General features: G+C 56.0%; 67 protein-coding genes and 2 pseudogenes (1 of these 69 running past the window's edge). 29 read left to right on the plus strand and 40 right to left on the minus strand.

Annotated elements, in window-relative coordinates:
• Positions 1–398, plus strand: partial view of a leucine-rich repeat protein gene (locus BMW31_RS05615; RefSeq protein ID WP_177166277.1) — the 3' portion only. Its footprint begins 7 nt before the window's first position; the window shows 398 of its 405 coding nt (coding positions 8–405); its start codon lies off the left edge, out of view; it ends in the stop codon at positions 396–398.
• A 587-nt stretch (positions 399–985) separates the two neighbouring features.
• On the opposite strand, the gene BMW31_RS05620 is transcribed toward BMW31_RS05615, so the two are convergent.
• Positions 986–1,987: a tyrosine-type recombinase/integrase gene (locus tag BMW31_RS05620; protein WP_091822505.1), complete on the minus strand. Its 1,002-nt coding sequence runs from the start codon at positions 1,985–1,987 to the stop codon at positions 986–988.
• Between the two features lie 248 nt (positions 1,988–2,235).
• Between BMW31_RS05620 and BMW31_RS05625 the strand changes: the two genes are divergently transcribed.
• From BMW31_RS05625 to BMW31_RS05635, 3 genes are all read left to right on the plus strand, one after another.
• On the plus strand, positions 2,236–2,478 hold the full coding sequence (locus BMW31_RS05625; protein WP_028897523.1) for a hypothetical protein: 243 nt from the start codon (positions 2,236–2,238) through the stop codon (positions 2,476–2,478).
• Positions 2,479–2,544: 66 nt separating this feature from the next.
• A complete protein-coding gene (locus BMW31_RS05630) occupies positions 2,545–3,375 on the plus strand; it encodes a DNA adenine methylase (protein WP_091822282.1) in 831 nt (276 codons plus the stop codon).
• A gap of 18 nt (positions 3,376–3,393) precedes the next feature.
• The gene (locus BMW31_RS05635; protein ID WP_091822286.1) at positions 3,394–4,035 is read left to right on the plus strand and encodes a thymidylate synthase; all 642 of its coding nucleotides are present in this window, start codon (positions 3,394–3,396) and stop codon (positions 4,033–4,035) included.
• A 146-nt stretch (positions 4,036–4,181) separates the two neighbouring features.
• Here BMW31_RS05635 and BMW31_RS05640 read toward each other — a convergent pair.
• The 9 genes and pseudogenes from BMW31_RS05640 to BMW31_RS05680 form a co-directional block, all read right to left on the minus strand.
• A pseudogene (locus BMW31_RS05640) lies at positions 4,182–4,979 on the minus strand (efflux RND transporter periplasmic adaptor subunit); the annotation flags it as partial.
• A 179-nt stretch (positions 4,980–5,158) separates the two neighbouring features.
• The gene (locus BMW31_RS05645; RefSeq protein ID WP_255404844.1) at positions 5,159–6,463 is read right to left on the minus strand and encodes a TolC family protein; all 1,305 of its coding nucleotides are present in this window, start codon (positions 6,461–6,463) and stop codon (positions 5,159–5,161) included.
• 249 nt (positions 6,464–6,712) lie between these two features.
• Complete coding sequence (eno, locus tag BMW31_RS05650) at positions 6,713–8,020, minus strand: phosphopyruvate hydratase (RefSeq protein WP_091822292.1); 1,308 nt, start codon at positions 8,018–8,020, stop codon at positions 6,713–6,715.
• Positions 8,021–8,181: 161 nt separating this feature from the next.
• Positions 8,182–9,192 (minus strand): family 43 glycosylhydrolase, encoded by a 1,011-nt coding sequence (locus BMW31_RS05655; protein ID WP_091822295.1) that lies wholly within the window; start codon positions 9,190–9,192, stop codon positions 8,182–8,184.
• Positions 9,193–9,600: 408 nt separating this feature from the next.
• Positions 9,601–11,406 (minus strand): BACON domain-containing protein, encoded by a 1,806-nt coding sequence (locus BMW31_RS05660; protein ID WP_091822298.1) that lies wholly within the window; start codon positions 11,404–11,406, stop codon positions 9,601–9,603.
• A 29-nt stretch (positions 11,407–11,435) separates the two neighbouring features.
• Positions 11,436–12,488, minus strand: coding sequence for a BT_3044 domain-containing protein (locus tag BMW31_RS05665; RefSeq protein ID WP_091822303.1), 1,053 nt, complete (start codon positions 12,486–12,488; stop codon positions 11,436–11,438).
• 23 nt (positions 12,489–12,511) lie between these two features.
• A complete protein-coding gene (locus BMW31_RS05670; RefSeq protein WP_091822306.1) occupies positions 12,512–14,545 on the minus strand; it encodes a RagB/SusD family nutrient uptake outer membrane protein in 2,034 nt (677 codons plus the stop codon).
• A 16-nt stretch (positions 14,546–14,561) separates the two neighbouring features.
• Positions 14,562–17,660 (minus strand): SusC/RagA family TonB-linked outer membrane protein, encoded by a 3,099-nt coding sequence (locus BMW31_RS05675; protein ID WP_091822309.1) that lies wholly within the window; start codon positions 17,658–17,660, stop codon positions 14,562–14,564.
• A 19-nt stretch (positions 17,661–17,679) separates the two neighbouring features.
• Positions 17,680–19,155 carry an IPT/TIG domain-containing protein gene (locus BMW31_RS05680; RefSeq protein WP_091822313.1) on the minus strand — a complete coding sequence of 492 codons (1,476 nt, stop codon included), beginning with the start codon at positions 19,153–19,155 and terminating at the stop codon, positions 17,680–17,682.
• Between the two features lie 434 nt (positions 19,156–19,589).
• Between BMW31_RS05680 and BMW31_RS05685 the strand changes: the two genes are divergently transcribed.
• The gene (locus BMW31_RS05685; protein ID WP_091822316.1) at positions 19,590–20,687 is read left to right on the plus strand and encodes a Gfo/Idh/MocA family protein; all 1,098 of its coding nucleotides are present in this window, start codon (positions 19,590–19,592) and stop codon (positions 20,685–20,687) included.
• Between the two features lie 379 nt (positions 20,688–21,066).
• Here the strand turns inward: BMW31_RS05685 and BMW31_RS05690 are convergent, their stop codons facing one another.
• Genes BMW31_RS05690 through BMW31_RS05705 form a run of 4 tightly spaced genes read right to left on the minus strand, consistent with a single transcriptional unit; the run spans position 21,067 to position 24,519 of the window.
• Positions 21,067–21,807 carry a toxin-antitoxin system YwqK family antitoxin gene (locus BMW31_RS05690; protein WP_091822319.1) on the minus strand — a complete coding sequence of 247 codons (741 nt, stop codon included), beginning with the start codon at positions 21,805–21,807 and terminating at the stop codon, positions 21,067–21,069.
• A complete protein-coding gene (locus BMW31_RS05695) occupies positions 21,804–23,144 on the minus strand; it encodes a hypothetical protein (protein ID WP_091822322.1) in 1,341 nt (446 codons plus the stop codon). Before BMW31_RS05695 ends, BMW31_RS05690 begins: the two co-directional genes overlap by 4 nt.
• Before the next feature lie 14 nt (positions 23,145–23,158).
• On the minus strand, positions 23,159–23,497 hold the full coding sequence (locus tag BMW31_RS05700; protein WP_091822325.1) for a transporter: 339 nt from the start codon (positions 23,495–23,497) through the stop codon (positions 23,159–23,161).
• Complete coding sequence (locus BMW31_RS05705; RefSeq protein WP_091822329.1) at positions 23,494–24,519, minus strand: SPFH domain-containing protein; 1,026 nt, start codon at positions 24,517–24,519, stop codon at positions 23,494–23,496. Before BMW31_RS05705 ends, BMW31_RS05700 begins: the two co-directional genes overlap by 4 nt.
• 251 nt (positions 24,520–24,770) lie before the next feature.
• Between BMW31_RS05705 and BMW31_RS05710 the strand changes: the two genes are divergently transcribed.
• From BMW31_RS05710 to BMW31_RS05735, 5 genes are all read left to right on the plus strand, one after another.
• On the plus strand, positions 24,771–26,069 hold the full coding sequence (locus BMW31_RS05710; RefSeq protein ID WP_091822333.1) for a hypothetical protein: 1,299 nt from the start codon (positions 24,771–24,773) through the stop codon (positions 26,067–26,069).
• Positions 26,070–26,155: 86 nt separating this feature from the next.
• Positions 26,156–26,896, plus strand: coding sequence for a DUF6630 family protein (locus BMW31_RS05715; protein ID WP_091822336.1), 741 nt, complete (start codon positions 26,156–26,158; stop codon positions 26,894–26,896).
• Between the two features lie 1,360 nt (positions 26,897–28,256).
• Complete coding sequence (locus BMW31_RS05725; RefSeq protein ID WP_091822344.1) at positions 28,257–28,643, plus strand: hypothetical protein; 387 nt, start codon at positions 28,257–28,259, stop codon at positions 28,641–28,643.
• A 16-nt stretch (positions 28,644–28,659) separates the two neighbouring features.
• Positions 28,660–29,094 (plus strand): helix-turn-helix transcriptional regulator, encoded by a 435-nt coding sequence (locus BMW31_RS05730; RefSeq protein ID WP_091822348.1) that lies wholly within the window; start codon positions 28,660–28,662, stop codon positions 29,092–29,094.
• 13 nt (positions 29,095–29,107) lie between these two features.
• A complete protein-coding gene (locus BMW31_RS05735) occupies positions 29,108–29,557 on the plus strand; it encodes a hypothetical protein (protein ID WP_091822352.1) in 450 nt (149 codons plus the stop codon).
• 58 nt (positions 29,558–29,615) lie between these two features.
• Here the strand turns inward: BMW31_RS05735 and BMW31_RS13585 are convergent, their stop codons facing one another.
• The 19 genes from BMW31_RS13585 to BMW31_RS05820 all read right to left on the minus strand — a co-directional run bounded on the left by BMW31_RS13585 (position 29,616) and on the right by BMW31_RS05820 (position 61,725).
• Positions 29,616–29,744, minus strand: coding sequence for a hypothetical protein (locus BMW31_RS13585; protein ID WP_255404840.1), 129 nt, complete (start codon positions 29,742–29,744; stop codon positions 29,616–29,618).
• 122 nt (positions 29,745–29,866) lie between these two features.
• The gene (locus tag BMW31_RS05740) at positions 29,867–32,080 is read right to left on the minus strand and encodes a TIM-barrel domain-containing protein (protein ID WP_091822356.1); all 2,214 of its coding nucleotides are present in this window, start codon (positions 32,078–32,080) and stop codon (positions 29,867–29,869) included.
• Between the two features lie 223 nt (positions 32,081–32,303).
• Entirely contained in the window at positions 32,304–32,750 is a 447-nt protein-coding gene (locus tag BMW31_RS05745) for a hypothetical protein (protein ID WP_143049157.1), read from the minus strand.
• Positions 32,751–32,827: 77 nt separating this feature from the next.
• Positions 32,828–34,234, minus strand: a complete 1,407-nt coding sequence (locus tag BMW31_RS05750) for a SusE domain-containing protein (RefSeq protein ID WP_091822363.1) — start codon at positions 34,232–34,234, stop codon at positions 32,828–32,830.
• 20 nt (positions 34,235–34,254) lie between these two features.
• Positions 34,255–36,165, minus strand: coding sequence for a RagB/SusD family nutrient uptake outer membrane protein (locus tag BMW31_RS05755; protein WP_091822366.1), 1,911 nt, complete (start codon positions 36,163–36,165; stop codon positions 34,255–34,257).
• 13 nt (positions 36,166–36,178) lie between these two features.
• Positions 36,179–39,226, minus strand: coding sequence for a SusC/RagA family TonB-linked outer membrane protein (locus BMW31_RS05760; protein WP_091822369.1), 3,048 nt, complete (start codon positions 39,224–39,226; stop codon positions 36,179–36,181).
• A gap of 42 nt (positions 39,227–39,268) precedes the next feature.
• Entirely contained in the window at positions 39,269–41,287 is a 2,019-nt protein-coding gene (locus BMW31_RS05765) for a hypothetical protein (RefSeq protein ID WP_091822372.1), read from the minus strand.
• Positions 41,288–41,765: 478 nt separating this feature from the next.
• Positions 41,766–45,827 carry a hybrid sensor histidine kinase/response regulator transcription factor gene (locus BMW31_RS05770; RefSeq protein ID WP_255404841.1) on the minus strand — a complete coding sequence of 1,354 codons (4,062 nt, stop codon included), beginning with the start codon at positions 45,825–45,827 and terminating at the stop codon, positions 41,766–41,768.
• 846 nt (positions 45,828–46,673) lie between these two features.
• A complete protein-coding gene (locus BMW31_RS05775; protein ID WP_091822511.1) occupies positions 46,674–48,830 on the minus strand; it encodes a GH92 family glycosyl hydrolase in 2,157 nt (718 codons plus the stop codon).
• Between the two features lie 110 nt (positions 48,831–48,940).
• Positions 48,941–50,104 carry a glycoside hydrolase family 76 protein gene (locus tag BMW31_RS05780; RefSeq protein WP_091822376.1) on the minus strand — a complete coding sequence of 388 codons (1,164 nt, stop codon included), beginning with the start codon at positions 50,102–50,104 and terminating at the stop codon, positions 48,941–48,943.
• A 78-nt stretch (positions 50,105–50,182) separates the two neighbouring features.
• Positions 50,183–51,346 carry a SusE domain-containing protein gene (locus BMW31_RS05785; protein WP_091822380.1) on the minus strand — a complete coding sequence of 388 codons (1,164 nt, stop codon included), beginning with the start codon at positions 51,344–51,346 and terminating at the stop codon, positions 50,183–50,185.
• Positions 51,347–51,371: 25 nt separating this feature from the next.
• Positions 51,372–52,985, minus strand: a complete 1,614-nt coding sequence (locus BMW31_RS05790) for a RagB/SusD family nutrient uptake outer membrane protein (protein WP_091822384.1) — start codon at positions 52,983–52,985, stop codon at positions 51,372–51,374.
• An 18-nt stretch (positions 52,986–53,003) separates the two neighbouring features.
• Positions 53,004–56,378 carry a TonB-dependent receptor gene (locus tag BMW31_RS05795; RefSeq protein WP_255404842.1) on the minus strand — a complete coding sequence of 1,125 codons (3,375 nt, stop codon included), beginning with the start codon at positions 56,376–56,378 and terminating at the stop codon, positions 53,004–53,006.
• Between the two features lie 98 nt (positions 56,379–56,476).
• On the minus strand, positions 56,477–57,487 hold the full coding sequence (locus tag BMW31_RS05800) for a FecR family protein (protein WP_091822388.1): 1,011 nt from the start codon (positions 57,485–57,487) through the stop codon (positions 56,477–56,479).
• 48 nt (positions 57,488–57,535) lie between these two features.
• Complete coding sequence (locus BMW31_RS05805) at positions 57,536–58,087, minus strand: RNA polymerase sigma-70 factor (RefSeq protein WP_143049158.1); 552 nt, start codon at positions 58,085–58,087, stop codon at positions 57,536–57,538.
• A 187-nt stretch (positions 58,088–58,274) separates the two neighbouring features.
• Positions 58,275–59,480, minus strand: a complete 1,206-nt coding sequence (gene pncB / locus BMW31_RS05810) for a nicotinate phosphoribosyltransferase (RefSeq protein WP_091822393.1) — start codon at positions 59,478–59,480, stop codon at positions 58,275–58,277.
• Between the two features lie 58 nt (positions 59,481–59,538).
• Complete coding sequence (locus BMW31_RS13415; RefSeq protein WP_177166278.1) at positions 59,539–59,688, minus strand: hypothetical protein; 150 nt, start codon at positions 59,686–59,688, stop codon at positions 59,539–59,541.
• 125 nt (positions 59,689–59,813) lie between these two features.
• Complete coding sequence (locus BMW31_RS05815) at positions 59,814–60,563, minus strand: porin family protein (protein WP_091822397.1); 750 nt, start codon at positions 60,561–60,563, stop codon at positions 59,814–59,816.
• A gap of 1 nt (position 60,564) precedes the next feature.
• The gene (locus BMW31_RS05820; protein ID WP_091822400.1) at positions 60,565–61,725 is read right to left on the minus strand and encodes a PCMD domain-containing protein; all 1,161 of its coding nucleotides are present in this window, start codon (positions 61,723–61,725) and stop codon (positions 60,565–60,567) included.
• Between the two features lie 171 nt (positions 61,726–61,896).
• Between BMW31_RS05820 and BMW31_RS05825 the strand changes: the two genes are divergently transcribed.
• Entirely contained in the window at positions 61,897–63,012 is a 1,116-nt protein-coding gene (locus BMW31_RS05825; protein ID WP_255404843.1) for a carboxymuconolactone decarboxylase family protein, read from the plus strand.
• 14 nt (positions 63,013–63,026) lie between these two features.
• The gene (locus tag BMW31_RS05830; RefSeq protein WP_091822407.1) at positions 63,027–64,763 is read left to right on the plus strand and encodes an RluA family pseudouridine synthase; all 1,737 of its coding nucleotides are present in this window, start codon (positions 63,027–63,029) and stop codon (positions 64,761–64,763) included.
• 643 nt (positions 64,764–65,406) lie between these two features.
• Here the strand turns inward: BMW31_RS05830 and BMW31_RS05835 are convergent.
• Positions 65,407–67,068, minus strand: a complete 1,662-nt coding sequence (locus BMW31_RS05835; protein ID WP_091822410.1) for a putative transporter — start codon at positions 67,066–67,068, stop codon at positions 65,407–65,409.
• Positions 67,069–67,081: 13 nt separating this feature from the next.
• Positions 67,082–67,912 carry a pyridoxamine kinase gene (locus tag BMW31_RS05840; RefSeq protein ID WP_091822414.1) on the minus strand — a complete coding sequence of 277 codons (831 nt, stop codon included), beginning with the start codon at positions 67,910–67,912 and terminating at the stop codon, positions 67,082–67,084.
• Between the two features lie 46 nt (positions 67,913–67,958).
• On the opposite strand from BMW31_RS05840, the gene BMW31_RS13420 reads away from it, so the two are divergent.
• The 4 genes from BMW31_RS13420 (at position 67,959) to BMW31_RS05855 (ending at position 71,751) form a co-directional block, all read left to right on the plus strand.
• On the plus strand, positions 67,959–68,111 hold the full coding sequence (locus BMW31_RS13420) for a hypothetical protein (protein ID WP_177166279.1): 153 nt from the start codon (positions 67,959–67,961) through the stop codon (positions 68,109–68,111).
• Positions 68,112–68,376: 265 nt separating this feature from the next.
• Complete coding sequence (locus tag BMW31_RS05845) at positions 68,377–69,663, plus strand: TonB-dependent receptor (protein WP_091822417.1); 1,287 nt, start codon at positions 68,377–68,379, stop codon at positions 69,661–69,663.
• Positions 69,664–69,690: 27 nt separating this feature from the next.
• Positions 69,691–70,530, plus strand: a complete 840-nt coding sequence (locus BMW31_RS05850) for an outer membrane beta-barrel protein (protein ID WP_091822421.1) — start codon at positions 69,691–69,693, stop codon at positions 70,528–70,530.
• 342 nt (positions 70,531–70,872) lie between these two features.
• On the plus strand, positions 70,873–71,751 hold the full coding sequence (locus BMW31_RS05855) for a PfkB family carbohydrate kinase (RefSeq protein ID WP_091822425.1): 879 nt from the start codon (positions 70,873–70,875) through the stop codon (positions 71,749–71,751).
• Positions 71,752–71,811: 60 nt separating this feature from the next.
• Here BMW31_RS05855 and BMW31_RS05860 read toward each other — a convergent pair.
• Positions 71,812–72,582: pseudogene (locus BMW31_RS05860) on the minus strand (ABC transporter ATP-binding protein); the annotation flags it as partial.
• Positions 72,583–72,648: 66 nt separating this feature from the next.
• On the opposite strand from BMW31_RS05860, the gene BMW31_RS05865 reads away from it, so the two are divergent.
• The 3 genes from BMW31_RS05865 to BMW31_RS05875 are packed head-to-tail and all read left to right on the plus strand — an operon-like array spanning position 72,649 to position 75,975.
• Entirely contained in the window at positions 72,649–74,619 is a 1,971-nt protein-coding gene (locus BMW31_RS05865; RefSeq protein WP_091822431.1) for an AAA domain-containing protein, read from the plus strand.
• Entirely contained in the window at positions 74,612–75,004 is a 393-nt protein-coding gene (locus BMW31_RS05870; RefSeq protein ID WP_091822435.1) for a hypothetical protein, read from the plus strand. The genes BMW31_RS05865 and BMW31_RS05870 overlap by 8 nt, the downstream gene beginning before the upstream one ends.
• A complete protein-coding gene (locus BMW31_RS05875; protein WP_091822438.1) occupies positions 75,001–75,975 on the plus strand; it encodes a glycoside hydrolase family 43 protein in 975 nt (324 codons plus the stop codon). The genes BMW31_RS05870 and BMW31_RS05875 overlap by 4 nt, the downstream gene beginning before the upstream one ends.
• A 414-nt stretch (positions 75,976–76,389) precedes the next feature.
• Here the strand turns inward: BMW31_RS05875 and BMW31_RS05880 are convergent, their stop codons facing one another.
• Complete coding sequence (locus tag BMW31_RS05880) at positions 76,390–77,349, minus strand: alpha/beta hydrolase (protein WP_091822443.1); 960 nt, start codon at positions 77,347–77,349, stop codon at positions 76,390–76,392.
• Positions 77,346–78,299 carry a YitT family protein gene (locus BMW31_RS05885; protein ID WP_091822447.1) on the minus strand — a complete coding sequence of 318 codons (954 nt, stop codon included), beginning with the start codon at positions 78,297–78,299 and terminating at the stop codon, positions 77,346–77,348. Before BMW31_RS05885 ends, BMW31_RS05880 begins: the two co-directional genes overlap by 4 nt.
• Positions 78,300–78,414: 115 nt before the next feature.
• Here BMW31_RS05885 and argS point away from each other — a divergent pair, with 115 nt between their 5' ends.
• Together argS and BMW31_RS05895 are read left to right on the plus strand one after the other, a co-directional pair.
• Positions 78,415–80,232, plus strand: a complete 1,818-nt coding sequence (argS, locus tag BMW31_RS05890; protein WP_091822450.1) for an arginine--tRNA ligase — start codon at positions 78,415–78,417, stop codon at positions 80,230–80,232.
• 71 nt (positions 80,233–80,303) lie between these two features.
• Positions 80,304–81,149, plus strand: a complete 846-nt coding sequence (locus tag BMW31_RS05895; RefSeq protein WP_091822453.1) for a DUF559 domain-containing protein — start codon at positions 80,304–80,306, stop codon at positions 81,147–81,149.
• A 16-nt stretch (positions 81,150–81,165) separates the two neighbouring features.
• Here the strand turns inward: BMW31_RS05895 and BMW31_RS05900 are convergent, their stop codons facing one another.
• Together BMW31_RS05900 and ribD are read right to left on the minus strand one after the other, a co-directional pair.
• Entirely contained in the window at positions 81,166–81,591 is a 426-nt protein-coding gene (locus BMW31_RS05900; RefSeq protein ID WP_091822457.1) for a DoxX family protein, read from the minus strand.
• A 760-nt stretch (positions 81,592–82,351) separates the two neighbouring features.
• Positions 82,352–83,308 (minus strand): bifunctional diaminohydroxyphosphoribosylaminopyrimidine deaminase/5-amino-6-(5-phosphoribosylamino)uracil reductase RibD, encoded by a 957-nt coding sequence (ribD, locus tag BMW31_RS05905; protein WP_091822519.1) that lies wholly within the window; start codon positions 83,306–83,308, stop codon positions 82,352–82,354.
• A 29-nt stretch (positions 83,309–83,337) separates the two neighbouring features.
• On the opposite strand from ribD, the gene prmC reads away from it, so the two are divergent.
• The 8 genes from prmC to BMW31_RS05945 all read left to right on the plus strand — a co-directional run bounded on the left by prmC (position 83,338) and on the right by BMW31_RS05945 (position 91,587).
• A complete protein-coding gene (gene prmC / locus BMW31_RS05910; protein ID WP_091822461.1) occupies positions 83,338–84,192 on the plus strand; it encodes a peptide chain release factor N(5)-glutamine methyltransferase in 855 nt (284 codons plus the stop codon).
• Positions 84,189–84,650 (plus strand): regulatory protein RecX, encoded by a 462-nt coding sequence (locus tag BMW31_RS05915; RefSeq protein ID WP_091822465.1) that lies wholly within the window; start codon positions 84,189–84,191, stop codon positions 84,648–84,650. Before prmC ends, BMW31_RS05915 begins: the two co-directional genes overlap by 4 nt.
• A gap of 50 nt (positions 84,651–84,700) precedes the next feature.
• On the plus strand, positions 84,701–85,402 hold the full coding sequence (locus BMW31_RS05920; RefSeq protein WP_091822468.1) for a ComF family protein: 702 nt from the start codon (positions 84,701–84,703) through the stop codon (positions 85,400–85,402).
• Positions 85,403–86,478: 1,076 nt separating this feature from the next.
• On the plus strand, positions 86,479–87,111 hold the full coding sequence (gene pyrE / locus BMW31_RS05925) for an orotate phosphoribosyltransferase (RefSeq protein ID WP_091822471.1): 633 nt from the start codon (positions 86,479–86,481) through the stop codon (positions 87,109–87,111).
• Between the two features lie 27 nt (positions 87,112–87,138).
• A complete protein-coding gene (locus BMW31_RS05930) occupies positions 87,139–87,555 on the plus strand; it encodes a polyketide cyclase (RefSeq protein WP_091822474.1) in 417 nt (138 codons plus the stop codon).
• A gap of 4 nt (positions 87,556–87,559) precedes the next feature.
• A complete protein-coding gene (gene argH / locus BMW31_RS05935; RefSeq protein ID WP_091822478.1) occupies positions 87,560–88,897 on the plus strand; it encodes an argininosuccinate lyase in 1,338 nt (445 codons plus the stop codon).
• Entirely contained in the window at positions 88,894–89,469 is a 576-nt protein-coding gene (locus BMW31_RS05940; protein WP_177166280.1) for a hypothetical protein, read from the plus strand. Before argH ends, BMW31_RS05940 begins: the two co-directional genes overlap by 4 nt.
• Before the next feature lie 105 nt (positions 89,470–89,574).
• The gene (locus BMW31_RS05945) at positions 89,575–91,587 is read left to right on the plus strand and encodes a family 20 glycosylhydrolase (RefSeq protein WP_091822525.1); all 2,013 of its coding nucleotides are present in this window, start codon (positions 89,575–89,577) and stop codon (positions 91,585–91,587) included.
• Positions 91,588–92,056 lie beyond the last annotated feature (469 nt).

Raw genomic sequence — 92,056 nt, forward strand, 5'->3', positions numbered from 1 at the left:
TTTCCTCCTTTTCCGAGCTGGCATATTTCAAGGGACTGACCAGGATAGACAACGACTGTTTTATGAGTGTCACAATAAATGGAAAAGTGATAGTCCCGGAAGGCGTAAAAACTTTGGGAAGGGCTGTTTTCATGTACGCACATGTCAATGTCATAGACCTTCCGTCAACATTAATGTACATCGAGGAACGGTGCTTCCAGGAGATTAGTTGTGCCAGCTTGGTCGTCAGAGCATCCAACCCTCCCGTACTGTACGGCTACCGCGAGTTTATGTTCGCATCCATAAAGGATGTTTACGTGCCGGACACCAGCATCGGATTGTACAAAAATGCACAGGATGCCGGTGGATACTGGAAGAACATGAACTACAAACCTCTTAGTGAATATACGCTTAAATGATGTGATAGTATTGCAGGTCTTTTGCTGTCTCATGAGGGTACATGGTCTGAAACTCACTGATTGAATAGATGTTCCAGCCTTCCCTGTTCCATACATTAGCACTCTATGTTCCTGACGAATCTATAGATCTGTATAAGAATGATACATACATGAATAAATTCATTTCAAAAAACATCCTTCCCATAAGTGAGTATCAAGGTTGATACTCACTCATCGGATGAATGATAGAACCTGATGTCAAAGCGTATCTCCCAGACGTAAATGCAGCTATGTACTCATCGACGCTTTCGTCTGGGACGTAGAACTTACATCCCGTAGGCGTACATCTGTCGTAATGGTATGTTGAAGAAGAAAAGCTCCAATTATATGAGGGTGGGGTGACAGAATGAAAGATGACGATTACACTGTGCTCAAAACCTAACGAGAACCGTGGCAAATATGTCACACTTTCCGGCACGTCTACAATCGCAAGGTTCTTTCCGCCGATTACGCTTCCGGCTGCCCCCAACGTGATTATATGATTGAAAAATCGCAAGTCGCGTAGCGATACGATGTTGTCATTATGTAACTTAGTCCCGATGGAACCCTTATCTGAAAGCCCTCCTTATCTCCTTGTTGATAGTTGTGTCCTTCACGGCGGAATATACCTGTGTGGTCTTGATGCTTTGGTGTCCAAGTATATGCTGGATAACAGAAAGGCTTACACCCTTGCTGAGCAGAATAGTAGCACACGTATGTCGGGCACAGTGAAATGTGATGTGCCGGTGTATGCCAAAGCGCTTGAGTACACGATGCAATATCAGGTTACAGCGTGCATTGCAAGGCAAATGAAACAACTTACCGGTTGTCGTCTTGCTTTCCTGAATAACTGACACTGCTTTCCCATTGAACATTTTGGAGATTGGAATCCTTACCTCGTGGTCAGTTTTCTGCATACGCATGACTACCCATTTGTTCCTGTATATGGTCTTAATGTGCTGCTTGGTGATTTGGAGGACATCAGAGAAGCGAAGCCCAGAATAAGCACTGAAAAGAAAGCCCTTGATAACCTTACTCTCCTCCTCGGTCATTTCTTTGTCAACGACCTTGTTCTCAATCCTATGCAGCTCACGCTCTGTCAGAGATTGCTTCTGTACGTTTTCCGTCTTGATATGATATTTCCGGAATGGGTACGAGGTCATCATTTCCTCATCAATGGCCAAATTGACAAATCGCCGAAATATCTTCATGAATTTGGCGATGGTGTTGATGGCATAGCCCTCACCTTTGAGGAAATTGTCGAAATCACATATATACTTGTAATCGATGTCAACAAAGGTCATGTCTGATTTGAATTTTCTCAAAACTGCTAATGTAGCCTTGTGATTGGCTATCGTTCCTGAAGTAAACGTTTCCTTGCCTATTTCACTATCCATCCAGTCCAGAAAAGAACTGCTGCCAGCACAAGATACCATAGTAGGGTTATCCACAAGCTGGTTTATATCACCTATTCTCTTGACTATGTATTGTCCGTCTATCTGTATCTGAATTAACGCATTGTGACCACGTAGCTGTATTGTAAGGTCTTGTAGAAGCTCTCTGATATTCATTTCGCGAATTTTGGAATGCAACCTGCCCAAAATTTCGTATCTTTGCATCTGTTAGCAGGCTGCAGGATAGAAAATATAAAAAGCCCCCGGCCTGTTAAAATAGTCGTCTCACTTACTATATAACACAAAACGCCACATGAGCGCAGCCGGGGGCAATATACCCTTCGACCGCTCATGTGGTCTTTTTTAGTGTGCGCATGATGCGCTATAATAAGTGAGACAATGCAAAGATACAAAATTTTGTGATAATGAAGATAATAGAGGTCTTGAAATTTAACAGGGAGCTGATAAAAAGGCTCAAAACAGCGGGAATTCGTCTGGAAGACGAGGAGTTTGTGGACTTATATACAGATTATACCACGCTGCTGGAACACGGTGAGAAAGTGTCGTATATCGTGGCCCGGCTGTCGGATAAGTATGCGGTGAGCGAGCGCAAGGTGTATATGCTTATCAAACGGTTTCAAAGCGACTGCAAGCCGCTTGCAGTGTGATTCGGTGTAAATGTTCTTCTGCCTCATCGAATATGGCGACCTTTGCCGTACCAAATAAGTGCGACAATGAGAAAACAATACCTTTCGGCACCGCTTCCATTCCAGGGACAGAAGCGGATGTTTGCCAAGGAGTACATCAAGGTGCTCCGGCAGTTCCCTGACGGTACGACTTTCGTGGACTTGTTCGGCGGCAGCGGGCTGCTGTCCCATATCGCCAAGTGCCAGAAGCCGAACTCCACCGTTGTATATAATGATTTTGACGGCTATCGTAAACGGCTGGAAGCCTTACCCCAGACGAATGCCCTGCTTGCTGAACTGCGTGCAATAGTGGACGTTCCGCGACACAAGGCCATCATGGGAGAGCAGCGTAAGCAGGTGCTGTCGTGTATCCGCAGGCATGAGCGGGAGCGCGGATATGTTGACTACATCACGCTGTCCTCATCCATTCTGTTTTCGATGAAGTATGCCACCGAGTATACAGACTTGGAGAAGGAGACCTTATATAACAACATCAAGGGAGTGGATTATCCACCTTGCGACGACTATCTTGATGGACTGACCATTACCTCCTGTGATTACAAGGAGGTGTTTGAGCGTTACAAGGACGTGCCGGGCGTGGTGTTCCTCGTCGATCCACCCTATCTGAGTACGGGCAGCAAGACCTACAGAATGTACTGGAAACTGTCCGATTACCTCGATGTGCTGACAGTCCTCTCCGGCCACCGCTTCATCTACTTCACCTCGAACAAGTCCTCTATCATAGAGTTGTGTGATTGGATGGGCAGACACCCAAACCTCGGCGACCCGTTCAGGAACTGCCACCGCAGGGAGTTCAACGCCCACATGAATTACAGTTCGTCCTATACGGACATCATGCTTTATACGGATGCCGCTTGAATAACATTCTAATACCGTTTGAACGATAAATACTATCAGATACTGGACAAAATTCTGGAACAAGGAAAGACCCAGACCAACAAGAAAGGCAACATCCGCTACTTGCTTAACGAGCAACTTTCATTGTCGCCGGCCGACCTGCTCGACATTTTCGAGAGCCACGGCATAGCCAGGAAGAAGTTGAGGAATGAACTACAACTCTTCATGAAGGGTGAGCGGCAGGTGGAGAGATACCGCGAGGCAGGTATCAACTGGTGGGACTATTGCGGTTCCGTGCTCGTCAATAGTTATCCGACTTACTTTGAGAAACTGCCGCCTTTGTTAGCGAGGATAAACCGCGAGAAGCGCAACTCGAAGAATTATGTGCTGTTCCTCGGTGAAACAGGAGCGGAAAGCAATCAGGCTCCGTGCCTCAGCCTGGTACAATTCCAAATTGATGACGGAGAACTTGTTCTGTCGGCCTACCAGCGCAGCAGTGATGCAAACCTTGGACTACCGGCCGATATATACCACCTTTATCTTATGGCGCGGCAGATAGACCTGCCACTGAAAAACATAACTCTGAATCTCGGAAACGTACACATATACGAGAATAATTTGGAGAGAACAAGGCTGCTGCTTGAAGGTGATGAGAGTGTGAAGTTTGACTTGAATGTCTGAAATAGAATGATAAGAAATAAGAAACGCCTCAGGAAAATCTGAGGCGTTTTTTTATTGGGAGGGGGGAACCTAAAAAAGAACATTTCGTTTTACGAGGCAGAACGCTTCGTTTTATTTTTTCGGAACGCTTCGTTTTGCGGATTATAGTTGATAACCACTTCGTACGTCACCACATTGTTCGTAGTGGTAGCTTCCTGGCGCACCTGGGTTACCGTTCCGGAGAATACATCGTCGGGATAAGCGTCTACGGTGAAGCTCACGCGCTCGCCCTTGGCCACGTTGCCGATGTCAGCCTCATCCACATCGGCCACTACCTGCATGTTGGTAAGGTCGCGGGCAATGGTGAACAGTTCCGGTGTACTGAAGCTGGCAGCCACCGTCTGGCCCTCTTCTACGCTCTTGGAGAGCACCACGCCGTCTATGGGCGAGGTGATGGTGGCATATCCAAGGTTAGTTTGAGCCCGCTGAACGCTCTCCTTTGCCGACGCTACTTGCTGCCGCGCCTGCTGGTAGGAGAGGCGAGCCTGCTCGTAGTCGTTGCCACTCACGAGCCCTTTTTTATACAATGTGGCGTAACGGTTGTAGTTGGCCTGCTGGTAGTTGAGGGCACTCTGCACGCTGGCCAGCTGTGCCTTGGCGGCATTGAGCTCGCTGGTGAGGTTGGTTTTGTCAAGCTCCGCTATCACCTGTCCTTTCCTTACCACGCTGTTATAGTCAACATACAGCTTGCTGACGATACCCGACACCTGCGTACCTACCGTGACCGAAGTTACCGGCTCGATGGTTCCCGTGGCGGTGATGCTGTTCTGTATGTCGGCCAGTGCCACTTTCTCGGTGACAAAGTTCACTTCCTCTTCCTTCTTGTTGCCGGAGAGAAGCCAGGCCACAGCGGCCACTATGGCCACCAGCCCTACTGTTATCCAAATCTTACTTACCTTTTTCATATTCGTCATTCAGTGCGTCACGCACCATTTTTTGTTAACTTACTGGGGCGCCGGAGCCACTCTCCATCACCCATCACCTTGATTGTTTGTAATTGAGAATGGATAATTGAGAATTGATAATTGTGATTAGCATGCTTCTAACACCCATCACCTAACACCCATCACCTAACACCCGAAAATCACCTGACCGTTCCGCTTTGATAGAACTTGAGCATGTCGATGTTGAGAATGGTCAGATACTTTGCTTGTAGCTCGGCCTGCTGTGCCTTGAGCAGAGCATCCTTGCCGTTCATCAGCTCGATGATGTTCTTCAGGTTCTGGCGGAACTGCTCGCTCAGCAGTTCATAGCTGGTCTCGGCACTCTGCGTGCTCACGCGGGCACTCTTGAACTGCGCCTGGTTGTTAACAGCTTGCAGCCAATAGTTCTCGATGGTGGAATAGAGAGCTGTCTGCTTGTCCTGCAAATCGAGCTGATAGCTCTGCTTCTGGAGCATAGCCTTGTTTACGGCCGTGCGCGTCTTGCGCTGGTCCAAGAGCGGTATGCTCACCGTGAAGCCTGCTCCCAAGGAGAAGTTATTCTTGAGTTGGGTGCCCCAGGCGTTGTCACTCATGGAGGTGGTGTTGGTGCTCACGCCTGCATTGAGTCCCACTGTAGGCTGCCATCCGGCCTTAGCCATCTTGATTTGCAGGTCACTGGTCTGCACGCCGAGCTGTGCATTGCGTATCTCGGGCCTGATGGCGAGAGCCGACTCGTACACTGCGCCAACGCCGGGAACGGCCTGCAGCGCCATTTCATCGGTCGTTGCAGGCACCACGACATCAAACTCCTCCTCGTCCGTAATCTGCAGCAGCTGCTTCAGTTGGCGCTTGTACTCCCGCAGATTGCTCTCTGCCTGCACCACGGCGTATTCGTCCTGAGCGCGCTGAGCCGTGAGTTGGGCCACGTCGGCCTTGCTCATGCTGCCCACCTTGAGGAACTCCTGGCCGCGTTCCTCGTTCTTCTTCGAGGTCTCCAGTGTCTGCCGGTTCACCTCCACTGCCTCCTTGGAGTAGAGTATCTGCACGAACAGCTGCGCTATCTGCTCCTGAATGGTGTTGGCAGTGGTAGCACTGTCGAGCGCGGCCTGCTGCTCTGCCAGCTTGTTCAGCTTCACCTGGTTGTGGTTCTGGTTACCGTCCCACACCGTCCAGTTGGCACTCACGCCGTAGGAACCGTTGTAGTACACCTTGTCTACCGTTGTTTGCACCTTGCTGCCGGCCACCATGTAGCTGCCCGTCTCGGGCCAAGGACTGTACGACACGTTGTGCGACGTCGATGCCGAGAGCGACGGCAGCAGCGCTGCCTGGCTCTGCTTCACGTCTTCTACGGCACTGAGCCGCTGCAATTGGGTTTTACGTAAGGTGATGTTGTTCCGAAGTGCGTAGTCGATACAATCCCTGAGCGACCACTGCTTGGCTTCCGCCGTTACCGGAGCCGCTGCCATGAGCAGGGCGAAAGCCGAAATAAAAATAGCTTTATTCATATAAGGAGTTATTATTTTTGCTACTTGCAGGTTTGACTGAATGAGCCAGCAAAAAGTTTATTCCAGCCACAGATTATTAACAAAAGTTTGCGCAAAGGCCGCGTCTGCATGCCACCACGGTGGCAGCACCATGCCATCGGCAGACCAACAAAAAACGGGGAACAGGCCTGAAGCCGTTCCCCGTACGTTCTGTATGTGGTTGCCGCGTGCTTACTTGAGCTTGTTGTAGCCGTAGCTGGCAGCGGTGCCGAGTTCTTCCTCGATGCGGATGAGCTGGTTGTACTTGGCCATACGGTCGGTACGGCTCATGGAACCGGTCTTAATCTGGCCCGAGTTGGTAGCCACGGCGATGTCGGCAATCGTGGTGTCCTCGGTCTCGCCGGAGCGGTGAGAGGTCACTGTGGTGTAGCCATGACGGTGAGCCATCTCGATGGCTTCCAGTGTCTCGGTGAGTGAACCAATCTGATTAACCTTGATGAGGATGGAGTTGGCGGCACCCATCTTGATACCTTTCTCCAGGAACTTTACGTTGGTAACGAACAGGTCGTCGCCTACGAGCTGGCAGCGGTCGCCGATGGTCTTGGTCAGTTCTACCCAGTTCTCCCAGTCGTTCTCGTCGAGACCGTCCTCGATAGAGTCGATAGGATACTTTGTAATGAGCTCCTCCAGATACTTAATCTGCTCGGCAGCGGTCAGCTTCTTGCCGTTGGGGTCCTTCGGCATGCCGTTCTTGAGCTGGCGGTAGTCGTAGAACCACTGTCCGTTCTCCTGCACAGCGAACTCTGAAGCTGCGCAGTCCATGGCAATCTTCACGTCCTTGCCCGGCTCGTAACCGGCATCCTTGATGGCCTGGATAATGCTGTCCAACGCATCCTCGATACCGTCGAACTTGGGAGCGAAGCCACCCTCATCGCCTACAGCCGTAGAGAGGCCGCGCTTCTTGAGGTTCTTGGCCAGGGCGTGGAACACCTCGGCGCCCATGCGCACTGCCTCTTTCTCGCAGCAAGCACCAACAGGACGAATCATGAACTCCTGGAACGCGATGGGCGCATCGCTGTGGGCACCGCCGTTGATGATGTTCATCATCGGCACGGGCAGCACGTACGTGTTGGCGCCGCCGATGTAGCGGTACAGCGGGATGTTGAGAGCCTGGGCAGCGGTGTGGGCAACGGCGAGGCTTACACCCAAGATGGCGTTGGCGCCCAGCTTGCTCTTGGTGGGCGTGCCGTCGAGTTCCAGCATCTTGTAGTCAATCTTGCGCTGCTCCAGTACGTTGCATCCCTTGAGTGCGGGAGCAATGACGTCGTTCACGTTGGCCACGGCCTTCTGCACGCCTTTGCCGCCGAAACGGTTCTTGTCGCCGTCACGCAGCTCCAGAGCCTCATTCTCTCCGGTCGATGCACCAGACGGTACGCTGGCGCGACCCATGACGCCGTTCTCCAGGGTTACTTCTACTTCCACTGTGGGATTGCCGCGAGAGTCGAGTATCTCGCGTGCATGAATCTTCTCAATCTTCATTTTGCATTTATTTATATGATACTACTAAATCTACTGCAAATTTACGCAAACTATGCCGAAAACTCATAGGGTGGGCACCACTATTTATAGGTATTTAACCTTAGAGCGTGTTTCCGGCCGCAGGAAGCATGGCAGCAAACAGCGTGCCAACTGCGCGGGAGCTACTTGAACACCGGCTTTGCCGACTGCCCCGAGGGCGAGCTGCCGGCCATGACGGGCCACCCGTCCTGCCAGTCTACGCGGTCCATCCACACCAGGCGCCCCATGTCGGGGTCGTCGCGGCGGTATCCGTGGTAGATAATCCAGTCCTGTCCGGCGTCGTCGGTCACGAATTCAGCATTGTGACCGGGGCCTGCCACCCTGTCGTTACCTTGCAGCAACAGGTCGCTCTCGCCGTCGAGCATGCGCTTGCCCGAGCGCGTCAGGTAAGGACCGAACAGGTTGGAGGAGCGCCCGCAGATGATGCGATAGTCGCTGTTGGCACCGTTGCAGCAGGCGCCAGCAGAGCCGAAGAGGTAGTAATACCCGTCCCGTTTGTGTATGTAGGTGGCTTCCATCTGGTTGCCCGCTATCTGCACGGGCTTGGCGCCGGGGTAGAGGGCGAGGCCGGAGGGCGTGAGTTCGACCCCATAGATGCCGTGGAAGCTGCCCCAGAAGAGGTACTTGTGGCCGCCGTCTTCGATGTAGAAGGGGTCTATACAGTTCTGGATGCCAATCTCCTTGCTGATGAAGAGCTTGCCCCTGTCCGTGAACGGGCCCGTTGGAGCTGCCGCCGTGGCCACTCCTATGCCGCAATCCCACTCTCCGCCCCACTCCGATTTGGAGTAGTAGAGCAGGTACTGGCCGTCGGCTCGATTGATGTCGGGTGCCCAGATGCCGCCACCGGGAACCATCTTGGGGCGCGTCTCGTCGGTAAAGGCGGTGCCCTGATAGGTCCAGTTCACCAGGTCATCCGAGCGATAGATGGGCACATTGTGCACATCCTCGGTGGCATAGAGGTAGAAGTGGCCGTCGGGAGCGCGCACGACGGTGGGGTCCGGCAGGCTGGTTTTGATAATGGGGTTGTTGAAGGTGAGCACGGCGGGAGGCTCGGGGCTCTCCGTCTGGGAGCCCGTAGCACAGGCCGAGAGCATCAGCACCGATGCAAGTGAGGTGAGAATGGTTTGTTTCATCTTTGTTCGTTTTTATGTTTCAAGGGCAAATATACAAAAAAACAGCCACATACTACCATCAAATGCCAAAAAGTTGGCAGCCCTCTCGCCAAAGCCCTGCTGCAGGGCGCCGGCGCTGCATGTGCCGTTCAAGCCTCCCAAAGCATACCTTCAAGGGCCTTGAAGGGCACCATCAAGAGGCTTGAAGCATAGTTCCGCGGAAAGGCCACGGGTGCAGCGCCCTTGCGCAACGGATGCCGGAGCCGCTCCGCACCGGTACGGCAGGCGCTCGGACGAGGGCAAAGAAAATCCCCTGCATCGGCTGTTTCATTCAGCCAATACAGGGGATTCTTCTGTCAGAAGCCTGCCGACGGTTCCCGCATCGGGCCCATCAAGGGCCCACCCGGATGCTGCCGGCAGGCAGCGGGGCTACATGTGAGCCTGCTTCCAGGCCTCGTCGTGTACCTCGTAGAGATGGAGCTCGCCCATGTTCCACCAGTTGCTGGAGCTTCCGTCGTTGGAGAACACGCGGTCGCGGCGCGATGCCGGAACGAAGCGCAGGAACTCGTAGTCCTTCGAAGCCGTTATGTACGACTTGGCGGTGGCACGCTGTCCGCGGCCGGCCGGCAGGTCGTAGTCTATTGTTCCAAGCAACTCCCATGCTGCATCGTTAGGAACACCCGACTGGCTGCCATATATCTTGACCGACTTAATGTCGCCATTGCCATTGCCGCCGTTACGTCCGTCGTAGTCGAAGTAGAAGGTGCGGGCAATTGTCCTGCCGAGGTTGAACTGCAGACGGTGAGGTTTGTTGTCGTCGCTGTTGGAACCCCACAAGCTGTGGAAGTAGGTGTTCACATTCTTGTCGACCAGAGCGGGTATGCCGCCACCATCATCCGTCTGGACCGCATTTGACGTTATCATGCCTGCCGTGAGGTTAAACTCAACCTTCTCCGACCAAGGCAGCGATACGCCTGTAATGGTCTTGGGCTCGTTGGTCTCAAGTCCGGTAAGGCCGTAGGTCTTAACAGTGAACTCGTAGTTGCCTGCGAACTGGTAGGTATTGTTGAAGACAACGGACAGCTGGTCCTTATTGGTAATGGTCTTGGTCTCGGTCGTGTTGAGCATGGCATTGTGGCAGGTTACCACAACCTTTGCGTAGTTTACCTTCTCGGGCTTCTGCCAGCTTACGGTAATGTTTCCGTTGCCGGCCGTTGTCTTGAGGTCTACCACGTTGAAAGGCGGAACGGGCACGAACTGCTTTTGCTTAACAGTGAGCACAAGCTGCTTTGAGGGGTCGTTCCTGCTGGTGAGCGTAATGGTACCGGTACGCGGGGTTTGAACCTCGTTGGGTGCCACTACGGCCGCAACTTCGCCGCCATATACGGTTGTGCCGGATGTTTCGAGCGTAAGCCAGGCCTGTGCATCGGCCGATACCTCGGCCGTGTAGCCGTTGCTCGGTATCTCCTCGGTAAAGTGAACAAGCAGCTTATCGCCGCCATCTTCTACCGTGTACTCGTCCTTGCCGTACAGAGGAACGACGGTGTAGCCTATCTTCTCCTGCACGATAACGAACTGGCAAGGCAGGTCGTAGTTAGAAGACGACTGCAGGATGACGGTGCAATAGCGCCTCTGGTTGGTTGTATTCTTGTCTACATCCAGCTTCAGGTTCGTGCGGTTGTTCTCGTCGGCCGTCAGTGTCTGCGGCGTGTAGTGTACCCAGTTACAGGTATCGGGTATCTGTACGTGGTCTACGTTCAGGTTTGTCAGCATGGGGACAATGCACTCGGTGGCACCACCGGAGATGTAGCCGAACATGCCCGTTTTTCTCTTGAAGAAGCCGCCCTCCTCCAGAATGTCGAGGTTGGCTTCCTTGCCCATCTGTATCACAAGGATGTCATACGCCTGATGGCCATAGGCAACGGTTACCACAGCCTGGCGTTTGGTATAGCCGTCGTAGGCTCCGGCAGTCACATTAACCTTGCCGTCGGTCTTGGAAACCTCGCACCAGTCGGCATTCGCCGTTGCCGTCCAATCGCTCACAGGCAGATTAGACTCTACCTCAATCTCGTGCTGGCCGCCCGCCAAGGGGAAAACTATCGTGGCCTGGCTGCTGTGCGGAACCTCAAGAACAGAGCGGGTAAAGTCGGTCTCGTAGTCGGGAGAGCAGGCCGTGAAGCCGGCCAAGGCTCCCACGCCCAGCACGATTGCCATGAATGATAATTTCATTTTCATACTTTCTTTGGTTTAAAGGAATGATAATATTAAAGCTGGTCGGCTCTCGGATTGTACTGATAGCGCAGTTTGGCCTGCACCTCCTTAAAGGGACCGGGGGCAAAGCTGCCGTCGCTCTGCTTCTCCTTGAGCAGGCGGTACTTGTAGCGCACCCTGAATTCCTTGTAATAGGTGGCGCTGCCGCCGCCCACTCCAACGATTTCGTTGAGCAAGAAGGTGTTGTCGTACTCGCCCAGCGGCGTCTGCATGACTACTTCCATTTCGTCTGCACGGTACGGACGGATAACGATGTCGCGGGCATTGGGGTTCTGCGGCTTCTTTTCTCCTACCTCGATGACGATGCTGCGCTGGTTGATGATGTCGAGAGCCTTGCTGTAATCATCGTACGTCTCATCGCCCGCCATGAAGCGAACGGCATTCTTGCCTATGGGGAAAGCCCGCAGCGTATGGGTAGGACGGCGTACCATGGCCGTTCCGCCGGGCGTTGTGGCAGGCGTAACCACCTGTGCGCTGTTGTACGAATAGTCCATAGGGTTAGCAGTGGAGCCGAACTCGTTTTGCCAGTGGATGCGCAACAGCACGTGGCACTTGTTGGGATTGCAGGCTGCACTGTGGGCACGGTCAATCTCATAGTCGAGCATGTAGGTGCTGTCGGGCGAGAGGCGGCTTAGGTTCTTCAGCTTAAAGGGGAACTTGACCTGCGACTCGCCGGCCTTTATACTCATGGTCAGGCTGGGCTCCTCGTAGCATTCCCGGGGCAGCAACCTGGCATAACGCGACTGCTCTATATCGAAGTTGGACTTGTTATAGGCATTGAAAAGCGAATCGGAACTGAGCAGAGCCACGGGATAATCCTGCGTAGAGGGCTGCGAACCGCTGAGTCCGGCCACCAGATAGATGATGGCACCATCCTCGCTGTCCTCGGCCAGCATGTCTACTACCTGCCTGTCGTACACGCCCTCGCTGTTTTGCAGGAGGTTGATTTCCTTGCGGTACTGCTCCTGTTCGAAGTCATAACTGTCGCACGCAGCCAAAACGGAGCAGGCGGCAATCAAATATAATGGCAATTTATAAATCTTCATAATCTGTTGTTCTATTGAGTGGTTTAGCGGTCCCAGCCCTTGTTTTGATCCATGTTGGGAACTTTCAGTAATTCACTGTGGCTCAGCGGGAGGAATACCATTTGCGGTTTGGCCACACGGTCGCGAATGTTCTGCTCGTTGATTTGCACCAAATTCCAGAATCCTCCGTTGCCGTTGGTGTTGTCGCGGTCGCGGTTAACGTCCAGACCACGCCAGTTGCTTGATCTTGCATCTTCTTCAAGGAAGGTTCCCCAGCGGCGGGTGTCGAAGTAGCGGTAGCCTTCGTTGAACAATTCTACTTGCCTTTCGTTCTTGATAACCTTGTCGAAGGCATCTCTATCGGCCAGCACGGCATCCTCTACTCCGGGCAATCCTACGCGGTACCTTATCTGGTTGAAGTAGCTGCGCATCAAATCCTCGTCGCGCCGGATGCTGACATCGACCAGATTTCCGGTAATGTCATAAGTCTGCACGGTAGTTGCAGCTGTAACATTGTTCATTGCCTCCACGAACTCCAGCAGCACCTCGGCGTAGCGGATGATGGCAAAGGGCTTGGCGATGACGGCCGAACCGTTGGCCTTGGAGTAGGAATCGTCGGGATGGATGTACTTAACAGGCACGTAACCCGTGATACAATAGTCGTTGGGGTTGTTGCCCGCACCGGCCTTACCGGCTTCGGCATCGTCGTTGGAATACCAGAACTGCTTGTTCACGTACTGCTTGTCGGCGCTGGCTGTGTTCATCTGCCAGTAACGACCGGGGAAGCCGATAGAGGCATAGAACCGTGCCGACCGATTGGCATACATTCTGGGCACGCCCTGCATGAGCACGTAATCGCCGAGATTCTCCGTGCGCGCAGTTGTATTCTCAAGGTTTCCGTCGTACAGCGGAGACTCTTGTACCGTCTTGCCGTCCTTCATCAGGAAGCAGTCTACAACGCGCTGCGGAACCGACATGCCGCCCCAGCCCTGATACTTCACGGGGAAGGAGTGCCTGGTATATCCTGTCACGCCGTTGGAACGCTCCACTCCCCAGATGATTTCCTTGTTTACCTTGGGGATGCCTTCGCCATTGAACATGTCGGCAAACGAGTGGAAGGGGTCTATGTTGCCTGCTCCGTTGGGGAAGTCGACCGTAGGCACGCTCTCATCCAGTGGATAGGGAGCCTCCTTAGACTTCGCTACGGTGTAGAGTGAATAGTAGTCCATGTCGATAACCTGCTTCACGGCAGCGGCTGCTACAGCCCAACGTGCCGGGTCGGGGGTCTGGTTTACATAGTCTTTTCCGTCGCTCTTGCGTTTCCAGTCGCCGAAACATCTGCGGGCGGCCGTTCCTCCATTGAAGAGCGGAGAGGCCTGGAAGAGGCGCAGGCGGGCTATCAGAGCCAGCGCAGCACCCTTGGTAGGACGCTCAAAGTAATTCATCGACTGCTGCTGCGGCATGGGGAGACCTTTCAGAGCTTCGGCAAATTCCTGGCAGATGTAATCAACGGACTCGTCGTAGGTGCGGCGTTCCAGGTTATAAAAATCCGCCGGCTTGTCCGTAGGCATCACTTCGTCGCCCACGTTGATGATAGGACCCCAGTTCATCAGCAGGTGGTAATAGGCATAACCACGCATGAAATGAACGTAGGACTTGTACAACCGGCGGTCGGAATCGGTCATGTCGCCCACGTTGTCCACATTGAGCAGCATCCTGTTGCACCGGTTGATAATCTTATACATGTCGTACCACAAGTACCAGTTGGGCACATTGTTCTCGTTGATACCTCCAACGGTGAGCCTTGCTCCCCAGAACTCGGCAGTTTGCCATTTAACGGTAATTTCGTCCGAAGCCGTTTCTCCTGGGTTCCAGGAGTTGCCCCAGATGTTTCCGGGGTCGGGGAATCCTTGCGGCGTGTTCCACAAGTAGCCCTCTGCATTTACCTGACTGTGGAAGATGGAGTCTTCCTTGAAGGTGGCTTCGAAGTAGTGATCCACATCCAGATAGTTGCATGAGGTAAGCATCGAGCTTGCTATCAAGCCGGTGCCAGCTATTAACATCAATATCTTTTTCATATAATATACAAGAATGTTAGAACTTGAAATAAAGTTGCAACGTATAAGTTGTCGGGATAGGATAAGCCGATCCGTTGTAAGAAGCCTGCTCAGGGTCGAAGTACTTCACCTTGTCTATGGTGAAGAGATTGTTGACCACGAACTCCACGTCAACCGAGGTGAGCCCTACGGTCGACAGCCAAGGCTTGTTGTGCAGCTTGTAACGGAAGCTGAGCTCCTGGAACCTGAGGAACGAGCCGTTGCGCTTCCAGAAGGTTGACAACTGTGCATTGTTGCTGTTGCTGCCATAAGAAAGGCGCGGGAACTCGGCATCCGGGTTCTCCGTTGCCGTGGTTCCGGAGTACCATGCGGGCGTCCAGCGGTTCTTCGGGTTGTTGGCCAGCTTGATGACATTGCCAAGCTCGCCATTGTAGAATGGTATCCAGCCGGCATCGTTGCCATTCAAGCCCGAGCGATAATAGTCTACACCGGCGGAGCCTTTGAACAGCAAAGCCACCGTGAGGTCCTTCCAGCTGAAGTCGGCACCGAAACCGTACATCACGCGCGGCAGCTGATTGCCGTACGACAGGGGCACTCGGTCGTCGCTGTTGATGACACCGTCGCCGTTGACGTCGCGGTACTTGATGTCGCCCGGACGCACCCGGCCAAAGCTCTGCGACTGGTCAGGGCTGGTGAGGATTTCATCCTTGCTCTTGAAAAGCCCTTCGGCAATGTAGCCACGGATGAGTCCCCACGGCCGGTTGGTAATACTCTGGTAGTCGTAAGGCAGCTTGTTCTCCTCAAAATAATCGACTATGTTCTGCGAGAAAGTATAGTTGGCACGCAAGGTAAAGCTGGCTTGCTTGTTCAGTTGCTGGAAGTAAGAGATGTTACCGTCCGAACCGTAGCTGTGCATGCGGCCTACATTCGATTTAGGATAAGTAACCATACCCACAAACTCGGGCAGCGTAACGCGGTCCTGGAAGATGTGGTCACGCTCGTCCCTGAAGAAATCGACCGTTAATGACAGCTTGTCATGGAAGAACTTGGCATCAATACCCAGGTTGGCCTTCTTGGCCACCTCCCATTTCAGGTTGTCGGCACCGGTCTGGGTCTCACGGATACCCTGCCCGGAATAGCCCCAGTACGTGGGTGCATGGTGGTTGATGATGGTAAGATACGGGAACCGGCCGCCGCCAATCTGGTCGTTACCGGCCAGTCCGTACGAGGCTCTGAACTTCAGGAAGCTAAGCCAAGGCAGATTCTTCTGCACCCATTTGTAAGCTGTTGGCACCCAGCCAACGGCGATTGAGGGGAAGAAGCCGAAGCGGTCGCCTTTCTTGAACTGCGCCGAGCCGGTGTAACCGAAGTTTGCATCTATAAAATAGGTATCGTTGAAACCATAAGACAGGCGGCCGGAGAGGTTCTGCCGGCGTGCGGGAATGGCGTTGATGCCCAGCGCATCGGTGCCCCAGTCGGAGCCCTTCTCGTCTTCCATGTAGTAGAACAGCAAGGCTCCCACGTTGTGCAGCCCGAAGGTGCGGTTGTAGTCGGCCTTGGCTTCCATATAGTATTTGCGCCACGAGGTGTTGCCAGATGAGTAGGTCATGTCTATCTGCCGCTGTCTGAGCGTCTTGATGAGCAAACCTTCCGACGTGCGACCCGATGCCCGGTACAAGTCCGGACTGACATAGCGCCGCTCGTTGAAGTCCGATCTGTGGTCAATCATTACTTGTGCCGACATGGTGAGGCCCTTCAGTACGCCTGCGAAGTCTTGTGTAACCTTCAAAGTCATCATGTTGCGGTTGATGTCTTCCGACCGGTAGCCCATGTAGTTGAGTGCAGCATAAGGCGAAACCAGGTCACTCTGTCCGTAGGTAGGCAGCGTGCCGTCGGCATACTCGATAGGGAACATGAGCGGGTTCAGCAGTCTCACGCTGTTCCACACCTGCTGCGTGGTCAGTCCACCGGGCGTTGTGTAGTTTGAAACGTAGCCGTCTACGCCGAAGTAGAGCCTGGTGCTCTTCGTGAGGTTCATGTCTATGTTGGCACGATAGGTGAGCCGGCGGTATGACAGCGGCTCATGAAAGATGTTCTGCTTCTGGTTGTAGGCTGCTCCTTCGTCCTGGTAGCCCAGCGAGAGGAAGTAGCGGGCCAAGTCGCCGCCACCTCGTGCACTCACATAATAGTTCTGCTGGAACGAGACTTTCTTCATTATCTCATGCGTCCAGTCCACATCAGGATAGAGTTCGGGGTCAAGGCGGTTCTTAATCAGGTCGAGCTGCAAGGGCGTATAAAGGTCATTTTCGCCCGAAACGGCACGGGCCTCGTTGGCCAGCAGTGCATAGTCGTAGGCACCCAGATACTCGGGCATACGCCTGATTTGCGAAACCTTCAAACTTGCTCGTCCCGTAATGTCAAGGCGCCCTTTGCTTCCGCGCTTTGTGGTAACGATAACCACACCGTTGGCACCACGCACTCCGTACACGGCTGTTGCCGAGGCATCTTTCAGAATGGAGAACGACTCCACGTCGTCCGGGTCTATGTCGTTGAGGTTTCCTTCCAAACCGTCAATCAGCACGAGTGCGTTGCCGCCGGCACCGAAGGTACTGATGCCGCGTATCCAGAAGTTCGAGAGGTTCTTTCCAGGCTCTCCTGACGAGAGCATGGTGATTACACCGGCCATTCGGCCGCCTATCATGTTGGTAAGCGAGGTGCCTGGCGTCTTGAGCTCCGATACGTCAATGGTGGAGATTGCACCTACCACCGACACTTTTTTCTGCGAGCTAAGACCCGTAATCACAACTTCGTCGACCGAAGAGACATCCTCCTTGAGCACGAACTTCGCGTCCTTGATGTTCTTGGTCACAAGTTGTTCGATGCTCTTCATACCCACGGCCTGGATTACTAATACCGAGTTTATGTCTACCTTGATGCTGAACTTGCCGTCAAGGTCTGAAACCACTCCCCTTCCGGGAATGTTTTTCACGTAGACTGTAGCGCCGGGATAGCCTTCGCCGCTCTCATCTACCACAACGCCCGATACCGTTACCTGCGTAGGAGTGTTGTCCTGACCGTAGACCATGCCCTGGCACAGCACCATCAGGAACATAAAAATGCTGAAAAATTGTTTCATGTGTATATTCTTCTCAAGGTTATTCAATGGACAGTTTGCGGATAACGCGGTTGCCGGTGTCGGCTACGTACACAATTGAGCCGTCCGCACTTACAGCCACACCGTAAGGATAACGGAACTTGGCAATGTCGGGGCCGCCGTCCTGATGTCCGTGTGAGCCGGGAATACCTACAACTGTTGTAACGGTGGCCTTGTCGGGAGGCAAGGTTGTGTCAATGGAGCGGATGCAGGAATTACCCGAGTCGGCTATGTAGAGCTTGCCGTCTTTGGTGAAACATATCTGGCGGGGATAGTAGAACTTGGCGTTCTTCAGCAGTCCGTCTTCCCATCCGCGGCCGGCACTAAGTCCTTCGTAGCATCCACGACCGGCATACGACTCGCCGTGGTAGTTGTCAATGTCCTTGCCTTCCAGCTGGTCGATGTCGACCGTCCAAATCTCGTTGTTATCCGACTGGCACACAAAGAGCTTGTTGGGTTCTATGGGGCTGAAGGCAAAGTAAGAGTCCGTTCCGCCATCCTGATACCCGTGAATGCCCACCTTCTTCAGCAGCACCTCGGTGCGGCGTGTGCGGGGGTCAATGCGCACCAGCTGTCCACCGTGCATCACGGTGTAAATCTGCTTGTCTACCTTGTTCACCACGAAGCTGAACTTCCAGTTATTCTTGTCTATTTCCGGGAACTTGTCGTTCTTCAAAGCCAGCAATGCGCGGGGCTGATAGTCTGTAGATTTGGAAAGCTGCATAAAGCCCATGCCCTCATCACTTGGCACATACACTGCCTCCATGCCCGGTTCGTCGGAGAAGGCAGGGGCGTTTGGCAGGTTAAACTGGTCTTCCGACAGCATCACAACCTCATCTTTTGTCAACGAAGCCCGCAGCACGTTCCCCTTTGAGTTTGAACCGTCAGATTTCTTACAGGTAATTGCCTGCGGACGCGCAGCTCCCAATCTTCTCTCTACTATAAAGATATTGTCCTCGTCGTCAAGGCAGATATAAAGAGGAGCCGACAGCGTTGTCGTACTAAGCGTGGCGGCCTTGGTAGGTTGCTCGGTGGTAGACACCTGCCCCACCACGGTTGTAACGGCCGTCTGGGTTTTGTAATAGAACGGCCTGTCGCACGTTCCAACTACGGGTTCGGTTTTCCCTTGCACCGTGCGTTCTACCTGCAGGCCTATCTTACGCATGTAAGTAAGCCCCGAGGGCACGTAGCAGTAAATCTTTTCTCCGTTGGTTGAAACCAGTCCGCCACGGTGGCGAACGTTGTTCTCGTCGATGAAGAACACTTTCAACCCCGTGGTATCGGTACCGAAGTTGGTTCCTGAAATAATCATGGGAGTGGCGATACCGCCCGAATCCGGATAGAAATCCGTAATCGAGATGGGGGCATTCGCGTTGAACGGAGCCCCGGCCGAGCCGGCAGTTTCCTTGTCCGAGCATGCCGTAAGGCCACAACCTAACAGTAGGGTTAGGTATAGCCACAGTTCACTTCTTCTCATTGGTTTCAGCTAAAATAGGTTAATAAAATTGTTCTTCCTTGGCTTTTCCGATTCTCTTTTCGCACGCTGAGGGTGCACCTGGCAAGGAGTATTGGCCTCTCCATGCCCATCATGTACGTTCATGGTTCTGTAGTCTCGGTACTAACTGAATGGGGAAAAATTAGTATTTATTTTCGATTTTTACTAAATACAGGCCTTTTATTTTTGTAATTTTTATATTTTTAACTGTTTTACAATTGCCGTCAACGCCCTTGCGGAGCTGCAGGAGCTGCCCGATACGGCTCCACCGGATCCGCACTCAGCCTGTAGGTACAAGATTTACAGCTCCCTGCAGACCTGCTGAAAACCTGAAAACGGAGCAACACACATTTTGTTTGCCGTTTCTGGACGTATCTCCCCATTTTTACGTATATTTGCAGAAAACTAAACCGACAATGCAAATGAAAAGACTACTCACCCTCATCGTGCTGGCACTGGCGGCCCTTCCGGCCCTCTGCCAGAACAACAAGCCGCTGCGCCTGGCCGTGGCGGGAGTTACGCACGACCATCTCTGGAACGTTGCCAACGCCATTGGCCGCGGCGACTTCGATGTAGTGGGCGTATGGGAGCCCAACGACGGCTACCGCCAGCAGAACATCCTGACGGGCAAGGTAAGCGAGAAGCTCTTCTACAAGGATCTGGACCGCATGCTCGACCGCACCCGTCCGGAGGCCGTGGTGGCCTATGGGCCCATAGCAGAGCACCTCCGCGTGGTTGAAGCCTGCGCCCCGCGCCACATCCACGTGATGGTGGAGAAGCCGCTGGCCACCACCTACGCCGACGCGCAGCGAATACAGCAGCTGGCCCGCCGCTACGGCATCATGGTGCTGACCAACTACGAAACGTCATGGTACGCCACCAACCACGAGGCCAAGAGCATGGTAGAGGCGGGCAAGATAGGCCGCGTTTTCCGCATCAACATGTACGACGGCCACGAAGGCCCCATAGAGATTAACTGCAGCAAGCGCTTCACCAACTGGCTCACCGACCCCGTGCAGAACGGCGGCGGGGCCGTTACCGACTTCGGATGCTACGGCATCAACCTGGCCACATGGCTCCTGGGAAACCAAAAACCCGTAAGTGTTACGGCCGTGCTGCGGCAGAACAAGCCCGACGTTTACCCCCGTGTAGACGACGATGCCACCATCCTGCTCAACTACCCACAGGCCACGGTCAGCGTGATGGGCTCCTGGTGCTGGCCCGCCGGCCGCAAGGACATGTACATCTACGGCCTCGAGGGCACCATCTACCAGCGCAACGGCACCGACATGGAGCTCTCCCTGCGCGGCCGGAAGCCTCAGGCACTGCAGGCGCCCGCCCTGCAACAGCCCCTCGACGACTCCTTCCGCTACCTGCGGGCAGCCGTGCGAGGCGAGATAAAGGTGCTGCCCACCGACCTTGCCTCTATCGAGAACAACCTCATCGTGGTGCAGATACTGGAGGCCGCCATCCGCAGCAGCCGCACCGGACAAACGGTTACGCTGGCTGATTAGTCTCCAGCCGCAGCGAAAAAAATACGCTGTTACGCTGTCTTTTATAATCAGCAACCACCTGGCAGGGAACATTCAGCTGCGGTTCCTCCCCTTAGAAAGGGGAGGTTAGGAGGGGATGATAACAGCAGGAAACGTTATTTTACGACCGCGCCCGCAAACTATTAGAAATCAACCCATTACAAGCGAGGAGATAAAAGGTGTCTTTCAAGCCTCTTGAAGATGCCTTTCAAGGGGCTTGAAGCTATCGTTCAAGGGGCTTGAGTCACAGCTCTTGCCTTACTGTTTGCAACCATCCGGCTTACAGATGCTTTCAGGCAAGCAAACAGAAACTTGTTTCAGCTTAGCCCGCAGGTAAGCCGCAGGCCCGCCGGCGCTGCGCTTACTTGTACTCTATTACGCCATCCTTGCCCACGGTTAGCTTGCGCTTGGGCGCAACGGGCTTGGGTGTGGCCGCCTTGCGGGGCTTGGCGACCTTTGTTTTCCTTACAGGACGCCTGGGCTGAACCTTGCGAACGGCATGGCTTGGAGCCGGCGCAGCGGATGCCACTTGTAACTGCTGATGATAGGGAACGAACTTTACATCCCAGTCATCGTAGCTGCCCCAGTTGGTTCGATGCTTCTCTTCAGGGTGCCGGTAGGCCATGTACTTGATGCCGTCATGCTGATAGAGGGTGTCTGTTATGGGGAATCCCTGCCTCATCATGCTCTTGCGGGTGAGCTTTCCGTGCTCATCGTACTCGTAGAGCATCCCGTCTTCGAGGCCGTTGTGGTAATGGCAGCGGAGCTTTACGACACGCTTTGTGGAATCGTTGATGAAAAAATGATGCTCCACATGCAACCCTTCGCGCTTGCCATGACAATACTCGGTGGTGGCGGTTAGCTGCCCGTAGATGTTGTACTCATAGAGTGTGCCCTCTTCGAGGCCGTGCTTGAAGTCGCATTCCTTTATTTTCTTGCCGTCCTGACCGTAAACAATCCAGTGCCCCTCGTACTCGCCGGTGTCCCGGTTCTTGAAGCCCGTCACGGCCAGTTGTCCGTTTTCGTATCGCTCCTCGTATTTCTTTTGGGCGCTGACGATGGCGGGCAGCAGGAGCAGGAGGATGATGAGGCGTCTCTTCATTTTGCTTTTATTTTGTATTCCGACACAAAGAGGTAGTGTTCCTGATAGGTACCGTTGCCCAGAGAGAGGCTGCTGGCGGCCGCCTCGTTGTCTTTCCGGCGGTAAGAAGTTTCCGTCTTGAGCCAAAAACGGTTGTCCGCACGGACCGCAAAGTCTGTTTCAACCTCTTTGTCGAGGGCCTTTGTCCAGAGAAGACGGCCGTCGGTGCTGCGCAGCTGGAACACGGTAGGGGCACCGGTGGCTATGGTGGCGTTGTAGGAAAGCAGCAGGTAGCGGCTGTCCTGGTACACAATCTTGGCGTTGAAGCCCGAGAACCAGTCGGTAATCGGTTTGGCGCTGGACAGCCTCTTGTCGCCATCCCACTGGTAGGCCATGTCATCAGAGAAGTATTGGGCATCCTGCGGGTCGCCGAGATGGAACTTGAAGCTAAGCTGAAAGATACGAATGCGGTTGTTCTTGCTTTGCAGTTTATAGTACGTACTGTCCCTTAGCTCGCCCTGCAGCTCGCCCGGCGGCAGCCGTTTGGCATAGTCAAAGGCCTCGGTGGTGTAGAGCCGGCCGGTTGCAGGAAAGTAGTTGTACTTCTCGGCCAAGTTATTAATAACCTCAAAGCCCTCTCCATAGTCTTCATCCAGGAACTCTGCCGACGAGAGTCCTGTGCTCATGGCCGGTTTCTTGGCAAACATCGTCTTGGAAACGTCCCTGACAGTCAACCCGTCAGGGTCTACCGCATAGATAAAACGCTTGGGAATGAGCATGAACCAGCTGCGTGCTTGATGGAAATAGCGCATCTTACTCTGAAAGAGAGAGAAGTCCGAAAGTTCTTCTATCTGGCTTTCAGAGAAGAGCAAGTGCTCTGCCAGCACCTCTCCTGTCTGCGCATCGCGGAACCCGTAGTAATGTCCGTCGGTGTATTTCGAGGCGTCGTCGCGGTAGTCGGGATGGTAGTTGCGCTCCACGAGGTAAAAGAAGCAGGCCTTGCCGGCATGTTTCATGGGCACAATGTATTCGTAGTGGTCGTACACCCCCACCGAGTCGGGCCCCGAGAAGGTGCTCTTGGGCGACGTCGAAAACAGCGACGCGCCTATGATAAAGACAAAAAGCACCAGCGGAAAGACGAACGCCGCCACGCCTACCTTAATCATATTACCCGGCTGCTGCCACCAAGGCTGCTGCTTGCCGAAGTCGAAACGGTGGTTTACATTGATGTTGATGTCATCGTCGTCGATATAGAATTCGGTGCCGCAACTGTCACATCTGAAGCGCTTCTCGTCGAGTTGGGTGTGTTTCTCGCTGCCACACTGCGGACATTTCACTGCTTTTATCTTTGTCGCCATGTGCTGTCTGCGGGTTAGGATTGCCTGGAATAGTGGATGGCCAGATAGGTAACGATGGCCTGTAAGGCCGTAAGCGCGACGACGGCAATGACCCACCAGTTGTCTGTCCACCTCTGGGGAGCGAAGAAGGCGCTGACAAATTCAAGCACGCCGAGCCCCAGGAAGCACATGCCGAGGCTGAGCCGGTGGGTGCTCTCGGCACCAAAGGCAAAGAGTGCGCACACCAGCAGGCAGTTAATGACAATGGCCAGGCTCGTAAAAAGCAGCGTTGTAAGCGCGTAAGCAGAGAGCAGCAGACCTGCAAGCAGATTGACAACGAACGCTGCCGAGGCAATGATGATTACTCTTTTCATAGTCTTGCGAGTATTTCTTCTTTCTTTTTATCGTATTCGTCTTGCGTGATGAGCTGCTCGTCGAGCATCGTCTTGAGCTGGCGCAGGCGCTGGGTGGCATCGGCAGAAGGTTCGGCCGGCGCATCTGCAGCTGCCTGCCCTCCGTTTGCCTCGGGCTGTTTGAAAATGTCCTTGGCCAGTTGCACGCCCGCTCCTAACTGCAGTCCGGCGCCTGCAAGGCCTCCTTCGTTGCGTGCGGCATCACGTAGGGCGCCCAGTTTCTGCACGTCCGTGTAGTCAAGTCCTACCTCGGCAGCGGCTTGCTGCTCAGCAGTCATGTCCGCAATCTTGCCAATCCGCTCCATGGTATCATCGTCGAAGGTCACTGAATCTACCCTGAAATCGGTCAGCTCCAGTCCAAGACGCGCCAACTCTTCTGCTGTACGGGTCTTCAAGTCGGTCGACAGCTCGAGCAAGTGGCTGTCCACCTCCTGATAAGGATAAGCCTTCTCGGCCAAGAAGGAGGTGAGCGGAGCCACGATACGCGACGAGACGAGCTCGCGGACGTCGCTGTCGCGGTAGTTGCTCACGGTGCCCAGCAGCGTGGTAAACATCTTGTCGGGTTCCGCTATCCTAACGGAAAAGTTGCCGCAGGCACCCAGTGCCACCGGCAGATGATAGACGGGTTCCATGTACTTAACAGGAGAAGCCGTGCCCCAGAGCACGTTCACCATCTCTGCAGTGCGGAAGAAGTAGAAGCGCATCTTGTGTTCACTCTCCAACTGCTGTGCAAGATTGAGCAGCGTTGTGATGAACGGATGGTTTGCTGTCTCCATCTCATAGGTTCCGGGCTCTGTAAGAGTGGCCCTCACACGGCCGTCGTAGACCACCAGACAGCCCTGTCCGGGAGCTACGATGAGTTTGCTGGCGTTCTTGATTTCGTCGGTCGAGGTCTCCATCAGGTGGAAGAGGACGCCCGGGTCCTGCTCTTTACACTCTACGACGGTACGTAACTGTCGCTTGAAAAAATTCTTCAAATCCATTGCCTTTTCTTTGAAAGTTCATGGAAGCATAGCTCCCTTTTTGCCAATCTATAGCCTTGCAAAGATAAGAAATAATATTGAAAAGGGCAGATAAAATTGTTAAATCAGCATGATTTAGGAATAAAACAAGTAAATTTGCAGCATCCGGCGGGTTGCGGACGGGCAGCCACCGGGCGCCGGGCAACCGACTGTAACCGGTGGTAAGGTGCACTTGCAGCCCAAGAGCCCATCACCTATATATAAATAAGGTAATGAAAAGAAAACAGCTCATCCTCCTCTCAGTCCTCGGTCTTGCCGCCGTAGGGCTCGTGTTCTATCTTCTCGTGGGCCGGAAAGCCAACAGCAGGCAGCCTGCAGCAGGCATGGCAGACTCCGCCAAGGTGGCAACACCCCGTGCGCATATTGACACGGCGGCCGATATACGCATCATCCGCGAGTATTACACGAAGGCTTACGGCAGCCCGACAAACAGTGTCGAGGAGCGCGATAAACTCGACGAAAGCCATCTCACGCCATTGATGGCAGAACGAAGCTTTGCCGACGAGAACGACGTTTACCCTTTCGTACGCTGCGAGGTGGTGCCGCTTGATTTCCTGAAGACCCTGCGCGTAGGGCATCTTCACGACAACTGGTACATGGTTTCATGGAAGAATGAGTCCGAACCGGGGCTGGAGAAGATACCGGTACGCATGGTGACCGACCGCAACGGCCACCGCAAGATAGGCTATGTAACGCCTGCAGGACTGGGAACGGCAGCCTCCGACACCATCTTTCATGCCAAGGTGGTGCCCATGCAGGCCCATCCAAAGAGCGCGCACGAGTTTGTCGAGGCCTTCTACCGGTCGTATTTCTCTACTTTTGTAACCATAGATGACCATGCACACGATGCCCGGCTGGAACTGATGCGCCACTGCGTGGAGCGGAAAGGTCTGGAGCATGCAAGCCGCGACTTGTCTTTGGGCACGATGCTGGTGAACAACATGCTGCAGAACCTTGACATTACTGCCTCCGGCAAGCCTCGTTACGCCGTGTACAGCATGCCGCAGGAGGGCTGGTTCTGTGTCCGCGGCACTTATCCCCACTTAGAAGTAGCCCACTATGTAAAGGTTGAGAAGCACGGCAGCCGTTACGTCATTGTGCGCTGCCAGAGCTATCCGCCGGCCGTGGTAACCGACAAAGACTTTTACATATACTTCTGGCCGGACAAGCAACCATCCTTTGGAGCCGGACAGAATGACATGGAGGCATTTCTCAACAAGTATTTGCAGTACCCCGAGCAGGCCCTGCAAGCGGGCAAGGGAGCCTCGGTCAACGTGGTCATGCTGACAGATAAAGACGGTTCGCTGCTTAGTACGGAGGCCGAGGGCGACCTCTCCGACCCGTTCGTTGCAGAGGCCCTGCAACTGCTGGACGTAATGCCTAAATGGCTGCCGGCCAGCAACGACATCGGCGAGTGCGTGCAGTCCTACGTCTATGGCACGCTGGTGTTCAGCGCAAAAGGCGGCAACGCGGCCGTTAAATTTATCCGCGAATATCCCAAACAACGATAACGACAACTCTTGCAAACACGCTTTCGACATGGCCGTGAGAGGCGAAATCGGTGTCGGTCGATAGCAAATAAATCAACAGATAAGGTATGAAAGACAAACTGACCAATGGATGTGTAACGCTGGCTTTGCTCGCTTTAGCTGCAGGTGCCGGTTGGCTGGCCGTCAGCATGTTCCGGCAGGGCGCATGGATAAAGGGCCTTTTACTGGCTATGGGCGCCCTGCTGTTCGCTGCCCCGCTGCTGGCGATGCTCTTCTCTAAGCCTGTTAAGACTGAGCCGGAGCAGCAGCCGCAAGTGCGCTGCATGCCTTTGCCCACCGACCCTGTGGCACTGACGGCGCTGGCCCGGCAGGTGGCGGGCGAAGACGAGGCCCTGATGCAAGCCGTGAAGGAGAGCCTTGTCGACCCCGACGGGTTTTACAAGGCACGCTCGGAGACCGATGCAGGGCGCGACGACGATTACTACGACCTGTGGGAAACGTACCGCGACGAGCCCGAAACACTGCGTAGCGTGGGTCTGCTCTACATGCTCGACGAGCTGAAAGCCATCGCCGGATTTGACTATAAGACCGATTGGGACAACTTTGCCGGCCGGCTGAAGGACCTGCAACGGGTGCAGCGCCACCACCTGCCCGTAGAGGTGGCGCAACAGGATGGCATGTCCAACGTGACGCTTTGGTGCCACCGGCTCAACGAGAAGTGGCGCCCGTTGGGCTACGAGCCCATGCTCATCGACGCCGACAGCGATGAATACTGGGTGGCAGTGGTGCCGGCAGCCGGCCCCGAAGCGGCCAGGGAGCCCGCGCCAGGTGCCGGTAAAAGAGGCTGACCCGCCGCGCCGGTGGTGCCTGCTGCATCATGTCGCCATCCCGGAACTATGCTTCAAGCCCCTTGAAAAGTATCTCCATGCCATTATCCAATATCGCATAGCGCTGTGCCAACATAAACAAGCAGAGTGATAAATGAGAAAACACAATCTTATATCCAATGAACAAACCTGTATTTTCCCCTTGGAAAGGGGAAGTTACGAGGGGATGACGCACCCCAAGGATTGCCAACAGCCTGCCACTACATCATCCCCTCCTCCGCCTCCCCTTTCCAAGGGGAGGATACCAATTTGTCTTTCTCCTATTATTATATATGTAGCTGCTTGTTGTAAACATACAGGCGCCAGCGTATCCTCCCCTTAGAAAGGGGAGGTTAGGAGGGGATGATTACACCGAAAGATTGCCAACAGCCTGCCATTATATCATCCCCTCCTCCGCCTCCCCTTTCCAAGGGGAGGTTACCAGTTAGCTTTTTGGCAAGGCTTAGCTTATTTATAGCTACTAACAGACAAGCCTGTAACAACAGAAAAAATACTCTGTTACTCTGTCTTTTATAATCAGCAACCACCTGGCAGGGAACATACAGCAGCGTTTCCTCCCCTTAGAAAGGGGAGGTTAGGAGGGGATGATAACACCTGAAGATTGCCAACAGCCTGCTCACACATCATCCCCTCCTCCGCCTCCCCTTTCCAAGGGGAGGATACCAGTTAGCCTTTATGCAAACTGTTACTCGCCCATTTCCGCAATCAAGCAAACCTGCAGCAGAAGAAAAAATACTCTGTTACTCTGTCTTTTATAATCAGCAACCACCTGGCAGGGAACATACAGCAGCGTTTCCTCCCCTTGGAAAGGGGAGGTTAGGAGGGGATGATAACAGCAGGAAACGTTATTTTAAGACCGCGCCCGCAAAGCATTAGAAATCAACCCATTACAAGCGAGGAGATAAAAGGTATCTTTCAAGCCTCTTGAAGATGCCTTTCAAGGGGCTTGAAGCTATCGTTCAAGGCCCTTGAAAGATAGCTCCTGTTCCCGCATCTGCAACTCTCCGCCTTGCAAGCAGTTGTAACCACGCAAAAAAAAGCCCCCTTGGTTGGGGGCTTTTGCTTAGTTTCCGGTTACCTGCAAGGTAGTAGGCTGCTTGGTGAGGTCGAGGTTCGACCACTTCGGAAGCCGCAACCTGCTGCTTGACTGCATAAGTCTCCTTCGCCTGCATTCCTCATATAAACTATCAAACGGAATTAACCTGTAGGTTTATTAACAATACTTAATTATTTGGAAGTTCAGAAATAAAGGGCTATATTTGCAGCAAATTCGGACAGATAACAAACCTACAAGTTTATTGATAGTTTCTGGGGAAGGGTGTTGGAACCTGAAGAAGTGGCCCGACAGATACTGGATGAGGCCGAAGGACTGGAAGAAATATTCGAAGAACTGAACGCAAACTCAATGGCAGGTGAGACTCCTGATTTCGATGATCACTTCAAATATCTGGAAGGGAAATACAAATACGAACTCCAATATCAACCCATGAAGTCGTATGGACCTGGGCGCCCGCCGCTGCTTAGGATGTATGCCATCAAGCTACAGCCCAACACGTATCTGATAACAGGCGGCGGCATCAAGCTCGCAGACACCATTCAGCACTCGCCCGGACTAAAAGACCACGTCCTGCAAAACATTGACAGGGTTCGCTCTTACCTCAAGGAGAACGGAATTATAGACAGTGAAGATTTAAAAGAAGACATCTAACCAAAACCAGACCATTATGGAAACAGACATGAACAAACTGGCTCAAATAGCCAAGCCCAGCAGTACCGCAGCAAAAGAAAGGGCACGCTGGAGACGAGAAAACAGAGAGTGGTTGCGGTTGTCACAAGACATTGCACTTTATATACACTATTATCTGCATACATCGGGCCTCACTCAGAAAGAGCTGGCAGACCGGTTGGGAGTTTCGCCCGTTTATGTCGGCAAGCTCCTCAAGGGCGGAGAGAACCTTACGCTGGAAACTATCTGCAAGTTACAGCGCGTCATGGGCGAAGTGATAGTCTCGGTTGCACACCCCTACACCACCAGTATGTTGGTGCAATTGTCCGCACCTGCCCCCTTCTCATCAAATGCAGAGCAGAGCGACACCTATTCAAGTAACGGGCAATTTACAAACGAAGGCTTCGTTCCTGCCATTTGTGAAGTTGCATAAAACGCACAGAACGATGGACCAACAAATATATTACAAATATTCAAAAATAGAACTCGAGCAGTTTGCTACATTCGAAGCTAACTTTGACCCGAATGAAGATGAAGTTCGGTATGACACCGAAGTGCAGTTCTCCTATGACAAGGAGCGTGAAGTTCTTTGCTGCAAGGTAAGCGAAACCTTATCACAAAGCAGCAAACTTCTGGCTAAAGCAGTTATGAACAGCTACTTCGAAATCAAGCACGAGTCAATAGAGAGCCTCCGCCAGGAGAATAAAATCACCTTTGCACCACAGCTGCTCGTCCAGTTCGCGTCTCTTTGCTATGGCTCACTTAGAGGGGCTATCTATGTAAAGACAATGGATGGGCCACTTCAATCATGTGTGCTTCCACCTGTATATTTTGGCAACATTGTCAACAAACCTTTTATTGCAGTAGACAAAGATGCCGTTCCAAAAGAAGAATAATTCTTTTTCCGATGGGATACCAAAGATATAATCTTAATATCTTTGACACTTTCGGCATTTAAACAATTACCTCTTCCATACATTCGCAGAAGCCATTTCTTTGCTTTGTCATGAGCATGGAAATGGCTTCTGCGTATTGTAGCGCCGCGAACAGCAAGGTGTTCAGGCTGCCTATTTTATTTGTCATTCTGCCTACCGATGTTGCTATTATATAATATAAGGTATAACGAGAGATGGCAGAGGGGAAAGATAAAGAGGCTACCAGCAAGCTGACAAAAAGCAAAAGCCCCCTTGGTTGGGGGCTTTTGCTTAGTTTCCGGTTACCTGCAAGGTAGTAGGCTGCTTGGTGAGGTCGAGGTTCGACCACTTGAGTTGCCTGCGGTCAATGGACGGGTGCTTGTCCTTAACGGCCCTCATGGTTACGGTGCCGGCCTTGGTCCAGGGCGAGTAAGTAACCTTGCCGTCGGCAACAAGGCCCACGCGCAGCGTCTTGGGCGCGGCTGCTCGCTTGCCTGCGGCCTTCTCCATGCTCAGCATGAGGCGGCCATCGGCCACCGATGCCTTAAGCCGATACTGCGCATAGTCGCCCTGACGGTAGCCATATCCGTTGCCGGCGTCCTCGTACAGGCAGCCTTCTGCCATGCCCCGGGCGTCGGGGTTCACCATGAGCGTAAGCGAATCGGTACGGTATTCGACCGTGTTCTGGTACAAGTTGGCCATGGGCACCACAGCTCCGGGCCGCAAGGCCACGTAAGCCTGGTAGCCGTCGTCGGCCTTTTCGAGCTGCATGACGTCCCAGTCGCCCTTCGGTAAGGCGGCAGTCTTGGCCCAACGGGGTATGATGAGCAGGTCATTACCTAACATGAACACCTGCTGCTCGGCACGCAGGGCGGCGTCACGGTCGTCGGCCATGAAGGCCGGCCGCATGACGGGCATGCCCGTCTCGGCAGCTTCGCGGAAGAGGGTGTAGATGTACGGCAGCAGCCGATAGCGCCGGTTGATGGCCGTGCGGCACACGTTTTCGACTTGGGAGCCGAACGCCCAGGGTTCCTGGTCAACGGTTCCGCTGCACGAATGGTTGCGAACGAAGGGGAAGTAGACGCCTATCGACATCCAGTGAGCCATGAGCTCGGACGTGCAGTTGCCCAAGAAGCCGCCTATGTCGGGGCCGTTCATGACCTGTCCGGTAAGCCCCATGTTGAGCGTCATGGGTATGCTGTGCACCATGTGGTCAAAGGAAGAGGCGTTGTCGCCCGTCCACGTGGCCGCGTAACGCTGCCCGCCGAGGAAGTTGGAGCGTGAGAGGAGGAACGGACGTTTATCAGGATTGGCCCTCAGGATGCCCTCGCGCGAGGCTTTTACCATGTTGAAGCCGTACTGGTTGTGGTAACGCAGGTGCGTGCCGGGGGCCAGTCCCTCGCCTCCTCCGTGCATGTTGTCTTCCGGCATGGAGAGGTCGGGGCCGCCGAACACGGCCGGCTCGTTCATGTCATTCCACACTCCATCTACTCCCTGGGCCATGAAGTCCTTGTAAAGGCCGGCCCACCAGGAGCGCACCTCGGGCCGGGTGAAGTCGGGGAAGTGGCTCTTGCCCGGCCACACGTTGCCCTCGAAGGTCTTGCCGTCGGCCGTCTTTACCCAGTAATCGCCGGCAGTACCCTGCCGGTCTACGAAGTAGGAGCTGTCTGCCTTGGCCCCCGGGTCAATCATGTACACGGACTTGAAGTTCTTGGCGTGCAGGTAGTCGTTGAGTGCCTTTGGCTTTGGGAACTCGTCGGGGCGGAAGGTGAAGATGCGGAAGCCGTCCATGTAGTCGATGTCCATCCATATTACGTCGCACGGAATGCGCTCGGCACGCATGCGGTCGGCTATCTCGCGCACCTTTGAGTCGGGGTGGTAGCTGAAGCGGCACTGCTGGTAGCCAAGCGCCCAGAGCGGCGGCAGGTCGTATGTTCCGGAGAGGCGGGCCAGCTCCTGCAGCACCTCGGCTGCCGAGTTGCGCTCAATGACGACGGTGCGGAAGGCCGGTCCCTCGCTGTCGAACTTGATTTCAGCCCCCGTCTGGAGGGTAGATTTCCAGGTGTTGTCGGCTATGATGCCGAATGCAGAGCCGTTCTTGCGCACTCCGAGCACCCAGGGATGGGTCTGGTAGAGCTGTTTTCCGTTATTATGATAGTAGGCCCCGTTGTCGCGGTTCCAGTAAATGTTGTGGTCGCCGTTGCGTCTCAGGTCGCCCAGAACTTCGCCCGTGCCGTACAGGTCTACGTCGTCGCCCACGTTGAAAGTCACGATGCTGTGGCCTCCTTCCTGGCTGTAGGCAGGCTGCAGGCGCCAGCCGGCCTTGAGGTTGCCCTGTGGCACGAGCTCTCGCACGAAGATGGGCGAAGGCAGATGCTGGCCGGCATCGAAGTTTTTGGGATAGAACACAGCCACGTTGTCGGCTATCATGTACGACTGCTGGGCCCCTACCGGCATGGAACATGCCAGTAGCAGGATGCTGATTGCTGATTTAAGTTTTCTCATCTTAGGTATAAACGTGTTGGTAATTGTCTGTTCGGATGGTTTCCACCTGCGAAGATAACGAAAAAAGAGGAATGTACAAAACCAGCAACTCTAAAAGTGCTGAAATCTCGTACATTCCCCATTGGTTTTCATGGACAGATGTTCAGGCTAATCATTCAATATAACCTAACATTCACTTTTTAATTCTTGATGTTTTATTTTTGTGTTGATTGAGGGTTATGTGCTATTGGTCGAGGAAGGCCACATTGATGTGGGCGGTTACAGAGTCGGCCACGCCGTTGCTCTTGTTGCCGAAGATGGTGAGCTGGAGCGGCTGAGAGCCCTCGGCCGGAACCTGCATCTGCTCCATGTAACCTACCAGTTGCGTGTCGGTAATGGGCAGCGTCTTGACGTTGAAGTTGCCCGTCTGGCTGTTGTCGGCTATGTCCACGGTGTTTGCGTTGAGGGCGTTGGCCAGCGTGAGGCGGTAGGTCTGCGGTGGTGCAGCGTCTATCCAGCGCAGGTTCAGCACCGTAGTGTCGGCCGGAACCTGACCTATCACGACTTCGAAGGAGGTGTTCTCCAGAACAATCCGTTGTGGCTGCGGCTTTCCTACCCCGTCGTCGGTGTCGCAGGCAACGAAGGTGAAGATGCCGGCAAGCAGTATCAAAGCATATAGAATTTTTCTCATTGTCGTAAGTTGTTAGTCGTTTAACATGATGGCAGGACTGCAGAGGCACCCGCAGGTGCCCCCGCACTCCGTGCCGTTTATTGTACCATGATGAGCCGCATGTTGTGAAGGTCGGCCTTGATGGTCCAACGGCCGCCCTTGGAGGGAGTGTACTTGTTGTCGCCACTCACGCCCGCACTGCGTATGCCGCTGCTGAGCCACGTGTTTACAGGGTCCTGGCGGGTCTCGCTGTCGGCGCGCAGGAACTCGTAGTTCCACTCTCCCGGCCGGGTAATGAGCTTGAACTCGTTGCCGGCAGTGATGTCGGTAGTGAGCGTCCATATCTCCGGATGATGCTTCAGGTCGCTCTGCACGAACGGACAGGTCTGGTTTCCGGCATCCCAGCCCGACGGAACGGCGTTGCCCACAGCCCACATGCCGCCGAACGGCAGGTCGTAGACATCGAGGCAGATGAGCTTGTTGTTCTTCAAACAGAGCGTGATTTCGTACCTGCCGGTGGTGGAGATGGTGAGCATCGGGGCACCTTCGTCGGCCAGTTTAACCTCATCGCTGCCGGCTGCCGTTGGAACATAGGCCGGCCAGGTGTTGGCATCGCTGGTGGCAAAGCGCAGCCGGGTGCCTGCCTGCAGGCGTCCGCTCCAGTGGTAGTAGAGCGAGTCGGTATCAATGTTGGTGATGCGCGTGGTGCCTGTGCTGCCGTCCTGTTCCTGTACGAGGTAGAGGTACGGTATCTTGTTTACGGTCAGCGTGCCGGTATTCAGGTCGAGCGTAATGTCGTAGTCGGCCGGTTCGGTAATCGCGAAGTGGCTGCCCGTGCCGTCGGCAGAGTAAACGGCCTGCGTATCAGAGGCTCCTCTGACGTAAGCGGGAGCACCGGTGGTGCTGGTAGAGAACCAGAACTCGCAAGGCTCCAGGCCGCCGTGCCAGTGGTAGATGCCCGACTCGGGGATGTTGTCCATCTGGATGGAGCGGTCGCCCTCGGACGAGGGGATGAGCATGTACATCAGGTCGCGCGGGTCGTAACCCGTCACTACGATGGTGGTTTCAGATATTTCGGGCTTGAAGAACTTGGTATCAGCGTTCACCTGTGCTATCACCTCGGCCGTTACCCGTGCGGCTTCGCCAACGGCAACGCCCCAGTTGGAGAGGTAGTTGTTAAGCTCCTGCGTGCTCAGGGCATACGAGTTGCCTGACGGAACGGGCAGCAGATCGCTGATTTTGTCCTTGCTGTCGGCCAGGTAAAAGCGTATGTAATAGGTCAGTGAGGTGCCTGCGCCGCGGTCGTGGGCATCGTTCCAGGTAAAGATTGCTGCCGTTTCGGCCTTCTTGGTGCGCTCAAGCAGGAGCGTATCGGCCGACGACTGCACCTGCATCTGGTCTTCCGGCGCTTCGAGCGTGTAGTACTCCGGGTCGGAATTGCAGCTGCCCAGCAGCCCGACTGCCGCAAGGAGCAGTCCGAGCTTTATGATTATGTTTGATTTCATGTCTTCTTTTATTTTAGGTTTTAATTCCAGAACGGAGACTGAACGAGGTTGGGGTTCTTCTCCATCTCGTCTACGTAAATCGGGAACCAGTACATGGAACGCTTCCAGACGCGTGTCTGGTAAACGGTGCGCTTATAGAAGTCGCCGGCATTTTCGCCTGCATAGTTCATTCCATAGTCGTCGCCGGTCATTTCAGGCAGGTCTTCGGCAATCTTCCAACGACGTATGTCATCCCATCGCAAGCCCTCGCAGCACAGCTCCACACGGCGTTCCATGCGCACGATGTTGCGGATGGAGCTCTGTGAACTTTCCACATGAATGTAGCTGGGGTCGTTGGCAGGCACCTGCTTGGTAGTGTACTGGCGCACACCGGCACGTACTCTAACGCGGTTCACGTACTCAATGGCCGTTTCGCGGGCATCGGGCGTATCGTAAGCCTCGTTCATGGCTTCGGCATAAGCCAGGTAAGCACCGCCCAGACGGTAGAGCCACAACGGGCGGTTAGTGTACCAGTTGCCCGTGCGGGGGTTATCGTAAGGATACACTTTCTTGCGAACCAAGTAGCCGTTCTGCGGCGCATCGTGGGTATAGTCGTTCTCCTTGCCGCCGCGGAAGAACTCGAACGGGCGTTTCTCCAGTTCGTACCAGGAGCCGTTATAGGAAACTGTGGTGTAGAAACGGGGCTCTCTGTTGCAGTACATGTTATAGGTTCCCTTGGCTGTAATCTCGCCCGGAGTGCCCGTACCCTGATCCCACTGGGTGTTGCGGGTCTCTACCGAGTTGGAGAAACCTGTCTCCTGATAGTAGCTGTTGGGGTCGGTAATGGGCAGACCGTTCTTGGTAAAGAAGGCATCTACCAGTCCCTGATAAACACCCAGGCCGCCACCGCCGCCGTTGTTCTTCGGTACAATCTTCGATGTATAGAACTTGAAGTTGTCGTCCTCGCTGCTGTGACGGGTGAAAGGGAAGAGGATTTCCTTGTTTCCTGCAGTCCACTTGGTGAAGAACATGTCCGTAAGAGACTTGAAGGGGTCCACTGTTCCGTCATCATTATATTCCACAAAGAGCTTGCATCCGGCACCTTCGGCTTCGTCGATGAGCAGCTTCAGCGCCTCTACTGCACGCACCCATTTCTTTGCATCGTAGGCAGTTGGGAAGAGATGTTGGCCGTCCTTGTTGGTATAATTCATGTACCAGCTGTTGCCGTTCACCAGCGGACTGGCATTGAAAAGCAGCATGCGGGCGCGCTCGGCCAGGCACATAATCTTGTTGATGCGGCCATATTTCTCGGGCTTACTGTACATGGCAGGCAGCTCGTTGGCTGCAGCAAGCATCTCCTTATCGCAATAATTCACGATAGAATCCCACGGGGCGCGGGCTACCATCAGGTCAGAGAGATTGAAATCCGACGGCGTAATGTAGTCTGGTTTAAAGGGAATAGGGCCGTAGACCTTAGCCAGGTTCCACCAGTAGTAGGCTGCCAGGAAGCGGCACTCGGTCTTCATGAGGTCTACCTCGCTCTGGGGAAGGTCTTCGGAAGGCAGCGCCTTCACGTTCTGACGGAAGAGGTAGCTCTCGCGGATGTAGCGGGGATACATGTGCCAGAAGCCACCTTCCCATGATGAGTTTTGTGTCCACTGGCCGAAAATCTTCGGAATAATCTGGCTCCAGTCCCACTGTTGCCAGCGTTTGGAGGGCGTCATGTCGTCGCCCAGCACCTCCCAGCCCAAGCCGAGCAGGAAACCTCGCGACGGGTTTGGCAGTCCGGAATAGACATAGGCCAGTGCATCTTCCACGTAGGTCTTATTCTCGTAGACCATGTCCATGGTGAGTTCCGTGTCCGGCTCTTTGTCCAGAAAGTCGCAGGCGGAGAATGACAGTGCCGTTGCTACGGCGCATCCGCCTAATATGAATTGATGAAATAGTTTCATGTTGATGTGCTAATTAAAAGTTTACGTCGATACCGAACATTACAGACTTCATCTGCGGGTACTTCAGACCGTCGCCTGAATCGAGCTCGGGATCCCACAGCTTGAACTTGGAAAGAACGAAGAGGTTGTTTCCGCTCACGTAGAGACGGATGCGTTTGGCCTTCACCACGTCCGTTACAGACTTGGGCAGGCTGTATCCGAGCTCCAGAATCTTGCAACGCAAGAAGCTCATGTTCTTCTTCCACCATGTGGAGGAACGGTAGTTGTTCTGGTTAGGAGACTCCGAAAGGCGTGGCCAGAACACGTTCTGACTTGGGTTATCAACCGTCCAGCGGTCGTTGTAGTTGTCGTAAACGTTACCTTCCAAGCCCTGTCCGCTTCCCGGAATGAAGTACGACGAGCCGCCGATTACGCGGTAGGTGTCGCCTACGCCCTGGAAGAAAGCATTGATGTCGAAGTGCTTGTAATTAACGCTCATGCCGAAACCGTACACAATCCGCGGGTCTACAGTGCCTCCGATGTAGCCTTCATCGGCATCGGTGATGACGCCGTCGCCGTCCATATCCTTGTATTTAATGTCGCCCGGGCGAACCTTTGCGCCCACTTCCTGGCGCGGGATGCCGAACTTCACTTCGCCGTTGGCATCAAAGTCGTCGTCGGTAAACAGCCGTTCGGCCTGCAAACCCCACAGAGTGCCCAGCGAGTGGCCCGTGATGGAGCGGTACGTTCCCTTGCGGGCCTCGCTCTCGTCGCGCTCGTCCACACGGTTCTTGGCATAGGAGAACGTGGAGCGGAAGCCGATGGAGAGGTCGTGGTTGAACTGCTTGTTATAGTTGAGCGAGGCATCGAAGCCGCGGTTGGTTACCTGTCCGTAGTTTGCCCACGGCGTAGCAGTGAAACCGGTCTGCGTGGGGATGGTGGAGCGTTGCATGAAGATGTTGGTGCGCTTCTCGTGGAAGAAGTCGAGCTGGAACTCCAGCGCGTTCCACATACCTATCTCTATACCTACGTTACCCTTCAGAGCAGTCTCCCAGGTAAGGTTTGTTACGCCCGGGTCTCCTTCGGTTATGCCCGCGCGGCCTATCTGGTAGTTGTCGCCCCAGTCATATCCGCCCTGGTTGGTGTACACGGTCGTGATGTACGCAAAGCGTCGGCCGCCGATGTTGTCGTTACCAACCTTGCCGTAGGAGCCGCGGAACTTAATCTTGCTAAACGTGTGGCGCAGGCTTGCCATGAATGGTTCTTCGGACATAATCCAGCCTACCGAGACCGACGGAAAGAAGCCGTAGCGCTTGCCCTTGGCAAAGTTCTCGGAGCCGTTGTAGCCGAAGTTGAACTCTGCTATGTATCTGTCCATCAGCACATACGAAAGTCTGCCGGCTATACCCTGCTTGCGGTAGGGCTGCACACCGCCGTTGTCGTAGCTCTGCTGGTTGTACAGGAAGAGGGCATCGATGGCATGCTGCCCGAAGGTACGGTTGTAGGTGAGCGTTCCCTCGAGGTAAGTGTTCTTCGTGCCGTAGTCGCCGCCGCTCTCAAAACCTAACGATTCGCTTCCGTAACTCAAGATGGAGTGTATCAGGTTGCCCTCCACGTCGCGTTCCTTGGCCACCGTATAATAGGTAGGACTGTTGGAGCGCTTGCGGTTGCTGTTGTTGTAAGAGTCGAAGGAGAAGGTGAACTTGGCCTTCAGTCCGGGCGTGAGCATCTTCAGGTCCTGCTCAATGGAGATGAGCGACTGCAGCTGCGTGGCTATGTTCACCTGGTAGCCGCGCTGCGTACCGCTTGCCCACGGGTTCACGCGATTGGTTACATAAGGGATGGTACCGTCCGAGTAACGGGCCGGATGCACAACCGGACTGGTTCTGAAGGCCTGGTTAAAGAGGTCGTCGATACCCACGTCGGGGGCATGGCGGTTCTGCATGTAGCCGCCGATGTTGAGGCGCAGCGTGGTGGTCTTGGTGATATCAAGGTCAACGTTGGCGCGCATGTTGTAGCGGTTCAGCTTGATGGAGGTGTCGTAGGGCAGCGACCGGTCGGTCTCCACGATACCCTGCTCGTTGAAGAGCGAAGCCACCAGCGAGTAGCGCAGGAAGTTGCTGCCGCCGCTCACGTTCAGACTGGCGTGGGTAGAGTAGGCATAATCCCTGGTGATGGCATCCATCCAGTTCACGTCGGGATAGAGGTCCAGGTCGTAGTGGCTGCGCGTACGGTCAACCTGTTGCTGCGTGTAGGGCTGGCGGTCGGGATTTCCGGCCAGCTCGTTGAGCAGCGTCATGTAGTCGGCACCATTGATGAAGCCCGGCAGTTTGGTAGGTTTCTCGATGGAATGTTCAACCCTCACGTCAACCGACGGGGCTCCTATGTGGCCACGCTTGGTGTTGATAACGATAACGCCATTGGCGCCCCGCACGCCGTACATGGCGCTGGCGGCGGCATCCTTGAGTACGGAGAACGACTCAATTTCCTCCGGGTCGATGTTGTTCAGGTCGCGCTCTATGCCGTCGATGAGCACCAGCGGCGTCGTAGTACCGGAGAAAGTGGAGACGCCACGTATCCAGAAATTGGAGTTGTCGTAGCCCGGTTCGCCCGAACGCCGCACGGCTATCACGCCCGCAATCTGTCCGGCAAGGTTGTTGGACAGCGAGCGGGTGGAGCCCACCTGCAGGTTTTCAGGCTTCAGGTTGTCGATGGCACCCACCACGGAGAGCTTTTTCTGCGTGCCGTAGCCGGTTACCACCACTTCTTCGAGTGATGAGACGTCGGGTTCCATCTGCACGATGTAATCGTTGGTGGTGCCTACGGTAATCCGTTTGGCCTTGTATCCGATGTACGTCAGCTCGATAACGGTCTTCGCCGAGGGCACTTCCATGCTGAAGTGTCCGTCAATGTCGGTCTGCACGCCCTTTGATGCGTCGCCGCCGACAATCTTTACCGCCACGCCTATCATGGGGGCCTTGGTCTCGTCGTAGACGGTTCCGCTCACACGTACCGACTGCGCCATGACGCTTAGGTTTACCCCCAGCAACAAGAGCAGCAATGCGTTTTTCAATTTACTCATAGGGTTTTTGTTTGTTGTTGGTTATTGTTTTGGTTATAGTTTTTATGGGTTGGAGGCCGTTTTCTGTCCGAAGAAGGCCGGCGTACGCTCCGGCGAGTACAGCTCCCAGAGCGAGGCAACGGTCCAGCCGGGGGCAAAGATGTCGTTGTAGAACCCCTTGCCGTTCTTGCCGTAGTCCCAGGTGGTGTGCTGCACCACCTCGGGATAGAAGCCCGGAACTGCTATTCCGCAGAGCCGGCCGGGCGTTGGCAGCAGCTGGTTGAGCGAACTGTAGATGACGTTGTACATGCGCGTGAACCTTGACTCATTGGTCTTGAGGCCGAGCCACTTGAGGATGGAGGGGAACTCGAACACAAACACGTCTACGTGGTTGTTCTCCACCGACACGTTACCCCATCCGCGGCTGCTGAAACCCAGGTCGCCCAGCATCTGTCCCTGCGCAAACGGCACGTCCCACAGGTAGTACCACGACAGTGCGAAGTACGCTGCCTGCTTGCAGAGCTGCACATAGCGGGCCTGTTCCTTGCCCTTGGTAACCAGTGCCATGTAGTAAGTGGCCGTCACGGCACTGATGGCAGCCTCCTTGTCCTCGCAGTTGGCGTCGAGCGTAGAAGAGAAGTAGTCGCTCTTGGAGATGATGTGAGCGGCCAGATAGTTGGCCGAACGGCGCGCTGCCTGCAGGTAGTTATTGCTGCCGAAGTAGCGGTAGCCCATTACCAGCGGGCCCGTTGCCGAGGGCGTACTGCCCGGACTGGCGTCTATGTCGCTGCCGTCGTCGCGGAATTTGCGGGCAAAGCTGCCGTCTGCCTTCTGCAGTTTAACCAGGTTGTCGAGCAGTCGGCGCACCTTGCTTTCCCACTCTGCGTGCCTGCGTCCGTGCGTTTTCTCGTACTGCAGGTAGTGGAGCACGGCGTAAACGGCCTCCGACTGCTGGCGGATGGAGTGCACATCGTCCTTGGGCATGCCCTTGCTGAAGTCGACATAGTCATGGAAATAGCCGGCCGAAGTGAACCCGTTGGCCCTGAAACTCTCCAAGATGGCGTGGCCCATGCCCGTTAGTAGGCTGTCGCCGTGCTGCTCTCCGTACTCTATCTCATTGAAGGCGTTGAGCAGAACGCGCCCGCAGAAGCCTATCTGCATCTCGGTGTAGGGCTTGCAGTCGGCCGTGCGCAGCGTAAGACCCGAGTTGTATTTCAGCGGGAAACGGTCAACAAACGACTGGCGGAAATAGTTCGCGAGCTGTGCCTTTACCTCCTCCGCATTATATAAAGGTGTAAGGGGGCTCGGACTGAGCTCGTCGAAGCATTCGTTCCACGTCTGTGCAACGAACGCGCCGTAGCTCTCGGCCTCGCCCTCGGTTATGAGCCAGGCCAGTGTTTGGCTCTCCCCCTTCTTCAGGGCGGCAAAGGCCGTGACGGCGGGGGCCAGCGTGAGCTTGCGGATATAGCGCCGGGGCGACTCCTCATAGGGGTAACCAAAGGTGAGCGCAGCCTGCCCTGTCTCGTTGTCGAACCCCACATAACCTATCGAGGAGGCACCGGAAAGGATGACCTCACCCTCCTGCGAGGGCACGAGAGCATCGCATCCCTGGCCCAGCCGGCGCTGTACGGTGAGGCTGCGGTGGCCGGCACCGTCGTAGACGCCCGTGAGCGGCGCCGAGAGACGGTCTTCCCTGAAGTTCCAACTCTTGGAGGTATGGAAGGAGGGAGCCTCCTTCGGCGAGCGTAAGTTCTTGTGATACCAGAACCCGGGCAGGTAGAAGTCGCAGTTGCCGGTACCGAAACCGGTCCTTGCTGCCAGCTCCAGGTGGAAGTACACATCCTCCTGCGCCGTCAGGGTAACGGTAAGCAGCTGGGCATTTCCGGCCTTTTTGAGTTCCCGACTCACCGTTACGGGCAGCTTTCCGGCAGCCACGAGGCGGTCGGCCTGCGGCTTGAGGTCATAGGTTACGGCGGTATTGCCGGGTTGCTTCAGCGCTATAGACGCCTCAAGCTCCCACGCACAGGCTTTGCTTGCTATGAAGAGGAGCAGCAACAGCATGTAGGGTCTGACTCTTTTCATGTATCTAAATTTAAAATCTTACGTTATCAGGCTTTCTAAGCAGATGATGCAAAAGTAACATTTCGGCCGATTTCCGACAGGTAAAAATGTTTCCGAAATGGGTAAAATTGTTCTTTTTACCCTCCGTAACTGTCTGTTTGATAATTAGAGCGCTTTTGCGCCGCCATCTCCGCGCCCCGTCAGGGCAGCAGAAGGCATCCTGCCAGGTAGCAGAGAATATCCTGCCAGGTAGCAGAAGCTATGCTTCGCGAACTTTCGACAGGTGTCGCACAATCATTCGACACCTGTCACACAATCGTGCGACAAGTGTCGAAAGTTCCTGCTCCATATCTTTTGTCCTTTTCTATTCATCTTCATGGCAGCAAAAATACAATCACCCCACCACTCAACACCCATCACCCTAACACCCAACACCCATCATCCCACCGCCCAACACCCATCACCTAACACCCATCACCCATCACCCAACACCCGCACATCATTTCCCCATGAACTCCGTAGGGCTCTTGCCGGTCTGCTTGCGGAACACTTTGGAGAAGTAGTTGGGGTCGGCGAAGCCCGTCTTGTAGGCCGTCTCCGATACGTTGTAGCCCTCCTTTAGCAGCTTGCAGGCACAGTCCATGCGCCGTTTGCGCAGGTAGTCGCCCGCCGAAATGCCCATGAGGTTCTTCATCTTGGTGTGCAGCAGCGTGCGACTGATGCCCATTCCGGCCGTCATCTCGGCAATGGAGAAGTCGCTGTTGCCGATGTTGGCGTCTATGAGAGCATTGATTTGGTGCAGGAACTTCTTATCCAGCTCGCTCAGTTGGGCGGCATCTATGTCGCCCTCATGTCCGTTGGCAATCTCCTGCTGACGGCTGGCACGCAGCTGCAAGATGTTCTTTATCTGTAGTTCCAGTATCTGGGGGTCGAACGGTTTGGACACATACGCCTCGGCGCCGCTCTCGTATCCGGCCAGCACATCGGCCTGTTCGCTCTTTGCGGTGAGCAGGATGACGGGAATGTGCGAGGTGTGCACGTCCTGCTTCAGCCGCCGGCAGAGCTCCGTTCCGTCCATGCCGGGCATCATGACGTCGCTCACCACCAGCTCTACCTGCCCGCCGGCGGTTATCTGCAGGGCAGCAGCGCCGTCGGCGGCCGTAAGCACGTTGTACTGCGAAGAGAAGTAGTCGGCCAGGAACTGGAGCATGTCGGGGTTGTCGTCAACGATGAGGATAGAGACGGGATGTTCCGCCTGCGGGGTCTCCTGGCCTGATGCGGCGGCCTCCGAGCTGTGCACGTCGCTGCGTGAGAAGCTGTACTGCGACACTGCCACCAGCGCCTTGTCGTCGGTGATGCGGCTCTTGGCGTCGAATACATCGGCCGATACGTTGAGCCGCACGGTGAAGGCAGTGCCCTGCCCCACCTCGCTCTCCACGCTCACCGTGCCGTGGTGTATCTCCACCAGGCGCTTGACGAGCGACAGGCCGATGCCCCAGCCGCCGTTGTCTACATTGTATCCGCGCTTGGTTTGGTAGTATCGCTCGAAAATGTTGGCCAGTTCGTCCTTGGCAATGCCTATGCCCGTGTCGCTCACTACAAGCTGCAAGTAGGCCGAGGGGTCGCCGGGCAGGGTGAGGATGCTGGCCAGCACCCGCACTGCACCGCCGCGGGGCGTGAACTTGAGAGCGTTGGTGAGCAGGTTGTTGACTATGCGCTCAACGTACGAAGGCGAGAACCACACCTCCTCGCCGTTGTTCTCGCACTCGGCCGTGAGCGTTATCTGCTTGTCGGCAGCAAAGTCGCGGAACTGTTCCACGGCCAGTTCCACGAACTCGACGGCGTTGCCCCGCTGCACGTAGAAGGGCAGGTTGGCCGTCTCTATCTTGTTGAACGTAACGAGTTCGTTGATGAGTTCCTCCATCTTACGGGTGTTGCGGATGGCCGTGTCGAGATGTTTCTGCGAGTCGGTGCTCAGCTCCCGCCGCGCAATACTCCTGAGTGGAGCCACTATAAGCGACAGAGGAGTCTTGAGTTCGTGCGACACCGTGGTGAAGAAACTTGACTTCATGCGGTCTATCTCCTCCACTTTCTCCTTCTCCATGTTGGCCATCTTCACGGCGTTACGTTCCTTCAGCCTGACCGAGAAGAGGTGATAGGCCAGCCAGGCCAGCCCCACCGCCAGCAGCAGGTACAGCATCCACGCCCACATGGAGCGGTAGAAGGGCGGGCGAACGATGATGGTGAGCGTCTTGACGGGGCAGCGGTCCCACCCCTCGTTGGAGTTGTTGGCCCGCACGTGGAGCACGTACGTGCCGGGCTGGAGGTTGTAGCCGTTGAACCGGCGCTCGTCTCCAACGCTGCGCCAGTCCTTGTCTATGCCCTCCAGCAGCACCTGGTATTCTACCGGGTCGGTGCTGGCAGGCATCACCACACCGTAGGCTATGCTGAACGAACGGGCCTGGTCGTAGCTCAACGTGATGGTTTTGTCGTAGTCGATTTCGGTCTTCAGCGGGCTGCCGGGTGTCAAGGCCGTTACCGGTTGGTTGTTGATAACCAGCTCCTTCAGGTGCACCGTGAAGGGTCCCCACTCCTTTCGGATGGTGCGGGGATTAAAGGCCACGATGCCGTTGATGCTCCCGAAGAGCAGCTGTCCGCCCTGGGTAACGAGCGAAGAGGAAAAGTTGAACTGGTTGACGGGCAGCCCGTTCTTGACCGAATAGCGCACTACGGCCTTCGTCCGCAGGTCGTAATCGAACAGACCGAGGCTGGTACTGACCCACAGATGGCCCAACCCGTCCTCTACGGTGCTGCAAACAGTGCATTGCGAGAGCAGCCGCTCGCCGCCCAGACTCTTCACCTGGCCGCCCCGATGGTCAACGAATTGCAGCCCGTTGTTGTTACTTCCTATCCAGAGAGTGCCCCTTGAGTCTTCGTAAAGGCTGATGATATAGTTGTCCTTGAGCCCCGGCTTGGTGCCCACACGCCAGTTCTCAACGCCCCTGCCGTGTGCCGAGAGGCGGAAGATGCCGTAGTTGGTGGTGCCTGCCCAGAGGTTGTCGGCGCGGTCAACGCAAAGTGTATAGACGAAGGTACGGTCGAGTGCGGCGTTGCCCGTTGGCCTGAAGGTGTCCGTCCCGGGGTCGTAATAGCGCAAGCCCTGCATGGTTGCGAACCACAACCGGCCGCTGCGCTGGCGCGCGATGTAGAAAACAGCCTCCGAAGGCAGCCCGTGCGAGCGCAGGTAACGCTTGGATGAGCCGGTCTGCATGTTGTAACGGAAGAGGCCGTTGAAGCGCGTTCCTATCCACATCTCGCCGCTTCGGCGGTCGTAGTACAGCGAGTGGACGTTGGTGCCCAGCTCGGGTATGCCGCTAAAGACGGTGAAGCGGTTGGCCGACTGGTCGTAGATGTTGATGCCGCCGTCCTCGGTCGCTATCCAGAAAACACCCGGACGGGTCTCCACCATCATGCGGGCCACGCGGGCCTTGATATTCTCCGCGGCCGGCCCGGGCGCCAAATGGCGGAACTGACCGTTGTCGTGCAGCAGAATATCCACGCCCCCGAAGTAGGAACCTATCCACACATTCTGCCGCCGGTCGCACAGAATGGCGTACACGGCGTTGTCGCTCAGCCCGTTCTCATCCTGGAAGCGGTGCTGCAGAATCTCGCGTCCTCCGCCGGGACTGATAACGGTAACGCCCTTTTCCGTTCCCAGCCAGATGCGGTGGGAGGCGTCTTCGGTAATGGTGCGGACGATGCCGTTGGACAAATCCCGGGCCGACCAGTTCCGTTGCTGCCCCGTGCGCAGGTCAACGCAAACCACGCCCATGCCGTTACGGCCTATCCAGAGACGGCCGCGGTGGTCGCAGAATACGGGCATGATGGCATTGCTGCTCGTTACGCAGTCGCCGTACCAGGCGAGGTTCAGGGTCGTGAGGCGCGTCATGGCGGCATCGTACGACACGATGGCATTGTTGGTAGAAAGGTAGAGATTGTCGGCTTTGTCAACCGCCATGTAGTTGATATGCGAGCGCGCGGGCAGCGGATGGCGCACCAGCTCCTCGCCGGTTTCATCGTAGGAGCAGAGCATGTCGCCCCCGAAGAACACCCTGCCGCGGCTCGTCTGGGCAATGGAGAGGAAGAGCCCGGGCTGCTGCGTGTAGCATTCAAAGTCGTCGGCACCCGGCCGGTAGCGGCAAACGCCCGTCTCGGTGCATATCCACAGGCGCCCGCGGCGGTCTACCAGCAGGGCGTGCACATAGTTGTGGCTCAGTGAGTGGGGGTTGGCAGCGTCGTGATAGTACACCTTCGTCTCGTAGCCATCGTACTTCACGAGCCCGTTGCGGGTACCTATCCACACGTAGCCCTTAAGGTCCTGCGCCAGCGCCTCCACCTGCTGGTGGGGCAGCCCCTGTGCACTCGTGAGGTGAGAGAAGCGGTAGTTGCCGCCCGCAACCCGTGCCGGCAGCCACAGCAGCAGTGCAACCAGGCAGGCCAGGCAGGCTCTGCGCAGGCGTGTAACGGCAATGCAGGAGGGTGTCATGTTATGAATGTTCATGTATTCAAAAGGTTGCAGGCGCTGTGCCGCCCACGTTTGTCAGGCTATATTACTTATCTTATTATACAAAATTACGAAAAACAAGGCAGACGGCAAAATGTTTCGGCAAATTTAAAGTTGAACTTTAAATTTGGCAAAGATTCTGTTTTCTGTTGACAAATACAAGCAGAAGGTACAAGAAGCGGTTGCTTCCTCCATGCTTTTCCGCCTTTCTCTCATCTCGTTTTGCAGCTTATTTTCCGGCCGCCGGCATCACTTTGCAGAACCGCCTGCCACAGGGCGCTGTGAAAGACGTGCCATTCAAGGGCCTTGAAGGTATCGTTCAAGGGGCTTGAAAGGCTCCTTCAAGGAGCTTGAACGATAGCTCTTGTTTGGGCGGTGGAGTACATGGAGGTGGTAGGTGATGGCTGAAGGCTATCAGAAACCAGCTAATCATAATTATCAATTATCCATTATCAATTCTCAATTGCAAGTAATCAAGGTTGCGGGCGAGGAGTGTTGGGTGCTTGATGGAATAGCTGCCGTCCGGTCATCCCCTCCTCCGCCTCCCCTTTCCAAGGGGAGAATACCGGTTTGCTTTTCCACTCATCGTTCCTTATTCGGCGCTGCCAACGGTCAACCCCTACAGCAGCAAGAAAGTTACTCTGTTACTCTGTCTTTAAAAAACGGCAGCAGCAGTTCCTCTCCTTGGAAAGGGGAGGTTAGGAGGGGATGATGTCCCAAGCAGCGAGGTGTCAATTCATAATTCACAATTCACAATTCATAATGTAGGAGGGGATGATATTTTAAGCAGCTTTCCATTATCCGGTAACACAGTGGAATGGACCGATGACGGGCGAAAGCAGGCTATTCGGAAGTCTGCACCACCAGCTGCCGGCCCTCTTGCAGCAGGCTGTCGGAGAGGAACCAGCCCTTTACAGGGCGGCCGCCATAGCTGATGGAGGTGATGCGACGGCCGTTGCCGCGGTGCTCGATGCTGAAGGTACGGCCGTTGTTGAGCCTGAAGCTGACCCTTGGAAACAGCGGCACGGTGACCAGGTACTCGGCATCGGCGGGCGAATAGGTGTACAGACCGATGGCGTTGAACACGAACCAAGCCGACATCTCGCCCGCATCGTCCATGCCGGCCAGGGCCAGGTGCTGGCTTCCCATGTCGTAGTAGTGGTTCATGATGCTGTCGAGCACGCACTGCGCCTTGTCCTGCCGGCCCACAAAGTAGTACATGTAGGGCTGGCTGTGGCCCGGCTGGTTGCCGTGGCAGTAGTTGCCTATGAAGCCCGTCAGGTTCTCCACCTCGTATCCGCGCCAAGGTTCGGTGAAGAGAGAGTCGAGCTTCAGCTCCACTGCTTTCTTGCTCGGATAGAGCTTCACGACGCCCTCGGGGTCGTGGGGAGCGTAGAAGAGCGACTGCCAGGCATTGGCCTCGCGGTACTGATAGGCAAAGTAGGGGTAGTAGGGGTCGAACTGCGAGACGAAGCGGCCACTCTCCACACGGCCGCGGTAGAAGCCCGTGGAGGGGTCGAACACGTTGCGGTAGTTCCTTGAGTGCTTCATCAGGAGCCTGTAGTTCTTCTTGTCGCCCAGCAGGCGGGCAATGAGCGCGGTGGCATAGTCGTCGTAGCTGTACTCCAGCGTCTTGGTAACGGCCGCCTTGTACTCGTCGTAATAGGGCACGTTCAGGGTGTCCTTCTCGGCTATCCAGCCGCGGCGCAGGTACTCATCCAGGTAAGCACGGCCCCCGCGGCCGGGCACCGTGGCGTTACGGAGCAGCAGGCGGTAGGCCCGCTGCAGGTCGAACCCGCGGATGCCCCGCAGCCAGCTGCCCGCCACAAAGGCGGAGGCATGGTCTCCATGGAAGAAAGTAGGCATGTAACCGCCCTGCTTTTCGCCCCTGTCGGTTATGGACTTGATGACATCTTCCACCACCCGGGGCTCTATCATGCCCAACAGGATGAGCTTGTTGCGGTAGTCGTCCCAGAACGAAGGGTTGGTGTAGTAGCGGAAACCGCCGTTAACGATGTTGCCGCTGGCGTCGGTATAGTCGCCGTTCACATCGCTGCGCAGGGCCGGCCAGAGGAAAGAGCGGTACAGGCAGCTGTAGAAGATGCGCTGCATACGCTCGCTTCCGCCCTCTACACGTATGCGGCCGAGCAGCTGCTCCCATGCCTCATCGGCCTCGGAGCGCACCGTCCGGAAGTTCTTTGACAGTATTTCGGCCTCCAGGTTCTTGCGGGCGTTCTCCACGCTGGTAAACGAGAAGCCTATTTTAAGCTCCAACGGAGCGCCGGAAGCATCGTTGGCAAAGTCGACCACCGAGACGGAGTGGCGCCGTCCCTGCACCTGGCTGATGCCGGTGAGGGCGTAGTTGGACACGGCGTAGAAGTAGATGCGGCCCTCTCCATCCTGGAATCCGGAGAACGAATGGGCATCCTCACGCTGCAGGGCCCACTGGTCTACACGGTTGTTGTTGCGCGTCATGTCGGCCACCAGGCGCATATTGTCACCCTGCCTGAACGTGTAGCGGTGGTAGGCACAGCGCAGAGTCGATGTTAGTTCGGCGTTAACGCCGTAGCGCTGCAGGTAAACACGGTAGTAGCCGGGGTGGGCCTCCTCGTTGCGATGGCTGAAGGGCGAGGCATAATCGTCGGCCTGCACGCGGCCCGTAACGGGCAGCAGCGGCAGGTGGAGCAGGTTCCAGTGGCCCTTGTTGGTATGCGAGAAGCCGTAGATAACGGAGTCCTCATACTGATAGCCGGCACCACTGCGGAACTGGGTCACGGGGCTCAGCTGCACCATAGCATTGGGCACGGAGGCTCCGGGAAACACCTCGGCCCCCCAGGTGCGGGCCTCGCGGCGGCGCACATAGTGCAGGTCGGCCTCATCCCAGAGCGTGGCCGTGCCCAGAAAGGGGTTCACGAGCTTGGTGAGCTTGCCGTCGGCAGCCTTCAGGCAGCCCGTTCCGGTAACGAGTAAAAGGAAAAGCAGGAGAATGGGTTTCTTCATGTTGGAATGTAAAAACAGAACGGCCCCGCCTTTATACAGGCAGGGCCGTCTCATTGTGTTGGCGAAGGAGAGGCCCTCCTTCATAGCTTAAAATTTACAGAACGATAACTTCATTTGTGCTCCTTCTCGTAGAGGGCGCGCATCTCGAGGAGCGTGCAGCCGCTGGTATGCGAGGTGAGCTGGGTGGTTCCCACAACGGCCGAGGCCCAGTTGGGCCCAAAGAGCAGGTCGTTCTTGTTCACGCCGCGGCGCCAGAGGGTCTCGGCATTGTTGTTGAGGAAGGTGGCAAACTTCTTTGCATAGACCGGTTTGAGGTCCGGGTCGAGCATGAGCAGCGTGAAATAGCGCATGAAGATGCCCTTGAAGAGGCCGCCGTCGCCGGTTCCCTCATCGCGGAGGATGTTGTTGCCCGTATCGAGGTTGCCGCTGTTGGTCATGCCGAAGTAGGCTGCCTTGCGGGCATCGTTGAGGTAGGTTTCATCCTTCGTAATCTGGTAAAGTACGTGGGCAGCGCCCAGGAAGGTGCCCTGGTTGTAGCTGAGCGAGAGCTTGTCGAGGTCTCCCGTTTCGCCATTGAGGCCTCCGTAGACGCATCCGGTGGCCTGATCGAAGAGGTAGGTCTTCTCCCAGTCGTAGATACGCTGCGCCCAGTCGAGGTATTCCTGCTTGTCGGTAAGCTGGTAGAGCTTGCCTGCCAGGATAGCTGCAGGGCCGTTGGAGCAGGAGTTCTTGTCGGCCAGATGGGATGTTGCCCAGGCTATGCCGCCGCCACCAAGGTCGTTCCAGCCGGTCTCGATGTAGGCCATCAGGTCTTCGGCAGTGGCCAGGTACTTGGCATCATGGGTGGCCTCGTACAGCCGCACGATGGTTAGACCAATCCACTCGGTATCGTCGTAGAACTGTCCGCGGAAGCTGACTCCCGGCTGTGTCCAGTTCATCTTTCTGGCTCCGTCGAACCACTGGTCAAAGAGAGCCGAATACTTGGCATCGCCGGTGCGCAGATAAGCATCAATGACGGCATCCATAGCATGGGCCTGGGGCCAGTAGTTGTTGGTAGGAGCATTGGCAAACTGGTCGGCATCGTAGACAAAATAGTGCTTCTCGGCGTCCCAGAAACGGGCAATGAGCGAGGAGGTGGCACTGTCGGCAGCCGCATTCCAGTCGATGGCGTACTGCCCACGGCCGTAGGTGTACTCATCTTCTATGTCGTCGCACGACTGCAGGGCAACCGCAGCGACGAACAACAGCATTGCATATTTGATTATATTCTTCATTTCTGTCAACTTTTAAAGAGAGGTGTGGAGGCGTTCGGTGCCCCCACTCCCCGTGTTGGACATTACAGACCGGGCGCGTTAATCGCCAAATTCAACTGCGTGACGATAGGGTCCGGAGGCATTGACAATGAACGTGAACTTGGTAGCCTTGCCGCCATTCACGCCGCTGTCGAAGTTGCCGTGGAGCTTCCACTTGTTGTCCCACTGTGTGGCCGGCCACTCTTTCATGTAGAAGTAGTCCTCACTCTGGTTGTCGCTCGGCCTGCTGTCGAGGCCTGCCGCGGTGGGTCCCCAATGTACGACGGACTGGTTGCCGTTGTTGTCGAGCACCATCTCGAACTTGTAACGCTCGTCGCGGCCCCAGCTCTCCTGGTGGAAAGGAGTCTGGCCCTGGCCTACCCAGGTGCCGTTACCCTTGTACTCAAGAGGCACGTCGACCTTGTTGTCGGGCGAGAAGAACCAGCCTACGCTGACAACTTGCTGCATGGCAACGGATGCGATGTTGAAGTCGACGGTGATGCGGTACACACCCGTCTTGGCCACAGTAGCCGACTGGGTGCCGTCGAGACTCTCCTTGAGTGTGTTGCCGTCGGTATAGAACACGCGCTTGCTGCCTGTCTTGTTGTCGATGAAGCTATAGTTCTTGCCGGCTTCGAGCTTGGTAAAGACTTCAAAAACGCCTGCTTCGGGCGACGACATGGCCACAGCCTTGGCAGCGTCGGCACCGCCTTCGGAGCCTTCACCGGTAACGAATACCTGGGCGGGTATCTCGGAGAAGCCCATCAAACGGGTGATGTTGATGGTGCGCACCTCTGACGCAGTGGCCTGGTTGATGCCGCGTGAAGAGACAACCGTCCACTTCAGAAGGCCGGTCTCGCCGTTGGTCAAGCCGGCTGCTGCAGCTATCTTGTCGAGATTCTTGTGAGAAATCGTAGCATAGTTGCGGGTGCCCATGTCATCGGAAGTAAGCCGATAAACGGGCTTGGAGAAATCACCGTCGGCCTTGTCGAACACCACCTCGTAGAGCGGAGAGTTGCCGTCTTCGGCCAGACTCGATGACCACTCGAAGAAAGTGGATGCCGTTGCCGATGAAAGCAGCTGTACACTCTGGCCGTCCTTTGGTGCATAGAGCTGGCTGACAGGGGTTACCTGCACGTCTTTGTACTCCATGTCTTCGGTGCAAGCAGTGCCAAGGACGAGGGCACTCATCATCAGGATTGATGAAAATATCTTAGTTTTCATTTGATATATGGTTTAATGTTGGTTGTTAATTGGACCATCCGGGGTTGTTGGGCTTCAGGTTGGCGTTGATGTCCATCTGCGCCTGCGGAACCGACCAGAGGTAATCGCGGTTTTCGTTGAACTGATAGTTGTCGAGCGTAATGTAGCTGTTGTTGGCTCCAAAGCGCGCACCGTGCACGTAACCGTTCAGGTACTGCGAGCCTGCCTTCCAGCGCTTGATGTCATACCAGCGCAGTCCTTCGAGGGCAAGTTCCGACCTACGCTCGCGCCGAAGTGCTTGTCGCATCTGCTCCTGGTTCATGCCGGCCGGATAATCCAGTGCTTTGGCAGCCGTGAAGCCCGTACGCTGACGGATGGGACGAATGGTCCGGTTCCATACATCGGCTGTCATCTTGCCCTGTTCGTTCATGGCTTCGGCGTACATCAGCAACACATCGGCATAGCGCATGGTGATGATGTTGGTACTAACCTGCACATCAGCCTCGTGATTAGGGTCGTAGTACTTGCGTACATAGTAGCCCGTGCAACTCTGGTTGGCATTCAGGCCCTGATAAGCATCGGCCGAACCGGAGCCCGGACGGGTATAGATAACCTCTCCGGTGGTGCCGTCGCTTACGTTGCCGCTCCAGTCATAACGGTCGTAAACTACGGTTGCAGTCAAGCGGGGGTCGCGGTTGTCGTAAGGAGCAGCCTCGTTGTAGGTCTTGGACTCGCCGATGGGGTCGCCGTCGAGCGTGAGGTAGTTGTCTACAAGGCTCTGTGTGGGCACCGTGCTGGCTACGCGTCCGCCCTTTGAAAGCGGCACCATGTCTATCAGGTCGCCCCAGGTACGGGTTGTAGGAACGTAACTCACGTCCATGATAACCTCCGGGTTGTACTCATTGGCCGACTCGAACAGCCCGCTGTAGCTTGGGAAGAGCTCATAATGACCATAGTCACCGCTCATCAGCATCTGGCAGTATTTCTCCACATTAGCCCAATCGCTGTCGTATAGATAGGCCCGTGCTTGCAGCATCAGGGCAGCTGCTTGGGTTATCTTACCCCGCTCCGATTCGTCGAGTTGCTCCTTGGTGGGCAGGTAAGGGAGTATTTCTTCAAGCTCTTTATGAATGAAGTTGATGACTTCGTCATGCGAGGTACGTGCAGTAGAGTTTGCTTCATCAAGCGTAATGTCCTTTGTAAAGAAAGGAATAGCACCGTAGAAGTTTGTCAGACGGAAGAAGAGAGAAGCCCGGATGAAGCGTGCCTGGGCTTTCATGTTATTCTTCACGTCATCTGAAGCCTGCAAGGCATCGATGTGTTCAAGGAAAACATGGCACGTCTTGATGCCTCCATAGAGGTCACCCCACTCGCCGTTGAAGATTCCCGTCGAAGCATCAGCTATGCCATTACGGATGGTACGCTGGTCTGTAAAGCCGCGACCTTGGAACACATTGTCGCTCAGTCGCTCGTCGTTCCACATCTTTCCGGCGCTGTAAAGTTGGTTGTACGCCATGTTGAGCATGTACTGCGACTTCTCGATAGAGGTCCAGAAGTTAGCATCAGTATAGCTGTTGGTAGGCGGATTGTCCATGTCATTGCAGCTGGAGAAGGACAGAACGACAAAGAGAGTGGCTATGATATATCTGTATTTTTTCATTGTTAGCATCCTCCATTATTAGAATTCGATATCCAAACCGAAGCCGTAGTATCTCAGTGTAGGATAGTTACGGGCACTGTTGGCACCTCCTTGGCTCATTTGATTGTTGAACTCAGAAGTCTCCGGGTCGATAAATGAGTTGTGAGAGAAAGTGAGCAGGTTCTGTCCAGTCACGTAGACTCTCAGCTTGTCGACCCCAACCTTTGTTGTCCAAGCCTTTGGCAGGGTGTAACCGAGGGTAATGTTCTTCAATCTCAGGTAGGCGCCGTTGAGCATGTACATGTCTGAAGCCTGCCGGAAGTTGTTCTGGCTGGATGCACTGCCCGATGCGCTCAGGCGCGGATACTTGGCTTCCGTATTGGTTGGAGTCCAGAAATCGAGCTGATGTTTGAAGATGACATACGAATAGTTGGCGTGGAACGGCTCCATGAGCTCGCCGCGAATCATCATGTCGCGCTTGCCTACGCCCTGTGCGAAGAGGCTGAAGTCGAAGCCTTTCCAGTTCAGCGAGTATGTAAAACCGAAGGTGTAGCGTGGGAACGCGTTGCCCAACACATAGCGATCCTTGGAGTCGATGATGCCATCGTCGTTGCGGTCAACGTACTTGTTGTCGCCCGGACGCACGGTTACGCCCACCGGGATAGCCGAAGCCTCAATCTCCTCGTAGCTCTGGAAGTGGCCTGCTGTCTTGTAACCATAGTACGAACCCAACGGAACACCGACACGCTTGAGGAAGTATATCTCGTCCGAACCGGTGATTTCCTCGCGCTGCGGGAACTTTTCGAGCTTGTTGAACGAGTCGGCAATGTTGCCGGTAAAGTTATGGATGAAGGCTCCTGACTTGAGTCGGTAGTTCAGCGAGAGCTCCCAGCCGCGGTTGCTCACCTCGCCCAGGTTGGCCATATTCTGGCTTGTGCCGAACACGGAGGGCACAACGGGCTTCATGAGAATGTCGACGGTACGCTTGTAGAAGTAGTCGAAGCTCACGTTGAGGGCGCTCTTGAAGAACGTGGCATCAAAACCCAGGTTCAGCGTCTTGGTCTTTTCCCACTTCAGTTCGTCGCTTCCCAGAGTGAAACCGGCACCCGTAACGGGCTTGTTGTTGTACGCGTAGGTGTTGGTGTACATGTTGTAGGTTGTGTAACGGTCGTAGGTACCGATGGTCTGGTTGCCCAGAATACCGTACGAACCGCGCAACTTCAGGTCGCCCACCTTCTCCTGATAATCCTTCATCCAGGGTTCCGACGAGATACGCCAACCCAGTGAGAGAGACGGGAAGAAGCCCCAGCGGTTCTTGGAAGCGAACTTCGACGAGCCGTCGTAGCGGAAGTTGAACTCTGCATAGTAGCGTTCGGCGTAGTTATAGCCCAAACGACCCAGCACGGAGGTGATGCTCGTGCGTATCTGGTCTTCGGGATAAACGTGCGAGCTGCCGCTGGTGCTTATCTCGGCATCGTCGTTTGCCTTGGTTCCCAGGTCGGGGTTCGGGAAGTCGATGCGTATTTCGTTGCCGCGGCCCGTGTAGCTCTCGTTGGTCACACCAACGAGTCCGCTCACCGTGTGGTCGCCGAAGCTCTTGTTGTAGTCGAGCAGCAGCTGCGTGTTGAGCAGGTAGGAGTCGTAGTTCCAGTTATCAGTATAAGTCTTCTCGTTCTGATAACTCGACGGCTTATCTTGTGTTGCGCTATAATAATAAGGTACGGTAAAGGTGCGGGTGTAACGTGTCTGGTTGGCCACATCAACGCCGAAGACGCCGCGCAGCTTCAGTCCGTCGATGATTCTCATCTCTGCATTCAGGTTTGCCACGAAGTCGTTGTTGCGGTATTTGTTGGTTCCGCTGGCCTCGAGGCTGCCCAGCGGGTTGAACTGCGACAGCGCGTTGTTGAGCAGATACTTGCCGTCTTCCTTCAGTTTGTTGTAATAATACGGCGGCACACGTTCGGCATCAATCTCCAGACTGCCGCCCGTTGTAGACAAGCTGTTGTTGCGCGTGTAGGCGAGCAGGGCCTGTATCTTGAAGCGCCCCACCTCGGTAGAGATGTTGGAGCGCAGGTTGTAGCGCTTCACTCCGAAGCCGTCGTTGCCCACGTAGTTGCTCTGCTGGTCGTAGTAGCCCACGCTCACCATGTACGTTGTCTTCTGGCTGCCGCCCGATATGCTCAGGTTGTGGCTCTGCTGGAGGGCTGTACGGAATATCTGGGGCAGGAACCAGGCCTCTTCCGACTGGTGGTCGTACAGGTCGCGTATCTGCTCGGGAGTAAATTCAGGTGCCAGTCCAGAGTTCGTGAGGGCCAGGTTCTTGAGCGTGGCGTTCTGATATCCCTTTACGGGAGTAAAGAGAATGTCGGGGTCCTCCCATCCTACGGAAGAACTCAGGCGCACCCTCGTGGGCTCGTTTATGCGCCCTTTCTTGGTCGTTACGAGGATAACGCCGTTCGAGGAGCGTGAACCGTAGATGGCTGCAGCGCCCGCATCCTTGAGCACCGAGATGTTGTCGATGTCGTTGGGGTTGAGGTCGTTCAGCGCGCCTTCATTCATCACGAGCCCGTCAATCACCACCAGAGGCGAGTTGCTGTTCGTTGTGCTGATACCTCGGATGTTGAGGTTGTTGCTCTCGCCGTTAGGGTTGAAGCTCTTGCGCTGTATAATCAGGTTGGGCGCAGCGCCCTGCAAGGCCTGCGTAACATTGGCCACGGGCTTGTCCTGCAGCATGTCGCTCTTCACCTGGTCAACAGCGCCGGTTATGCTGCGGCGCGTCGTGGTGCCGTAGCCTATCACCACCACCTCGTCGAGCACCTGCTGGTCCTCGCTCATGGTAATGTTCACGCTGCGCTTGCCGCCCAGGCTGATGCGCTGGTCGGTGTAGCCGATGTACGAAACTTCGAGCGTTGCGTTCTCCGGAGCGTCGAGAGAGAAGTTGCCGTCAATGTCGGTAACGGCACCGGTACCCGTTCCGGCCACCTTTACGGTAGCTCCGGTAACGGGCTCCCCGTTCTTGTCGGTCACCGTACCGGTAACGGTATGCCGGTCGCGGGCCTGCTGTGAGCGTTGTGCCTGCTCCTTTTTGGTGATGACGATGTGGCGGCCCGTAATCTTGTACTCCAAGCCCCGGCTGCCCAGCACCTCGTCGAGCAGCGCCGAGAGCCGCTGGTTGGTGCTCGAAACTGTTACCACTGTTTGGGGGTCCAAGACGCTTTGACTAAAGTCGACCGACATGTCCGTCTGCCTTTCTATGGCAGTGATAACCGACTTAATCGTAGCTCTGGTTGTTGATAATTTGACCATCTGGTTCTGGCCGTAGGCCGAAGAGGCTGCCAGCAGCATCAGCAGGAGAACCGCCCTTCTGCCTTGTCGCAACGCGGCCAGCGTGGTCTTGGTTAATAGGTTAATCATTTGTTAGCATTCGATTAAAATTACAAAAGGTTTTAAGTCTAAGTATTCAATTCTTGTCAGGATGTGGTTGGGGTCCTTACTTTCGGGGTTGGGGATGGTTATCTGCGAGCTCCCTCCTTTCTGCTTCTGTAAAGCGTAACGTGGTTTCCATTCATTTGGTAGTCTATGTTTGCAGCTATTTGCGCCAATATGTCCAGTACATCGTGCAGACTCTCGTTCTTCTCGAAGTTCATGGTGTACTTCTCGGCCATGCTGATGGAAGAGTCGACGCTGAACTTCACGCCGTACTTGTGTACCAGTACGGGTATGATGCGGCTCAGCGGCTGCTGGTCAAAGCTCAGGCGGCCGTCTATCCACGAGGCCTCGTCGGCCGCATGGGTGCCGAACTTGCTTATTTTCTTCGACAGCCGGGCGTACACCGCCTGCTCGTCGGGGCGCAGTACGAGCGCCGTATCGTCAACTGCCACGCGCACGCTGCCCCTGAGCAGGGTGGTGGTGATGCTGTTCTCATCGGAGTAGGCACGCAGGTTGAAGCGCGTGCCCAGCACCCTGATGGTCAGGTTCTCGGCGTTCACGACGAACGGGCGGGCCGCATCGTGGGCCACGTCGAAGAACACCTCGCCCGATACGAACACGTTGCGGCTCCCGCCGTGGCCGAATTTTTCGGGATAGATAACCTTCGAACCGCCGTTTACCGTCAGCTCCGAACCGTCCGAGAGCAGCAGCCGGCGCGTCTGCCCGTCGGGCACCTGGCACACCATCATGCGGCTCTCGGCGGCATGGTAGCGGCAGGACGCCGTCCAGGCTGCCGCCATCAGGAACAGCGGCAGGGCTACCGCGGCGGCATATTTGAGCACCCTGCGCAGGCGCAGCTTGCGGCGGCGGGTCGCCTCGTAGGCATCGCGGCGGCTGCGGTGGGTGCGGAGAGCCTCCTCCAGGGCACCGTCATCGGCCTGCGGGGCCTCGTTCCAGATACGCCCCAGCGCCGCCTGCTGCTCCTCCTCGCTATCTCCGGAGAGCAGCCAGTGGGCCACCATGCGCCTGTATCTTGGCGGAAGCGTTCCGTCAAAATGGCGTTTGATAATGTGGTATGCCTTATCGCCGTTCATGTTATCAGTGTTCAACAAGCAGAGCAGTTGATAAAACGAAACACGTAGTTAATTAAAGTTAAGCATTAAAAGCAGCAAGAAGAACTTCAGCTCCTTGAGGTCGGCCAGCGCGGCCGAGATGTGCGTCTCCACGGTACGGATGCTGATGCCCAGCTCGCGGGCTATATCGGCGTTGGTCTTGCCGTCGCGGCGGCTCATCAGGAACACCCTCCGCCGCTGGGCGGGCATGCGGGCCACGCGCCTGTCTATCATCGCCTCCAGCTCGCGCAGGTACACATCCTCCTCCGTGGTGTTGGCTTCGGCCTCCGGAATGTTTTCCTCCGGCTGCTGCCGCAGGCGTTCGCGCAGCGCCCGGAGCGCCGAGTTGCGCGCGCTGGTAAAGAGGTACGAGTCCAGCGAACGGATGCCCTCCAGCTCGCCGCGGCGCACCCACAGGTTCATGAAGATGTCCTGCACGATGTTCTCCGCCGCGTATTCGTCGTGGCACAGCCCCTTGACAAAATACTTCATCTTGGCATAGTACCTCGCGAAGAAGGCGTCGAAAGCCTTCTCGTCACCGCCCGCAATGGCAGAAAGGAGTAGTTCGTCGGAGGTCAGCATACGCACCCGGGTGTATTGTATAGATGTTACTTCGGGCTACAAAATTACGAAAAAGGGGAATGAAAACAAAATATTTCGAACGCATTGTTATCCAGCACTTTCGCAGCATGTGCCATTCAAGGCTGCCGAAGGGCATCTTCGGCAGCCCTGAAGGTATCGGTCAAGGGGCTTGAAGGTATGCTCCACCTTACTCCGTGAAGTGTATCTCGTCCATGAAGCGGCGTATCACCTCGGGCTTGCCGGTGTGTTTGCCCTTGTCTTCGCTCAGCTTGCAGGTGTCGTTATAGAACGGCCACGTCTCCGTTATCTTCACGGCGGTGAGCTTGATGACGATGTTCATGGGCGTGATGTCGGCAAAGTCGTTCGTAAAGTGGGTGCCGATGCCGAAGGAGGGCACGCAGTAGTCCACGGCGTAACGCTGTATCTCGATGGCGCGGTCGGTGTCGAGCGCGTTGCTGAAGATAACCTGCTTGCTCCTTGGGTCAATGCCGAAGGAGCGGTACTTCTCGGCTATCTTCATGAGTTGTTCGTGGTTGTTGCCGCTGTCTACACGCAGTCCTTTGAACAGGTGGGCAAAGTCTTCGCTGAAGTTGAGGCTGAAGATGTCCCATCCATAGCTGTCGTAGAGATACGTTCCCAGTGCTCCGCGGAAGGTGTTGCGCCACGCGTTCATGGCCATGTGGTTGGCCATGAGGGGCCCGAACATGCCGCCGATGGCACAGACGAACTCGTGGGCCATGGTTCCTACGGGCTGCAGGTCGTACTTCATGGCCAGGTACACGTTGCTGGTGCCCACGAACCGGCCCGGCCACTGGCGCGAGCGGCAGCAGTCGCTCATGGCGCGTACGATGGTGTCCTCGGCCTCGAGCGAGGCGCGGCGGCGCGTTCCGAAGTCGCTGTACACGCAACCGGCGGCCAAGAGTCGCTCGCCCTTGGCGTAGGTTTTGCGATAGTAGGCCTCGTAGTCGAACTTCTCGTCCTGCCCGGTCATGGTGTAGAAGAGCTCCGATATGATGGCCAGCACCTTCACTTCCAGCAGGATGGTGTCGCTCCAGTTTCCCTCGAACTCCACGTGCAGGTGCCCCTCGTCGTCCTGCCAGGCCTTTACCCACTCGTGGTTGTAGCGGTATCCTTTGAGATACTTGTAGAACCAGTCGGGAATGTAGTAGCAGCGGCGGCGCATGAAGGCCACCTCCTCGTCGGTTATCACGACGTTTTCCAGCAGCCTGATCTGGTGGTTCAGCTCGTCGGCAAAGCCGAAGGGATAAACCTGGTCGTTACGGTCAACGAAGGTGTACTTGACCTGCGCGCGCGGAAAGTTGTCGATGACGGCGCAGCACATGCTGAACTTGTAAAGGTCGTCGTCGGTGAAATGGTTGATAATCTGCCTCATGATGTAATGGATAAAATTATGGGCAAGGCTCCCGGCACTGCCTTCCGGCAAGGCTGCCTTACCTGATGTAGTCTTTAGTCAACATGTCATAGTACAGCGCCTCCAGCTCTGCAGAGGTGAGATGCTCCACGGCGTGCTCAATGGTTCGTATGAGTTCGCTGCGCCGGGTGTCGTCGTCGGCACCGAAATGGGAGAAGGTCTTTGCCATTGCCTGTTGATTGGTTATGGCTGCAAAATTACAATTTTATTTCATAACTGCATCCTAAAAACGCAAAAAAGCCTCACGGCAGCCTTTCAGCTTGCCGTGAGGCCGGCGGCGCGGAGGCCGTAAGGTCAGAGCCGGCACACCAGTCCGACGGTGCCGAAGATGGGGTACAGCGTCTGGTCTATGGTCTTGAAGTCGCTGTGATGGATGCCCGTGAGGCCCCAGTTCAGGTCAAAGTAGGCTCCCACGTTGCGCCAGAAGGTCCAGTCAACGCCTGCACTCACGCCCCACTGCATGCGGCGCATGCTGGCAGAGAAGTCGTAGTTGCCGCGCGTTCCCTCGTCTTCGCCCATGTTCACCTTGGCTCCCGTGGGGTTGCTTACGCGCAGGTAGCCGCCGTGAACGTAGCCGTCGAAGCTGCGCGACACCACCCACGATACGTACGGACCTGCCTTGAGCCGCACGTTGCGGGCCACGTCAAAGGTGGCTTCTACGGGCAGCGTGAACATCCACTCGGTGACTTTGGTCTTCACGTTGCCCGTGAACATGCCCTCAAGGTGCTGGTCTCCCTGCACCACTGCTGTGTGGTAGTTCTTTACCCGGGCGTCTATGTTCATGCCCTTGTTCTCCAGTCGCAGCCCTGACAGTACGCCCCAGCCGCAGCCCAGGGCCTTGTGCACGTCGATGCCTGCCTGCAGGTTGGGCTGCAGGGTGTAGCTGTTCAGGTGCCGTATCTCGGCAGGCAGCCCCACGGGAGCCGTTCCTCCCACCGAATAACCTATGCGCAGGGCCACGTCTACGTTGCTTCGCATGCAGTGCTGCGCGCCGGCAGCAAGTGTAAAGACGGCCATCAGGGCCGTTGCAAGTATCTTTTTCATCTTATTCATCCTCCTTTTCACAAATCACTTTCACCTTATCTATATAGAGAGTGCTGCCCGGCGCGCCCAGAAAAGAGGCTCCGTCCTTGCTCGAAGAGAACACAAGAGCCAGGCTGTAGCCACGCTCCGAGAGCACGTCGAGGTCTATGTCGGCGCTATAGGCGAACGTAACATCAAATTCAGTCCACTCGTCCACGGGTTTCACATAGCCCATATCGGCCATCGCCACGATAAGTTCGCTGGTCTTCACGTTCTCTCCGTCCAGCGTCACGGCATTGCCCCGATCGTCGTGGTTGCGGTAGAACACGGCGTAAACGTCGGCACTGTCGGGGCGTGCCAGCACGTGGCCGGTCTTGTCCCAAAACTCCTTGCCGGGCTGGTATTTATAATATCCCGTGAAACGGAGCGGCTTGCGGTCGAACGGTTTGCCAAAACGCGTGGCGTGCAAGGGGTCCATCAAGGCGTTCTCCAGGTCGAAGTCGCCGTAGAACAGGTTGCCGGCAGCCAGCCGCATGTTCATCATCGCGCCCAGTGCTCCCGTGCTGCGGGTGGTCAGCTTCACGCCGTAGCCGTCGTAGCCGTTGGCTTCGGGCACCGACGGAAACTCTTCGGGCGACTTGTCCCAGGCTGCTATCGAGAAGCCGCCGTTGCCCGTTGCCCAGTCGTTACCAAGCGTTCCGTCCTCGTTCTCGCTCTTCCATGCGTAGTATTTGGCTGCACCTTCGCCCAGCGAGGTAAGCTCGAAGTGCTCGAAGTCATAGCTCACGGTATCGCGCTCCATGCGCGCCACGGCCTCGAAGGCCACCTCGTAGCGCCTTGTCCATGCCCCGTCCTGCGACGTAACGGTGTAAACGACGGGCCCGTTGCTGAAGTCCTGCACCGAACCGTTGGCCGGTTGGATGGTTGCTCCGTCCGTTAAGGCGAATCGGGGGGCCAGAGCACTCACGTCGGCCTTGCGCTTCACGGTGAATGTAATCGTGGTTTCGGCCGACGGCACCATACGTTCCGTATCCGTAACATGATAGAACAACTCGCCCGGATTGTCCACATGGACTGCTGCCGAGAGGATGTCGGCCTCCGCGTTGAGCGGTTCGTCCTTGATGCAGGAGCCAAGCAGCAACGTTGCTGCCATGCAGGCTCCCAGTTTGAAGAATAACTTCATAAGCAAAACTCTATTGATAAAAATTGATGCAAATGTATAAAAAAACCGTCAACCCACCAAAAATGACGGCCGCATAATCATCTTCTGTAAAATAGGTACACCTTTCTGCAAAATTTATCATTCGCCTTTAACCGATTATTCGTATCTTTGTAAACATCTAAACAGATTGACATGAAGAGACTGATATTTTGTTTGGCACTGGCCTGGAGCATGCTTACGGCCGCGCCACTGCAAACTAAAGCACAAGTAAATATGACACTTACACCAAGACAACAAGGCCTCTCAGCCATCGCGGGCTTAGAGGCAAAGGGTGACCTGCAGCATCTCTACACGGCCATCGATGAAGGACTGGACAACGGACTCACCGTTGCCGAAATCAAGGAAGCACTCTCACAACTCTATGCCTACACGGGATTCCCGCGCAGCCTCAATGCACTCGGACAGCTGCAGCAAGCCGTTGCTGACCGCGAGGCTGCCGGCAAAAAGACCGATATGGGGCAGGACGACCCGCTGCCGGTGCCCGCAGGCTTCGATGCCCTGAAGCGGGGAACGGACGTACAAACACGACTCTCGGGCCAGCCGTTCAACTATCAGTTTGCCCCCCGCACCGACTACTATCTCAAGGCGCACCTCTTTGGCGACATATTTGCCGGCAAGGCGCTGTCCGAAAGCGACCGCGAGATTGTTACCGTGAGTGCCATCGCGAGCCTGGAGGGCTGCGACCCGCAGCTCGCTGCCCACTGCCAGGGCGCGCTCAACATGGGCGTAAAGCCGGAAGAGCTGCGCTCCATTCCCGCCGTACTGCAGGCCCGCGTGGGCGAGACGGAGGCTTTCCGCTGCCGCCGGGCCATAGCCAAGATTACGGGAGAACCGTTCGGCGAGGGCCAGCCGGTTGACTTCAGCGTGTGGCCGAAGGGAAAATTCAACGCCGACTACGCCCAGTACTTCATCGGCAACAGCTATCTGGCACCGCTCGATGCCCAGAACGGCTGCCCCGTTAACGTGACTTTCGAGCCCCGCTGCCGCAACAACTGGCACATACACCACAAGAGCGTGCAGGTACTCATCTGCGTTGCCGGCCGCGGTTGGTACCAGGAATGGGGCAAACCGGCCGTAGAAATGAAGCCGGGCACCGTTATCGCCATTCCGGCCGAGGCCAAGCACTGGCACGGAGCGGCCAAGGACAGCTGGTTCCAGCACCTCACCTACACCACCAAAACGGCCGCCGACGCCAGCAACGAGTGGCTGGAACCCGTAACCGACGAGGTCTACAACAAGCTGCCCTGACGCCAGCCGCGGCCATGCTCTTACACCCGCTCACCACCGACATCACCCCGCCGGCCCGTTTCAACAACCCTTTCTATTACGAGCCCCATCCGCTCTGCATGCTTGCCGCCCGCAAGCTGCAGGGCGAACTGGCTCATGCACCTTTCCGCGAGGAGATTGACAGCGGAAAGATGTTCGGCATCTTGGTGGTCGAAATACCCACTAACACCCATCACCCAACACCTAACACCCGCCTCGCCTACCTGCAGGCGTACAGCGGACAGATAGATTATTTCGACTCGCCTGCCGTCACCCATCCTTCATCACCCATCACCCAACACCACCCAACACCCATCACCAATCACCCAACACCCACCACCCATCACCCAACACCCGAGTTCTCACCCTTCGTTCCCGCCGTTTTCGATTACCTGCAGCCTGGCGGCTACTTCAAGACCCGCGAGCAGCAAATCAGCTGCATCAACCATTCGGTGTTCCGGTTGGAGCACAGCGAGGCGCTGCTGCAGGCCGAGAACGAGCTGGAAGCACTGCACCGGCAGGCCGAGAGCGAGCTTGCTGCCATGAAGCAGACCGCCACCGAGGCCAAGCGGCGGCGCGACGAACGGCGCCTGCGGGGCAACCTGAGCACGGCGGAGGAGGCAGAGCTCACACGCGAAAGCCAGTTCCTGAAGGCCGAACTCCGGCGACTGAAAGCCCGATGGCAGGCCACCATTGCCGGCAAGGAGGCCGAAATCGCGCCTCGCCGGCACGAGATTGAGGCCCTGAAGCGGCAACGCAAGCAGCAGAGCGACGAGCTGCAGCACTGGCTCTTTTCACAGTTCAGCCTGCTCAATGCCAACGGCGCGCGCCGCAATCTTATCCGGATATTCCGCGACTACAGCCATAACGACGCGGCCATTCCGCCTTCCGGCTCGGGCGAGTGCTGCGAACCCAAGCTGCTGCAGTATGCTTACAGCCACGGCTTGCGGCCCCTCTGCATGGCGATGTTCTGGTGGGGCGCGAGTCCGCGCGATGAGTTGCGCCGCCATCTGCACTTCTATCCGGCCTGCAACGGCAAGTGCAAGCCCCTGCTGGGCTGGATGCTGCAAGGCTTGGAGGTGGAACCTAACGCGCTGGAGGCCGAGGACAGCGCCGAACCCACAATACTATACGAAGACCAAGCCATCGCAGTAGTCAGCAAACCGGCCGGCATGTTGAGCGTTCCGGGCAAGAGCCGGCGCGCCTCGGTCTATGACTTCATGCGGCAGCGGTACGCCGACAGCGACAGTCCGCTGATGGTTCACCGCCTCGACATGGCCACCAGCGGCCTCCTGGTGGTAGCCAAGACCATGGACGCCTACAAGGATTTGCAGCGCCAGTTCAGGGCTCACGCCGTCAGGAAGAAGTATGTGGCCCTGCTGGAGACGGCCGTCAGCACGCTGCCTGCAGGCAACCGTGGCACCATCAGCCTGCCTCTGCGCCCCGACATCAACGATCGGCCGCGCCAGCTGGTCGACTTCACGCACGGCAAGGAGGCCGTAACCGACTATTATTATATAGGTAACGGCCGCATAGAGCTATGGCCGCACACGGGCCGCACGCACCAGCTGCGCGTTCACTGCGCCCATCCGGCGGGCTTGAACAATCCCATTAAGGGCGACGAACTGTATGGCCACAAGTCCGCCCGCCTCTATCTGCATGCCGCGGAGATAACTTTCCGCCATCCGCTCACGGGCAGGCAGGTCACCTTCAGGTGCGAGCCGGAGTTTTAAAAGGGGATTTCGGGGTTAGAAGTTATCACTCGCTGCGCTCGCGAAGAAGTTAAGGTAGATGAAAGAAGTTAAAGGCCAATGGTTTGAAGTTAGGCTCGCTGCGCTCGTTTAGAAGTTAAAGAAGATGAAAGAAGGTAAAGCTTTTAGTCGGTAGTTAGCGCTCGCTGCGCTCGCGGAGAAGTTAAGGAAGATGAAAGAAGTTAAAGGCCAATGGTTCTGTTAACAAGATGCAGAACCGTTGATTTTTTGTTTTTAGTCTACAAGGCGAATGAAGAAACGACGCAAAAAGCAATCAAATTGCGATTTTGAAGCAACATACCGGAGTGCTGAAAATGCGCTTCAAGAGCTTGAAAGTATATAAGCACGAACTTTCGACACTTGTCGCACGATTGTTTGACACTTGTCGCACATATCTTCGACAAGTGTCAAAAGTTCCCCGTCCTGTCTTTTCTTCCCCCTCGGAACACAAAGACCAACGCCCCTACTCCTAAGAGCAGAGCCGTTGGCCTTTAACTTCTTATATTTTCTTTAACTTCTCCGCGAGCGCAGCGAGCCTAACTTCAAGCCATTGGCCTTTAACTTCTTTCATCTACCTAAACTTCTCCGCGAGCGCAGCGAAGCGATAACTTCTTGAAAGAAAGCCTCAAACCAAGAACATGATGATTACCTGCGCGATGATTACCCGCAGGAACATGCCCAGCGGATAGACGCTGGCGTAGGAGATGCTCGGCGTGTCGCCCTCGATTGTATCGTTGGCATAGCCCAGCGCCATGGGGTTGGCCATGCTGCCGCAGAGGATGCCGCAGATGGTTCCGAAGTCGAACTTGCGGGTTTGCAGGATTGCAAAGCCCACCGTCAACACGGGCACCACGGTGAGCAGAAAGCCCAAGCCTATCCACATCAGGCCCTCGGGACGCACCACAGTGGCAAAGAAATCCTTGCCTGCATCGAGCCCCAGACAGGCCAGGTAGAGGCTGAGCCCGAACTTGCGGAGCATGAGCGAGGCCGAGTTCGTGGTGTAGGAGATGATGTGCATGCGCGGACCGAGCGCGCCCACCATGATACCCATCACGATGGGACCGCCGGCTATGCCGAGCCGTACGGGCGCACTCATGCCGGGAAGGGATAGCGGAATGGTGCCCAAAGCAAGTCCGAGGATGACTCCCAGGAATATACTGCCCACGTTGGGTTCATTGAGTCGGCGCTCTGCATTGCCGAAGAAGCGCGAAACATTGTGCAAGGCATCGTGCTCTCCCACGCAGACAACGCGGTCGCCGTACTGCAGCCGCAGGTCATCGGTGGCCAGCAGCTTGATGTCTCCACGGAAAACGCGGCTCACGTTCACGCCGTAAGCGTTGCGAAGTTGCAGCTCTCCCAGCCGCTTACCGTTGAGAACGGTTCGGCTGATGATGATTTCGCGGCTCTCTACCGTTGAGTCTATGTGGTTCCAGTCTATCTTCTCCCTGTTCCAGTTGCGGTTCACCTTCTCGCCGAAGAGCAGCTCCATGGCCGCTTCCTCATTGCGCATGGTCACCACCAGCAGGTCGTCGTCCTTGTGCAGCACGGTGTTGGCAAAGGGCACTATCACCTCCTTGCCGCGCCAGATGCGCGAGATGATGAACTTGTCCATCGTGTGCTGGGCCACCTGGGCTATGGTCTTGCCGTCCAGTGCGGGGTTCTCAACCCGGTATTCGCCGATGTACGTCTTGTTGTCATCATTGCCCGAACAAACCTTGAGGTCGTCGGGACGGACGAAGAGCTTGCGCAGCACCACCATTGCCAGTATCACTCCCACCACGCCCAACGGATAAGTAACGGCCGTGCCCAGTGCCAGCGAGCCCGACGGCTGTCCGAGATGGCTGAGCGCCTGCTGTGCAGCACCCAGCGCGGGGGTATTGGTCGTGGCGCCGCAGAGCAGTCCCACCATGTCGGGAAGGCTCACTCCGGTGAGCGGACTCATTGCCAGCGCCATCGCCGTACCTAACAAGATGACGGCCAGCGACCACATATTGAGCGGCATGCCCTCATGACGAAGCGAGTTGAAGAAGTTGGGGCCCACGTGCAAACCCAGCATGTAAACGAACAGCACGAGGCCGAACGTCTCGGCATAGTCCAGCACCGCGTGGTCAACTGACAGTCCGAAGTGGCCGGCAACGATGCCCACAAAGAACACGAAGGCCACTCCGAGCGACACGCCCATTACCTTGAGCTTGGCCAGAGCCAGGCCTACGGCACAGATGGCAGACAGCACCACGATGGTCTGTATTGACGACTGAATGGCAAAAAGTCCGTTAAACCAATCCATAGAATGTGCTCCGTCAGGGCTTTCTCTTCACGATTTCGAGGTAGTTCTCAAGCGGAATGCCGCGGTTCTTGTCGGCATTTTCCTTGTTGAGGTCGATGAGTGTCCACACAGCATCCATGGCTCGCTGGGTGCTCTGCTCCAAAGGCTCGCCGTCGAGCAGGTGGCCTATGAGGACTGCTGAGAAGATGTCGCCCGTTCCGGGGAAGTGAACGGGAATCTCGGTGTAGGGCAACAGGAAGTATTCTTGGGTCGTATGGTTGTAGCCAACCACCGTAGGCGTACCGTCAACGGGTATGCTCGTGATGAGTGCCGACTTGGCTCCGGTCTTCCGCAGGTGGTTCAGAAGGCTGCGGGCTTCGGCTTCCGAAACCCCTTCAGGCCTGTATTCGCGCCCGGTAAGATAGCAGGCCTCGGTATAGTTGGGGTAACAAAGGTGGGCGACCGACAGCATCTCGCGCATACTCCTGATGGTCGCGGGCGTTACTCCGTTGTAGAGCTTGCCCTCGTCGCCCATGATGGGGTCGGCAAAGATGAGCGTTCCGCCCGCTGCCTGTTCCTGGCAGTAGCGCGAAACGATGCCGGCCTGCCGTTCGGAGACGATGAAGCCCGTGGCAATGGCATCGAAGCCGAAGCCCAGCTCCTTCCATACGGGAAACACGCCCTTGATGTATTCCGTGGTGTCAAGGATGTTGAACGTGCCGTAATCGAGCGTGTTAGACACCAAGGCAGTGGGCAGATTGTAGACGGAATGCCCCATGTACGAGAGCAGGGGCAGCATGGCAGCGGTGGCAACCTTGCCGTATCCGCAGATGTCATTGATGAGAAGTACCTGTTTCTTGCTCATTCCTGTTGGTTCATATACTTTCAATGTGCGAAGGTACGGCAAATAAATGAAAGACGAAAGCAAAACTCCAAAATTCTTCCTTCAACTAATCTGCATCGCTGCTGCCATGATGTTTCTGGCCGAAAGGGAGCTTCCGCTTGCGGCAGAAGGGCTGCTTCATGCGGCCGTCTGGTTTAGCCTGTTGTCTATAAAGCAATAGAACTGATGGCTGCCTGTCAGGTGTCGGTTTACAATAATTAACTTTCAGGATTTGGACTGTATTGATTATATCACTTTATTTGTAAATTATGAATTTGCAGTTGGTGGGATATTATCGTGTCATGCCATAAAAATAGGAAGAGCAATTGAGTATGACAGCCTGTTTATCAACCCGCATGACGGATTGCCGTAGGGTGACCCGTCGCGCTATTTTAATAGGAATTCTTGCATTGCTGGGCTGCAGAGCCCTTGCACAGCAACGTAGATTGCAGATTGTTGTCGTAGACACAGAACTGCAGCCCGTAACAGGTGTGGCCGTGCGCGTGGACAACTGCGGGCACCGACAGAGCGGACTGACCGACACGGAGGGCCGCTTCAGGTGCCAGTTGGCCGAGGCTGACAGTTGCACGGAGGCCGAAGTGTCGGTACAATCCAACCTGTACGAGCCATTAGATACCCTTATCAGCACCGCAGCCGAGGGTGAGCAAGTTCTCACCATGCGCCATCTGTCAATAGGAGAGGTAAAAGTCATCGGGTTCCGTAAGCTGGCCCGATCTAATGCCGAGCGAACAGTTTTCGCCCTCGACACCAGAGGGCTGCCCGCCACTGCAAAGTTGGATTTGGCTCTCCGGCGCTTACCGGGCGTGATATATGGCGATACTGGCTTCAAGCTCCTGGGTAACGACAAACCTGCCAAGCTGCTTCTTGACGGCATAGAGATAAGCCAAGAGGAGATTGCCAAGGTAGACGCCACCGAGATTGAGCGTGTAGAGATCCGTAGGGTAGGCGTAAATGAAGACACGTATGCCGGTGAAATCAACTTCATTCGTAAGAAAGACCACACGCGCCTCTTCAAAGGAGAGGCGGAACTAAGCACACAACTAACGCGCCCGGGCAGCTTCGTGATGCCCAATGTGTCGTATCACTCGGAGAAAGTGGACATCACCTCGTGGGTTTCTCATACCTATAGCCGCCAGCACAGCGACCGTTCCACCTTCAGGGATGGGGCGCTGACTTTCCGTTCTCATGATAAGACAAACCTAAACCAGTATGCTGCCTCCACAAGGGTCAACCTGTTTTTCTCATCCCGTTGGATGGCTTTTCTCTCTTATTCCATGTTTGGCTACAACGCCCACACGAACTCCTACTTGCCAATAACTAACGTCGGCGCCTCCAATCAGCATACACGCGAAAAGTATTTCAGCCACTTTGGCAATGCTGTAGCACGCTACAATCCCGGTAAGAACAACCGTTTGTTCGGCAAGGCACGCTATCTCAACTATCTAAATACAAATGAGGTAACAACTCCGTCGGCATACACCTACAGGGGCGGTCTGCATGAGTGGACGGGCGAGATAGTAGATGAAGCCGACAGTCTGCACACCGGCCGCATCTTCCATAACGTCATCGCGGGTTACAAGAGCATCTTCCGGCAGAGCCTGCTCACGGCCTCCAAGGAACGTTACAACTCTGATGTGCAGCAGTTGTACGTAAAAGACCAGTTCGACCTTGGCACCCATTTGGGAGCCTTCGTGATACTGAAAGGAGAGTAGGACGGCTACCGGTTCGGTACCGTCAGCGTGAGGCACCTGTCGTTTCTGCCTGCTGCCACCGTGGCATGGAATGGCAAAAAGGGCAATCTCTCGGCCACTTACCTGCGCAGGATATGGCGACCCAGCATCGATTACCTGAACCCTGAAATCTATTATATTAGCGAAGAGAGCAAGATAAAAGGCAACCCCAGCCTCAAACCACAATACGCCAACCGCTTCACACTGGCTTACGCACGGCAAATAAGGAATGGATATCTGAATATGCAGGTATCGTATGAACGAACCAAAGACATGGTAGACCAAGTTTACATAGAAGACTACACCACCACGACATACCAGAACGCAGGCCGCAGCCGCATGTTCTCTGCCACGGGCAGCTACTATCTGCCGCTACTGAAGAACATGCTCACCCTCAACCTCTCGGCCGGGGTAACGCATCAGTCGCTGAAACTAACTCCCTCCATGCAGGCCTCCTCGTTGAGCACAGGTAACGAGGGATGGATATTCAACAGTTCGATGAACGTGAGCTATATGGCACCCCGCAACTGGTTCTTTAACCTATCGGGAACCTATATCAGCAGGATAATAGCCATGAACTACACTACACGGCTCAAGCCTACACTGGATCTGCTGGCCCGCAAGTCGCTGTGGAAAGGCCGCATCGACTTATCGATACGCTATACAGACATGTTCGGGCTGTGGCACCGGCAGCGTACAGACTACCGGCTCAAGGGAGTCTATCAGCATTCGGAGGTATCCTTGCCCTCGTCCATGCTTTCTTTCTCTGTGACCTGGCACTTCGGAACGAATTTCAGAAGCCGCAATGCAGGCAGCGCCATCAATAACGAAGACATCACGATTAAATGAAGCAGGAAGCTGATATTTTACAATCAGGATGGAAAACTGACCTGTCCGGGAACTTTCGACAAGTGTCGAACAATCGTGCGACAAGTGTCACACTCATGTGCGACAAGTGTCGAAAGTTCCTGCTCCTATCCTTCAACAACGCAACCGATGGCATTCCGGCACCCGGAAACAGGCCGGCGGACAGGGCGCAAGCGTAGGTCAAAACGCAATATTTTTCAATTTTGTTTGCTTGTATGTTACAAAAAAACTATCTTTGCACGATACAACAGTTTGTAAGGCGGCGCCCTGCGACGGCTCACAGGCGCCCGACGACGCTGCCTTACGCCCTAACTCGGAGAGAAGATGATAGATATTTGCTGCATTGGGCACATCACCCGCGATAAGATAATCACGCCGGAACAAACCGTCTACATGGCCGGCGGAACCTCCTTCTACATGTCCTACGGCATGAACCGGCTGCCGCCCGCGGTGTCGTTCCAGCTCGTTACCAAGGTGGGACGCGGCCAAATGAAGGAAGTGGAGCTGATGCGACAGGCGGGAATAGACGTGAGATGCTACCCGAGTCAGCACACGGTGTACTTTGAAAACAAATATGGAGAGAACTCGAACAACCGCACCCAGCGCGTTCTGGCTAAGGCCGACCCCTTTACAGTGGACGAGATGAAGCTGACGGAGCAGGCCCGCGTGTACCACTTGGGCTCGCTGCTGAACGACGACTTCTCGCCCGACGTGGTGGAATACCTCTCCACGCGCGGCCTCATCTCCATCGACGTGCAGGGCTACCTGCGCGAGGTGAGGGGCGAAAACGTGTACGCCATAGACTGGAAAGACAAGGAGCGGGTGCTCAACTTTACCGACATCGTGAAGCTGAACGAGCACGAGATGGAGGTCATCACCAGCTCCCGCAATCCGCGCTCGGTAGCCCTCAAGCTGGCCGAATACGGTGTCCGCGAGGTCATCGTGACGCTGGGAAGCTACGGATCGCTCATCTACGCCGAGGGCAAATTCTACGAGATACCGGCCTACGAGCCGTCGAGAGTGGTGGATGCAACGGGCTGCGGCGATACGTACTCTACCGGTTACCTCTACTGCCGCTCGCAAGGCGCGGGCTACGAGGAGGCCGGCAAGTTTGCCGCTGCCATGTGTACGCTCAAGCTGGAGCACTCGGGGCCGTTCGACAAGACGCTGAAGGACATCAAAAGAGTTATCCGTCTGGGATAGCTCTTTGATGCTGCCGCAATCCTGAAGTTCCGCTCACTCCTGCCCGGCGAGCCGCTGCGGGCTCCTTACCCGTATGGTCAGCGTCTCCTTGTCGAAGCTGATGTCGTCTCTTTCCACGTACTCGCTCAGTATTCCCAGTGCCGCCAGCTGGCGCGGAGTGCCGATGGTGAGGCCGCGGGTGCGGTTCATCATCCAGAGCATGTCGGCTATCTGGAGGGCCAGCTCTAGGTCGTGGGTGGAGAGAAAGATGGTTTTGTCCATCTCTGCTGCAAGCCTGTGGAGCAGCTGCATCATCTCAACCTTGCTCGGAAAGTCGAGGAACGCCGTCGGCTCATCAAGCAAGATGACGGGCGTCTGCTGTGCCAGCGCCTTGGCAATCATCACCTTCTGGCGCTCTCCATCGCTCAAGGTGTGCACCATGCGGTGGCTCATGGGCCCGATGCCCACCAGCTGCATGGCGCGGGAAACTATCTCGCGGTCGGCTGCAGAGAGCGTTCCCCAGAAGTTGGTGTACGGAGCGCGGCCCATGCCCACCATCTCCGCCACGGTAATGTTGTGCACGTTGGGCTTCTGTGTGAGCACAACGCTCACCAGTTTGGCCAGCTTGCGGCCGCCCGAGCCGGGCTTCAGGCCGGGTGCCGCGGTATAGGTAACGGTGCCGCTGATGGCCGGCTGGAATCCCGCCAAGGTGCGCAACAGGGTCGACTTGCCCACTCCGTTCTCTCCGAGCAGGCACGTCAGCCGGCCGCTACCTATCGAGCCGTTTAGCTCCTTGGCCACAATCTTGTCCGCGTAGCCTATCGTCAGGTTTTCTATCTTTATCGTTTCCATCTGTGCAAAGATAATATTTTTGTGCCGTTTTCATCCTGTTTTCAGACAAATTAGTACCTTTGCAGCATGACACAAAGCTCACCCATCGCCGAATTACAACGCCAGAAGCTGCTCTTGCAGTTGGAGTACAGCACCGAGAAGGAGGCCTTCCGCAAGCAGACCGAGACCCTGGGACTGGCCCGAAAGGTAAAACGCGGCGACGCCTGGTTCCCCCTCAGGGTGGGCAAAAGCTACTACAACTCGCTCAATCAGCTAACGGTAGAGGTTTTCAGAACCGAAGATACCGACATCGAACACAACTTCGAGTTCGGCAAACCCGTTGTTTTCTTCCGCACGGACCCCATCACCCGTCACCCCACACCCATCACCCACCACCCATCACCCGCCACCCAACACCCCTCCCCCATCACCTACTACCCCTTCAACGGCACCGTTTCGTACGTTGACGGCGACCGGATGGTGGTCACGGTGCCCGACGGCAGCCACATTGCCGACCTGCAGCAGGCCGACCGGTTGGGCGTTCAGCTCTTCTTCGACGAGACGAGCTACCAGATGATGTTTGCCGCCCTGGACCGCGTGATGAATGCCCGGGGCAACCGGCTGGCCTGCTTACGCGACCTTTTCTACTCGCATCAGCCGGCGGCTACGTTCTCGTTCGAGCCCATGAAGTTCCCCTGGCTCAACCCCACACAGGAGCAGGCAGTGAACCAAGTGCTGCGGGCAAAGGACGTGGCCGTGGTGCACGGGCCTCCCGGAACGGGCAAGACAACCACCTTAGTGGAAGCTATCTACGAGACGCTGCGCCGGGAGAGCCAGGTTCTTGTGTGCGCTCAAAGCAACATGGCGGTTGACTGGATAAGCGAGAAGCTCGTAGACCGCGGCGTCAATGTGCTGCGTATAGGCAACCCCACACGTGTGAACGACAAGATGCTGGGCTTTACCTACGAGCGCAGGTTTGAGTCTCATGCCGACTATCCGCAGCTGTGGGCCATCCGTAAGGCCATCCGCGAGCTGCGCGGTCAGCGCCGCGGGCGCACGGAAAGCTACCACCAGAAGCTCGACAGGCTCAAGTCGAGAGCCACGGAGGTAGAGCTCCGCATCAATGCCGACCTCTTTGGCGAGGCCCGCGTCATAGCCTCAACGCTGGTGGGCTCGGCCAACCGCGTGCTCGAAGGACAGAAGTACGGCACGCTTTTTATTGATGAAGCCGCCCAGGCGCTTGAGGCAGCGTGCTGGATAGCCATCCGCAAGGCCGGCAGAGTGGTGCTCGCAGGCGACCACTGCCAGCTTCCGCCTACGGTAAAGAGCATTGCCGCGCTCAAGGGAGGGCTCGGCAAGACGCTCATGGAGCGCATTGTGGAGAACAAACCCGAAGTGGTGACACTGCTCAAGGTGCAGTACCGCATGCACGAAGACATCATGCGCTTCTCTTCCAACTGGTTTTACGACGGGCAGGTGCAGTCGGCTCCGCAAATCAAACACCGCGGCATACTGGACTACGACGTACCGATGGAGTGGCGCGAGGCTGCCCCCGCCGATGCCGACGGCAGCGAGCAGCCCACGGGAGAGGAGTTTGTGGGCGAGACCTTCGGGCGCATCAACAAGGCCGAAGCCGAGCAAACGCTGGCTACACTGGAGCAATACTTCAACAAGATAGGCAAGAACCGCATCCTCGAAGAGCGCATCGACGTGGGCATCATCTCGCCTTACCGCGCCCAGGTGCAGTACCTGCGCAGGCTCATCAGGCAGCGCGCGTTCTTCAAACCCTACCGGGCGCTCATCAGCGTGAACACCGTCGACGGCTTCCAGGGGCAGGAGCGCGACGTCATACTCATCTCGCTGGTCCGCGCGAATGCCGAAGGGCAGATTGGCTTCCTGCGCGACCTGCGCCGCATGAACGTTGCCATTACGCGGGCGCGGATGAAGCTCATCATCCTCGCTGATGTGCCCACGCTGACCCGCCACCCCTTCTACAGCAAGCTGTACCGCTACATCAAGAATCTGGAAAACCAAAACCAATCCCACAACTATGATTGAGAAAGACTACATCATGCGGCTTATCCGCGAGTTCATGGCCGCATTGCAGCGCCTCCTGGAGAAGAAGGAGGTGGAAGACCGCAGGCAGGAGATAGAGAAACTCTACACCCAATACTTCGGCGAGGCGGCGTTGTGGCGCAATGCCTCGGTACCGGAAATACTTGCAAACCTCAAGAACAGCCACCCCGCCGACTACCTCTACCGCCTCGACATGCTGGCTAACCTCTTCTACACCGAGGCCGGCACAGTGTCCAAACCGCAGGCCGACGACCTCCTGGAGAAGGCTTACGCCCTCTTCGACTACATAGATGCCTACGGCCGAACCTACGACCTGGACCGCCGGAAACGAATGACAGCAATCAAAAACAAATTAGACAACCCATGAAACAGTTTCTTCTTGCCGCCGCCCTGCTATGCTCGGCCGCGGCCGCCACGGCCCAACAGCCAGCCGGTGGCAACCCTATAGCCGGCGGATGGTACGCCGATCCGGAGGCTATCGTACTGAACCAGCGCTACTGGGTTTACCCTACCTACTCGGCGCCTTACGGAGAGCAGACCCATTTTGACGCCTTCTCGTCGCCCGATTTGGTGCATTGGACGAAGCATTACCACGTACTCGACGCCTACAACGTGCCCTGGGCGCGCCGTGCCATGTGGGCTCCGTCGGTGGTGAAGGCCAATAACAGGTTCTATTTCTTCTTCTCCGCCAACGATGTTCATGAGGGTGAGACGGGCGGAATAGGCGTAGCCGTGGCCGAGAAGCCCGAAGGGCCGTTCCGCGATGCCATCGGCAAGCCCCTCGTTGGCCACATCGTGAACGGCGCACAGCCCATTGACCAGTTCGTGTTCTGCGATGACGACGGCCAGTGGTACATGTACTACGGCGGCTGGAGGCACTGCAACGTGGTGCGGTTGGCGCCCGACTTGCTCCACATCGTTCCCTTCACGGACGGCACTACTTACAAGGAGATAACGCCCCAGAACTATGTAGAGGGCCCCTTCATGCTCAAGCGCGGCGGCAAGTACTACTTCATGTGGTCGGAGGGCGGATGGACGGGCCCCGACTACTGCGCGGCCTACGCCATCGGCGACTCGCCGCTGGGCCCCTTCAGGCGCATAGGCAAGATACTGCAGCAGGACCCCGAGGTGGCCACCGGCGCCGGTCACCACTCGGTTATCAAAGGTCCGGGGGCTGATGAGTTCTACATCGTGTACCACCGGCGCCCTCTGGGAGAGACCGACGGCAACCATCGGGTGGTGTGCATCGACAGGCTCGAGTTCAATGCCGACGGCACCATACGCCCCGTAAAACTGACTTTCGAGGGCGTGAAGGCCTCGCCCCTCAAGCCCGAATGAGGCCTGCGGTGTAAGGAAACTTGCCTGCAAAAGGCCCCGTTTTTATGGATTGAGAGAGCTGCCCACGGCGACTTGAAACACCGGAAAATGGCTTCATGACTGCTGAACATACAGAAAAAGATACGCATTTTGCCCCTTTCGGACTCCCGAAAGGGGTATTTTTGGCCTACGGATAATGTCTTCGAGGCCGTAAAAGGATAGCTCCGAGGCTCTTGAAGGATAGCTTCAAGCGCGCTGAAGCTATCCTTCAAGAAAGCTGAAAACATGGGCTGAAACGCAAACTGCTGGTTTTCAGCGGTTTAAGAAAATGCTGATTTTCGGCTCATTCCGGCCCTTCAACGGCGCCGGAGAAAACCCGAGCCGTTGCTGCAGGGCGTTTCGTAAAACATTATTGCCGTGATTTACGTTCCCCGCTCACGGTTTGATGTACCGCCCCACGAAGCCTGCAACCACGGCGGAGTACTCACTGCGGTGGTCTTGATAGCTGCGGGCGTGGGCCGAACCGCGGCCTGTCCAGAGCTGCTTGGGCTGCGGCTTGGCGTCGTAAAGCCTGCGCAGCATGGCGTAGGGCACGTAGGTATCGGCGTCGCCGTGGATGAAGAGCATCGGCCTATGGCACCGGCTGACCTGCCGCAGGGGCGAGGCCTGGCCGAAACTCCAGCCGTAACGCGCCTTGCAAAGGGCCGAGGTGGTGTAGAGAAGGGGAAATTCGGGCAGGCCGAACATATCGTGCAGCTGGTGCGAGAACTCGTCCCACACGCTGGTGTAGCCGCAATCTTCGACGTAGCACTTCACGTAAGGGGGCACCGCTTCGCCCGAAACGTCCATCACGGTGGCCGCCCCCATCGAGATGCCGTGCACCACCTGGCGCGTTGTACCGGTGGAGTCGGCGAACAGACTGTCGGCCACGGCCAGCCAGCGCAGCACGTCGTGGCGCTCGTTCCAGCCCATCTCCACGGCCTTACCTTCGCTGCGGCCGTGCGCATGCAGGTCGGGCAGCAGCACGTTGTAGCCCATCAGGGCGTAAATGTGGGCTATGTGGAGCATGCCCACGGCACTGTCCTTGTAGCCGTGCACCAGCACCGCCACCCTGCCAGTGGGCCTCGGAGCGCGTGCGTAGAGGGCGTGGTGGCGCTCGCCGGGGCGCATGAGCACCGTCGTGTCGTGCAGGGCGCGGTGCTGCATCAGGCTGTCGAGCCATGGACGGAGCTCGGGGTTCTCCTCCAGTACGGTGTTGTAGCTGCCCTGCACGTCGCGGCCGTGCATCTCGCCGGGCAGGAGTGCGAAGTCGAGCATGTAGAAGCTGCCGCCCGCCAGCACCGTTACGGCGAGCAGCAGGAGCGCCAGGAGGCTGCGCTTCAGGACCTTCTTCATGCTTGCTCCTTGTTTTCGGCGCCCACGAGTTCCTGCAACACCTCCTTGTCTTCGGCCTTGCCGTGCACCTTGAAGCGGTCGAAGCCCAGTCCGTAGGCACCTATCACGGCGCTCTGGCTTACGAAGGCATTGGGGTCTATGTCGTCAATGAGGCGGAAGATGGCGTTCGATTCGCTCTTCTTCGCAATCACGAAGAGGGCCTGCACCTTCTGTCCAGAGTAGAAACCGTGGCCGTCGAAGACCGTGCAACCGCGCTGCACAATCTGGTTCACGGCCTTGCCGATGAGCTCGTATTTATCGGAGATGATGAAGAACTGCACCGAGCGGCGCATGGAGTTCACTACCTGGTCAACGCAGAAGCTGGCAACAAAGAGCAGTACATAGCCGTAGAGAACCTTCTCCCAGTCGTGAAGAACGAGGTAACTGGAGGTGATGATGACGAGATCACACATCAGGATGATGCGCCCCAGGGAGATATCACGGTACTTGTTCACCATCGCCGCGATGATATCGGAGCCCCCCGTGCTGCCTCCGGCGCCAAGTCCAAGACCCACACTGCCGCCCCAGAAGGCGCCTCCTACTATGAGAGCCATGAACTTCTGGTCGGCTAAAAGGTGCGTGCCTGCGGCATAATGCTGCAGAACTCCTGAGAAGAGCGTGAACAGCAGGACAGCATAGATGGTCTTGAGGCAGAACCGCCAGCCCAGCACTCGCAGTGCCACGACCAGCAACAGGGCGTTAAGACCCATGTAGGTTACCTGTACGGGCAGCCCTGTTCCCCAGTAAACCACCGACGCAATGCCCGGAATGCCGCCCGTGGTGATTTCGTTGGGCAGCAGAAAGACAACCCACCCGGTGGCTCCCAGCAGCATGGCAAGCGCCAGCAAGACATAATCCTTGAGTTCCCGATAGAAAGACCGGCGCCCCTGACGCCTGTTTTCAATTTTCATACTATAAGACTTTAATGATTGCAAAATTAGCATTTTTATTCCATTGGGCACCAAGGGTACGGATTATTTTTTGTACTTTTGCATCCGTCTTCAACGTTTTTATGTATTTTACTGTATGAATATAGAGAACCAAATATGCCGTGCGGTCGTTGCCGCCGTTAAGGAGCTGTACGGCCAGGACGTGCCTGCCACGATGGTGCAGCTGCAAAAGACCAAAGCCACTTTTGAGGGTCATCTCACGCTGGTGGTGTTTCCGTTCCTCAAGCTATCGCACAAGAAGCCCGACGAAACGGCACAGGAGCTGGGCCGCTACATAGCCGAAAGCTGCCCTGCCGTGGCCAAGTACAACGTGGTTGGCGGCTTCCTGAACCTCGTCATCGCCCCCGCGGCGTGGATGGGGTTGCTCTCCGACATCGATGCCGATGAGCACTTCGGCCATAAAAAGGCCGGAGACGGTGCCCCGCTGGTAATGATAGAGTACTCATCGCCCAACACCAACAAGCCTCTCCATCTGGGTCACGTGCGCAACAACCTGCTGGGATGGTCGCTCGCACAGATTATGGAGGCCAACGGTAACAAGGTTGTGAAGACCAATATCGTAAATGACCGCGGCATACACATCTGCAAGTCCATGCTGGCATGGCTCAAGTGGGGCAACGGCATCACACCGGAAACGGCCCACAAGAAGGGCGATCACCTAATTGGTGACTTCTATGTAGAGTTCGACAAGCACTATAAAGCCGAGTGCGAGCAGCTGAAGCAGCAGTTTACAGCTGCCGGGATGGATGCCGAGAAGGCCGAGGAAAAGGCCAGGAACGAGGCTCCGCTCATCAGGGAAGCCCACGAGATGCTCGTAAAATGGGAACAGGGAGACCCCCAGGTGCGCGCACTCTGGCAGCAGATGAACGGCTGGGTGTACGCCGGCTTCGATGAAACGTACAAGGCGCTGGGCGTGAGTTTCGACAAGATATACTACGAATCAAATACCTACCTCGAGGGAAAAAAGAAGGTGGAAGAAGGACTCAGCAAGGGTATCTTCTTCAGAAAGGATGACAACAGCGTATGGGCAGACCTGACGAAAGAGGGTCTTGACCAGAAGCTGTTGCTCCGTTCTGACGGCACCTCGGTGTATATGACGCAGGATATCGGCACGGCCGAGATGCGTTACCACGACTTCCCCATCGACAAGATGATATATGTGGTGGGCAACGAGCAGAACTATCACTTCCAGGTTCTGTCCATCCTGCTCGACCGGTTGGGCTTCAAATGGGGCAAGGACCTCATCCACTTCTCCTACGGAATGGTGGAGCTGCCCAACGGAAAGATGAAGTCGAGGGAGGGAACGGTGGTTGATGCCGACGATCTGATAGCCCAGATGACGGCCGAGGCACGCCGGACAAGCGACGAGCTGGGCAAGTTCAACGACATGGGTGAGGACGAGAAGCAGGACATAGCACGCATAGTAGGCCTGGGAGCGCTGAAGTATTTCATCCTCAAAGTTGACGCCCGGAAGAACATGCTCTTCAATCCGGCCGAGAGTATCGACTTCAACGGCAACACTGGTCCGTTCATTCAGTACACTTATGCACGCATCCGCTCCATCATGCGCAAGGCAAGTGAGCAGCCGCAAGCCGGCAGCAACGGCCCCGAAGATGACTACACGCCCAACGAGAAGGAAGTGGCACTCATCCAGAAGATGAACGAATACGGCGCTGCCGTTAAGGATGCAGGCGAGAACTACAACCCTGCAGGCATTGCCAACTACTGCTACGAACTCACCAAGGAGTTCAACCAGTTCTACCACGACTACAGTATTCTGAACGCCGAGACCCCCAGCACCAAGCGTTTCCGCGTGCTGCTGGCCCGCAATGTGGCCAAAGTAATCAGGAACGGCATGGCACTTCTGGGCATCGAAGTACCGGAGAGAATGTAAAATATAGAGCCTACCCCCGCCCTCCCAAAGGGAGGGAGCCTTACGAATTAGGACTAGGAAGATGAATTGTGATGGAGAAGAAGCATTTTGACTACGAAACCGGAGACCCTGTTCACTATTCTCTACTCAAGAAGATGGCGGCCGAAAACAAGCTGTTTGCTACCGACGCGGAACGTGCTTTGTGGAGTATGCTGAAAGCAAACAACATCGGTCTCAAGTTCAGAAGGCAGCATATCATCGGCGATTACATCGTAGATTTCGTTAATTTAAGCCACAAACTCATCGTCGAAGTAGACGGAAAATACCACTTCAAGGGTGAACAGCCTGTGAAAGACGCCATCCGCACCGAAGAACTTCGGCAAAAGGGATACCACATGTTGCGGCTTACAAACGACGAAGTAATAGGCAACAGCTTTCAGGTAATCAACAAGATAAAGAAGAAAATCATGGAAATAGACAACGCCCAACCACAAAGCCCCCTCCCTCTTGGGAGGGTTGGGGTAGGCTCTGGCATTGATCTGTCTGCTTGGGCTGTGGATGCAGCCTGCTCGGGCAACCCTGGACCGATGGAATATCAGGCCATCGACCTGGCCACGGGGGCCGTTGTATTCCACTACGGGCCTGTTCACGGCACCAACAACATAGGCGAATTCCTTGCCATTGTTCACGCCCTGGCGCTCATGGAGCAACGGGGCATCAAGGACAAAGCCATCTACAGCGACAGCTACAACGCCATTCTGTGGGTCAGGAAGAAGCAATGCAAGACCAAGCTCGCACGCACCCCGCAAACCGAACAGCTCTACCAGGTAATAGCAAGAGCCGAAGCGTGGCTGCGCACCCACACCATCACCACGCCCATACTTAAATGGGAGACGAAGCAATGGGGCGAGATACCAGCCGACTTCGGCCGCAAATAGCTTCTTGTTTCGAGCTTCAGCGCACGAACTTACGCCCTATCCAGCCATCGACTGAATACTTTCCGGGCCCTGCGATGAACAACAGAGCGAACACGACCAGGTAGAGGAACGCCAGTTCTCCATCGGCCACGGAGCCTCCGTGCACTGTCACAAAGGCCACGAGCATGGTGAACATCATCGGAATAACGGCCAAACGGCTCAACAGTCCGAACACGAAAGCCAGCGAGCAAACCAGCTCTCCGAAGATGCCAAGCGCCAGCGAGACGTCGCCACCCACACCCAGCGGGTCGGGAAACTGTGCAGACATGGTGCTGAAGTTCATCAGTTTCTCCAGTCCGTGGCGCGCTAACAGCAGTCCGAATATCACTCTCGAGGCCAGCAACAGGGCCGACACTTTCTTGTCTTCATCCCCAACGGGGAATATGTAACGTAATAATTTCATCTTTGTCTTGTTTTAAATTCAACGGCAAAGATACGCATTTAGCTTCAAATCTCCATCTTTCTTGTTGTAAAAAGTACAACATCAACCGCAAAATACCATGATTGTGGTAGACCCGACAGCCATCAGCCACTATATTATATAAGGTATATCTCATTCCCGCCGCTGCCCTTTCAGGGTGCCGGAAGCATCGTTCAGGAACTTTCGACACCTGTCACACAATCGTTCGACACTTGTCGCACATGAATGCAACACCTGTCGAAAGTTCCGACTTGCCATCAACAACATCCCGTTATCAAACGGATTGAAACTTAAATGCTCCGCTTTGTGACCTTTGCTTCTTAAAAAAGAAAGATTAGGAGGGAGCGGTTTCCGCTGCAAGATAACAATTTCCAAACATTTGGTCATCCCCTCCTCCGCCTCCCCTTTCCAAGGGGAGGATACCAGTTTGCTTCTTAGCAAAGCGTTGCTTGCTTGTTTGCACAAACCAGCAAACCTGCAGCAACGCTTCCTCCCCTTAGAAAGGGGAGGTTAGGAGGGGATGATTTATCCACTTTCTTTGCCAATAGCTGCCTTCTGGTCATCCCCTCCTCCGCCTCCCCTTTCCAAGGGGAGGATACCAGTTTGTTTCTTAGCAAAGCGTTGCTTGCTTGTTTCCACAAACCAGTAAACCTGCAGCAACGCTTCCTCCCCTTAGAAAGGGGAGGTTAGGAGGGGATGATTAAAGGGGAAAAACTAATCTTAAAAGACCCTGCCTGCACAACTATCTGGCGGCGGGAACATAGGTGATGATGGTGCGGCCATCGTATTCGGCGCGGCTTCTGACTGTTGCCGAAGCGGGGATGGAGGGCGCCGGAGTGCCGCCACCGGTGCTTACGGGCGCCGTCTCCACGCGCAGTTCGTCCCACAGTCCGGCCTCGATAAAGCTCTGCAGCGTGCGGGCGCCGCCCTCCACCATCAGGCTCTGCTTCTTTTCTTCATACAAGTGGGCCAGCACTCCTTGGATAGAAGACTGCCACTCTGCACCCGCAGCCGTGGTGCTCAGCACCATGCGCTCGGGCGAAGGACCGCTCCAGAGGCGCACATCGAGGCCGGGATGCTCCCTCTCGTTGGTCACCCGCCCCACCAGAATGGCGTCGTACTCGCTCCGCAGCTTGTGTACAAGCATGCGGGTGAAGGCCGACGAGAAGGCAAAGGCGCGCCCGTGGTCGTCGAGAAAGCCGTCGGCCGACTGCGCCCATTTAAGCAGTATGTACGGCCGTTGGCGCGTATTGAAGGTAAAGAAGCGACTGTTCAGCTCCTTGCACTCGGGCTCCAGCACGCCCACCGTAACGTCTATGCCGGCCTGGCGCAGCTTTTCGACGCCGCGCCCCTGCACCTTACTGAAGGGGTCTATGCACCCGCAAACCACCCGGTGCACGCCCTTGCGGATGATGAGGTCGGCACAGGGCGGCGTCTTACCGTAGTGCGAGCACGGCTCCAGGCTCACGTAGAGCGTGGCGCGGGGCACGAGTGGCTCGTCTTGTGGTGCCACGGAGGCAAAGCAGTTAACCTCGGCATGGCCCTCGCCACAGCGCACATGGTAGCCCTCTCCTATGATGCGGCCGCCCTCCACGAGCACAGCGCCCACCATGGGGTTGGGCTTCGCGTTCGCTCTTCCATTGAGGGCAAGCTGAATACAGCGGCGCATGTATTTTTCGTCTGTTTCCTTTTGCGTCATCACTTGTTTTTTCTTATCTTTGCACGGATATGACATTTAACGAACTCTGGCACCGACTAACGCCCCTGTACGATGAAGGCGAGGCGAAAGCTATTGTCCGGACAGTGCTCGAAGTGCGCTTCGGACTGTCGCTGACAGATATCTACACGGGCAAAGTTACACAATTATCGGCAGACGAAAGCCTTTTTCTGAACGAAATGATGACCACACTCCAAAAAGGCGTTCCGGTGCAGTACGTGCTTCGCCGGGCCGACTTTGGCGGACGGGAGTTCCGTGTCAGGCCCGGCGTACTCATTCCCCGGCCCGAGACTTACGAGCTTTGCGAGTGGATAACGCACGATGCAACGGCCCCGACCGGTGCCGACGGCGCCGCCGGAACAGCCGTTCTCGACATTGGAACGGGCTCCGGCTGCATCGCGATAACCCTCGCCCTCAACGTTCCCGGCGCCAAGGTAACGGCGTGGGACATCTCTTCTGCCGCCCTCGCCGTGGCCCGCGAGAACGCCGAGGCACTGGGGGCAAAGGTTCGCCTGCGCCGGCAGGACGCCCTGCAGCCGCCCGATGACAAGGCGCGGTGGGACATCATCGTGAGCAATCCGCCCTACATCTGCCGGCAGGAGGCGCAGACCATGGCCCGCAACGTGCTGGAGCACGAGCCCCGGGAGGCGCTCTTCGTGCCCGATGGCGACCCTTTGCGCTTCTACCGGGCCATCTCCGGCTACGCCGTACACGCCCTGCGGCCGGGCGGAAGCCTGTATTTTGAAATCAACCCGCTCTACGCCGAGGCCGTTGAAGACATGCTCCGCGAACATGGGTTCACGCAAACGGAGACCCGGACCGACAGTTTCGGCAAGCGTAGAATGACCAAAGCAACCGCCAAATGAAACCTATAACCGAACAGGAAGCACTCAGCAAGCTCACCGCCCTGTGCTCGCGGGCCGAGCACTGCAGCGGAGAGATGCTGGAAAAGATGCGCCAGTGGGGCCTCGACGAGCAGGCCCAGGCACGCGTCATGGCGTATCTCGTGAAAGAGAAGTACGTTGACGACGAGCGTTACACGCGCTTCTTTGTGCGCGACAAGATACATTATAACAAGTGGGGGCGCCGCAAGGTGGAGCAGGCTCTGTACCTCAAGCACGTTGACAAGTCCGTTTACGGCCCCGTGCTCGACGAGGTTTCCGACGCAGAATACATCGAACAGCTGCGCCCGCTCATTGCTTCAAAGCGCCGCAGCATGAAGGCAGGCAGCGACTACGAGCTCAACATGAAGCTCATTCGCTTTGCTTTAGGCCGCGGCTTCACTATGGACATCATCCGTCAGGTGCTCGATGTAGACGAATAACGACACCCATCACCTCCTCACCCAACACCCATCACCCAACACCTAACACCATGCCAAGCCTCTGGACCCGCATCTTCGACCTGCTGGCACCACGCCATTGCGTGATGTGCGGGGGGCGTCTGGCCATCGGAGAGCAGATAATCTGCACGCGCTGCAACCTCCATCTGCCCCGCACGGGCTTCGGTCGCAGCGCCTACGACAACGAGATGGCGCGCATGTTCTGGGGCAGGATGGCCGTTGAACGGTGCGCGGCGCTGTTCTACTACAGAGCAGGAGCCGAGGCGAGCCGCATTATCTACGAGCTCAAGTACCGTCGGCGGGCCGAGATAGGGCTGCAGATGGGCGCCATGACGGCGCGCGAACTCATGGGCGGAGGCTTCTTCGAGGGCATAGAACTCATTGTTCCCGTGCCGCTGGCACGCGCCAGGGTGAGGGAGCGGGGCTACAACCAGAGCCTGCTCATAGCCCAAGGCATCGGCCGGGTAACGGGCATCGGCGTGGCCGACGACGTGGTTGAGCGCACCAACTTCACAGAGAGTCAGACGCAGAAGCACCGCTGGCAGCGCATGGAGAACGTGGAGGGAGCCTTCACGCTGCGGCGTCCGGAGGCGCTGACGGGTCGCCACGTGCTGCTTGTAGACGACGTTGTGACCACCGGCTCCACCATTTGTTCCCTCGCCACCGAGCTCAATAAGGCGGGCAACGTGAAGTTCAGCGTGCTCTCCCTGGGCTTTGTCACCATGCAGCTGTAGTCCGCTCCCATCGCTGCCGATAATTTCCATTTACTTAAAGACAGAGTAGCTGGTGGTTTGAGACAGAGTAATCTTATTTTAAAGACAGAGTAACAGAGTATTATTTTCGTTGCTTTGGTGGGTTTGAGACAGCGTAACAGAGGAGCTTTGGGGTTGTAGGACGAGTGAAAGATGGTAGGAGTATATAGGAGAAATTCGGCAATAAGGCTAACTGGTATCCTCCCCTTGGAAAGGGGAGGCGGAGGAGGGGATGACCTGATGGGTGCAACTCCCAACCCTCCTGCTGCAATCATCCCCTCCTAACCTCCCCTTTCTAAGGGGAGGAACCATTGCTGCAAATCTTCTTTTGATTATTCCCAGACCTTAAAAGACAGAGTAACAGAGTAACGTAAGTAATCACATAAAAACGTTGGGACGCTGTTTTTAGAAATCAAGCGATAACCGATGTTAAAGCTGTAGCAGCGGTTCCTCCCCTTAGAAAGGGGAGGTTAGGAGGGGATGATTTCCCTTGCAGCTTTGCTATTTGTTGCTATCAGGTCATCCCCTCCTCCGCCTCCCCTTTCTAAGGGGAGGATACCAGTTAGCCCTCTCGCTACATTTCTCCTATATACTCCTACCATCTTTCACTCGTCCTACAACCCCAAAGCTCCTCTGTTACGCTGTCTCAAACCCACCAAAGCAACGAAAAGAAATACTCTGTTACTCTGTCTTTAAAACACCAAAGCAACGAAAAGAATACTCTGTTACTCTGTCTTTAAAACACCAAAGCTACGAAAAGAATACTCTGTTACTCTGTCTTTAAAATAAGATTACTCCGTCTCAAAACCCATGAAAATGATGTCTCGCGGAACGGCCGTGTACAGACGGGTTTGGCGAAGGTGCCTTTCAAGCCCCTTGATGCTATCCTTCAAGGGGCTTGAAGGTACCAGTCAAGAGGCTTGAAAGGCACCTCCGGGAAAACCGCACCTGGCAGGGCCGAAAGCTGAAAGAAACCTAAAAAACGGCAACTGCTGACCTGCATCTGCAAGATTTGCATTATCTTTGTAAACTGATAATACCTCAACGACAACAAAAAGATGGATAAACTGAAGACTGACTTTGCCTCGAAGCTACTCGAAATCAAAGCCATCAAGCTGCAGCCGCAGGCTCCTTTCACCTGGGCTTCTGGCTGGAAATCACCTTTCTACTGCGATAACCGCAAGACACTCTCCTTTACCAACATCCGCAACTACGTGAAGCTGGAGCTCGTGCACGCCGTTCTGGCCAACTTCCCCGAGGCCGAAGCCGTGGCAGGTGTGGCCACCGGGGCCATTGCTCAGGGCGCGCTGGTGGCCGACGAGCTGAACCTGCCCTTCGTGTACGTGCGCTCAAAGGCCAAGGACCACGGCATGGGCAACCTCATTGAGGGCGAGATAGAGCCGGGAAAGAAAGTGGTGGTGGTGGAAGACCTTATCTCTACGGGCGGCTCTTCGCTCAAGGCAGTGGATGCCTTGCGCCAACACGGCTGCCAGGTGGTGGGCATGGTGGCCTCGTACACGTACGGTTTTCCCGTTGCCGCCAAGGCTTTTGAGGACGCCGGCGTAAGGCTCGTTACCCTGACCGACTACGAGCACGTGGTGGCCGAGGCGCTCCGGACGGGCTACATAGCCGAGACCGACATCCAGCTGCTGCACAACTGGCGCAACGACCCGGCCCACTGGAACGGCTGATTTATCCAACTCTGAAAACCAACGACTATGAGCACCAAATTTGAAAGCACCGTGCGCCGCATTCCCTACGCACAGCAAACGGTCTACAACACGCTGAGCGACCTCCGCAACCTGGAGAAGGTACGCGACAAGATACCCGAGGACAAGCTGGAGGACCTGAGCTTCGACAGCGAGAGCATTACCATCAAGGCCCCCATGGTGGGCGACATCAGGCTCCGCATGGTTGACCGCGAGGAGCCGAAGACCATCAAGTTCGAGACCGAACAGAGCCCCGTGCCCTTCGACTTCTGGATACAGCTGCTGCCGATGGAGGCCGACGCGTGCAAGATGAAGCTCACCATCAAGGCCGAACTCAACCCTTTTATCAAGGGGATGGTGCAGAAACCGCTGCAGGAAGGTATCGAGAAGATAGCCGACATGCTGCAAATGATACATTACGAATAACCAAATGGCGAACAAACTCTGGGAAAAGAACTTCGAAGTCAACAAGGAGATAGAGCGCTTCACGGTGGGACGAGACCGCGAACTCGACCTCTATCTGGCCAAGTACGATGTGCTCGGCTCCATCGCCCACATAACGATGCTGGAGTCAATCGGCCTGCTCGGGGCCGAGGAACTCCGTCAGTTGCTGGCCGAACTCAAAGCTATCTACCGCCTGGCCGAACGCGGCGAGTTCGTGATAGAGGACGGCGTAGAGGACGTGCACTCGCAGGTGGAGCTCCTGCTCACCCGCAAGCTGGGCGACATGGGCAAGAAGATACACAGCGGCCGCTCACGTAACGACCAGGTGCTGGTAGACCTCAAGCTCTTTACCCGCCACGAGCTCAAGGACGTGGTGGATGCAGTAAAGGTGCTGTTCGACGAACTGCAGCACAAGAGTGAGCAGTACCGCCACGTGCTGATGCCCGGTTACACCCACCTGCAGATAGCCATGCCGAGCTCGTTCGGGCTCTGGTTCGGCGCCTATGCCGAGTCTCTGGCCGACGACATGCTGTTCATCCAGGCCGCTTACAGGCTCACCAACCGCAACCCGTTGGGCTCTGCAGCCGGCTACGGCAGCAGCTTTCCGCTCGACAGAGGCATGACCACGCGCCTCCTGGGCTTCGACTCCATGGACTACAACGTGGTTTACGCCCAGATGGGTCGCGGCAAGATGGAGCGCAACGTGGCCTTCGCGCTGGCTTCGGTGGCAGGAACAATGGCCAAGATGGCCTTCGACGCCTGCCTCTTCAACTGCCAGAACTTCGGCTTCATCAGCCTGCCAAAGGAGTGTACGACGGGCTCCAGCATCATGCCTCACAAGAAGAATCCCGACGTGTTTGAGCTTATACGCGCCAAATGCAACAAGATACAGAGCCTTCCGGAGCAGATAATGATGGTGATGAACAACCTTCCGGTGGGCTACTTCCGCGACTTGCAGATTATCAAAGAGATGTTTCTGCCCGCTTTCGGCGAACTGAAGGACTGCCTGCAGATGACGTCCTACATCGTTAACCGCATGGAGGTGAACGAGCATATACTCGACAACGCGATGTACGACCCCATCTTCAGCGTCGAAGAAGTGAACCGGCTGGCCGCTGCGGGCATGCCTTTCCGCGATGCCTACAGGCAAGTGGGGCTGCAGATAGAGGCCGGCACCTTCAAGGCCGACCACAACCTGCACCACACACACGAAGGAAGTATGGGCCGGCTTTGCACCGACGAGATACGTGAACTGATGGACCGCACCATCGCCGGGTTCCACTTCGAGCGCATGGAGCAGGCCGAAAAAGACCTGTTAGCATGAAAACAGCCCTCCGTTTAGCCTGCCTGCTGGCTGTCGCAGCGCTGCTCGGCCTCTCTGCATCGTGCGGAGACGCGGAGTACGAGTACAGCAGCAAGCCCTGCTTTCTGGTCATAGACAACGGCGTGAGGCAGAATGTTACGCTCTCGCAGGCCATGACGCAGCACGCCGGAGTTTACGTTACCATTCGCCAAATCAGCCGAGCAGGCGCGCGCTACTTCAGCTTCACGAGCAATCAGGGCACCTCTTCGGAGGCTATCTTCAACGCCGTTGACGAGCGGAACCATTACATCCTGGGCCAGAACAACGGCCTCATCGTAGGCTACGGGTCGTCGATAGACGGCATCCTGTACGCCTTCGACGCCGAATGTCCTAACTGTTTCAGCCCCGAGAGCATACCCCTGAAGAGCTATCCGCTGACCGTTGACGGCAACGGCACGGCCACCTGCGCCACCTGCAGGCGCCATTACGACCTCAACCAGGGCGGCATCGTCACGGCCGGAGACCCCGGCAAGAAGCTCATCCGCTATCCTGCCACCACCACGGGGCCGTTCGGCGTGCTGAGAGTTAACTAAGTCCGGCCCCGCCGGAGGCCACCAACCATGGGCCCGCTGCGGCCTTTGCATCATCCGGAATACAAGAACCCAAACATCAAAATCTATCAAAAAGCCAAACAATCTATGAAAAAAATCATCCTCGCACTTACCGCCTGGCTCATGCTCTCGCTGCCGGCAGCGGCACAGGTAAACGGCAAACCCTTCGTTGTTCCGGAGCTCACGCAGTGGGCCGGCACACAAGGAACGCTCACGCCATCGGGCAGCATCGTCGTCAGGTCGGCACAGCTGCAGGCCCTCGGCAGGCAGTTTGCAGCCGACTACGAGCTCCTTACGGGCCACGCCCTGGCCGTGAAGAAGGGCAAACCGGCTGAAGGAGACTTTGTACTCCAGCTTACCAAGGACAAGGAACTGGGCCAGGAAGGCTACCGGCTGGACATTGCCGACCGCATCACCCTTACCGCCAACACCGCCAAAGGTGCCTTCTGGGGCACCCGCACCTTGCTGCAGATGAGCGAACAGCACACTGCACTGCCCAAAGGGCGGGCCACCGACATCCCTCAATACAAGATGCGCGGCTTCATGATAGACGTGGGGCGCAAGTTCGTGCCCATGAGCTACCTGCGCGACCTGGTCAAGATGATGGCCTACTACAAAATGAACGCCCTGCAAATTCACCTGAACGACAACGGCTTCAGGCAGTTCTTCGACAACGACTGGATGAAGACGTCGGCCGCATTCAGGCTCGAGAGCAACACCTACCCGGGCCTCACGGCCAAAGACGGCAGCTATACGAAGAGGGAATTCGTGGACTTACAGAAGGAAGCCGAACAGCTGCAGGTGGAAATCATACCCGAGATTGACGCCCCGGCCCACGTGCTCGCCTTTACGCACTACATGCCCGAGCTGGGTTCCAAGAAGTATGGCATGGACCACTTCGACCTCAGCAACCCCAAGGTATATGACTTCATGGACGGCTTGTTCAAAGAGTATGTGGGCGGAAAAGACCCTGTTTTCCGTGGCCCGCGCGTGAACATAGGAACCGATGAGTACTCTAACGCCGACCAGGAGGTGGTAGAACAGTTCCGTGCCTTTACCGACCGGTACCTGGCTCTGATGCAGCAGTACGGCAAGCAGCCCATGATATGGGGCTCGCTCACCCACGCCAAGGGCACCACTCCCATCCGTCACGAGAACGTGCTGATGGGGTTGTGGTCAGAGGACTATGCCAACCCGACCGAAATGAAGAAGCTCGGATTCCGCCTCTTGAGTATTCCGGACGGCTTGGTGTACATCGTTCCGGCCGCCGGATACTACTACGACTACCTCAACTGCAAGTATCTGTACGACAACTGGACACCAGCAGTGGTTGGCAGCACGCGCTTCGAGGAGCAGGACCCATCGCTCGAAGGCGGCATGTTTGCCGTTTGGAACGACCACTACGGCAACGGCATCTCGACCAAGGACATACACGACCGCGTCTTCCCGGCCCTGCAGACCATTGCAGTCAAGTGCTGGACGGGGCGCCACACATCGCTTCCGTACAACGACTTCGATGCTGCACGCCGGCTGCTGCATGAGGCTCCGGGCGTTAACCAGGCCGGCCAGCTGCCCACTGCCTCGTTTACCATAGCCCGCGTAGAAGCCGGCAAGCCACTCGCAGGCCTGCCCACGGCTGCCGGCTACGGCCCTGTGACAGAGGCCGGTTACGGCAACAGCGTGAGCTTCGACGTCGACTGCCGCCCCGAGAGCTTAGGAACAGTGCTGCTGGAGAGCCCCAACAGCACCTTCTACCTGTCGACTCCGGGCACCGGAAGGCTGGGATTTGCCCGCGACGGCTATCTGAACAGCTTCAACTACAAGCTGCCCGAGAGCGGCAAAGTGTCTATCCGCATCGAGATGACGCCCAGAGAGACCCGCCTCTTTGTGAACGGCAAGCGCCGCGAAGTGCTCGGTGAGCAGACGGCCTACGTGCTCCATAACGCCACGCCGCTGCAAACCATGCCCGATGCCGCGTTCCACACGTCGGTCTTCCTGCCCGGAGCAGCCATCCATTACCAGCGCACCCTGTTCTTCCCCTTGCAGCACGCAGGCAACTTCAAGAGCACCGTAACCGGGCTGACGGTGGCAAAGATGTAGCCAACACCCATCACCCTGCCACCCAACACCCATCACCCAGGAACTTTCGACACTTGTCGCATAATCATTCGACAGGTGTCGCACAATCGTTCGACAAGTGTCGAAAGTTCCTGCTCCTATCCTTCGGCCCCGGCGGAGCTGTCCTGTCCTGGATTTAGTTGACAGTTTTTGTAGTTAAATGTTCTTTAGGTTGACAATAAATTTCTTATGTGGAAATATAGTTGTCAGGTTTTTCTGTTAAGTGCACTTTGGGTTGATAGCTGTCTTCCGGGTGCAAAGTTAATCATTTTCTGTTTTCTGCGGACTCTTTGACCTCTTTATTTTAAGTGAAACGTTGAATTGATGAAAAACACCGGGGGGCGGCCTTGCGGCCGGGGGCTCGCAGCCCCCGGGAGCCTCTGTGGCTGTCATGCGGCCAGGGAAAGGAGCCGCTGCATCTCTTCCAGGGGTGTGCGCATGTCCAGGCTCT

Source organism: Prevotella sp. kh1p2, assembly GCF_900111525.1.
Lineage (GTDB): Bacteria > Bacteroidota > Bacteroidia > Bacteroidales > Bacteroidaceae > Prevotella.

Excerpts from the sequence above, each read along its gene's own strand:
- BMW31_RS05620 (WP_091822505.1), bottom strand. The coding sequence starts at position 1,987 with ATGAATATCAGAGAGCTTCTACAAGACCTTACAATACAGCTACGTGGT.
- BMW31_RS05625 (WP_028897523.1), top strand. The coding sequence starts at position 2,236 with ATGAAGATAATAGAGGTCTTGAAATTTAACAGGGAGCTGATAAAAAGG.
- BMW31_RS05630 (WP_091822282.1), top strand. The coding sequence starts at position 2,545 with ATGAGAAAACAATACCTTTCGGCACCGCTTCCATTCCAGGGACAGAAG.
- BMW31_RS05645 (WP_255404844.1), bottom strand. The coding sequence starts at position 6,463 with ATGGCAGCGGCTCCGGTAACGGCGGAAGCCAAGCAGTGGTCGCTCAGG.
- eno (WP_091822292.1), bottom strand. The coding sequence starts at position 8,020 with ATGAAGATTGAGAAGATTCATGCACGCGAGATACTCGACTCTCGCGGC.
- BMW31_RS05655 (WP_091822295.1), bottom strand. The coding sequence starts at position 9,192 with ATGAAACAAACCATTCTCACCTCACTTGCATCGGTGCTGATGCTCTCG.
- BMW31_RS05660 (WP_091822298.1), bottom strand. The coding sequence starts at position 11,406 with ATGAAAATGAAATTATCATTCATGGCAATCGTGCTGGGCGTGGGAGCC.
- BMW31_RS05665 (WP_091822303.1), bottom strand. The coding sequence starts at position 12,488 with ATGAAGATTTATAAATTGCCATTATATTTGATTGCCGCCTGCTCCGTT.
- BMW31_RS05670 (WP_091822306.1), bottom strand. The coding sequence starts at position 14,545 with ATGAAAAAGATATTGATGTTAATAGCTGGCACCGGCTTGATAGCAAGC.
- BMW31_RS05675 (WP_091822309.1), bottom strand. The coding sequence starts at position 17,660 with ATGAAACAATTTTTCAGCATTTTTATGTTCCTGATGGTGCTGTGCCAG.
- BMW31_RS05680 (WP_091822313.1), bottom strand. The coding sequence starts at position 19,155 with ATGAGAAGAAGTGAACTGTGGCTATACCTAACCCTACTGTTAGGTTGT.
- BMW31_RS05685 (WP_091822316.1), top strand. The coding sequence starts at position 19,590 with ATGCAAATGAAAAGACTACTCACCCTCATCGTGCTGGCACTGGCGGCC.
- BMW31_RS05690 (WP_091822319.1), bottom strand. The coding sequence starts at position 21,807 with ATGAAGAGACGCCTCATCATCCTCCTGCTCCTGCTGCCCGCCATCGTC.
- BMW31_RS05695 (WP_091822322.1), bottom strand. The coding sequence starts at position 23,144 with ATGGCGACAAAGATAAAAGCAGTGAAATGTCCGCAGTGTGGCAGCGAG.
- BMW31_RS05700 (WP_091822325.1), bottom strand. The coding sequence starts at position 23,497 with ATGAAAAGAGTAATCATCATTGCCTCGGCAGCGTTCGTTGTCAATCTG.
- BMW31_RS05705 (WP_091822329.1), bottom strand. The coding sequence starts at position 24,519 with ATGGATTTGAAGAATTTTTTCAAGCGACAGTTACGTACCGTCGTAGAG.
- BMW31_RS05710 (WP_091822333.1), top strand. The coding sequence starts at position 24,771 with ATGAAAAGAAAACAGCTCATCCTCCTCTCAGTCCTCGGTCTTGCCGCC.
- BMW31_RS05715 (WP_091822336.1), top strand. The coding sequence starts at position 26,156 with ATGAAAGACAAACTGACCAATGGATGTGTAACGCTGGCTTTGCTCGCT.
- BMW31_RS05730 (WP_091822348.1), top strand. The coding sequence starts at position 28,660 with ATGGAAACAGACATGAACAAACTGGCTCAAATAGCCAAGCCCAGCAGT.
- BMW31_RS05735 (WP_091822352.1), top strand. The coding sequence starts at position 29,108 with ATGGACCAACAAATATATTACAAATATTCAAAAATAGAACTCGAGCAG.
- BMW31_RS13585 (WP_255404840.1), bottom strand. The coding sequence starts at position 29,744 with ATGACAAATAAAATAGGCAGCCTGAACACCTTGCTGTTCGCGGCGCTA.
- BMW31_RS05740 (WP_091822356.1), bottom strand. The coding sequence starts at position 32,080 with ATGAGAAAACTTAAATCAGCAATCAGCATCCTGCTACTGGCATGTTCC.
- BMW31_RS05745 (WP_143049157.1), bottom strand. The coding sequence starts at position 32,750 with ATGAGAAAAATTCTATATGCTTTGATACTGCTTGCCGGCATCTTCACC.
- BMW31_RS05750 (WP_091822363.1), bottom strand. The coding sequence starts at position 34,234 with ATGAAATCAAACATAATCATAAAGCTCGGACTGCTCCTTGCGGCAGTC.
- BMW31_RS05755 (WP_091822366.1), bottom strand. The coding sequence starts at position 36,165 with ATGAAACTATTTCATCAATTCATATTAGGCGGATGCGCCGTAGCAACG.
- BMW31_RS05760 (WP_091822369.1), bottom strand. The coding sequence starts at position 39,226 with ATGAGTAAATTGAAAAACGCATTGCTGCTCTTGTTGCTGGGGGTAAAC.
- BMW31_RS05765 (WP_091822372.1), bottom strand. The coding sequence starts at position 41,287 with ATGAAAAGAGTCAGACCCTACATGCTGTTGCTGCTCCTCTTCATAGCA.
- BMW31_RS05770 (WP_255404841.1), bottom strand. The coding sequence starts at position 45,827 with ATGAACATTCATAACATGACACCCTCCTGCATTGCCGTTACACGCCTG.
- BMW31_RS05775 (WP_091822511.1), bottom strand. The coding sequence starts at position 48,830 with ATGAAGAAACCCATTCTCCTGCTTTTCCTTTTACTCGTTACCGGAACG.
- BMW31_RS05780 (WP_091822376.1), bottom strand. The coding sequence starts at position 50,104 with ATGAAGAATATAATCAAATATGCAATGCTGTTGTTCGTCGCTGCGGTT.
- BMW31_RS05785 (WP_091822380.1), bottom strand. The coding sequence starts at position 51,346 with ATGAAAACTAAGATATTTTCATCAATCCTGATGATGAGTGCCCTCGTC.
- BMW31_RS05790 (WP_091822384.1), bottom strand. The coding sequence starts at position 52,985 with ATGAAAAAATACAGATATATCATAGCCACTCTCTTTGTCGTTCTGTCC.
- BMW31_RS05795 (WP_255404842.1), bottom strand. The coding sequence starts at position 56,378 with ATGATTAACCTATTAACCAAGACCACGCTGGCCGCGTTGCGACAAGGC.
- BMW31_RS05800 (WP_091822388.1), bottom strand. The coding sequence starts at position 57,487 with ATGAACGGCGATAAGGCATACCACATTATCAAACGCCATTTTGACGGA.
- BMW31_RS05805 (WP_143049158.1), bottom strand. The coding sequence starts at position 58,087 with ATGCTGACCTCCGACGAACTACTCCTTTCTGCCATTGCGGGCGGTGAC.
- pncB (WP_091822393.1), bottom strand. The coding sequence starts at position 59,480 with ATGAGGCAGATTATCAACCATTTCACCGACGACGACCTTTACAAGTTC.
- BMW31_RS13415 (WP_177166278.1), bottom strand. The coding sequence starts at position 59,688 with ATGGCAAAGACCTTCTCCCATTTCGGTGCCGACGACGACACCCGGCGC.
- BMW31_RS05815 (WP_091822397.1), bottom strand. The coding sequence starts at position 60,563 with ATGAAAAAGATACTTGCAACGGCCCTGATGGCCGTCTTTACACTTGCT.
- BMW31_RS05820 (WP_091822400.1), bottom strand. The coding sequence starts at position 61,725 with ATGAAGTTATTCTTCAAACTGGGAGCCTGCATGGCAGCAACGTTGCTG.
- BMW31_RS05825 (WP_255404843.1), top strand. The coding sequence starts at position 61,897 with ATGAAGAGACTGATATTTTGTTTGGCACTGGCCTGGAGCATGCTTACG.
- BMW31_RS05830 (WP_091822407.1), top strand. The coding sequence starts at position 63,027 with ATGCTCTTACACCCGCTCACCACCGACATCACCCCGCCGGCCCGTTTC.
- BMW31_RS05835 (WP_091822410.1), bottom strand. The coding sequence starts at position 67,068 with ATGGATTGGTTTAACGGACTTTTTGCCATTCAGTCGTCAATACAGACC.
- BMW31_RS05840 (WP_091822414.1), bottom strand. The coding sequence starts at position 67,912 with ATGAGCAAGAAACAGGTACTTCTCATCAATGACATCTGCGGATACGGC.
- BMW31_RS13420 (WP_177166279.1), top strand. The coding sequence starts at position 67,959 with ATGAAAGACGAAAGCAAAACTCCAAAATTCTTCCTTCAACTAATCTGC.
- BMW31_RS05855 (WP_091822425.1), top strand. The coding sequence starts at position 70,873 with ATGATAGATATTTGCTGCATTGGGCACATCACCCGCGATAAGATAATC.
- BMW31_RS05865 (WP_091822431.1), top strand. The coding sequence starts at position 72,649 with ATGACACAAAGCTCACCCATCGCCGAATTACAACGCCAGAAGCTGCTC.
- BMW31_RS05870 (WP_091822435.1), top strand. The coding sequence starts at position 74,612 with ATGATTGAGAAAGACTACATCATGCGGCTTATCCGCGAGTTCATGGCC.
- BMW31_RS05875 (WP_091822438.1), top strand. The coding sequence starts at position 75,001 with ATGAAACAGTTTCTTCTTGCCGCCGCCCTGCTATGCTCGGCCGCGGCC.
- BMW31_RS05880 (WP_091822443.1), bottom strand. The coding sequence starts at position 77,349 with ATGAAGAAGGTCCTGAAGCGCAGCCTCCTGGCGCTCCTGCTGCTCGCC.
- BMW31_RS05885 (WP_091822447.1), bottom strand. The coding sequence starts at position 78,299 with ATGAAAATTGAAAACAGGCGTCAGGGGCGCCGGTCTTTCTATCGGGAA.
- argS (WP_091822450.1), top strand. The coding sequence starts at position 78,415 with ATGAATATAGAGAACCAAATATGCCGTGCGGTCGTTGCCGCCGTTAAG.
- BMW31_RS05895 (WP_091822453.1), top strand. The coding sequence starts at position 80,304 with ATGGAGAAGAAGCATTTTGACTACGAAACCGGAGACCCTGTTCACTAT.
- BMW31_RS05900 (WP_091822457.1), bottom strand. The coding sequence starts at position 81,591 with ATGAAATTATTACGTTACATATTCCCCGTTGGGGATGAAGACAAGAAA.
- ribD (WP_091822519.1), bottom strand. The coding sequence starts at position 83,308 with ATGACGCAAAAGGAAACAGACGAAAAATACATGCGCCGCTGTATTCAG.
- prmC (WP_091822461.1), top strand. The coding sequence starts at position 83,338 with ATGACATTTAACGAACTCTGGCACCGACTAACGCCCCTGTACGATGAA.
- BMW31_RS05915 (WP_091822465.1), top strand. The coding sequence starts at position 84,189 with ATGAAACCTATAACCGAACAGGAAGCACTCAGCAAGCTCACCGCCCTG.
- BMW31_RS05920 (WP_091822468.1), top strand. The coding sequence starts at position 84,701 with ATGCCAAGCCTCTGGACCCGCATCTTCGACCTGCTGGCACCACGCCAT.
- pyrE (WP_091822471.1), top strand. The coding sequence starts at position 86,479 with ATGGATAAACTGAAGACTGACTTTGCCTCGAAGCTACTCGAAATCAAA.
- BMW31_RS05930 (WP_091822474.1), top strand. The coding sequence starts at position 87,139 with ATGAGCACCAAATTTGAAAGCACCGTGCGCCGCATTCCCTACGCACAG.
- argH (WP_091822478.1), top strand. The coding sequence starts at position 87,560 with ATGGCGAACAAACTCTGGGAAAAGAACTTCGAAGTCAACAAGGAGATA.
- BMW31_RS05940 (WP_177166280.1), top strand. The coding sequence starts at position 88,894 with ATGAAAACAGCCCTCCGTTTAGCCTGCCTGCTGGCTGTCGCAGCGCTG.
- BMW31_RS05945 (WP_091822525.1), top strand. The coding sequence starts at position 89,575 with ATGAAAAAAATCATCCTCGCACTTACCGCCTGGCTCATGCTCTCGCTG.